The organism is Pantoea sp. CFSAN033090, from assembly GCF_001264395.1.
Classification (GTDB): domain Bacteria; phylum Pseudomonadota; class Gammaproteobacteria; order Enterobacterales; family Enterobacteriaceae; genus Pantoea; species Pantoea agglomerans.
Genome location: NZ_LGYX01000004.1, coordinates 114,800 through 230,142 on the forward strand (window position 1 = coordinate 114,800; position 115,343 = coordinate 230,142).

Annotated in this window: 104 protein-coding genes (1 of these 104 cut by a window edge); 65 read left to right on the plus strand and 39 right to left on the minus strand. The window is 56.3% G+C overall.

Annotated elements, in window-relative coordinates; all coding sequences use genetic code 11:
* Window positions 1-110 precede the first annotated feature (110 nt).
* The 4 genes from AFL22_RS03965 to AFL22_RS03980 are packed head-to-tail and all read left to right on the plus strand — an operon-like array spanning window position 111 to window position 3,860.
* A complete protein-coding gene (locus AFL22_RS03965) occupies window positions 111-1,022 on the plus strand; it encodes an ABC transporter substrate-binding protein (protein WP_022625994.1) in 912 nt (303 codons plus the stop codon).
* Between the two features lie 3 nt (window positions 1,023-1,025).
* On the plus strand, window positions 1,026-2,201 hold the full coding sequence (locus tag AFL22_RS03970) for an ABC transporter permease (protein ID WP_052270840.1): 1,176 nt from the start codon (window positions 1,026-1,028) through the stop codon (window positions 2,199-2,201).
* Entirely contained in the window at window positions 2,194-3,141 is a 948-nt protein-coding gene (locus AFL22_RS03975) for an ABC transporter ATP-binding protein (RefSeq protein WP_052270841.1), read from the plus strand. Before AFL22_RS03970 ends, AFL22_RS03975 begins: the two co-directional genes overlap by 8 nt.
* Window positions 3,129-3,860 carry an ABC transporter permease gene (locus AFL22_RS03980; RefSeq protein WP_052270842.1) on the plus strand — a complete coding sequence of 244 codons (732 nt, stop codon included), beginning with the start codon at window positions 3,129-3,131 and terminating at the stop codon, window positions 3,858-3,860. Before AFL22_RS03975 ends, AFL22_RS03980 begins: the two co-directional genes overlap by 13 nt.
* Before the next feature lie 175 nt (window positions 3,861-4,035).
* Here the strand turns inward: AFL22_RS03980 and AFL22_RS03985 are convergent, their stop codons facing one another.
* Window positions 4,036-4,770 carry a MerR family transcriptional regulator gene (locus AFL22_RS03985; RefSeq protein WP_010254274.1) on the minus strand — a complete coding sequence of 245 codons (735 nt, stop codon included), beginning with the start codon at window positions 4,768-4,770 and terminating at the stop codon, window positions 4,036-4,038.
* Between the two features lie 149 nt (window positions 4,771-4,919).
* Between AFL22_RS03985 and AFL22_RS03990 the strand changes: the two genes are divergently transcribed.
* From AFL22_RS03990 to ybiB, 4 genes are all read left to right on the plus strand, one after another.
* Window positions 4,920-5,483 (plus strand): XRE family transcriptional regulator, encoded by a 564-nt coding sequence (locus tag AFL22_RS03990; protein ID WP_052270843.1) that lies wholly within the window; start codon window positions 4,920-4,922, stop codon window positions 5,481-5,483.
* The gene (locus AFL22_RS03995) at window positions 5,480-5,998 is read left to right on the plus strand and encodes a GNAT family N-acetyltransferase (protein ID WP_052270844.1); all 519 of its coding nucleotides are present in this window, start codon (window positions 5,480-5,482) and stop codon (window positions 5,996-5,998) included. The genes AFL22_RS03990 and AFL22_RS03995 overlap by 4 nt, the downstream gene beginning before the upstream one ends.
* A gap of 191 nt (window positions 5,999-6,189) precedes the next feature.
* The gene (gene dinG / locus AFL22_RS04000; RefSeq protein ID WP_052270941.1) at window positions 6,190-8,358 is read left to right on the plus strand and encodes an ATP-dependent DNA helicase DinG; all 2,169 of its coding nucleotides are present in this window, start codon (window positions 6,190-6,192) and stop codon (window positions 8,356-8,358) included.
* A gap of 26 nt (window positions 8,359-8,384) precedes the next feature.
* On the plus strand, window positions 8,385-9,353 hold the full coding sequence (gene ybiB / locus AFL22_RS04005; protein ID WP_010669720.1) for a DNA-binding protein YbiB: 969 nt from the start codon (window positions 8,385-8,387) through the stop codon (window positions 9,351-9,353).
* Window position 9,354: 1 nt separating this feature from the next.
* Here ybiB and AFL22_RS04010 read toward each other — a convergent pair whose 3' ends face one another.
* From AFL22_RS04010 to hutH (AFL22_RS04020), 3 genes are all read right to left on the minus strand, one after another.
* A complete protein-coding gene (locus tag AFL22_RS04010) occupies window positions 9,355-10,512 on the minus strand; it encodes a M20 aminoacylase family protein (RefSeq protein ID WP_052270845.1) in 1,158 nt (385 codons plus the stop codon).
* 200 nt (window positions 10,513-10,712) lie between these two features.
* The gene (gene hutU, locus AFL22_RS04015; RefSeq protein ID WP_052270846.1) at window positions 10,713-12,398 is read right to left on the minus strand and encodes a urocanate hydratase; all 1,686 of its coding nucleotides are present in this window, start codon (window positions 12,396-12,398) and stop codon (window positions 10,713-10,715) included.
* A gap of 15 nt (window positions 12,399-12,413) precedes the next feature.
* On the minus strand, window positions 12,414-13,964 hold the full coding sequence (gene hutH, locus AFL22_RS04020) for a histidine ammonia-lyase (protein ID WP_052270847.1): 1,551 nt from the start codon (window positions 13,962-13,964) through the stop codon (window positions 12,414-12,416).
* A 326-nt stretch (window positions 13,965-14,290) separates the two neighbouring features.
* On the opposite strand from hutH (AFL22_RS04020), the gene hutC reads away from it, so the two are divergent.
* On the plus strand, window positions 14,291-15,046 hold the full coding sequence (hutC, locus tag AFL22_RS04025; protein ID WP_010254300.1) for a histidine utilization repressor: 756 nt from the start codon (window positions 14,291-14,293) through the stop codon (window positions 15,044-15,046).
* Here the strand turns inward: hutC and AFL22_RS04030 are convergent.
* Entirely contained in the window at window positions 15,030-15,572 is a 543-nt protein-coding gene (locus AFL22_RS04030; RefSeq protein ID WP_052270848.1) for a HutD family protein, read from the minus strand. The genes hutC and AFL22_RS04030 overlap by 17 nt on opposite strands.
* Window positions 15,569-16,924 carry a formimidoylglutamate deiminase gene (locus AFL22_RS04035; protein ID WP_052270849.1) on the minus strand — a complete coding sequence of 452 codons (1,356 nt, stop codon included), beginning with the start codon at window positions 16,922-16,924 and terminating at the stop codon, window positions 15,569-15,571. Before AFL22_RS04035 ends, AFL22_RS04030 begins: the two co-directional genes overlap by 4 nt.
* An 81-nt stretch (window positions 16,925-17,005) precedes the next feature.
* Here AFL22_RS04035 and hutI point away from each other — a divergent pair, with 81 nt between their 5' ends.
* Both hutI and hutG read left to right on the plus strand, forming a co-directional pair.
* Window positions 17,006-18,223, plus strand: a complete 1,218-nt coding sequence (gene hutI, locus AFL22_RS04040) for an imidazolonepropionase (RefSeq protein WP_052270850.1) — start codon at window positions 17,006-17,008, stop codon at window positions 18,221-18,223.
* Window positions 18,220-19,011 (plus strand): N-formylglutamate deformylase, encoded by a 792-nt coding sequence (gene hutG / locus AFL22_RS04045; protein ID WP_010254308.1) that lies wholly within the window; start codon window positions 18,220-18,222, stop codon window positions 19,009-19,011. Before hutI ends, hutG begins: the two co-directional genes overlap by 4 nt.
* On the opposite strand, the gene AFL22_RS24630 is transcribed toward hutG, so the two are convergent.
* Entirely contained in the window at window positions 18,998-19,132 is a 135-nt protein-coding gene (locus AFL22_RS24630; protein ID WP_264353201.1) for a hypothetical protein, read from the minus strand. The genes hutG and AFL22_RS24630 overlap by 14 nt on opposite strands.
* A 194-nt stretch (window positions 19,133-19,326) precedes the next feature.
* Between AFL22_RS24630 and AFL22_RS04050 the strand changes: the two genes are divergently transcribed.
* From AFL22_RS04050 to hutH (AFL22_RS04070), 5 genes are read left to right on the plus strand one after another with little or no spacing between them, the layout of a single operon-like run.
* Window positions 19,327-20,175, plus strand: coding sequence for a transporter substrate-binding domain-containing protein (locus AFL22_RS04050; RefSeq protein WP_052270851.1), 849 nt, complete (start codon window positions 19,327-19,329; stop codon window positions 20,173-20,175).
* A 12-nt stretch (window positions 20,176-20,187) separates the two neighbouring features.
* Window positions 20,188-20,907 carry an ABC transporter permease subunit gene (locus AFL22_RS04055; RefSeq protein WP_010254310.1) on the plus strand — a complete coding sequence of 240 codons (720 nt, stop codon included), beginning with the start codon at window positions 20,188-20,190 and terminating at the stop codon, window positions 20,905-20,907.
* 8 nt (window positions 20,908-20,915) lie between these two features.
* Complete coding sequence (locus AFL22_RS04060; protein WP_010254311.1) at window positions 20,916-21,647, plus strand: ABC transporter permease subunit; 732 nt, start codon at window positions 20,916-20,918, stop codon at window positions 21,645-21,647.
* A 2-nt stretch (window positions 21,648-21,649) separates the two neighbouring features.
* Window positions 21,650-22,444, plus strand: a complete 795-nt coding sequence (locus AFL22_RS04065; protein ID WP_022625980.1) for an ATP-binding cassette domain-containing protein — start codon at window positions 21,650-21,652, stop codon at window positions 22,442-22,444.
* Complete coding sequence (gene hutH, locus AFL22_RS04070) at window positions 22,441-23,958, plus strand: histidine ammonia-lyase (protein WP_052270852.1); 1,518 nt, start codon at window positions 22,441-22,443, stop codon at window positions 23,956-23,958. The genes AFL22_RS04065 and hutH (AFL22_RS04070) overlap by 4 nt, the downstream gene beginning before the upstream one ends.
* A 3-nt stretch (window positions 23,959-23,961) precedes the next feature.
* Here hutH (AFL22_RS04070) and AFL22_RS04075 read toward each other — a convergent pair whose 3' ends face one another.
* A complete protein-coding gene (locus tag AFL22_RS04075; protein WP_022625978.1) occupies window positions 23,962-24,594 on the minus strand; it encodes a flavin reductase family protein in 633 nt (210 codons plus the stop codon).
* Window positions 24,595-24,735: 141 nt separating this feature from the next.
* Between AFL22_RS04075 and rlmF the strand changes: the two genes are divergently transcribed.
* Window positions 24,736-25,668, plus strand: coding sequence for a 23S rRNA (adenine(1618)-N(6))-methyltransferase RlmF (gene rlmF / locus AFL22_RS04080; protein WP_010254323.1), 933 nt, complete (start codon window positions 24,736-24,738; stop codon window positions 25,666-25,668).
* Between the two features lie 319 nt (window positions 25,669-25,987).
* On the opposite strand, the gene glnQ is transcribed toward rlmF, so the two are convergent.
* From glnQ to rhtA, 5 genes are all read right to left on the minus strand, one after another.
* Window positions 25,988-26,710, minus strand: a complete 723-nt coding sequence (glnQ, locus tag AFL22_RS04085) for a glutamine ABC transporter ATP-binding protein GlnQ (RefSeq protein ID WP_010254327.1) — start codon at window positions 26,708-26,710, stop codon at window positions 25,988-25,990.
* Window positions 26,707-27,366 carry a glutamine ABC transporter permease GlnP gene (glnP, locus tag AFL22_RS04090; protein WP_022625976.1) on the minus strand — a complete coding sequence of 220 codons (660 nt, stop codon included), beginning with the start codon at window positions 27,364-27,366 and terminating at the stop codon, window positions 26,707-26,709. Before glnP ends, glnQ begins: the two co-directional genes overlap by 4 nt.
* A gap of 78 nt (window positions 27,367-27,444) precedes the next feature.
* Window positions 27,445-28,191, minus strand: a complete 747-nt coding sequence (gene glnH, locus AFL22_RS04095; RefSeq protein WP_010254333.1) for a glutamine ABC transporter substrate-binding protein GlnH — start codon at window positions 28,189-28,191, stop codon at window positions 27,445-27,447.
* Window positions 28,192-28,510: 319 nt separating this feature from the next.
* The gene (gene dps, locus AFL22_RS04100; protein ID WP_010254336.1) at window positions 28,511-29,014 is read right to left on the minus strand and encodes a DNA starvation/stationary phase protection protein Dps; all 504 of its coding nucleotides are present in this window, start codon (window positions 29,012-29,014) and stop codon (window positions 28,511-28,513) included.
* 326 nt (window positions 29,015-29,340) lie between these two features.
* Window positions 29,341-30,255, minus strand: a complete 915-nt coding sequence (gene rhtA, locus AFL22_RS04105) for a threonine/homoserine exporter RhtA (protein ID WP_010254339.1) — start codon at window positions 30,253-30,255, stop codon at window positions 29,341-29,343.
* 368 nt (window positions 30,256-30,623) lie between these two features.
* Between rhtA and ompX the strand changes: the two genes are divergently transcribed.
* The gene (ompX, locus tag AFL22_RS04110; protein WP_010254344.1) at window positions 30,624-31,136 is read left to right on the plus strand and encodes an outer membrane protein OmpX; all 513 of its coding nucleotides are present in this window, start codon (window positions 30,624-30,626) and stop codon (window positions 31,134-31,136) included.
* Window positions 31,137-31,376: 240 nt separating this feature from the next.
* Here ompX and AFL22_RS04115 read toward each other — a convergent pair whose 3' ends face one another.
* Window positions 31,377-31,568: a hypothetical protein gene (locus tag AFL22_RS04115; RefSeq protein WP_029518943.1), complete on the minus strand. Its 192-nt coding sequence runs from the start codon at window positions 31,566-31,568 to the stop codon at window positions 31,377-31,379.
* A gap of 253 nt (window positions 31,569-31,821) precedes the next feature.
* Here AFL22_RS04115 and mntR point away from each other — a divergent pair, with 253 nt between their 5' ends.
* The 7 genes from mntR (at window position 31,822) to AFL22_RS04150 (ending at window position 40,840) form a co-directional block, all read left to right on the plus strand.
* On the plus strand, window positions 31,822-32,280 hold the full coding sequence (mntR, locus tag AFL22_RS04120; protein WP_010254350.1) for a manganese-binding transcriptional regulator MntR: 459 nt from the start codon (window positions 31,822-31,824) through the stop codon (window positions 32,278-32,280).
* Window positions 32,281-32,300: 20 nt separating this feature from the next.
* The gene (locus tag AFL22_RS04125) at window positions 32,301-33,410 is read left to right on the plus strand and encodes an SLC13 family permease (RefSeq protein WP_022625975.1); all 1,110 of its coding nucleotides are present in this window, start codon (window positions 32,301-32,303) and stop codon (window positions 33,408-33,410) included.
* 150 nt (window positions 33,411-33,560) lie between these two features.
* Window positions 33,561-34,706: an HlyD family secretion protein gene (locus AFL22_RS04130; RefSeq protein ID WP_010254357.1), complete on the plus strand. Its 1,146-nt coding sequence runs from the start codon at window positions 33,561-33,563 to the stop codon at window positions 34,704-34,706.
* Entirely contained in the window at window positions 34,703-36,271 is a 1,569-nt protein-coding gene (locus tag AFL22_RS04135) for a DHA2 family efflux MFS transporter permease subunit (protein ID WP_010254360.1), read from the plus strand. Before AFL22_RS04130 ends, AFL22_RS04135 begins: the two co-directional genes overlap by 4 nt.
* 1 nt (window position 36,272) lies before the next feature.
* Window positions 36,273-37,802 (plus strand): efflux transporter outer membrane subunit, encoded by a 1,530-nt coding sequence (locus AFL22_RS04140; RefSeq protein ID WP_052270853.1) that lies wholly within the window; start codon window positions 36,273-36,275, stop codon window positions 37,800-37,802.
* An 865-nt stretch (window positions 37,803-38,667) separates the two neighbouring features.
* Window positions 38,668-39,069 (plus strand): H-NS family nucleoid-associated regulatory protein, encoded by a 402-nt coding sequence (locus AFL22_RS04145; protein WP_003850507.1) that lies wholly within the window; start codon window positions 38,668-38,670, stop codon window positions 39,067-39,069.
* Between the two features lie 178 nt (window positions 39,070-39,247).
* Window positions 39,248-40,840, plus strand: a complete 1,593-nt coding sequence (locus tag AFL22_RS04150) for an ABC-F family ATPase (protein WP_010254366.1) — start codon at window positions 39,248-39,250, stop codon at window positions 40,838-40,840.
* Between the two features lie 90 nt (window positions 40,841-40,930).
* On the opposite strand, the gene moeB is transcribed toward AFL22_RS04150, so the two are convergent.
* Both moeB and moeA read right to left on the minus strand, forming a co-directional pair.
* A complete protein-coding gene (gene moeB / locus AFL22_RS04155; RefSeq protein ID WP_052270854.1) occupies window positions 40,931-41,689 on the minus strand; it encodes a molybdopterin-synthase adenylyltransferase MoeB in 759 nt (252 codons plus the stop codon).
* The gene (moeA, locus tag AFL22_RS04160; RefSeq protein ID WP_010254369.1) at window positions 41,690-42,925 is read right to left on the minus strand and encodes a molybdopterin molybdotransferase MoeA; all 1,236 of its coding nucleotides are present in this window, start codon (window positions 42,923-42,925) and stop codon (window positions 41,690-41,692) included.
* Window positions 42,926-43,181: 256 nt separating this feature from the next.
* Here moeA and AFL22_RS04165 point away from each other — a divergent pair, with 256 nt between their 5' ends.
* The 9 genes from AFL22_RS04165 to AFL22_RS04205 all read left to right on the plus strand — a co-directional run bounded on the left by AFL22_RS04165 (window position 43,182) and on the right by AFL22_RS04205 (window position 53,126).
* Window positions 43,182-44,141, plus strand: coding sequence for an isoaspartyl peptidase/L-asparaginase (locus AFL22_RS04165; protein WP_010254371.1), 960 nt, complete (start codon window positions 43,182-43,184; stop codon window positions 44,139-44,141).
* A 9-nt stretch (window positions 44,142-44,150) separates the two neighbouring features.
* Entirely contained in the window at window positions 44,151-46,007 is a 1,857-nt protein-coding gene (locus AFL22_RS04170) for a dipeptide ABC transporter ATP-binding protein (RefSeq protein WP_050679482.1), read from the plus strand.
* Window positions 46,008-46,061: 54 nt separating this feature from the next.
* Window positions 46,062-47,597, plus strand: coding sequence for a glutathione ABC transporter substrate-binding protein GsiB (gsiB, locus tag AFL22_RS04175; protein ID WP_010669736.1), 1,536 nt, complete (start codon window positions 46,062-46,064; stop codon window positions 47,595-47,597).
* A gap of 46 nt (window positions 47,598-47,643) precedes the next feature.
* Window positions 47,644-48,573 carry a glutathione ABC transporter permease GsiC gene (gene gsiC / locus AFL22_RS04180; RefSeq protein WP_052270855.1) on the plus strand — a complete coding sequence of 310 codons (930 nt, stop codon included), beginning with the start codon at window positions 47,644-47,646 and terminating at the stop codon, window positions 48,571-48,573.
* Window positions 48,570-49,475: a glutathione ABC transporter permease GsiD gene (gene gsiD / locus AFL22_RS04185; protein ID WP_010254377.1), complete on the plus strand. Its 906-nt coding sequence runs from the start codon at window positions 48,570-48,572 to the stop codon at window positions 49,473-49,475. Before gsiC ends, gsiD begins: the two co-directional genes overlap by 4 nt.
* Window positions 49,472-49,921, plus strand: a complete 450-nt coding sequence (locus AFL22_RS04190) for a DUF4385 domain-containing protein (RefSeq protein WP_010254385.1) — start codon at window positions 49,472-49,474, stop codon at window positions 49,919-49,921. The genes gsiD and AFL22_RS04190 overlap by 4 nt, the downstream gene beginning before the upstream one ends.
* Before the next feature lie 516 nt (window positions 49,922-50,437).
* Complete coding sequence (locus tag AFL22_RS04195) at window positions 50,438-51,073, plus strand: carbonic anhydrase (RefSeq protein ID WP_010254395.1); 636 nt, start codon at window positions 50,438-50,440, stop codon at window positions 51,071-51,073.
* Between the two features lie 141 nt (window positions 51,074-51,214).
* Window positions 51,215-51,874, plus strand: a complete 660-nt coding sequence (locus AFL22_RS04200; protein WP_052270856.1) for a DUF3313 domain-containing protein — start codon at window positions 51,215-51,217, stop codon at window positions 51,872-51,874.
* Between the two features lie 115 nt (window positions 51,875-51,989).
* On the plus strand, window positions 51,990-53,126 hold the full coding sequence (locus tag AFL22_RS04205; protein ID WP_052270857.1) for a PQQ-dependent sugar dehydrogenase: 1,137 nt from the start codon (window positions 51,990-51,992) through the stop codon (window positions 53,124-53,126).
* A 209-nt stretch (window positions 53,127-53,335) separates the two neighbouring features.
* On the opposite strand, the gene AFL22_RS04210 is transcribed toward AFL22_RS04205, so the two are convergent.
* Window positions 53,336-53,992: an HAD family hydrolase gene (locus tag AFL22_RS04210; protein ID WP_033785519.1), complete on the minus strand. Its 657-nt coding sequence runs from the start codon at window positions 53,990-53,992 to the stop codon at window positions 53,336-53,338.
* Between the two features lie 272 nt (window positions 53,993-54,264).
* Between AFL22_RS04210 and AFL22_RS04215 the strand changes: the two genes are divergently transcribed.
* Window positions 54,265-55,467: a serine hydrolase gene (locus tag AFL22_RS04215; protein WP_010254406.1), complete on the plus strand. Its 1,203-nt coding sequence runs from the start codon at window positions 54,265-54,267 to the stop codon at window positions 55,465-55,467.
* Window positions 55,468-55,689: 222 nt separating this feature from the next.
* On the opposite strand, the gene ybjG is transcribed toward AFL22_RS04215, so the two are convergent.
* Both ybjG and AFL22_RS04225 read right to left on the minus strand, forming a co-directional pair.
* Window positions 55,690-56,295: an undecaprenyl-diphosphate phosphatase gene (gene ybjG / locus AFL22_RS04220; RefSeq protein WP_010254408.1), complete on the minus strand. Its 606-nt coding sequence runs from the start codon at window positions 56,293-56,295 to the stop codon at window positions 55,690-55,692.
* Window positions 56,296-56,698: 403 nt separating this feature from the next.
* The gene (locus AFL22_RS04225; RefSeq protein ID WP_010254410.1) at window positions 56,699-58,387 is read right to left on the minus strand and encodes an aspartate:alanine antiporter; all 1,689 of its coding nucleotides are present in this window, start codon (window positions 58,385-58,387) and stop codon (window positions 56,699-56,701) included.
* A 258-nt stretch (window positions 58,388-58,645) separates the two neighbouring features.
* On the opposite strand from AFL22_RS04225, the gene ybjM reads away from it, so the two are divergent.
* Complete coding sequence (gene ybjM / locus AFL22_RS04230) at window positions 58,646-59,011, plus strand: inner membrane protein YbjM (RefSeq protein WP_010254412.1); 366 nt, start codon at window positions 58,646-58,648, stop codon at window positions 59,009-59,011.
* Between the two features lie 89 nt (window positions 59,012-59,100).
* Here the strand turns inward: ybjM and AFL22_RS04235 are convergent, their stop codons facing one another.
* A complete protein-coding gene (locus AFL22_RS04235; protein ID WP_010254413.1) occupies window positions 59,101-59,364 on the minus strand; it encodes a GrxA family glutaredoxin in 264 nt (87 codons plus the stop codon).
* A 255-nt stretch (window positions 59,365-59,619) separates the two neighbouring features.
* Between AFL22_RS04235 and AFL22_RS04240 the strand changes: the two genes are divergently transcribed.
* The 10 genes from AFL22_RS04240 to rlmC all read left to right on the plus strand — a co-directional run bounded on the left by AFL22_RS04240 (window position 59,620) and on the right by rlmC (window position 68,442).
* Complete coding sequence (locus AFL22_RS04240) at window positions 59,620-59,871, plus strand: DUF1418 family protein (RefSeq protein ID WP_010254414.1); 252 nt, start codon at window positions 59,620-59,622, stop codon at window positions 59,869-59,871.
* Between the two features lie 16 nt (window positions 59,872-59,887).
* Window positions 59,888-60,610, plus strand: a complete 723-nt coding sequence (nfsA, locus tag AFL22_RS04245; protein WP_052270858.1) for an oxygen-insensitive NADPH nitroreductase — start codon at window positions 59,888-59,890, stop codon at window positions 60,608-60,610.
* A 20-nt stretch (window positions 60,611-60,630) separates the two neighbouring features.
* Window positions 60,631-61,533 carry a 30S ribosomal protein S6--L-glutamate ligase gene (rimK, locus tag AFL22_RS04250; protein ID WP_052270859.1) on the plus strand — a complete coding sequence of 301 codons (903 nt, stop codon included), beginning with the start codon at window positions 60,631-60,633 and terminating at the stop codon, window positions 61,531-61,533.
* Window positions 61,534-61,620: 87 nt separating this feature from the next.
* Window positions 61,621-62,100: a YbjN domain-containing protein gene (locus AFL22_RS04255; RefSeq protein ID WP_022625960.1), complete on the plus strand. Its 480-nt coding sequence runs from the start codon at window positions 61,621-61,623 to the stop codon at window positions 62,098-62,100.
* 387 nt (window positions 62,101-62,487) lie between these two features.
* Window positions 62,488-63,597, plus strand: a complete 1,110-nt coding sequence (gene potF / locus AFL22_RS04260) for a spermidine/putrescine ABC transporter substrate-binding protein PotF (protein WP_010254418.1) — start codon at window positions 62,488-62,490, stop codon at window positions 63,595-63,597.
* A gap of 122 nt (window positions 63,598-63,719) precedes the next feature.
* On the plus strand, window positions 63,720-64,853 hold the full coding sequence (gene potG / locus AFL22_RS04265; protein ID WP_010254420.1) for a putrescine ABC transporter ATP-binding subunit PotG: 1,134 nt from the start codon (window positions 63,720-63,722) through the stop codon (window positions 64,851-64,853).
* Between the two features lie 9 nt (window positions 64,854-64,862).
* The gene (gene potH, locus AFL22_RS04270) at window positions 64,863-65,825 is read left to right on the plus strand and encodes a putrescine ABC transporter permease PotH (protein WP_010254421.1); all 963 of its coding nucleotides are present in this window, start codon (window positions 64,863-64,865) and stop codon (window positions 65,823-65,825) included.
* Complete coding sequence (potI, locus tag AFL22_RS04275; protein WP_010254422.1) at window positions 65,822-66,667, plus strand: putrescine ABC transporter permease PotI; 846 nt, start codon at window positions 65,822-65,824, stop codon at window positions 66,665-66,667. Before potH ends, potI begins: the two co-directional genes overlap by 4 nt.
* Before the next feature lie 75 nt (window positions 66,668-66,742).
* Complete coding sequence (locus AFL22_RS04280; RefSeq protein ID WP_010254423.1) at window positions 66,743-67,210, plus strand: YbjO family protein; 468 nt, start codon at window positions 66,743-66,745, stop codon at window positions 67,208-67,210.
* 41 nt (window positions 67,211-67,251) lie between these two features.
* Window positions 67,252-68,442, plus strand: coding sequence for a 23S rRNA (uracil(747)-C(5))-methyltransferase RlmC (gene rlmC, locus AFL22_RS04285; RefSeq protein ID WP_052270860.1), 1,191 nt, complete (start codon window positions 67,252-67,254; stop codon window positions 68,440-68,442).
* Here rlmC and AFL22_RS04290 read toward each other — a convergent pair.
* The 6 genes from AFL22_RS04290 to AFL22_RS04315 form a co-directional block, all read right to left on the minus strand.
* Window positions 68,421-69,152: an arginine ABC transporter substrate-binding protein gene (locus AFL22_RS04290; protein ID WP_052270861.1), complete on the minus strand. Its 732-nt coding sequence runs from the start codon at window positions 69,150-69,152 to the stop codon at window positions 68,421-68,423. The two genes, rlmC and AFL22_RS04290, sit on opposite strands and share 22 nt — an antisense overlap.
* A gap of 115 nt (window positions 69,153-69,267) precedes the next feature.
* Window positions 69,268-69,936 (minus strand): arginine ABC transporter permease ArtM, encoded by a 669-nt coding sequence (gene artM / locus AFL22_RS04295; protein WP_031593159.1) that lies wholly within the window; start codon window positions 69,934-69,936, stop codon window positions 69,268-69,270.
* A complete protein-coding gene (artQ, locus tag AFL22_RS04300) occupies window positions 69,936-70,652 on the minus strand; it encodes an arginine ABC transporter permease ArtQ (protein ID WP_010254430.1) in 717 nt (238 codons plus the stop codon). Before artQ ends, artM begins: the two co-directional genes overlap by 1 nt.
* A 6-nt stretch (window positions 70,653-70,658) precedes the next feature.
* On the minus strand, window positions 70,659-71,390 hold the full coding sequence (artJ, locus tag AFL22_RS04305; RefSeq protein ID WP_022625956.1) for an arginine ABC transporter substrate-binding protein: 732 nt from the start codon (window positions 71,388-71,390) through the stop codon (window positions 70,659-70,661).
* A 15-nt stretch (window positions 71,391-71,405) separates the two neighbouring features.
* Window positions 71,406-72,134: an arginine ABC transporter ATP-binding protein ArtP gene (artP, locus tag AFL22_RS04310; RefSeq protein ID WP_010254433.1), complete on the minus strand. Its 729-nt coding sequence runs from the start codon at window positions 72,132-72,134 to the stop codon at window positions 71,406-71,408.
* A gap of 224 nt (window positions 72,135-72,358) precedes the next feature.
* The gene (locus AFL22_RS04315) at window positions 72,359-72,898 is read right to left on the minus strand and encodes a lipoprotein (protein ID WP_010254434.1); all 540 of its coding nucleotides are present in this window, start codon (window positions 72,896-72,898) and stop codon (window positions 72,359-72,361) included.
* Window positions 72,899-73,004: 106 nt separating this feature from the next.
* On the opposite strand from AFL22_RS04315, the gene AFL22_RS04320 reads away from it, so the two are divergent.
* Complete coding sequence (locus tag AFL22_RS04320; protein ID WP_003849304.1) at window positions 73,005-73,325, plus strand: heavy metal-binding domain-containing protein; 321 nt, start codon at window positions 73,005-73,007, stop codon at window positions 73,323-73,325.
* Window positions 73,322-74,146, plus strand: coding sequence for an N-acetylmuramoyl-L-alanine amidase (locus tag AFL22_RS04325; RefSeq protein WP_052270862.1), 825 nt, complete (start codon window positions 73,322-73,324; stop codon window positions 74,144-74,146). Before AFL22_RS04320 ends, AFL22_RS04325 begins: the two co-directional genes overlap by 4 nt.
* A gap of 4 nt (window positions 74,147-74,150) precedes the next feature.
* Here AFL22_RS04325 and ltaE read toward each other — a convergent pair whose 3' ends face one another.
* The 3 genes from ltaE to AFL22_RS04340 form a co-directional block, all read right to left on the minus strand.
* Window positions 74,151-75,152: a low-specificity L-threonine aldolase gene (gene ltaE, locus AFL22_RS04330; protein WP_010254443.1), complete on the minus strand. Its 1,002-nt coding sequence runs from the start codon at window positions 75,150-75,152 to the stop codon at window positions 74,151-74,153.
* 70 nt (window positions 75,153-75,222) lie between these two features.
* Entirely contained in the window at window positions 75,223-76,944 is a 1,722-nt protein-coding gene (gene poxB, locus AFL22_RS04335) for a ubiquinone-dependent pyruvate dehydrogenase (RefSeq protein ID WP_033757117.1), read from the minus strand.
* 130 nt (window positions 76,945-77,074) lie between these two features.
* A complete protein-coding gene (locus AFL22_RS04340; protein WP_010254448.1) occupies window positions 77,075-77,974 on the minus strand; it encodes a lysine exporter LysO family protein in 900 nt (299 codons plus the stop codon).
* A 132-nt stretch (window positions 77,975-78,106) separates the two neighbouring features.
* Here AFL22_RS04340 and AFL22_RS04345 point away from each other — a divergent pair, with 132 nt between their 5' ends.
* The gene (locus tag AFL22_RS04345; RefSeq protein WP_052270863.1) at window positions 78,107-79,744 is read left to right on the plus strand and encodes an ATP-dependent endonuclease; all 1,638 of its coding nucleotides are present in this window, start codon (window positions 78,107-78,109) and stop codon (window positions 79,742-79,744) included.
* Window positions 79,745-79,817: 73 nt separating this feature from the next.
* On the opposite strand, the gene cspD is transcribed toward AFL22_RS04345, so the two are convergent.
* Window positions 79,818-80,039 carry a cold shock-like protein CspD gene (cspD, locus tag AFL22_RS04350; protein ID WP_010254451.1) on the minus strand — a complete coding sequence of 74 codons (222 nt, stop codon included), beginning with the start codon at window positions 80,037-80,039 and terminating at the stop codon, window positions 79,818-79,820.
* A 316-nt stretch (window positions 80,040-80,355) separates the two neighbouring features.
* Here cspD and clpS point away from each other — a divergent pair, with 316 nt between their 5' ends.
* Window positions 80,356-80,676, plus strand: a complete 321-nt coding sequence (gene clpS, locus AFL22_RS04355) for an ATP-dependent Clp protease adapter ClpS (RefSeq protein ID WP_010254453.1) — start codon at window positions 80,356-80,358, stop codon at window positions 80,674-80,676.
* A 52-nt stretch (window positions 80,677-80,728) separates the two neighbouring features.
* A complete protein-coding gene (clpA, locus tag AFL22_RS04360) occupies window positions 80,729-83,005 on the plus strand; it encodes an ATP-dependent Clp protease ATP-binding subunit ClpA (RefSeq protein WP_010254457.1) in 2,277 nt (758 codons plus the stop codon).
* An 85-nt stretch (window positions 83,006-83,090) separates the two neighbouring features.
* Here the strand turns inward: clpA and infA are convergent, their stop codons facing one another.
* From infA to trxB, 5 genes are all read right to left on the minus strand, one after another.
* Window positions 83,091-83,309 (minus strand): translation initiation factor IF-1, encoded by a 219-nt coding sequence (gene infA, locus AFL22_RS04365; RefSeq protein WP_002211347.1) that lies wholly within the window; start codon window positions 83,307-83,309, stop codon window positions 83,091-83,093.
* A gap of 345 nt (window positions 83,310-83,654) precedes the next feature.
* A complete protein-coding gene (gene aat / locus AFL22_RS04370; protein WP_010254921.1) occupies window positions 83,655-84,347 on the minus strand; it encodes a leucyl/phenylalanyl-tRNA--protein transferase in 693 nt (230 codons plus the stop codon).
* 33 nt (window positions 84,348-84,380) lie between these two features.
* Window positions 84,381-86,111, minus strand: a complete 1,731-nt coding sequence (cydC, locus tag AFL22_RS04375) for a cysteine/glutathione ABC transporter ATP-binding protein/permease CydC (protein WP_052270864.1) — start codon at window positions 86,109-86,111, stop codon at window positions 84,381-84,383.
* On the minus strand, window positions 86,111-87,880 hold the full coding sequence (gene cydD / locus AFL22_RS04380) for a cysteine/glutathione ABC transporter permease/ATP-binding protein CydD (RefSeq protein WP_052270865.1): 1,770 nt from the start codon (window positions 87,878-87,880) through the stop codon (window positions 86,111-86,113). The genes cydC and cydD overlap by 1 nt, the downstream gene beginning before the upstream one ends.
* A 143-nt stretch (window positions 87,881-88,023) precedes the next feature.
* Window positions 88,024-88,992, minus strand: a complete 969-nt coding sequence (gene trxB, locus AFL22_RS04385) for a thioredoxin-disulfide reductase (RefSeq protein ID WP_003849329.1) — start codon at window positions 88,990-88,992, stop codon at window positions 88,024-88,026.
* 520 nt (window positions 88,993-89,512) lie between these two features.
* On the opposite strand from trxB, the gene lrp reads away from it, so the two are divergent.
* The 6 genes from lrp to AFL22_RS04415 all read left to right on the plus strand — a co-directional run bounded on the left by lrp (window position 89,513) and on the right by AFL22_RS04415 (window position 98,682).
* Window positions 89,513-90,007 (plus strand): leucine-responsive transcriptional regulator Lrp, encoded by a 495-nt coding sequence (gene lrp, locus AFL22_RS04390; RefSeq protein ID WP_006118610.1) that lies wholly within the window; start codon window positions 89,513-89,515, stop codon window positions 90,005-90,007.
* Between the two features lie 118 nt (window positions 90,008-90,125).
* Window positions 90,126-93,686 (plus strand): DNA translocase FtsK 4TM domain-containing protein, encoded by a 3,561-nt coding sequence (locus AFL22_RS04395; protein ID WP_052270866.1) that lies wholly within the window; start codon window positions 90,126-90,128, stop codon window positions 93,684-93,686.
* A 177-nt stretch (window positions 93,687-93,863) separates the two neighbouring features.
* On the plus strand, window positions 93,864-94,475 hold the full coding sequence (gene lolA, locus AFL22_RS04400) for an outer membrane lipoprotein chaperone LolA (protein ID WP_003849334.1): 612 nt from the start codon (window positions 93,864-93,866) through the stop codon (window positions 94,473-94,475).
* A 7-nt stretch (window positions 94,476-94,482) separates the two neighbouring features.
* Window positions 94,483-95,826, plus strand: a complete 1,344-nt coding sequence (locus tag AFL22_RS04405; RefSeq protein WP_010254929.1) for a replication-associated recombination protein A — start codon at window positions 94,483-94,485, stop codon at window positions 95,824-95,826.
* A gap of 92 nt (window positions 95,827-95,918) precedes the next feature.
* Window positions 95,919-97,211: a serine--tRNA ligase gene (gene serS, locus AFL22_RS04410; RefSeq protein WP_010254930.1), complete on the plus strand. Its 1,293-nt coding sequence runs from the start codon at window positions 95,919-95,921 to the stop codon at window positions 97,209-97,211.
* Between the two features lie 319 nt (window positions 97,212-97,530).
* Window positions 97,531-98,682: an MFS transporter gene (locus AFL22_RS04415; RefSeq protein WP_010254932.1), complete on the plus strand. Its 1,152-nt coding sequence runs from the start codon at window positions 97,531-97,533 to the stop codon at window positions 98,680-98,682.
* A gap of 53 nt (window positions 98,683-98,735) precedes the next feature.
* Here the strand turns inward: AFL22_RS04415 and pflA are convergent, their stop codons facing one another.
* From pflA to ycaO, 4 genes are all read right to left on the minus strand, one after another.
* Window positions 98,736-99,476: a pyruvate formate lyase 1-activating protein gene (gene pflA, locus AFL22_RS04420; RefSeq protein WP_010254935.1), complete on the minus strand. Its 741-nt coding sequence runs from the start codon at window positions 99,474-99,476 to the stop codon at window positions 98,736-98,738.
* Between the two features lie 164 nt (window positions 99,477-99,640).
* The gene (gene pflB, locus AFL22_RS04425) at window positions 99,641-101,923 is read right to left on the minus strand and encodes a formate C-acetyltransferase (RefSeq protein ID WP_010254936.1); all 2,283 of its coding nucleotides are present in this window, start codon (window positions 101,921-101,923) and stop codon (window positions 99,641-99,643) included.
* Window positions 101,924-101,994: 71 nt separating this feature from the next.
* A complete protein-coding gene (gene focA / locus AFL22_RS04430; RefSeq protein WP_010254939.1) occupies window positions 101,995-102,855 on the minus strand; it encodes a formate transporter FocA in 861 nt (286 codons plus the stop codon).
* Between the two features lie 373 nt (window positions 102,856-103,228).
* Window positions 103,229-104,992 (minus strand): 30S ribosomal protein S12 methylthiotransferase accessory factor YcaO, encoded by a 1,764-nt coding sequence (ycaO, locus tag AFL22_RS04435; protein ID WP_052270867.1) that lies wholly within the window; start codon window positions 104,990-104,992, stop codon window positions 103,229-103,231.
* Between the two features lie 326 nt (window positions 104,993-105,318).
* On the opposite strand from ycaO, the gene serC reads away from it, so the two are divergent.
* The 8 genes from serC to lpxK form a co-directional block, all read left to right on the plus strand.
* Window positions 105,319-106,404 carry a 3-phosphoserine/phosphohydroxythreonine transaminase gene (gene serC, locus AFL22_RS04440; RefSeq protein WP_033757140.1) on the plus strand — a complete coding sequence of 362 codons (1,086 nt, stop codon included), beginning with the start codon at window positions 105,319-105,321 and terminating at the stop codon, window positions 106,402-106,404.
* An 82-nt stretch (window positions 106,405-106,486) separates the two neighbouring features.
* The gene (aroA, locus tag AFL22_RS04445) at window positions 106,487-107,773 is read left to right on the plus strand and encodes a 3-phosphoshikimate 1-carboxyvinyltransferase (protein WP_010254943.1); all 1,287 of its coding nucleotides are present in this window, start codon (window positions 106,487-106,489) and stop codon (window positions 107,771-107,773) included.
* A gap of 198 nt (window positions 107,774-107,971) precedes the next feature.
* Window positions 107,972-108,658, plus strand: coding sequence for a (d)CMP kinase (gene cmk / locus AFL22_RS04450; RefSeq protein ID WP_010254946.1), 687 nt, complete (start codon window positions 107,972-107,974; stop codon window positions 108,656-108,658).
* Window positions 108,659-108,766: 108 nt separating this feature from the next.
* On the plus strand, window positions 108,767-110,440 hold the full coding sequence (rpsA, locus tag AFL22_RS04455) for a 30S ribosomal protein S1 (RefSeq protein ID WP_003849352.1): 1,674 nt from the start codon (window positions 108,767-108,769) through the stop codon (window positions 110,438-110,440).
* Window positions 110,441-110,522: 82 nt separating this feature from the next.
* Window positions 110,523-110,807 carry an integration host factor subunit beta gene (gene ihfB, locus AFL22_RS04460; RefSeq protein ID WP_003849360.1) on the plus strand — a complete coding sequence of 95 codons (285 nt, stop codon included), beginning with the start codon at window positions 110,523-110,525 and terminating at the stop codon, window positions 110,805-110,807.
* Window positions 110,808-111,011: 204 nt separating this feature from the next.
* Window positions 111,012-113,267: a DNA internalization-related competence protein ComEC/Rec2 gene (locus tag AFL22_RS04465; protein WP_052270868.1), complete on the plus strand. Its 2,256-nt coding sequence runs from the start codon at window positions 111,012-111,014 to the stop codon at window positions 113,265-113,267.
* 34 nt (window positions 113,268-113,301) lie between these two features.
* On the plus strand, window positions 113,302-115,050 hold the full coding sequence (gene msbA / locus AFL22_RS04470) for a lipid A ABC transporter ATP-binding protein/permease MsbA (protein WP_010669759.1): 1,749 nt from the start codon (window positions 113,302-113,304) through the stop codon (window positions 115,048-115,050).
* Window positions 115,047-115,343: the 5' portion of a tetraacyldisaccharide 4'-kinase gene (gene lpxK, locus AFL22_RS04475; RefSeq protein WP_010254951.1), read on the plus strand. 690 nt of this gene lie beyond the right edge of the window; 297 of the gene's 987 nt are visible here — the first part of the coding sequence; it begins with the start codon at window positions 115,047-115,049; its stop codon lies beyond the right edge, outside the window. Before msbA ends, lpxK begins: the two co-directional genes overlap by 4 nt.

Sequence of the window (115,343 nt, forward strand, 5' to 3'; positions counted from 1 at the left end):
CTCCCGCAGAGTGGCAGGAGGGCAGCCTGAACGCGCAGGCGCACAACGCCTTGTTAATCATCACGCACGAACAAAACGTAAAAACAACACACTGCGATAAGGAAAAAGCCATGGTCAGAATTCGGGGTTGGATGGGCGTCAGCGCTTTGCTGCTCAGCATGGGGATAGCACAGGCGGCGGACCCGGTGCGGGTCGGCTCGAAAATTGATACCGAAGGTTCACTGCTGGGCAATGTGATTCTTCAGGTGCTGGAAAAGCACGGGGTAAAAACCGTCAATAAAATTCAGCTCGGCACCACGCAGGTGGTGCGCGGTGCCATCACGGCGGGCGAACTTGATATCTATCCGGAATATACCGGCAACGGTGCATTTTTCTTCAATGATGAGAAAGACAGCGCCTGGAAAAATGCCACCGAAGGCTACGAGAAAGTGAAGAAGCTGGATGCGGAGAAAAACCATCTGGTCTGGCTGACGCCCGCTCCGGCCAATAACACCTGGACCATCGCTGTGCGAAAAGATCTGGCTGAAAAAAATCAGCTCAACTCTCTGGCGGACCTCAGCGCCTGGCTGAAAAAAGGCGGCACCTTCAAACTGGCGGCCTCAGCAGAATTTATTGAACGCAGCGATGCCTTACCCGCCTTTGAAAAAGCCTATGGCTTTGACCTCAAGCAGGACCAGCTGCTGTCGCTGGCTGGCGGCGATACCGCTGTTACCATCAGCGCAGCGGCACAGCAGACTTCCGGCGTAAACGCGGCGATGGCGTACGGCACCGACGGTCCGGTGGCGGCATTAGGTCTGCAGACGCTCAGCGATCCTAAAGGGGTTCAGCCGATTTATGCGCCGACGCCGGTGATCCGTGAATCGGTACTCAAAGCCTATCCACAGATTGCAGAGTGGCTCAAGCCGGTGTTCAGCGCGCTTGACGAGAAGACGCTGCAACAGCTCAACGCCAGAATCGCGGTCGACGGTCAGGATGCCAGCAGCGTAGCGACCGAATGGCTGCAGCAGAAAAAGCTGCTGTAACCGATGCAGATATCGCGGGAAGCGATACGCCGTCCGGTTGAGCAGCCGGTGGCACTGCTGCTGCTGACGCTGCTGAGTCTGGCGCTGGTGGCATTGCCGTTTCTGAACTTCGCCCCGAACCGTCTGGTAGCGGGTGAACCGCTGATGGGCTGGCAGATTAGCCGCTTCGGGCTGTTGCTGCTACCGCTGGTGACGCTGTGGCTGCTGCTGTGGCGGCAGCCGACCCGCATCACGCTGATGCTGGCGCTGCTGGCGGCAGAACTGATGCTGGCGGCGATTATCTGGCTCAGCGGTCATCAGGCCACTTTACTCAGCCAGCAGGGCAGCCGTCTGGCGCGCACCAGCTTTGCCAGCGGATTGTGGTGCAGCGGCGCGCTGATCCTGCTGCTGATCACCGATCAGGTGCGGCAACTGACCCGCCATCGGCTGGCACAGCTGCTGCTCAATCTGCAGGTCTGGCTGTTGCCGCTGCTGCTGCTGTTCAGTGGCCAGCTCAGCGATCTCTCCCTGCTGAAAGAGTATGCCAACCGCCACGCGGTGTTTGATGCCGCGCTGAGCCGTCATCTCACCCTGCTGACGGGCACGGTGGTGCCTGCGCTGATGATTGCGCTGCCGCTGGGCGTCACGCTGTTCCGGCGGCCTGGCTGGCAGGGCGGGGTGTTCGGTGTGCTGAATGTGATTCAGACTGTGCCCTCGGTGGCGCTGTTTGGTCTGCTGATTGCGCCGCTGGCCGGACTGGCTCAGCAGTTTCCGTGGCTCGGCGACTGGGGCATCAGCGGCATTGGGATGGCTCCGGCGCTGATCGCGCTGGTGCTTTACGCCCTGCTGCCGCTGGTGCGCAGCGTGGTGGTGGGGCTGCAACAGGTGCCGCACGAGGTGCGTGAGAGTGCACGTGGCGTCGGCATGAGTGGCTGGCAGCAGTTTATTGCGGTGGATGTGCCGCTGGCGCTGCCGGTCTGGCTGGCGGGCCTGCGGGTAGTGGTGGTGCAGACGCTGGGCATGGCGGTGGTTGCGGCGCTGATTGGCGCGGGCGGCTTTGGCGCGATTATTTTCCAGGGACTGCTAAGCAGTGCGCTTGATTTGGTGTTGCTGGGTGTGATCCCGGTGATTGCGCTGGCGGTGGTCATCGATGCGCTGTTCCGCCTGCTGATCTCACTGCTGGAGAGAAAAGATGATTGAGTTTGACGGCGTTTCCCGCGCGTTTAACGGTAAAGCGGCGGTGAAAGATCTGTCGTTACAGGTGGCGAAAGGGGAATTTTGCGTGCTGCTTGGCACCTCCGGTTCGGGCAAATCGACCACCCTGAAGATGATCAACCGGCTGGTGGAGTTTGACAGTGGTGAAATCCGCTTTGCCGGAGAGTCGATTCGCCAGCTCGATGCCCGCACGCTGCGGCGGCGCATGGGTTACGCCATCCAGTCGATTGGCCTGTTCCCGCACTGGACGGTGCGGAAGAATATCGCCACGGTGCCAGTGCTACTGGGCTGGCCCCGGGCACAAATCAATGAACGTATCACGGCGCTGCTGGCGCTGCTGAATCTCGATGCGCAGCTGCTGGACCGCTATCCGCATCAGCTCTCGGGTGGGCAGCAGCAGCGCATCGGCGTGGCGCGGGCGCTGGCGGCGGATCCGGAAGTGTTACTGATGGATGAGCCGTTTGGCGCACTCGATCCGGTGACGCGCGGGGTGCTGCAACAGGAGATGTTGCGCATTCATCAACTGTCGGGCCGCACCATCGTGCTGGTGACGCATGACATCGACGAAGCGCTGACGCTGGCAGACCGTATTGTGCTGATGGATAACGGCGAGATTGTTCAGCAGGGCAGGCCAGTCGAGCTGCTGACCCAGCCGAAAAATGATTTTGTGCGCGACTTCTTTGGTCGCAGCGAAATGGGGGTACGGCTGCTGTCGCTGGAGCAGGTCGGTAATGCCGTGCGGCGCGGCGAGTGGCTGCCGGGCGAACCGATCGCTGCGGCACTGACGCTGCGCGATGCCCTGTCGCAGTTTATCGCCCGGCGTACCGATAAACTGCCGGTCATCGACGATCAGCAGCGGCCGCTGGGCGTGCTCCACTTTGGCGATCTGCTGCAACTGCGCGAGGATTTAACATGCGCAGGCTAAGGGATCCGCTGCTGTGGCTGGTGCTATTCTACGGCGCGCTGCTGACCCTGATGCCTTACAGCGGGCCGCTGTTTCACCGCTGGTTTCCCGAACTGGCGCGACCATTCTATCAGCAGGAGAGCTTCTGGCAGCTGACGCTGGCGCATCTGTTTCTGGTGATCACCGCCAGCCTGCTGGCGATTGTGCTTGGCATTGGCAGTGGTGTGCTGGTGACGCGGCGGGCGGGGCGGGCCTTCCGGCCGCTGATGGAAACCATTGTGGCGGCAGGGCAGACGATTCCGCCGGTGGCGGTGCTGGCGATTGCGGTGCCGGTGATGGGATTTGGCGCCTGGCCCGCGGTCGTGGCGCTGCTGCTCTATGGATTGCTGCCGATTTTACAGGGGACGCTGGCGGGTATTGATAGCGTACCGGCCAGCAGTCGGGAGATCGCCATCGGGGTCGGCATGAGTAGCTGGCAGCGACTGTGGCAGATTGAGCTGGCGCTGGCTGCGCCGGTCATCATCGCCGGGATACGCACCTCGGTGATCATCAACATCGGCACCGCTGCCATCGCCTCGACGGTCGGCGCGAAAAGTCTGGGATCGCCGGTGATTATCGGCTTAAGCGGCTTTAATACAGCCTATGTCATTCAGGGAGCATTACTGGTGGCGCTGCTGGCGATAGTCAGCGATCGCCTGTTTGAACGCCTGCAGCGCTGGCTTAGCGTGAGTGAACGATGAGAGAGTATCCCACCAGCATCAGACCGCCGGTGCCGCCTGCCGCCATAATAAAAAACAGCGTAGCGAAGAAAGCTTTTTTACAGTTCATGGGTAAAACCTGAGCTCGTTAATAGTGAGGCGGGGATAATAGCGCGCGCAAGGCAGCAGGCAAAGTGCCCGGCGTGCGTTTTTGTTATCAGGCGGGATCGTGCAACCGCACGGCATAGCCCTGTTCCTGCCAGTGTGACAGCTGTTCCTGCTGGCGGCGGGTCAGTTTTTTACCGGTAAAGACAAACATATTCATGCCGGGAAAGAGTTCAGGACGCGGTAAATCCAGCGGTTCTGCCAGCACATCAATCCGCCAGCCATGCTGCGACAGACGCCAGCCTTCCAGCCAGATTCGGGTACGATCGTCGATACCCCAGCCAATAATCAGCGCATCTTTACCCGATTTTTTGCGGCTGCCGGTCAGGCAGAACGCGACATAATCGATCAGCAAACCATCCAGCAGACTGCACATGGTGCGGGCGGTGTTCTGATCCAGACTCAGCTTCTGGCGCACCGGCATAAAAACATGATCGATCAGCGCATCAATCGGATGTTCGCGACCAATCGCGGCAATTTTATTACGAAGTTTAGCGGGTCTGACGTGACGCAGGACGCTGATCAGCTCATCCTGGAGTGTGGTCCAGCCGTCATGGGCATCAACATCGCCACCTTCCAGCAGTGCCTTAACTTTACCGACCGGCACGCCGCTTTCAATCCAGCGCATGATCTCTTCGATGCGATGAACATCTTCTTCGTCAAACTGACGATGTCCGCCTTCGGTACGTTGCGGCTTCAGTAAGCCATAACGACGCTGCCAGGCGCGCAGTGTGACTGGGTTTATGCCACAGCGCTCGGCGACGTCACCGATACTGTATAAGGTCATAAATTCCTCTTTCGATTGGTCTGAGTGCAATTACCATAACGAAGCCGACTAAGTTGTACAATACATTTCTCGATGTACAACTTGACTGATACGTCGTTTCTCCGTTATATCTCATATAAGAGAATTATTCCCAAATATGAGAAATCATCATGTCAGAGCTGAATACGGAGCAACGACTGGCGGTGAGGCTGGCAGAATTACGCCTGCAACGCGGCTGGTCGCTGGATGAACTTGCTGTCGCAACGGGCATCAGTCGTGCGTCATTATCGCGCATTGAACGAAGCGAGACCAGCCCTACTGCTGCGCTGCTTAACCGTCTGTGTGTTGCCTACGGATTAACGATGTCGCGCCTGCTCAGTGAAGTGGAGGAGGAGTCCAGTTTGCTGATCAGAGATGACCAGCAGCCCGTGTGGCAGGATGAATCCAGCGGATTTATTCGCCGGAATGTTTCACCTCCTGCGCTTCATTTCCGATGCGAACTCGTTGAGGGCAAATTACGGCCTGGTGCACGTATAGATTACGATGCGCCACCCATTCAGAGTCTGGAGCAGCATATCTGGCTACGCGAGGGCGGCCTCACCGTCACGATGGGGGCGCAGCAGTGGGCGCTGAAGCCCGGTGATTGCTTACGTTTTCATCTGGTCGGGAAATCGGCTTTTGAGGCGCACCTGACTGACGGCGCGCGCTATTTACTGGTGGTGGCGAAACCATGATCGATTACACAATACTTCGCGCCGACGAAGCACAACCGCAATTGGATGAACTCACAGCGGTGCTGCAGGCCTGTGTGGCAGACGGCGCCAGCGTCGGCTTTATTGATGCTGAAGACGAAGAGGTGATAACGCGATTCTGGCAGCAGCGGATCGCCGCTCTGGCAGACGGCGACAGCGAACTATTCGTTGCGCGGCAGCACGGTCGCATCGTGGGCACTGTCATTCTCAGTGGCAGCGCCATGCCTAATGGCCGACACCGGGCGGAGATCAGCAAATTGCTGGTGCATCCGCAGGCGCGCCGTCAGGGCATCGCGCGTGAGCTGATGCAGCGCGCTGAGCAGCAGGCCCGTGCGCAGGGCAAAACGCTGCTGGTGCTGGATACGCGCAGCGGCGATGTCGCCAGCGATCTCTATCGCTCGCTGGGCTGGCAGGTGGCGGGGTCGATCCCGTTTTATGCCGAATCCACCGCGGGCGTGCTGGATGCCACCACCTATATGTACAAAGTGCTGGCGTAGCCAGCCGCTAGCTCATGCGGCTGGCCTTTCTTCGTGCCGGACCGGCCTGGGTTGACGGGCTGCCCGCACGACCCTGAAACGGGCAACTGCTGAAATTTACGACGTCGCACGAAAAATTCGGCGCGAAAGCTGACGCCAACAGGATACTGTGTAAAAATACAGGCCATATTTTCGGTGTGGTAACGCAAATCATGGCCCTGACAGCCGCAGTAAAAAGCCAGATAGCGCAATGGTATAAAGCGCTTCAGGAGCAGGTGCCTGACTTCATCCCACGTGCGCCGCAGCGCCAGATGATCGCCGAAGTGGCGAAGTGCCTGGCGGGCGACGATTCGCGCCATCTGGCGGTTGAAGCGCCAACCGGCGTGGGCAAAACCCTCTCTTATCTGATCCCGGGCATCGCGGCCAGCCGCGCCCAGGAGAAGCGGCTGGTGATCAGCACCGCCAACGTGGCGCTGCAGGATCAAATCTTCACCAAAGATCTGCCGCTGCTGAAAAAAATCATTCCCGATCTCACCTTTACTGCCGCCTTTGGCCGCGGGCGCTATGTCTGTCCGCGTAATCTGGCGGCGATGGCGGCCGATGACGATGAGCAGGGCGATCTGCTGCTTTATCTGGACGATGACGCCGTCAGCAGCACTAAAGAGGAGCAGACGCAGTGTGGCCGGTTGCAGAAATCGCTGGATCGCTATCAGTGGGACGGCCTGCGCGATCACAGCGACGAGAACGTCAGCGACAGCCTGTGGCAGCGGCTTTCCACCGACAAAGCGAGCTGCCTTGGCGCACACTGTCGCTGGTATCGTGAATGCCCGTTCTTTGTGGCGCGGCGCGAAATCGAGCAGGTCGATGTAGTGGTGGCGAACCATGCGCTGGTCATGGCAGCAATGGAGAATGAGTCGGTGCTGCCACCGGCAAAAAACCTGATGCTGGTGCTGGATGAAGGGCATCACTTGCCGGAAGTGGCCCGCGATGCGCTGGAGATGAGCGCCGACATCACGCCGGGCTGGAGCAGCCTGCAGCTCGACCTCTTTATCAAGCTGGTAGAGAGCATTATGACGCAGATGCGGCCAAAATCGCCGCCGCCGCTGGCTAACCCGGAGCGGCTGAAAGCGCACTGCGATGAGCTGCGAGAACTGCTGACGATTACCGCTCAGGCGCTGAATCCGCTGCTGCCACCGCATAATCAGCCGGGCGAATTCCGCTTTGTGCTGGGGGCGTTGCCCCAGGAGTTGCTGGATCTCTGCGCCCGGCTCTTTAAGCTCAGCGATGCGCTGCGCGGCCTGAGTGAAGGTTTGATTAATGCGCTGAGCGAGCAGACCGGCAAGGTGGATGTGGTGCGACTGCATCGCAATCTGCTGCAGCTCAATCGCCAGTTTGGCTGGTTTGAATCGGTCAGCAAACTGTGGCGGCTGGCGGCGATGGAAAAAGCCTCTGGCGCGCCGGTGTCGAAGTGGATCACCCGCGAGCTGCGCGAAGGTCAGGCGCACCTGCTGTTTCACTGCGCTGGCATCCGCGTCAGCGACCAGCTGGAGAAGATGCTGTGGCGTAAAATTCCGCACGTGGTCGTGACCTCCGCCACGCTGCGATCGCTTAACAGTTTCAACCGCCTGCAGGAGATGTCGGGACTCAGCGAGAAGGCGGGCGACCGCTTTGTGGCACTGGACTCCCCGTTTAACCACGTGGAGCAGGGCAAGCTGGTGATCCCGCAGATGCGCTATGAGCCGCTGATGACGCACGAAGCGGAGCATATCGCGGAGATGGCCAGTTTCTTCCGGCAGCAGATGGCGGAGAAAAAGCACAAAGGCGTGCTGGTGCTGTTTGCCAGCAACCGGGCGATGCAGCAGTTTGTCGCCTGTCTGCCCGACCTGCGCCTCTCAATGCTGGTTCAGGGCGATCAGCCGCGCAGCCGCCTGGTCGATCTGCATCGTCAGCGCGTCGCCAAAGGGGAAATCAGCATCCTGATTGGCCTGCAGTCGTTTGCCGAAGGGCTGGATCTTAAAGGCGATCTGCTGAGTCAGGTGCATATCCATAAAATCGCTTTTCCCCCGGTAGACAGTCCGGTAATTTTGACCGAAGGCGAGTGGCTGAAAAGCCTGAAACGCTATCCGTTTGAGGTGCAGAGCTTACCCAGCGCCTCTTTTACCCTGATTCAACAGGTCGGACGCCTGATTCGCAGCCATCAATGTTATGGCGAAATCGTTATTTACGACCGCCGCCTGCTGAGCAAATCTTACGGCAGCCGGCTGTTAGCGGCGCTGCCGATCTTCCCGATTGAGCAGCCGGAAACGCCAGAGCCGGCAGCGATACCGGCCACCGTGGTGCCAAAAAACACGGTGCGTAAACGACGTCCCACGCGGCGCTGAGCCGCGCACTTAACCGGAAGCGAGTGATGGAACTGAATAAAATCATTAAAGAGATTGGTCGCGGTAAAAATCATGCCCGCGATATCGACTTTGATACTGCCGTGGCGCTCTATGGCGCGATGCTGGCGGGCGAGGTGCCGGACCTGGAGCTGGGCGGCATTCTGATTGCGCTGCGTATCAAAGGCGAAGGCGAAGCGGAAATGCGCGGCTTTTATCAGGCGATGCAGGCGCAGATGATGCAACTGCAGGCGCCGGAAAACCGCCCGATGCCGGTTGTGATCCCCAGCTACAACGGAGCACGCCGGCAGGGCAATCTCACGCCGTTGCTGGCGCTGCTGCTGGTAAAACTTGGCTTCCCGGTGCTGGTGCATGGCGTCAGCGACGACGCGACGCGCATCACCAGTGAAGCGGTGTTTGCCGCGCTGGGTATTACCCCCGTCACCACCGCAGAGGCGGCGCAGGCAAAACTCGATCAGGGCGAACTCGCCTTTATCACCATCGATCATCTCTGCCCGCCAATGGCGAAACAGCTGTCGCTGCGCTGGCGAATGGGCGTGCGTAACAGCGCGCATACGCTGGCAAAACTGGCGACCCCGTTTGCCGAACGTGCGGCGCTGCGTCTGTCGAGCGTGTCGCATCCGGAGTATGTGCCGCGTGTGGCGAAATTTTTCAGTGACATCGATGCGCCTGCGATACTGCTCAATGGCACCGAAGGGGAAGTCTATGCCAATCCACAGCGCTGCCCGGCGATCAGCATGATTCAGGGCGCAGGCGCAGAAGCGGAAGTGTGGGTTGAGCGTCAGCCCGAAGTGGCCGTTGAACTGCCGGCCGATAAGACGGCAGAGGTAACCGCGCGCTGGATTGAGCAGGTGCTGAATCAGCAGCGGCCGGTGCCCGCATCAATGCGACTGCAGCTCGCCTGCTGCCTGCGCGCCAGCGGCCAGTGCGACTCGCTGGCGGCGGCAGAGCAGCAGATCCTCGCCGCCGGTTACTGACTCAGGCTGCTGGCAGCGTCTGTTCAACCAGGTTCTGCCAGAAAGTAATGCCAATTGGCAGCAGCGCGTCGTTGAAGTCATAACGGGCGTTGTGCAGTGGGGCGGAAGGCGTGTCGCCATCCGCGCCCAGCCAGAAGTAGGCACCCGGACAGGCCTCCATCATGCAGGCAAAATCTTCAGACGCCATCGACGGATTGACCTGCCACTGAACCTGTTCGGCCCCCAGCGTCGCCAGCGCCACCTCGCGCACCTGCTCAGCCGGGGCAGCATGGTTGGCGGTCACCGGATAGCCCGGTAACCACTCAATCTCACCGCTGACGCCAAACGGACGTGGCAGGGTAGCAACAAACTCATCAATCAGCCCGCGCACTTTTTCGCGCACGCTGGTCTGCAGGCAGCGCACCGTGCCGCGCAGTACAATCTGTTCCGGGATCACGTTGATTGCTTCGCCACCGTGGATCTGCGTCACGCTGACCACCGCCGAGGCGAGCGGCGAGAGCCGACGTGACGGAATCGTCTGCAGCGCCAGAATCAGCTCAGCCGCCACCACCATTGGGTCGGCACCGCTTTCCGGCATCGCCGCGTGGCAGCTTTTGCCGTGCAGGGTAATCTCAAACGAATCCAGCGACGCCATCATGGCGCCAGGGTTAACCGCCAGTGACCCCAGCGGCAGGCCCGGCCAGTTGTGCATCGCATAGATCGCATCCATCGGGAAGCGCTGGAACAGTCCCTCTTCCACCATTTTGCGCGCACCGCCCAGGTTCTCTTCGGCAGGCTGAAAAATGAAATGTACCGTGCCGCTGAACTGGCGTGTGGCGGCCAGCTGTCGGGCGGCGGCCAGCAGAATGGCGCTGTGACCGTCGTGCCCGCAGGCGTGCATCACGCCGGGAGTGGCGGAGCGCCATTCAGTGTCGCCTTTTTCCGTAATCGGCAGCGCATCCATATCCGCACGCAGCCCGATAACAGGGCCGGGACCGTTTTCCAGCGTGCCGATCACGCCGGTGCCCGCCAGACCACGAAACACCTGCAATCCCGCCCGCTCTAACTCATCAGCGATAAACTGGCTGGTTTGCTGTTCCTGGTAACCTAATTCGGGGTGGCGATGAAACTCACGGCGCCAGCGCAGGGCATCTTCAAGCAGGGCAGGGGAAAGGGTCATGCAGAGTCGCGCTCCATACAGAATGAGAAGATTTCACTTTAGAGGTCGGGTGGCGCTGCGTCTATCGCCGGCAGGACGAAATCTGGCTATAGGCTAAATCAAAATGGAATAAGTAATAAGGAAGTGATGTCCGGGCAGGGCTTCAGAAGGGAAAAACGCGAAGAAAACGGGGCAAACCGCTGCCCGCCCCGTTCAGCGTATTACTTCTGCATCGGCAGGTTCAGTTCATGCTCTGCCGCGCAGCTTTGTGCCAGCTCATAACCCGCGTCGGCATGACGCATCACGCCGGTGGCCGGGTCATTCCACAATACCCGACCCAGACGCGCATCCGCCTCTTTGCTGCCGTCACAGACAATCACCATACCGGCGTGCTGCGAGAAGCCCATGCCGACACCACCGCCATGATGCAGGCTGACCCAGGTCGCGCCGCCTGCGGTATTCAGCAGCGCGTTGAGCAGCGGCCAGTCTGAGATCGCATCCGAGCCATCCTTCATCGCTTCGGTTTCACGGTTAGGTGAGGCAACCGAGCCGCAGTCGAGATGGTCGCGGCCAATCACCACCGGCGCTTTCAGCTCGCCGTTGCGCACCATTTCATTGAACGCCAGACCGGCAAGATGCCGTTCGCCCAGTCCCAGCCAGCAGATACGTGCTGGTAGTCCCTGGAAGGCGATGCGCTCCTGCGCCATATCCAGCCAGCGATGCAGCGTTTTGTGGTGCGGGAACAGTTCTTTGAGTTTCGCGTCGGTCTTGTAGATATCTTCCGGATCGCCGGACAGCGCCACCCAGCGGAACGGGCCTTTTCCTTCGCAGAACAGCGGACGGATGTAGGCCGGTACAAAGCCAGGGAAGTCGAAGGCGTTGCTGACACCCTCATCCAGCGCTACCTGACGGATATTGTTGCCGTAGTCCACGGTCGGGATGCCCATATGACAGAAGTCGAGCATCGCCTGCACGTGGACCGCCATTGATGCACGCGCCGCTTTCTCCACTGCCTTCGGCTGTGAGACGCGTTCCTGCTGCCAGCGCGCCAGATCCCAGCCAGCCGGCAGATAGCCATTAATTGGATCGTGTGCCGAGGTCTGATCGGTCACGATGTCCGGTTTTGGCCCTCCCGCCCGGGCGCGTTTCACCAGCTCCGGCAGGATCTCGGCGGCATTGCCCAGCAGCCCGACCGAAATCGCTTTTTTCGCCGCGGTCGCTTCGCTGATTAACGCCAGCGCTTCATCCAGCGTGGTGGCTTTGTAATCTACATAGCGGGTACGCAGGCGGAAATCGATGCGCGACTCCTGACACTCAATCGCCAGCACACAGGCCCCGGCCAGAACGCCCGCCAGCGGTTGCGCGCCGCCCATGCCGCCCAGCCCGGCGGTGAGGATCCAGCGTCCGCTGAGGTCGTTGTTGTAGTGCTGACTTCCCGCTTCCACGAAGGTTTCGTAGGTGCCCTGCACGATGCCCTGCGCGCCGATATAGATCCAGGAACCGGCGGTCATCTGGCCGTACATCATCAGGCCCGCTTTATCCAGCTCATGGAAGTGATCCCAGGTCGCCCAGTGCGGCACCAGATTGGAGTTTGCCAGCAGTACGCGGGGTGCATCCGCATGGGTGCGGAAGATGCCGACCGGCTTGCCGCTCTGGATCAGCAGGGTTTCATCCGGCTGCAGTGCCCGCAGCGAACGCAGGATCTGCTCGAAGCACTCCCAGTTACGCGCCGCCTTACCGATGCCGCCATAAACCACCAGATCTTCCGGCCGCTCGGCAACATCGGGATCGAGGTTGTTCTGAATCATGCGGTAAGCGGCTTCAATCAGCCAGTTGGCGCAGTGCAGCGTGGTACCGTGAGGCGCGCGAATTTCACGTGCCACAGCCTGAGAAAGAGTTTCGCTCATGAAAGATTCCTTAATTCAAGAAGTTGGGCGCATGCTCGGCAGCAGCGCGGTCAATGCCTGAGGCCAGTCAGTGCGACTTGCCCACTGACGCATTGCCTCGATATCGGGAGCCAGCAGGCGATCCTCCTCAAGGAAGGCGACCTGCTCGCGAATGGTGTCGATGGCCTGCTCAATCAGCGCAGAGCTTTTCAGCGGCCGGTTGAATTCAATGCCCTGTGCGGCGGCCATCGCCTCAATGCCGACTACCGCGGCGCTGTTAAAGCACATACTGCCGAGACGGCGCGCGGCGTAGGTTGCCATCGAGACGTGATCTTCCTGATTTGCGGAGGTCGGCAGACTGTCGACGCTGCCCGGATGGGCCAGCGATTTATTCTCAGAGGCCAGCGCGGCGGCGGTCACCTGGGCGATCATAAAGCCGGAGTTTACGCCGCCGTCGCGCACCAGGAAGGGCGGCAGACCCGACAAGCCGCTGTCCAGCAGCAGCGCCAGCCGCCGCTCGGAGATGGCCCCGACTTCGGCAATCGCCAGCGCCAGGATGTCCGCAGCAAAGGCCACCGGTTCGGCGTGGAAGTTGCCGCCGGAGATCACATCGCCGCTGTCACTGAACACCAGCGGGTTGTCAGAGGCCGCGTTCGCTTCGATTTCCAGAATCCGCGCCGCGTGGCTGAAGTTGTCCAGGCAGGCACCCATCACCTGTGGCACGCAGCGGATGGAGTAGGGATCCTGAACGCGGCCGCAATGCGTATGCGACAGCACTATTTCACTGCCCTCAATCAGGGTGCTGACGGCAGCGGCGACCGCAATCTGACCATGCTGACCGCGCGCCTGATGGATACGGGCGTCGAACGGTTTTAGCGAGCCTTTAATCGCCTCCAGCGACAGCGCACCGGCCATCAGACCGGCGGCAAACAGGTTTTCACCCTCAAACAGGCCGCGCAGCGCCAGCGCAGTTGAGACCTGGGTGCCGTTAAGCAGCGCCAGTCCCTCTTTCGGGCCGAGTACAAACGGCGACAGGCCCACGCTTGCCAGTCCTTCGGTGGCCGGGATCAACTCACCCCTGAGCCGGACCTGACCTTCGCCCAGCAGCATCAGCGACATGTGCGCCAGCGGTGCCAGATCGCCGGAGGCACCGACCGAGCCTTTTTCCGGGATGCAGGGCATGACACCCGCATTGAACAGCGTCAGCAGCGCCTCAACCAGTTCGATTCGCACGCCAGAGTGACCGCGTGCCAGGCTGATGATTTTGGTGGCGACCACCAGACGGGTAACATTGTCGGGCAGCAGATCGCCCAGCCCGACGCTGTGTGACAGCACCAGATTACGCTGCAGATCCGCCAGCCGACTGGCCGGGATTTGCGTCTGCGCCAGCTTGCCGAAGCCGGTATTAATGCCATACACCACGTTGCCAGAGGCGACAATCGCATCCACGGTCTGCTGCGCCGCCGCAATTGCCTGACGCGCGGGCTCATCAAGCGTCAGCGTGACGTTGCCCTGATAGATAGCGCGTAATGTGGCGAGGTCCACCTCGCCTGGCACCAGGCGCAAAACCTGAAACGAACCTGACATAGTCTACTCCTGTCTATACAAGTGTGCTGGTGTGGCTAAACTGCTCTCCTTGCCCTTATCCAGCGGAATAATACGAGTGAAACATAAGCGTTAATTCTTGTCTATGCTTGTCTATACAATCAAAGAGAGCAAGCAAGTGCCGTGCCAGGCCGATCACAAAAATCGATTGCCCGTCCGCTGTGGGTTGACTATTTAGCGCTACTCAGAGGCTGCACCATCAGGATGCGCAGGCTGCACCATTGGGGCACCGCGCAGCGTACTGGATGTATATACATTCACACGGTGAGACAGTAAACTTAGGGGACTTTCAGCATAAGGAACAGCAAATGGTTGAGCATACGGCACTGGCACAACTGGCGGCGGCAATGAGCGATGAGCCTGCCCCGATTTATCAGCGGGTGAAGCAGGCCATCGTCAGCCAGATCCGTGAAGGGTTGTGGAAAGCGAATCAGCGTGTGCCATCAGAAAGTGAACTGGTTAATGAACTGGGCGTCAGCCGCATGACCATTAACCGGGCGCTGCGTGAACTCACCAGCGAAGGCTTTCTGGTGCGGATGCAGGGCGTCGGAACCTTCGTGGCGGAGATGAAAGGCTACACCGCCATGCTGGAGGTGCATAACATCGCCGATGAGATCGCTCAGCGCGGCCATCAGCACAGCTGCAAAATTCTCGCCATCGGCCAGGACAAAGCCGATCCTGAGCAGGCGGCGGTGCTGGGCCTGACCACCGGGCAGACGCTCTATCATTCGCTGATTGTGCATTACGAAAATGATCTGCCGGTGCAGCTGGAGGACCGTCTGGTCAATCCGCTGGTCGCGCCCGATTACCTGACGCAGGATTATCAGCAGATGACGCCTTACACCTATCTGATGCGCGTTGCGCCGCTGACGGCGGGCGAGCACATTGTTGAAGCGGTGTTGCCCGATGCGCGTCAGCGTAAACATCTGTCGGTGGATGAGCACGAACCCTGCCTGCTGATTCGCCGTCAGACCTGGAGCGACACTAAAATCGTGACCTATGCGCGGCTGCTCTATCCCGGCTCACGTTACAAATTACTGGGCCGCTTCAGGGGACACGGTTAAGACGGGTAAACAGCAGCCGGGCATCGGTATCGCACGGGCTGAGTGCTGTTTCTTCATCGACCCACCACGCGCCCTGTTGTGCGGTCAGCCGTTCCCCGTCAGCCGTCTGCCAGGCGCCAGCCAGCACCCAGGCAACGCCATGCAGAGTGCTGACCGGCGTGGTCACCACCTCTACCGCTGCCTGCCATTCCCCGCGCCGCGTCATAATATTAAAATCTTCGCTGACGCTGCCCTGCAGCTTTGCCGTTAAGGCGAGTTCGCCGGCAAACGCCCAGGGCTGCTGAGGCGTCAGTAAGTGCTGCACGCCCGGCGCGGTCAGCAACACCGGATCGCCATGCAGCAGGGTAATCACCCGATCAATGTCAGGAAAGGCTGAGAAGGGACCATCCTGCGCCAGCGTCGCAATGCTGGCGCGCCAGCCGAAGCGCTCCGCGCCGGGCGGAAAGCTGATGATTTCGCGGGTCTCGCCGCCGCCGTTGCGCCAGCGGCTGACCGCCAGCTCCGCGTACGTGAACCGGGCGATCATCGCAGCGCCTCCATCGCCTGAGCAAAGCGGGCGGCACACGCCGTCTGGTGCGGATGCACCCCATCTTCTACCACGGCTTTACCCGCCACATAAACGTCCCGAATCTGATCGCGCTGCCCGGCAAAGAGCCAGCGGTTGAGGACGGCGTGCGACCCGACGCTGCCGAGCCACGCCTCATCCCGCAGCACCAGCCAGTCGGCACGTTGTCCCACCGCCAGCGTGCCCTGCTGAATGCCACACGCCTGCGCACCGCCCGCTGCTGCCTGTTGCCACAGCAGATCGCCTACCGACGGCTGGCCGGGCAGGGTAATCCGGTTGCGACGCTGGTCGCGCAGTCGCTGAGCATACTCCAGCCAGCGCAGCTCCTCCTGGGCGCTCAGCGAAACGTGACTGTCAGAGCCGATGCCCCAGCGTCCGCCCTGCGCGATGTACTCCACTGCCGGAAAGATGCCGTCACCGAGGTTGGCTTCAGTGGTCGGGCAGAGACCCGCCACTGCGCCACTGCGGGCGAGACGCGCCAGCTCACTCTCATCCAGATGGGTGGCGTGGATCAGGCACCAGCGCGCATCCACCTCAAAGCGGTTCAGCAGCCAGGCCACCGGACGCTCGCCGCTCCACGCCAGCGAGTCATTCACCTCTTTCTGCTGTTCAGCCACATGGATATGTACCGGCAGTGTCAGATCACTGGCCGCCAGCACGTCCTGCATCTGGCTTTCACTCACCGCCCGCAGTGAATGGAAACAGAGGCCACGGTTCAGCAGTGGCCTTTGCTGCTGCCACGTATCAAGCCGCGCCTGCTGTTGCAGATAGCGGTCGGTCTGCTGGATAAAACGCTTCTGACCCGCCGACGCTGGCTGGCTGCCGAAGCCGCTGTAGCTGTAGAGCACCGGCAGCAGCGTCTGGCCGATACCGGCGATCTCCGCCGCTTCAATCAGCTGTTGCAGCATCGCATCATCACTGTAGGGCGCACCCTGTGTGTCGTGGTGCAGGTAGTGAAACTCTGCCACCTGGGTGTAGCCGCCTTTCAGCATCTCGATGTAGAGCAGGGCGGCAATATCGCCCACCTGTTGCGGCGTCAGGCGCTGCACCATGCGGTACATCAGATCCCGCCACGTCCAGAAACTGTCCTGAGGATCGCCCGCCACTTCAGCCAGACCCGCCATGGCACGCTGGAAGGCGTGCGAGTGCAGGTTGGCGATTCCCGGGATCACCTCGCCGTTGAGCCGGATAGCCTGATCAGCGTGGCTATCCGGAGTAATGGAGTCGATAAAACCGGCCTGATTGACCGTGATACGCACCTGCTGCTGCCAGCCCTCCGCCAGCAGGGCACGCGAGGCAAAAAAAGTCGCCATGGTTGATCCTCATCGGATGTGGTTGTATATACATATACATACTTTGAGGCACAGTGTAAACGGCGGAGGCATGAGGCAGCGATGGCAGAAGAGATGCGCGTAGAGACGGTGTGGACCGGGGCTGACCTGGTCACCATGCGTGACGGAAAGTACCATCTTATCCCGCAGGGGGCGCTGGTGGTGCGGGCGGGCAGGCTGGTGTGGGTCGGGCCGCAGGCGGAGATGCCCGCGTTCGTCGCCGATCAGCATCATCATCTGCCGGGCGGCATCGTGACCCCGGGGCTGGTGGATTGTCATACTCACCTGGTGTTTGGCGGCGACCGCAGCCAGGAGTTTGAACAGCGCCTGAATGGCGTCAGCTATGCAGAGATTGCCGCGCAGGGCGGTGGCATCCTCTCAACCGTGCGCGCTACCCGCGCCGCCACTGAAGAGGAACTGGTGGCATCGGCTCGCTGGCGGCTTAACCGCCTGCTGGCCGAGGGCGTCACCACCGTGGAGATCAAGTCCGGCTATGGCCTGGATGAAGAGAGCGAACTGCGGATGCTGCGGGCGATTCGCCGGCTGGGAGAGAGCGTAGCCGCTGACGTCTGTGCCACCTGTCTGGCGGCACATGCTTTTCCGCCGGAGTTTAAGCACGACCCGGATGGCTGGGTTGATATCATCTGCGAACGGCTGCTGCCGCAGGTGCAGGCACTGGGACTGGCGGATGCGGTGGATGCGTTCTGCGAGCATCTCGCCTTTTCACCGCAGCAGGTGGCGCGGGTGTTTGACCGTGCAGTGGCGCTTGGCATGCCGGTGAAACTGCATGCGGAGCAGCTCTCGGCGTCAGGTGGCGCAGCACTGGCGGCGCGCTATGGGGCGCTCTCTGCCGACCACCTTGAATATGCCACCGAGGAGGATGCCAGAGCGATGGCACAACATGGCACCGTGGCGGTGCTGCTGCCTGGTGCATTTTATCTGCTGCGGGAGACGCAGCGTCCGCCGGTGGATCTCTTCCGGCGCTATGGCGTGCCGATGGCGCTGGCCAGCGATGCCAATCCCGGCACCTCGCCTGCGCTGTCGCTGCGTCTGATGCTTAATATGGGCTGTACCCTGTTTGGCATGACGCCGGAAGAGGCGCTGGCGGGCGTCACGCTGTGGGGGGCAAAAGCGCTGGGGCTGGCTGACAGTCACGGCTCGCTGGAGGCGGGAAAAGTGGCGAACTTCGTTCACTGGCCGCTGGCCCGTCCGGCAGAACTGGTTTACTGGCTGGGTGGTGAACTGCCCTGTACCGTTATCTATCGTGGAGAACCGCAATGAACCCTTTCCATTTTACCCAGGGCAGTCTGCCGCTGCTGGTCAGCATTCCCCACGCCGGTACCGAGCTGACGCCCGACGTGGAAGCCGGACTGAGTGAGGCCGCGCGCGGCTTACCCGACACCGACTGGCATATTCCCCTGCTGTATGATTTTGTGCGTGATCTCGGGGCCAGCGTGTTAATCGGCCGCTACTCCCGCTTTGTGGTCGATCTCAATCGCCCGCCCGATAACCAGCCGCTCTACACCAGCGCCACCACCGGCCTGTTCCCGGAAACCCTGTTCGACGGTACACCGACCTTTGCACCAGGCAAAACACCCGACGACACGGCGCGTCAGGGCTACATCGATCAGATCTGGCAGCCCTATCATCAGCAGATTCAACAGGAGCTGGCGCGGCTCAAAGCGCAGCATGGCTATGCGCTGCTGTTTGACGCCCACTCTATCGCCAGTGAAATTCCCCGCCTGTTTGACGGACGTCTGCCCGATATCAACATCGGCACCAACGACGGCGCAAGCTGCACGCCTGCAATGAGTGCGGCGCTGGAGGCCGTGTGCGCGGCGCAGAACGACTACAGCTGGGTGATTAACGGGCGCTTTAAAGGCGGTTACATCACCCGTGCCTACGGTCAGCCGCAGCAGCAAATTGAGGCGGTCCAGCTGGAGCTGGCGCAGCTCAACTACATGGATGAAACCCCACCTTACGCCTGGCAGCAGGCGCGTGCCGCCCGGTTGCAGAACGTGCTGAAGGCACTGATCCACGCCATGCTGGCGCAGGCTAAATCGCAATAAAACTCACCAGAGCGATGCGCCACTCCGGTGCATCGCTGCCCTGATTAAGTGCAGCGGCGGGCAGGTCGCCTGCCAGCTCACAGACTCCCGCCGCTTTTTTCCACCTCTGCAGAGCTGGCATAACCTTTGCTTGGTTGTATGTACAAGTGCAGCAGCACCGCCATCTGCGTAATAAATTCTGTCTGGCTCACAAAACGATAAAGCCGGCAATGAACTGCGCTGCGTTAACTTGTATATACATGACATATCATCCTGTGAAATTTATGTTAAATCTCGTCAGGGCGATCACCAGGCCGCTACTTTCAGGAGAACCGTATGACGTACCCTCTGACTCTTCGTCGTTTATGTCTCACTACGCTGGTTTCCAGCCTGCTGCTCTGTGGCGTCAGCGCCCAGGCCAAAGAGTGGAAGTCGATCACCATTGCCACCGAAGGCAGTTATGAACCCTGGAACCTCACCCTGCCAGGCGGCAAGCTGGGCGGTTTTGAACCGGAGCTGATGGCCGATCTCTGCCAGCGTATGGCAATACAGTGCAAGCTGGTGGTGCAGAACTGGGATGGAATGATCGCCGGTCTGAATGCCGGAAAATATGACGTGATCATGGATGCAATTGTGATCACCCCCGAGCGCAAGAAAGTGATCAATTTCACCGTGCCCTACGCCTCAACGCCCGCCACCTTCATCACGGTGAAAGGGTCGTTGCTGCCTGCCGACAATAAGATCATCAAACTCACCGACGATGAGAAAACCGTGGAGCCTGCCATCGCACCCCTGAAAGCGGCGCTGAAGGGCAAAACCATCGGTATCGCCTCCGGCACCGTCTACACGCCGTTTATCGACAAGTACTTCAAAGAGGTGGCGGATGTGCGGGAATACACCAGCTCAGCCGATGCGATCCTTGATTTGCAGGCGGGGCGTATTGACGCGGTGTTTGACGATGTGACCTTTGCGCAGTCGATGCTGGCGCGACCGGATAACCGTAACCTCAGCTTTAGCGGTCCGCAGCTGGGCGGCCCAATCTGGGGTGAGGGCGAGGCGATGGGCGTGCGCATGGCAGACAACGATCTGAAAGCCCGGCTGGATCAGGCGATCAAAGCCGCGCTGGCCGATGGCACAGTGAAAAAGCTGAGCGAGAAGTGGTTCAAAACTGACGTCACACCCTGAGTGAGGTAACTGATGATAAGCCTGCTGAGTTTTGGCCCGGAGGGCTGGGGACGGTTGATTCTGAGTGCCACGCTGACGACGTTGCTGCTCTCATTTGCCGCGCTGCTGGTCGGTGCGGTAGTGGGATCGGGCGTTGCCGCTGCAAAGTTATCCCCGCACCGCGCGGTGCGCTGGGCAGGGGAAGGCTACTCGGTGATCTTTCGTGGCATCCCTGAGCTGCTGGTGATCTACCTGTTCTACTTCGGCGGATCGGGATTGATCACGCAGATCGGACAACTGTTTGGCGCGGACGGGTTTATCGAAGCGCCGCCGTTTCTGATCGGGGCGCTGGCCATCGGGCTTATCTCCGGCTCTTACCAGGCGGAAGTCTATCGTGCCGCACGGCTGGCCCTGGCGAAAGGGGAGATCGAAGCCGCTGTCGCTATTGGTATGCCGCGCTGGCGCATCCGGCAACGCATCCTGCTGCCGCAGGTGGCGCGCTATGCGCTGCCCGGCCTGTCAAACGTCTGGCAGATGAGTCTGAAAGACTCGGCGCTGGTGTCAGTGACCGGCATTGTCGAGCTGATGCGGGCCAGCCAGATTGCGGCCGGCTCCACCCGTGATTACTTCTCCTTTTACCTGGTGGGCGGTGCCTGTTATCTGCTGCTGACGCTGCTGTCGAACCGCGCCTTTCTGCGGGCTGAATCCCGTCTTGGTCGCGCCTGGCAAAGCCGCACCGCTGCACAGCATTAAGGAGACTTATGATCGATTTCGCGTTCCTCACTGACACCTTCCTGAAACTCAGCGCCGCGTTGCCGGTTACGCTGGGCCTGTTTATCAGCGCCTTTCTGTGCGGTGGCGTGCTGGCGGTGGGTATTCTGGCGCTTCGCATGAGCCGCTGGCGTCTGCTGAGTGCTTTTGCCCGTGGCTACATTCTGGTGTTTCGCGGCTCGCCGCTGATGATCCAGCTGTTCCTGATCTACTACGGTCTGGGGCAGTTTGGTGTGATCCGGCACAGTCTCTTCTGGCCGTTTCTGCGTGAGCCCTTTACCTGTGCGGTGCTGGCGCTGTCGCTCTGCACCGCCGCCTACACCGCGGAGATCCTGCGCGGTGCGCTGCTGGCTGTGCCGCCCGGTCAGGTGGAGGCGGGGATGGCGTGCGGCATGTCGCGCGGGCTGCTGCTGCGGCGCATTATCGCGCCGGTGATGCTGCGTTATGCGCTGCCCGCTTACTCCACCGAGGCGATTCTGCTGGTGAAGTCGACCGCGCTGGCCAGTCTGGTCACGGTCTGGGATGTCACCGGGGTGGCGCAGCAGATTATCCAGCGTACTTACCGCACCATGGAGGTGTTTCTCTGTGCGGCGGCAATCTACCTGATCCTCAACTTCATCATTGTGCAACTGTATGCCCTGCTGGAGCGGCGTCTGACGCCGGTTCATAAACCGGAAAAAAAGCCGTTACCGGCCGCTAAGCCGATTCCTGGAGGAAAATAAACATGTCTGAACTGCCACCCGTCACGCTGTCGGCCAGCGATATCCATAAATCCTTTGGCGCCATGGAGGTGCTGAAAGGCATCTCGCTGCAGGCGCACCAGGGCGATGTTATCTCAATACTCGGTGCCAGCGGCTCGGGCAAAAGTACGCTGCTGCGCTGCATTAATCTGCTTGAGACGCCTGACGCGGGCGTGGTCAGCGTGGGCGGTGAAACCATTGAGATGAAGCGCCATGCCCGGGGACACCAGCTGGCGGCTAACCCGCGTCAGATTGAGCGGCTGCGCTCCCGGCTCGGTATGGTGTTTCAGAGCTTTAACCTCTGGTCGCACCTGACGGTGCTGCAGAATGTCATTGAAGGGCCGCACTACGTCCTCAAGCGCGATAAAAAAGCCTGTATTGCCCAGGCGGAACAGCTGCTGGATCGGGTCGGTCTGCTGAATCGCAAAGATTTCTATCCCGCCCAGCTTTCAGGCGGTCAGCAGCAGCGGGTGGCGATCGCCCGGGCGCTGGCAATGGACCCGGAGGTGATGCTGTTTGATGAGCCAACTTCGGCACTCGATCCGGAACTGGTAGGCGAGGTGCTGAAGGTCATGCGCAGCCTGGCGGAAGAGGGCCGCACTATGCTGGTGGTGACCCATGAGATGGGTTTTGCCCGCAACGTCTCTAACCGGGTGGTGTTTATGCATCAGGGCACTATTGATTGTCAGGGCACGCCAGAGGCGATGTTCGGCGAGGCGGGATCGGCGCGCTTTAAGCAGTTTATCTCCAGTCATCATCAGGTGGAGCCGGTGGTATGAGCGACGTAATACGTCAGACGCTGGTCTGGGGCGATGGCCCGCTGAAATGGCAGGCGCTGGTGCAGGTCGCCCGGCACGGCGCCACCCTGATGCTGAGCGACAGTGCCTGGCAGCGCATTGCGCAGAGCCGTGAAATCGTCGGTAATATCGTGGCGGCGGGGCAGGTGGCTTACGGCATCAATACCGGGCTGGGGGCGTTGTGCAACCTCACCCTGTCTGAAGATGAGCTGAGCCAGCTGTCGCGCAATACCCTGCTGAGTCATGCCTGTGGCGTCGGGCCGGTGCTGGCAAAACCCGAGGTCCGCGCCATTCTGTGCGCTGCGATTGCGAACTACAGCCACGGAAAATCAGGTGTTTCAGTGGCGCTGGTGCAACATCTCCTGGCGCTGCTAAACCTGCAGATTACGCCACAGGTACCGTCGCAGGGATCGGTGGGATATCTGACCCACATGGCGCATATCGGCCTGGCGCTGATTGGCATCGGCGAAGTGGAGTGGCAGGGTGAAATCATGCCCGCGCAGCAGGCGCTGGCCCAGGCGGGATTAGCCCCTTACCGGCCTGGTGCCAAAGAGGGGCTGAGCCTGGTCAACGGCACGCCCTGTATGACCGGCTTAGCCTGTCTGGCGCTGGACGATGCCGAACGGCTGCTGGACTGGGCAGACGTTACCGGTGCGATGAGCTTTGAGGCGCTGCGCGGTCAGATGGTGGCGTTTGACCCTGAGGTGCTGGCGCTGAAGGCCAGCCCGGGGATTCAGCGCAGTGGCGAACGCCTGCGCCAGTTGCTGAGTGACAGCCCGCTGCTGAAAGCCAGCGTTGGCATCCGGACTCAGGATGCACTCAGTCTGCGCTCGATGCCGCAGGTGCACGGCGCCTGTCGCGATCAGTTTAGTCACGCTGTCCGTCAGGTGGAGACCGAACTCAACGCCTGTACCGACAATCCGCTGGTGCTGGGGACGCCGCAGGCCTGGCGCGTGGTGTCACAGTCCAATCCGCATGGCGAGTCGGTGGCAATGGCCTGCGACCTGCTGGCGATTGCGATGGCGGAGCTGGGCAGCATCGCCGAGCGACGGCTTGATCGGCTGGTGAATCCGCTGGTCAGCGGCCTGCCGCCGTTTCTGGTGGCCGAGCCGGGCGTCAATTCCGGCATGATGATTGCGCAGTACGTGGCGGCATCACTCTGCGCGGAGAACCGTCAGCTGGCGCAGCCTGCGGTGCTTGATAACTATGTCACTTCAGGATTACAGGAGGATCATCTGAGCCTCGGCACCGGCTCGGCGCTGAAGCTGCTGAAACTGGTCAGCAATGTTGATCACATTATCGCGATTGAGTATCTGCTGGCGGCGCAGGCGCTGGAGTTTCACGGTGAATCACAGCTGGCAGCAGGCACGCGGCGCGCCTGGCAGCATTTGCGGGAGGTTGTTGAGCGCTGGCAGCAGGATCGCTGGCTTGCACCCGACATCGCCCGCGCGGTGGCTCAGATTAAAGCGCACCGGGCCGATGCGCTTGTGGGGTAAGGATTATCTGCGGCGTGCGTCCGGACGGACTAAATCAAAACGTTGCGCTTCGCTGATGCCGTAATAGGCGCTGGGGCCGCCCGCGCGCAGAATCGGCTCGGCTTTAGCGGTCTGATAAATGCCCTCTTCCAGCAGCGATTCATCGATGTGAATCGCCACCGCTTCCCCCAGCACCAGCCAGCTGTCGATCAGATTGCCGCTGGCATCCTGCAGCTGAATCAGTTGCGTCAGGCGGCACTCGAAGTTGACCGGGCTCTCTGCCACCAGACTGGCGCTGACCTGTGAAGCCGCCAGCGGCGTTAAACCGGCAAAGGCGAACTCATCCTGATCGGCAGGCAGCGAGGCGGAACTTTCGTTCATCGCTTCCGCCAGCGGACGCGTCGCCAGGTTCCAGACAAACTCTTTGGTCTCAGCAATATTTCTCACGCTGTCTTTCCAGCCACTACTGGCGAAACCGATAATCGGTGGATGATAGTTGAAACAGTTAAAGAAGCTGTAAGGTGCCAGATTGTGCTGGCCGCTGCTGCTCACTGAGCTAATCCAGCCGATCGGGCGCGGCCCGATAATGGCGTTCAGCGGATCGTGCGGCAGACCGTGACCAGCACGGGGTTGATAGGAATAGCGTTTCCGGGTCATAACTTCTCCAGCAGGGAATTTTATTTATCTTAGCCCGACAGCATCGCCCGACGGAATCGGAAAGAGGTAAGCGGATGGTGCGGGTTTATTTTCCGCCGCCTACAGCGTATTGTACGCGCGCCTGAATAATTGAGAGAACGTATGAAAAAGTCAGCCAGCACGTCGCCCTTCCACGCCCGCAATCGCCATCAGGGCGAATACGATTTTGCCGCGTTAACCGCTGCCCATCCGCCGCTGAAAGCCAAAGTCCGGCCCAATGGGTATGGCGTGCAGTCCGTGGATTTCGCGGACCCGGAGGCGGTGATGCTGCTGAACCAGGCGCTGATCAAACTATTTTACGACATCGACTGGCAGCTGGCTCCCGGCTCACTCTGCCCGCCCGTGCCGGGACGCGCCGATTATCTGCACTACCTTGCCGATCTGCTGGCGCTGGATAACAACGGCGTGATCCCGACGGCGGACGTTCTGGATGTCGGCTGCGGTGCAAACTGCATCTATCCGCTGATTGGCGCGGCAGAATATGGCTGGCGCTTTACCGGCACCGAAGTCGATGAAGCCGCCATCAAAGCCGCTAACCGTATTGTTGCAGCCAATCCGCGCCTGACGCGCCAGATCCGTCTGCGTCGTCAGAAAAACAGCGATGCAGTGCTGGCTGGTGTAGTCAGTAAAACTGAATTTTTCAGTGCAGTAATGTGTAATCCGCCGTTCCACGCGTCGGCGGAAGAAGCGGTATCGGGATCGCAGCGTAAGGTCCGCAATCTCGGACTGGATAAGAGTGCGCCGCTCAACTTTGGCGGCCAGCACAATGAGCTGTGGTATCCCGGGGGCGAAAAGGGCTTTATCGGCAAGATGATCGCCGAGAGCGTGGCGTTTAGTCGTCAGATCGGCTGGTTTACCTCGCTGGTGTCGCGCAAAGAGAACTTACCGGCGCTGGAAAAACAGCTGCAGGCGCTCGACGTGGCGGAGATGCGGGTGGTTAATATGGCGCAGGGTCAGAAGCAGAGCCGTTTCCTGGCGTGGAGTTTTATGCCTGCCGCCCAGCGCACTAAACTGCTGAGTCGCCTGGGGAACTGAGGTGTTTTTCCCTGTCAGTAAACAGGGCTAATCTGACCGCAACGAATAAGCTCAACGCGCAGGGAGCGCGGTCAGAAGAGGAAAGCGTCCCGCGCCAGGGACAAAAACGCCGGTAGCGTTTTTGAACAACGCAACGCGTTGGCCCGGCTACGGGCGCACCTCAGGGATGAGGTGCGTAATCGCGCGGGCCGAGCATGTCAGGGATGACGGCTTTTGCGTCTTTCCGATCTGACCGTGTTCCCGGCGCAGGTACGGTCTTACAGCGGACCGGGCGAACGTTGTCAACAACCTTAAAGGGCCGCTTAGCGGCCCATTTTGATCAGGAGACGTGCTGCAGGAATTCGCGCAGACGCTCGCTCGGTGGGTTGCTGATCAGGCTGTCGGGATCGCCATCTTCCGCAATCCGGCCTTTATCGATAAAGATCAGCCGTGAGGCCACCTTCTGTGCGAAGCCTACTTCGTGCGTCACAATCACCATCGTCATGCCTTCTTCCGCCAGATCCTGCATCACCTTCAGCACTTCGTGACGCAGTTCCGGGTCGAGCGCTGAGGTTGGCTCATCAAACAGCATCATTTTCGGCTTAACTGCCAGTGCACGGGCAATCGCCACGCGCTGCTGCTGACCGCCGGAAAGCTCAGACGGGAAATGGTGCGCGCGTTCGGCGAGGCCCACTTTGCCCAGCAGCTCACGCGCCAGCTGGCGTGCCGCCTCTTTGCTGGCACCGCGCACCCGGATGGGACCAAAGGCGACGTTATCCAGCGCACTCATCTGTGGGAACAGATGAAACTGCTGAAACACCATGCCCGCTTCCTGACGAATCAGGCGGTCATCGACTTTCGGATCATTGACGCGCAGGCCATCGACAATCAGTTCGCCACTGGTGATCTCTTCCAGCTTGTTAATGCAGCGCAGCAGGGTTGATTTACCGGAACCGGATGGGCCGATAATCACCACCACTTCGCCCTGGTTAATCTTCAGGTCAATATTGTGCAGCACCTGGGTCTGGCCAAAATGCTTGGAGACATCTTTAAATTCAATCACAGGATTTTCACCCTTTTCTCAATGCGGCGCAGCACAAAGCTCAACACCAGCGTAATAACCAGATAGATAATCGCGACGGCGCTCCAGATTTCCAGCGCGCGGAAGTTACCGGCAATAATCTCCTGACCCTGACGGGTCAGTTCAGCCACACCAATAACGATAAACAGCGAAGTATCTTTGATGCTGACAATCCACTGGTTGCCCAGCGGTGGCAGCATGCGGCGCAGCGCCAGCGGCATAATCACGTAGCGCAGCGTCTCGCGGCTCGACAGGCCAAGCGCCAGTCCGGCTTCGCGGAAGCCCTTGTTGATCGACAGCACGGCACCACGGGTAATCTCGGCAATGTAAGCGCCGGAGTTAATCATGATGGTCACCACCGCCGCGCTGAAGGGATCAATGCGCAGGTCGGGGAACGCCATCGGCAAAGCAAAATAGATAAACATCACCTGCACCACGATAGGGGTGCCGCGAATAATTTCGATAAACACCAGTGCGATGTTATTGGTGATCCAGCCACCGTAAGCGCGGGCAAAGCCCGCTACCAGGCCGATGAAGAGGCCGCCAACCAGTCCAATAATTGAGATAATTAAGGTCAGTTTAGCGCCTTCAAGCAGCGCTGGCATGGCGGGCCAGATGACGCTCCAGTCAAACTCCATGGTGTCACTCCAGATATGTTGCGATGGAAAAAAGCAGGGAAAAAGTTTCCCTGCTGAAATCAGATAACGGGCAAATTATTATTTAGGTTCAGTGCCAAACCATTTTTTATAGAGCGTGTTGTAGGTGCCGTTCTCTTTCAGGGTTTTCAGTGCGCCGTTTACTTTTTCACGTAAATCGTCGCTGCCTTTCGGGAAGGCGATACCATACTGCTGCGCTTCAATTGAATCGCCTACCGCTTTAAAGCGGCCTTTACCGGCGGTATGGATGAAGTAAAGGATGTTTGGCGTGTCATGCAGCACGGCGTCCGCACGGTTAGTGCCCAGCTCCATATAGGCGCTATCGATATTCGGGAACTGACGCAGATCTTTGGATTTGATGTTGGCTTTCGCGTATTCCACGGAGCCGGTGCCGCTTTTCACTGCGACCACTTTACCGTTCAGATCGCTGATGCCTTTGATGTCGTTTTCATTGTTACGCACCATCACCTGCAGACCGCTTTTGTAATAGCCGTCAGAGAACTCAATCGCTTTTTTACGTTCCTCGGTAATGGTGATACCCGCCAGTGCCAGATCGACATTGCGCGTTTGCAGTGCAGGGATAATGCCGCTGAAGTCCATTGGCTTCAGGGTGTAATCGAGCTTCAGCTCTTTCGCAATGGCATCCCACAGATCCACATCGAAGCCGACATATTTATCACCCTGTTTAAATTCAAACGGAACAAAGGCGGTATCCGTGGCGACGACCAGCTTCTTGTCTGCTGCAGTGGAAGAGAGAGAGAAGGCCAGCGCCAGCGCGGCCACAGAAACTTTTAACAGTGACTTCATCATTTTTCCTTTTTTTACTACCAGGCGGCAGGGCCTGCGTTTGCGGCTTGTCATATGAAAGAATTATGCCAACTTTGCAAAATCCGCGAAATCAGAGAGTTAAATAACATAGCTGACACGATTTTGCAGTTAATTCTGCCGTTGCACCAGTTTGGTGCTTAGTTTTGGTGCAGGTGGCTGTTTTGGTGCAAGCGGTAGTGTGCCTCAGATGTTAAGGCTGTGAAGCGAAGGAGAGAAGAACTGTTAACAGGGTCATAAAAATGCGGTAACACAGACGTAAAAAAGGCGGGTTTCCCCGCCTGACAGACTGCATTGAGTCTTATTCGATGTTCGCTTCGATAAACCACAGGAATTTATCAAGGTCACGTGATGCCGCAGTGAAGATATCAGCGGTATCTTCGTCTTTTACTTCAGTGATCGCTTTACGGGTGTCATTCGCGACAACGCTGTAACGGTCTGCCAGCGCTTTCAGATGATCCTGAACGCTATGGATATTCAGCGGATAGCTCTTCAGCGGAGTCGTATCGTTAACGACCTGCGTGGTGCCCAGCGCCACGCCACCCAGCTGAACCACACGCTCGGCAATAGTATCCTGATGATCGGTAATCGCGGTGCGGAAGCCGTCCAGCATCTCATGCACACCGATAAAATTAGCACCGCGCATGTTCCAGTGCGCCTGCTTAGTGATCAATGACAGGTCAATAAACTCGACTACCAGACGGTTTAACACCGCGATGGTGGCTTTTTTATCGTCTTCGGCCACATCATTGCGGGTATAAATCAGGTCAGAAGATTTAGTTTTAACCAATTTAGCGGTACTCATCGTTTCAGTCCTCTCTTTGATGGTTGTCCTAATCAAGTACCGGATAAGTATAGCAGCGCTTTTCAGCTTTGCAGAAACGACTTTGTCGATGGATGAAATAGCGTGCGTCTTTACTCAAAGCAGAGCTGGGCTAAGAAGGTTAATGCCATGTTAAAATATAAAACAAAATAAATAGCTATTTAAATCATGTTGTTACTCTATTATGTAAATAACTGGTAAGTGTCTGTTTCAAAATAGACAGCGCAGGAAGGAGCGACGATTAGGAATAATTCTCATGATGAGCATGATTATTATTTAGCCCCGCCAGCAGGCGGGGCGGATAGCGTTTATTTTTGGATATCGTCTGATAATTCAACGCTGTTTAACTGACTCTTTTTCGGCCGCATGGTCAGCGTTGAACCTGCCGAGGCGATGATGATCGCCAGCAGCGCCAGCCACTGAAGCCCGGTCAGGGTTTCCCCCAGAAACAGCATGCCGGAAAAGGCAGCCATGGCGGGTTCCAGACTCATCAGCGTGCCGAAGATGCGCGCCGGTAAGCGGGTGAGGGCGATCATCTCCAGCGAATAGGGAATGGCGCTGGAGAGCAGGGCAACCAGCAACGCGATCGGCATAACGGCCCATGTCCAGATGCCACTTTCTGCGAACGTCAGCCCCAGCGGTACAAAAATCACTGAGGCAATCAGCGACCCGATAGCTACTGTCGCCGGGCCATGTTCTGCGCCTGCCCGCTGTCCCGCCAGGATATAGATCGCCCAGCAGGCGCCTGCGCTCACTGCCAGCGCAGCGCCCAGCGGATCAATCGCAGTCATGCCTGTGCCAAAAGGCAGCAGGAACCATAGACCAATCACGGCCAGCAGCACCCAGACAAAATCCAGTGGCCGTCGCGATCCGAATAGCGCCAGCGCCAGTGGGCCGGTAAATTCCAGTCCCACCGCCACACCCAGCGGCACGGTACGAATCGCCAGATAGAACGTGAAATTCATTGTGCCCAGCGCCAGTCCATACATCAGGAGTGGCAGACGTTGTTCCCGGCTAAAGCGTAAACGCCAGGGTTTGAAGATAATACAGAGTATCAGGGTGCCAAAGCCCAGACGCAGCGCGGTGATGCCGGTAGCGCCAACGGCAGGAAACAGGCTTTTCGCCAGCGAAGCACCGCCCTGAAGCGACAGCATCGCAATCAGCAGCACGGCAATCGGCATCACTATCGGGGCAAGGTTTTTAGAAGCGGGTGAGGCAGACATCCTGTGTACTTTTCCTGGTCATCAACGTAATGAGTCAGCCAGTGTAAAGGAAATAGCAGGCAAAAAATCACGGAATGGGGTTTTAAATTTCTCTCAACTGAGCGATTTTTGGCCAGAATCAGGGCCATTTAGGTAAAGAAATGTCAGGTTTTTTTAGGATTTAACTTAAAGAACGAAATGAGCACAAAATGATTATTGCAGAAAGATGACGGATTTTATAAGAAAAATGAATGACATAGGTTGTCGCATTAACTTCCTGTTACACCAAACATTCTGTTAGACAACAAAATCCGGGCAGAGTTTCTCGCTATTTTTTGTTATATTTTCAGCGTTGTCAGGAGAGAAGTATTTTCACATTTGAGGTGGTTATGAAAAAAATTGCATGTCTTTCAGCATTAGCCTGTGTACTGGCAGTATCTGCAGGTTCAGCAATGGCACAGAGCACCGTAACTGGTGGCTATGCTCAGAGCGACTATCAGGGCGTAGCTAACAAAGCTAACGGCTTCAACCTGAAATACCGCTACGAAGACGGTTCTAACCCACTGGGTTGGATCGGTTCATTCACCTACACAGAAAAAGATAACACCGATTCTGGCATTTATAACAAAGGCCAGTACTACGGTGTGACCGGTGGTCCTGCTTTCCGTCTGAACGACTGGGCAAGCATCTACGGTGTTGTGGGTATCGGCTACGGTAAATTCCAGCAGAACGATACTTCATCACGCGATAAAACTGATTCAAGCGACGTAGGTTTCTCTTACGGCGCAGGTCTGCAGTTTAACCCAGTTCAGGACTTCGCAGTTGACGTTGGTTACGAGCAGAGCCGTATCCGTAACGTTGACGTTGGCACCTGGATTGCTGGCGTAGGTTACAGCTTCTAAGTTTAGCTTAGCTGACCTGCAAAAAAGCGGCCCCTTGTGGGCCGTTTTTTATTGTGCTGATTTACTCACCCTTCTCTCGTATCTGCACGTTTCCCGACTTTTCCGGATCGCTGTAGCCGATCAGCAGCCATGCTGGTTGAAGCCGCAGGTCATATTGATTCGATGGGGAAACAGGAAAAAAAGAGAGCAGAAAGGGAGAGTGCGCCTCTCAGCCAGCGGCTGAAAGGCATAGAATCAGGATTAGCCGCGCCAGATCAGATTCTGACAGCGACGATCGTCAGACTTATGGCCCAGCAGTTTTTCCAGCAACATCAGACGCAGTGTGAACGGTGAACGCGTCAGCAGGCACAGCCAGGATTTCATCTCCGTGGTTGTTTTCTTCTCAGCCTGGAAGCATTTACTGCAATCTAAGCAACATTTCAGGGTGCTCATAGAATCACCTCCCAATCATTGTCGACGCGGTAGTCAGCAGCCTGCGGTGAGAGGCGTCATCATCACCGGAGCAACAGAGGATCACCAGGGATCGCTCTTTTGCTGCTTACATTATCGTCAAATATAGCACTGGCTATATCCTTTAGCCAAGGCTAATGACGAAAAATTTGAGCTTCTTTGCGGCTGGTTTACAATGAGCGCAGCTAAATCCGTACAGCAGTGACAGTACGGGAAAAAATAATGAGGAAGCTGAATGAGTCGTCGTGCTAAAAGCGTGGTTTCTGCGCCAAAAGGACCACTGAAAGATATTGAAGAGCATGTCGAAGGTTTTCGGCAGGTGCGTGAAGCGCATCGTCGGGAATTAATTGATGACTACGTTGAGTTAATCTCTGATTTGATTGGTGAATTTGGCGAAGCGCGTCAGGTTGATATGGCGGCCCGCCTGGGCGTTTCACAACCGACCGTAGCGAAAATGCTGAAGCGGCTTGGCAGTGCCGGGCTGGTTGAACAGGTGCCTTACCGCGGTGTCTTTCTGACTGGTGAAGGAGAGAAACTGGCAGAGGAGAGTCGCGCCCGTCATCACATTGTTGAAAGTTTTCTGCTGGCGTTAGGCATCAGTCCCGAAACTGCCCGACGTGATTCAGAAGGTATTGAGCATCACGTCAGTGATGAAACGCTGGCCGTATTTAAGAAATTCTCCGAAACCCGCTAACGCTAAGGCGTACCTTCATCATGCCTCAACTGCTTCGATCTTTTTTGCATGACTCTGTTTTGCATTTATTAATCGTGATTGGTGTAGTTCTGGCATTTCTGGCGGATTTTCGCTGGGCCGATCTGCCCGGTGCCGTAGACTGGCATACCATTATTACGCTCACCGGGTTGTTGATCCTGACCAAAGGGCTGGAAACCAGTGGCTACTTTGACGTGCTGGGGGGACGACTGATTGCGCGTTTCCGGCACGAACGTGCGCTGGCGCTGTTTATGGTGCTGGCTGCCGCGTTGCTCTCTACGTTTCTGACCAATGATGTAGCGCTGTTTATTCTGGTGCCGCTGACGCTGACGCTGCGAAAGTTCTCTCACTTACCCATCTCGCGACTGATCATCTTCGAAGCGCTGGCGGTCAACGCCGGATCCCTGCTGACGCCGGTCGGCAACCCGCAAAACATTCTGCTGTGGAGCCACGGCAAATTAAGCGTTGTCGCGTTTATTGTGCAGATGCTGCCGCTGGCCGCCTGGCTGCTGCTTAGCCTGATGGTATTAACCTGGTTCAGCTTCTCAAAGCGGTCGATTGATAAGCATGACAACCCGGAACAGCCGCAGTGGCAGAAGCCGCTGTTTATTGTCAGCGTGGTGCTATACCTGCTGTTTATCGCCGGCCTGGAGCTGGAAATCACCGGTTGGGTCCTGCTGCTGATTCTTGCCACGTTCCTGGTGATGGCGCGTCCGGTGCTGCTGCGCATCGACTGGAGCCTGCTGGCGGTGTTTATCGCCATGTTTATTGACGTCTTCCTGATGACGCGTCTGCCGGTGATGCAGGCTCACTTTGATGCGGTTTCTCATTTCGGTCAGGGGCAGCTCTACCTGCTGGCGATTGGTCTGTCACAGGTGATCAGCAACGTTCCGGCGACGATTCTGCTGCTGCAAAAAGTCCCGCCTGGCGATGTGCTGGCCTGGGCGGTCAATATTGGCGGATTCGGCCTGCTGCCGGGTTCGCTCGCTAACCTTATTGCCCTGCGTATGGCGAAAGATCGGGCCGTCTGGTGGCATTTCCATCTCTTTTCTCTCCCTCTGCTTGCCTGGTCGATGGCCAGCGGCTGGCTGCTGTTGCGGCTGCTCAATTAGGCCCGACGCATCCTGCTACCCGCCACAGGTGGCAGGATGTGCGCCATTTCTCAAGTTTCGTAAAGTTGCGCTGGATTTTGTCAGTTTCCGATATAAGGTTAACAGGACCTTTATGCCCGGGAATTAGGGCCTTAGCCAGTGATGGGAACTATGAGCGAGAATAACCAACGCGATCCACACCAGCAGGACGCAGAAAATGCGACGGATAAAAACCGTCAGTCAGAGGAAAATCAGGACAACGACCAGCAGCCTGAGCGTAAACGCCCCGGTAAAAAGCCGCTGATTATTCTGGCGGTAGTGGTGGTGATTATGCTGATTGTCGGCTTCTGGTTCTGGTTCACTACCCGCAATATTGAAACCACCGACGACGCCTTTACCGAAGGCGATGCCGTTACCATTGCGCCTAAAGCCTCCGGCTATGTCGTGAAGCTGCTGGTGAAAGATAACCAGCGGGTGAAGAAGGGCGATCTGCTGGTGGAGATCGATCCCAGCGACAATCGTGCCCAGCGTGAGCAGGCTAATGCGCAGCTCGGTTTAGCTGTCGCACAGCTGCATCAGGCGCAGGCTCAACTGGCGCTGTCAAAGGTACAGTATCCGGCACAGCGCGATCAGGCGCTGGCGGATCAGGCGAAAGCCGAAGCGAATCTGCTTAATGCGCAGGCGGATTATCGTCGCCAGCGCGGCGTCGATCCGCGTGCGACCAGTCAGCGTAATATCGACAGCGCGTCCGCGCAGTTACGTTCAGCGCAGGCGCAGTTACAAAGCGCGAAAGCACAGGTTGAAGTGGCGTCACAGGTTGCTCTGCAGATTCGCCAGCAGGAGACCAATGTTGAAGCGCGTCAGCAACAGGTTGAGCAGGCGAAGGCGCAGTTAAGCACGGCCGATCTTAATCTCTCCTATACCCAGGTTCGCGCGCCCTATGACGGGTTTGTCACCAAGCGTAACGTTCAGCTGGGCACACTGGTGCAGGCGGGATCGTCGCTGTTTTCGCTGGTCTCGCCTGAGATCTGGGTCACCGCTAACTTCAAAGAGTCTCAGCTGCAACACATGAATCCTGGCGACAAAGTTGAAATCAGCGTCGATGCCTGGCCGGATATGAAGCTGGAAGGGCATGTCGACAGTATCCAGATGGGCTCTGGTTCACGCTTCTCGACTTTCCCGTCAGAAAACGCCACCGGTAACTATGTGAAAATCGTTCAGCGCGTGCCGGTGAAAATCGTCATCGACAAAGGCCTTGATCCGAACCATCCTCTGCCGCTGGGTCTCTCTGTTGAACCGAAGGTAACGGTGGAATGAGTACGGCGCAGAGCTGGAAACCCGCCAGTAATCCGTGGTTAGTGGCGATCACGGTCACGCTGGCGGTGTTTATGGAGATCCTCGACACCACCATTGTTAACGTGGCGCTGCCGCATATCGCCGGTTCGCTCTCCTCCAGTTACGATGAGTCAACCTGGGTGCTGACCTCTTATCTGGTGGCGAACGGCATTGTGCTGCCTATCTCTGCGTTCTTCAGCCGACTGTTTGGCCGTAAACAGTTTTTCCTGATCTGCATCGTGATGTTTACCATCTGCTCCTTCCTGTGCGGCATCGCTACCGAACTGTGGCAAATCATTCTGTTCCGCGTGCTGCAGGGCTTTTTTGGTGGCGGATTGCAGCCGGTTCAGCAGTCTGTGCTGCTGGACTACTTCAAGGCGGAAGATCGCGGCAAGGCGTTTGGGCTCTCCTCCATTGCCATTATTGTCGCGCCGGTGATTGGCCCGACATTAGGTGGCTGGATTACCGACAACTACAGCTGGCGCTGGGTGTTCTTTATCAACATTCCGGTCGGCGTGCTTACCGTGCTGGCGATCTATCAGCTGCTGGAAGATCCACCGTGGGAGCGTAAATGGGCCAAAGGTAAGCTGAAGATCGACTATATCGGCATCAGCCTGATTACCTTAGGACTGGGTTGTCTGCAGGTGATGCTGGATCGCGGAGAGGATGAGGACTGGTTTGCCTCGCACTTTATCGTGCTGTTCGCCATTCTGGCCTTGATTGGCATCGTCGGTGCCATCTACTGGCTGATGTATGCCCGTAAGCCAGTGGTCGATATTCTGGTGATGAAAGACCGCAACTTCTGGGTCGCCGGGCTGTTGATGGCGGGGATGGCGATGATTCTGTATGGCAGCTCCGTAGTGCTGCCACAGCTGGCGCAGCAGGATCTGGGGTACACCGCCACCTGGTCAGGTCTGGTGCTGTCGCCTGGCGCGGTGCTGATTGTGCTGACCATACCGCTGGTGCTGAAACTGATGCCAATCGTTCAGACGCGCTACATCATTGCCTTTGGCTTTAGCTGTCTGGCCGTGGCGTTTCTCTACTCCGCTACCTTAACGCCCAACGTTGATTTCACCACTTTGGTGTTGATGCGTAGCGCACAGTCAATCGGGCTGGGTTTCCTGTTTGTCCCGCTGACGACTATCGCCTTTGTCACCATTCCGCAGCGGCTTAATGCTGACGCCTCGGCGCTGTTTACCATGTTCCGTAACGTTGCCGGATCGATTGGGATTTCACTCTCGACCGCTGCCATTACCGAGCGCGAACAGGTGCGGTCAGCGCACATGGTGCATAACATGACGCCGCTGAATGAGCCGTTCAACATTACGCTTCAGCACTGGGCGCAGGCGATACGCGACTTTACCTCGGCGGTGGGCGATCCCGTCACGCTGGCAACCGGTCAGCTCTATCAGGAGATGATTGCGCAGTCGCGTATCCTCGCTTACATCGATGTCTTCTCAGGCCTGAGTATTGTCGCCCTGATTTTGATTCCATTTTGTTGGCTGTTGTCGCCGATTAAGAGCGAAGGCAGTGCAGGAGCACACTAACATGAAGGTTTTTTACACTCATCGCCTGAAACCCCTGAGTTTACTGCTGGCCCTCGGGCTGGCGGGCTGCGCCGTCGGACCTGACTATCAGGCGCCGAAACCTGCCGTGCCGGGTGGCTACAACACCCTGGATTCGCAGGAGGCGTCAAAGCCACAAAATGCCGCGATTAATTCGCGCTGGTGGCGCAGCTTCAATGATCCGCAGCTCGACAGCCTGATTGAGCGGGCGATTGCGGGTAACCTGAGCCTGCAGCAGACGGTGCTGCGCATTGCCGGGGCACGTGAACAGCTGACGCAGGCGCAGGGCAGTCTGTTCCCCACCCTGGGCGGTTCAGCCAAAGTGACGCGTCAGCAGCTCGGGCTGGAAGGCTTGCTTAAATCCAATGGCGCAACCGATCAGCTCGACAGCAACGTGGCCAGCCAGCTCAATGGATTGACCCAGCCGGTTACCCTCTATCAGGGCAGCTTCGATGCCAGCTGGGAGCTGGACCTGTGGGGCAAAGTGCGCCGTCAGGTTGAGGCAGCCAATGCCCAGCAGCAGGCAGCGATAGAACAGCGCAACGATGCGCTGGTCTCACTGGAGGCCGAAGTGGCGCGTGCCTGGCTGCAGCTGCGTGGCGCGCAGAGCACGATTCAGACGCTGCAACAGCAGATTGAGGTGGCGCAGCAGACAACCGAGCTGACCCAAAGCCAGCAGCGTAATGGCCTGGCCCCGCTGACCGATGTGGAAAATGCGCGTGCCCAGCTCAGCACGCTGCAGGCGCAGCTGCCGCAGTATCAGTCGCAGGCACGGCAGGCGATGAATGGGTTAGCGGTGCTGCTCGGCAAGACACCGGGGGCGCTGGATGCTGAACTCAGTACGCCAAAAGCGTTACCCCCGCTGCCACAGTTTGTCCCGGTAGGCATTCCTTCTACGCTGGCACGTCGTCGTCCTGATATTCGTCAGGCTGAAGCGACGCTGCATGCACAAACCGCTGAGATTGGTGTTTCTGTCGCGCAGCTTTTCCCGAGCCTGTCACTGACCGGCCAGCTGGGCGTGCGCAACACCGATGTCAGCTATCTGGATAACTGGAGCAGCCATTTCTACAGTTATGGCCCGTCGTTATCGATTCCGATTTTCCAGGGCGGACAGCTGGTGTCGAGCGTGAAGTTAGCGCGGGCACAGCAGGCCAGTGCCGCGCTGGATTATCGCCAGACGGTGCTGACGGCGTTGCAGGATGTGGAGAATGCGCTGGTCAGCTATCGCGCCGATCAGCAGCGGGTCACCGCGCTGGATGAGACAACCGGTGCGCTTCAGCGCGCGTTTGATCTCGCCAGCGACAGTTATCGCCAGGGGCTCTCGACCTTCCTGGAGGTGCTGGATGCGCAGCGTCAGCTGGCTCAGGCAGAGGAGCAGGCGACACAGGCGCGGATGCAGAGTGCACTCGATTTAGTGGCGCTCTATAAAGCACTGGGCGGCGGCTGGGAGACTTACCAGAACGTGGATATGCCGCAATATCCGGTATTTGGCCCGGCCACGCAGGCGAATTAGTCATCCGGCGGTAGCTGCCTCTGCGCAGTTACCGCTTTATCTCTCCTCCGGCAGCGTTAAACCGATGCTGCCTGTCTCTCCATGCTGTTCATCATGATCTAACCCGTTGATAAAGAGAGCTTCTCAGCATCACTGGAACGGGCGCAGCCAGCAGAAAATAAAACAGTGATAATCGCAGGGTTATTATCAGCGCCTCCGGCGAGCGATTATTTTCATGTTGCTGGCACTTTCCGCATTCAGGTTTTTGAGCTCTGTCACCTTTCTCAGTTTATTTCTTTGACGTTTTTTTGAGGCAACTTACGACTGAACGAGTGGGGGCGCGTGAGGCTATTCAGTCAGCCTGAGCCGGGCGGAACTGTTATTGCGCAGCTAAGCGATCTGCGAATAATCCGACTCTGCTATAAATCGCAGCGGCAAAAATGGTTAACAGGTGGCAAAGTGCATAATTAAAAAAGCCACCAGAGCGTTAATTCTTTTGCGCTATTTAACGGTGCCGGGGGTGGCTTTTTAAGCATAATCTGTAAGCTGGTGTGACTGGGGTCACGGGCAGGCACATTTTTAATCTGTTATCTCCGGCCCGTAAGCGTAAATAATGAGGCTGCATGGCCCGCATTTAGTTGATAGCGTTAACTGCCTTCTGCCGGGATAATCTGCCTGAAATCGTTTTCAACTCCTGAGTAAAAGTGCCATTTGTTGTTAATTCAGCGTTAATAAAAGGTCAGGCACGCCCGATTTTAATAGCTCTGTTTCGGCCGAATTAATACTTAGGAATTATCTGTAGCGTAAAAATAATTTATTTTTTTATTTGAATTAGGTAGTCTTGGCGCTACAGTTTTATTAACCCCCCTTAATCAAGGACATTGTGATGAGTGACGCATTTAAGGTACTGAACAATATTCGCACATTACGTGCCCAGGCTCGTGAACTGCCACTGACCGATCTTGAAGAGATCCTGGAAAAATTAACGGTTGTTGTTACTGAGCGCCGTGAAGAAGCAGAAGCGGAAGAGACGCAGAATCGCGAAAAAGAAGAAAAGCTTTCTAAATATCGCGAAATGCTGCTGGCTGACGGTATCGATCCTAATGAATTATTAGGTGCACTGGAAAGCGGGAAAAAACGTACCAAGCGTGCGCCGCGTCCGGCTAAATATTCTTACACCGACGAAAATGGTGAGCAGAAATCCTGGACTGGCCAGGGCCGTACCCCGGCAGCGATTAAAAAAGCGCTGGATTCCGGTAAAAGCCTGGACAGTTTCCTGATCGATTGATCAACACAATCCTTGTAAGTGGGAGCCGGGGGGCCATCATGGCCTTCCGGCTTTTTTATTTCTGCCGGGATATCAATCACCCCGCAAGGAATCCACGGCTGACGCTGGCGTGCGCTGCGTCACATCTGGCATAATAGCCGCCGTTTTTTCATCCATTCTCTTCACAAAGGTCAATGCCGTGTTAGTTAGCAGCAATATCACCATGCAGTTTGGCAGCAAGCCACTGTTCGAAAATATCTCCGTTAAATTTGGCGGCGGTAATCGTTACGGTTTAATCGGTGCGAACGGCAGCGGAAAATCCACCTTCATGAAGATTTTGGGTGGCGATCTGGTGCCTTCAGGCGGCAATGTTTCTTACGATCCCAACGAGCGCATCGGTAAGTTGCGTCAGGATCAGTTCGCCTTTGAACAATTTAGCGTGCTGGACACCGTTATCATGGGTCACCATGAGTTATGGGAAGTGAAGCAGGAGCGCGACCGTATTTATTCTTTGCCAGAAATGAGCGAAGAAGAGGGGTATAAAGTCGGCGATCTTGAGGCACTTTACGGTGAGATGGACGGCTATAGCGCGGAGTCTCGTGCCGGTGAGTTATTACTCGGCGTCGGCATTCCGGTTGAGCAGCATTATGGCCCGATGAGCGAAATTGCGCCGGGCTTTAAATTACGTGTGCTGCTGGCGCAGGCGCTGTTTTCTAATCCCGATATTCTGTTACTCGATGAACCGACGAACAACCTGGACATCGATACTATTCGCTGGCTGGAGCAGGTGCTGAACGAGCGTGACAGCACCATGATTATCATTTCGCATGACCGTCACTTCCTTAATATGGTCTGTACGCACATGGCTGATTTGGATTATGGCGAGCTGCGGGTTTATTCCGGTAATTATGACGAATATATGACCGCGGCGACCCAGGCGCGTGAACGTCTGTTATCCGATAACGCCAAGAAAAAAGCGCAGATTGCTGACTTACAATCGTTCGTCAGTCGTTTTAGCGCCAACGCCTCTAAATCGCGTCAGGCGACATCACGCGCTAAGCAGATGGATAAAATTAAACTGGATGAAGTGAAAGCCTCCAGCCGCCAGAACCCGTTTATCCGCTTTGAGCAGGACAAGAAGTTGTTCCGTAATGCGCTGGAAGTGGAAGGTTTGACCAAAGGATTTGATAACGGTCCGCTGTTTAAGAATTTAAATCTGCTGCTGGAAGTGGGTGAGAAGCTGGCGGTGATCGGTGCCAACGGTATCGGTAAATCAACACTGTTAAAATCGCTGGTGGGTCAGCTGACGCCAGATAACGGCAGCGTTAAATGGTCAGAGAATGCACGTATTGGTTATTACGCTCAGGATCACGCCGATGATTTTGCCAATGACCTGACGGTATTTGACTGGATGAGTCAGTGGAAACAGCCTGGCGATGATGAGCAGACCATTCGCGGTATTCTGGGTCGCCTGCTGTTTTCGCAGGATGATATTAAGAAGCCGGCCAAAGTGCTTTCCGGTGGAGAGAAGGGTCGTATGCTGTTCGGTAAGCTGATGATGGAAAAACCGAACATTCTGATTATGGATGAGCCGACCAACCACCTTGATATGGAGTCGATTGAATCGCTCAATATGGCGCTGGAGATGTATGAAGGCACGCTGGTGTTTGTTTCACACGACCGTGAATTTGTCAGCTCGCTGGCAACCCGCGTGATAGAGCTGAAAGCAGATCGCGTGGTGGACTTCACCGGTAATTACGAAGATTACCTGCGGAGTCAGGGTATCGTCTGATTGAAACGGGGTGGCGCAGGCCACCCCGTTTTTTTTGGCGGTTTGTTGGTTCAGCACGGGCTTCAGGGAGCACACGCGTTCCTGCCGATGCTACTCGCTACCACCACACACTTCACAGTGCGCATCCTGCGCCACCTTCATGCTGCGGAACTCCGCGCTCATCGCATCGTACATCAGCAACCGGCTGGTGGCGGGCGTGCCAAATGCCGTCAGCACTTTAATCGCTTCCATCGCCTGCATCGCACCAATCACGCCAACCAGCGGAGCCATGACGCCCGCTTCCACGCAACTCAGGGTTTGTTCCCCAAACAGGCGGCTGATGCAACGATAGCAGGGTGTGCCGGGCTGCCAGTTGAATACGCTGATCTGACCTTCCATCCGAATCGCGGCGCCGGAGACCAGTGGCACCTGCTGCTGACGACAGAGCCGGTTAAGCTGCTCACGCACTGCAACGTTGTCAGTGCAGTCCAGCACCACCTGCTGCCGGGCGATCAGCGCCAGCAGCGCTGCATCGTCCAGCTGTCCATTAACCGGATGCAGCTGACAGTGCGGATTGATGGCGGCCAGGCTTTGTGCGGCGGAGTCCACTTTGGCGCGGCCAATGTCAGCATCGTGATGCAGGATCTGCCGTTGCAGGTTGGAGTGCGATACGGTATCGAAGTCGAGCAGCGTCAGGCTGCCGACACCGGCAGCCGCCAGGTAGGGCGCAGCGGCGCAGCCGAGTCCGCCCAGCCCGACGATCAGCGCATGACTTGCTTTCAGCCGCTCCTGACCGTCGAAATCAAAGCCGCGCAATACAATCTGCCGGTTGTAGCGCAGCATCTCCTCATCGCTTAATTCAGGCAGCATTTACGCCTCCAGCAGGGCGTTGAACGGTTCCACCTCGACCCATTCGCCCGGTTCAACATTGCCGCGATCCCGTTCCAGCACAATAAAACAGTTTGCCTGGGCGAAGGAGCTGAAGACGTGTGAACCCTGCATCCCCGTGGTTTCCACCTCCAGTTCGCCCTGTGCGTTCTGTCGCAGGATGCCGCGCTGGAAATCGAGCCGGCCTGGTGACTTTTTCAGCCGCGAGGCGCAGCGCACTTTCTGACGTGGCGGCAATGCTGATTTTTGCTGGCCGGTGAGGGTGGCAAGCAGCGGCTGAACGAGCTGATAAAAGGTCACGGCGGCGGAGACCGGATTACCTGGCAGGCCGCAGAACCAGCTGCTGTTGAGGCGGCCAAAGGCAAATGGCTTGCCAGGCTTGATCGCCAGCTTCCAGAAGCTGATGGCACCAAGCTCTTCCAGCATCGTTTTGGTGAAGTCCGCTTCGCCCACCGAGACGCCGCCGGTAGTAATCACGACATCCGCCTGCCGATCGGCCTCGGTGAAAGCAGCACGCAGTGCGGCCGGGTCATCTTTGATAATGCCAAGGTCGATGACTTCGCAACCCAGCTTATGCAGCATCAGTGATACCGCAAAGCGGTTGGTGTCGTAGATCTGGCCTTCGGCCAGCGGCTCGCCTACCGGCTGGAGTTCATCACCGGTGGAGAAGATAGCGACCCGCAGTTTTCGCAGCACGCTGACCTGCGCGATACCCAGTGAGGCGAGCAGTGGCAGCTCCGCGGCACCCAGACGCGTTCCCGCTTCCAGCACCACGGTGCCTGGCTGAATATCATCACCGATGAGACGAATGTTCTGTCCGGGACGGACCGGCGCGGTGATCATAATCGCATCACCCTGTGTTTCGGTCTGCTCCTGCATTACTACTGCTTCACAGCCTGCGGGCACCGGCGCACCGGTCATGATGCGAATCACGCTGCCCTGCGGCCACTCACCGCTAAACGGTGCGCCGGCAAAGGCTTTACCCGCCACCGGCAGCGGCTGACCGCTGCTGGCGTCTGCCAGTCTGACGGCGTAGCCATCCATCGCAGAGTTATCAAATGGCGGCACGGCAATCGGTGAGGTCACCGCTTTGGCGGTGATACGCCCGACCGCTTCGGCCAGCGGCACGCTAAGAGAGTCGGTGACGGGCGTCAGCTGTGACAGCATTTTTTGTTGTGCCTCCTCAAGGGAGATCAAGCCTGCAGTAAAACTTTCCATGGATATTCCAGCCTGGTTATCTCAGATGCTGCCTATTATGGTGGGAATTAGCCGCTGAGTCACATCGGTGTCGGCCTGACTTGCCTGTTGTTGTGGCCAAAGTGAAATATGGCGGTAAGAAAAGGTTATAACCACAGGAACAGTTTCCGCTTTACAACACTTAGCAGGCTTTCTATAGTCAAAAATCACCAAAAATGGGTGAAAACCATTTTAAATCAGTGTTTTTCGTCCTGATGCAACCACAGGGTAGATCGTTATGGTCAATGCAGTGATCGCCATTCATGGAGGCGCCGGTGCCATTACGCGCTCAGCAATGAGCGCCGAAAAAGAGCAACTCTATCGTCAGGCGCTACACGATATTGTCACTCAGGGCCAGCAGATACTGGCTCAGGGCGGCAGCGCACTCGATGCGGTGACCGAAGCGGTGCGGCTACTGGAAGAGTGCCCGCTGTTCAACGCCGGTAAAGGCGCGGTCTTCACCCATCAGGGCACCCATGAACTCGATGCCTGCATCATGGATGGCCGCACCCTGGGTGCAGGGGCGGTCGCGGGCGTAACGCGGGTACGGAATCCGGTGCTGGCGGCACGTGCCGTGCTGGAACATAGCGAGCATGTCCTGTTTATCGGCGAGGGCGCAGAGCAGTTTGCTGAAGCGCACGGGCTGGAAACGGTCACGCCTGATTACTTCTCGACTCCGGAACGCTGGGAGCAGTTGCAGCGCGCGCTGAACAGCGATACGGCAGTGCTGGACCATGATGGTGCCGCGCACAGCGATGACCCGCTCGACCCGGACCGTAAGTTTGGTACGGTGGGGGCCGTCGCGCTGGATCTTGAGGGCAACCTCGCGGCCGCCACGTCAACGGGCGGTATGACCAACAAGCAGGCCGGACGGGTCGGCGACTCGCCGCTGCCGGGCGCAGGCTGCTACGCCAGTAACGACAGCGTGGCGGTCTCCTGTACCGGCACCGGGGAAGTCTTTATGCGGACGCTGGCGGCCTACGATGTGGCAGCGCAGATGCGCTACGCCGGGCGCTCACTGCAGCAGGCCACGGTTAATGTTATTCATGACAGTGTGCTGGAGCTGGGCGGCAGCGGGGGGCTGATTGCCGTCGACCGCGCAGGCAACGTAGCGCTGCCTTTCAACAGCGAAGGGATGTATCGCGGTGTGGCGCGGGTTGGCGAAGTGGCAGACGTCGCTATCTATCGCGAAAGTTAAGGAGCAGAGATGAGCGACAGGCAAACGTTACCGCCGCTGGCCCCTGAGCAGGTCCTGGCGGTGCGCGATCTCAATGTGCGTTTTCAGCACGAAACCACCGTCACTGACGCGGTGCGTCATTTGTCACTCGATCTGTTTCGCGGCGAAACGCTGGCGCTGGTGGGGGAGTCAGGCTCGGGGAAATCAGTGACCTCGCTGGCGCTGATGCGGCTGATTGAGCAGGCTGGCGGGAGGGTCAGCGGCGAGGTGCTGTTGCGGCGTCGCAACGGCGACGTGCTGGATCTGATGCGCGCTTCAAAAGGTCAGATGCGGCGGGTGCGCGGTGCAGATATGGCGATGATCTTTCAGGAGCCGATGACCTCGCTGAATCCGGTCTTCTCCGTGGGCGAGCAGATTGCGGAATCCATCCGTCTGCATCAGGGCCTGAGCCACGCCGGCGCGCTGGCCGAGGCGCGCCGGATGCTGGATCTGGTACGAATCCCGGATGCGCAAAATGTGTTATCCCGCTTCCCGCATCAGCTGTCGGGCGGGATGCGTCAGCGCGTGATGATCGCCATGGCGCTCTGCTGCAAACCGGCCCTGCTGATTGCCGATGAGCCGACCACCGCGCTCGACGTCACCATTCAGGCGCAGATTTTGCAGCTTATCCGCGTGCTGCAAAAAGAGATGCAGATGGGGGTGATTTTTATCACTCACGATATGGGCGTGGTCGCCGAAATGGCCGATCGGGTTCAGGTGATGTATCGCGGCGAAGTGGTAGAAAATGCTCCGGTCGCTGAGCTGTTCAGCGCACCGCAGCAGCCCTATACCCAGGCGCTGCTGGCGGCGGTGCCAAAGCTCGGTTCGATGCAGGGCCAGCCCCTGCCGGCCAAATTTCCGTTGCTGCACAGCGATGCCGTTGATGACGTTCCGCAGGATACGGTTCGCCGCCTGCAGCCACCCATTTTGCAGGTGCGCGATCTGGTCACCCGCTTTGATATTCGCGGCGGCCTGCTGAACCGCGTCAAAAGCCGGGTGCATGCCGTCGAAAAAGTCAGTTTTGATCTCTATGCCGGTGAGACACTGGCGCTGGTGGGAGAATCTGGGTGTGGTAAATCGACCACCGGGCGATCGCTGCTGAAGCTGGTTGCCAGTCAGGGTGGCACCCTGACCTTTGACGGACAGCGAATAGACCATTTGTCAGGTGCCGCGCTGGCCCATCTGCGACGCGACATTCAGTTTATCTTCCAGGATCCCTACGCCTCGCTGGATCCCCGGCTGACGGTTGGCTTCTCCATTATGGAGCCGCTGCTGGTTCACAAGGCGATGCCGCGTCGCGAGGCGGAGCAGCGCGTTGCCTGGCTGCTGGATAAGGTGGGTCTGCTGCCGGAACATGCTCAGCGCTATCCCCATGAGTTTTCCGGCGGCCAGCGTCAGCGCATCTGTATAGCCCGCGCGCTGGCGCTGAATCCCAAAGTGGTGATCGCCGATGAGTCCGTCTCGGCGCTGGATGTGTCAATTCAGGCGCAGATTATTAATCTGATGCTCGACCTGCAGCGCGAGTTTGGCATCGCCTTCCTGTTTATTTCTCACGATATGGCGGTGGTGGAGCGTATCAGCCACCGCGTGGCGGTGATGTATCTCGGTCAGATTGTCGAGATGGGGCCGCGTCAGGCGGTGTTTGAGCAGCCTCAGCACCCTTATACCCGAAAACTCATGGCGGCGGTGCCGGTAGCCGATCCGGCTCACCGGCGTCGCGAACGAGCCTTACTGGTCGATGAGATCCCCAGCCCGATTCATGCGTTAGGGGATGAACCTGAAGTGGCGCCGCTGATGGAGGTGGCTCCGGGCCATTTCGTCGCCCGCCACGTTATCAGTGCGACCTGAACAGTGACGATGTCGCCCCGGCGACCAACCCGACAGGGATTACAGGAGAACAAGATGCAGATTACGATGCGTAAAGGGTTACTGGCGGCTGGCGTGTTAAGCAGCGCAATGGCATTGCCCGCCTGGGCAGCACAGGATGCGGTGATTGCCGTCGCGTCCAACTTCACCACTCTCGATCCCTATGACGCCAACGACACGCTGTCGCAGGCGGTCGCGAAATCCTTCTATCAGGGCCTGTTTGGCTTTGATAAAGAGATGAAGCTCACCAACGTGCTGGCTGAGAGCTATCAGGCCAGCGCCGACGGCCTGACCTACACCATCAAACTGCGTTCCGGAGTTAAATTCCAGGATGGCACTGACTTCAATGCGGAAGCGGTAAAGGTCAACCTCGATCGTGCCAGCAATCCGGATAACCATCTCAAGCGCTACAACCTGTTTAAACATATCGCCAGCACCGAAGTGGTGGATCCAACTACGGTGAAAGTGACGCTGAAAGAGCCGTTCTCCGCCTTTATCAACATTCTGGCCCATCCGGCGGCGGCGATGATTTCACCCACCGCGCTGAAAAAATATGGCAAGGAGATCGGTTTCCATCCGGTAGGAACCGGCCCGTTTGTGTTTGAAACCTGGAACCAGACCGATTTTGTGAAGGTGAAAAAGTGGGACGGCTACTGGAAGCCGGGCTATCCGAAGCTGGACAGCATTACCTGGCGACCGGTGGTGGATAACAACACCCGCGCGGCGATGCTGCAGACCGGCGAAGCGAACTTTGCTTTCCCGGTGCCCTATGAGCAGGCAAAACTGCTGGAGAAGAACAGCAAGCTTGCTGTGGTAACGACGCCATCGATTATGCAGCGTTACATCAGCCTTAATGTCACTCAGAAGCCGTTCGACAATCCAAAGGTGCGTGAAGCGCTGGAGTATGCCATCAACCGTCAGGCGCTGGCGAAAGTGGCGTTCTCCGGTTACGCCACGCCCGCTACCGGCATCGTGCCGCCCACCATCGACTTCGCTCAGACCTATCCGGCCATCAGCTACGATCCGGCCAAAGCGAAAGCCCTGCTGAAAGAGGCGGGTTACCCGAACGGGTTTGAAACCACGCTCTGGTCGTCACACAACCACAGCACCGCGCAGAAAGTGTTGCAGTTCACCCAGCAGCAGCTGGCGCAGGTTGGCGTGAAAGTTAAAGTTACGGCGATGGATGCGGGTCAGCGTGCCGCTGAAGTAGAAGGCAAGGGCCAGAAAGAGAGCGGCGTGCGCATGTTCTACACCGGCTGGTCCGCCTCAACCGGCGAAGCGGACTGGGCGCTGACGCCACTGTTTGCTACTACGGCCTGGCCACCGGCGATCTTCAATACCGCGTTTTACAGCAATCCTAAGGTCGATAAAGATCTGGCAGATGCGCTGAAAACCACTGACCGTGCCGAGAAAGCGCGTCTCTACAAAGATGCGCAGGATACCATCTGGCAGGATCATCCGTGGATCCCACTGGTGGTTGAGCAGCTGGTTTCTGCCAACAGCAAAAACCTCAGCGGTTTTTATGTGATGCCCGATACCTCATTCAATTTCGATGAGGCAACTCTGAAGTAACGGAGCAGGCCAGCCCGCGAGGCTGGCCGCAGCTGCAGGATGTTGCATGTTTAACTATTTTCTCAAACGACTCTTTGGGCTGATCCCCACGCTGCTGATTGTGGCGGTGCTGGTGTTCCTGTTTGTTCACCTGCTGCCGGGCGACCCGGCGCGTCTGATCGCCGGGCCGGAAGCCGATGCCTCGGTGGTGGCGCTGGTGCGTCAGGAGCTGGGACTCGACCTGCCGCTGCCGCAGCAGTTCTGGCACTTTATGCTGAATGCGCTGCAGGGCGATTTCGGCCAGTCGATGGTCTCGAAGCGGCCGGTCGCGGAGGAGATCGCCTCACGCTTTATGCCAACTTTGTGGCTGACACTGGTCAGCATGATCTGGGCAGTGATTTTTGGCATGTCAATCGGCATCGTTTCCGCTGTCTGGCGCAATCGCTGGCCCGATCGACTGGGGATGACGCTGGCGGTGTCGGGCATTTCGTTTCCCGCCTTTGCACTGGGCATGCTGCTGATGCAGGTCTTCTCGGTGGAGCTGGGATGGCTGCCAACCGTCGGGGCAGAGAGCTGGAAACATTACATTCTGCCCTCCATCACCCTGGGTGCGGCGGTGGCGGCGGTGATGGCGCGCTTTACCCGTGCCTCGTTCGTGGAGGTGATGCAGGAAGATTATATGCGGACCGCCCGGGCCAAAGGGGTGCGCGAGTCGCTGGTGGTGGTCAAGCATGGCCTGCGCAACGCCATGATCCCGGTGGTAACGATGATGGGGCTGCAGTTTGGTTTCCTGCTGGGCGGATCGATCGTGGTCGAGGTGGTGTTTAACTGGCCGGGCCTGGGGCGACTGCTGGTCGATTCCGTGGCGATGCGCGACTACCCGGTTATTCAGGCGGAAGTTTTGCTGTTTTCACTGGAGTTTATTCTGATCAACCTGTTTGTCGACATGCTCTATGCGGTGATTAATCCCGCTATTCGCTTTAAGGAGTCGCGATGAAAAACTGGCGACGCGAAGCGGCACTGAAAACGATGCCGCTGATTGCGGAGAATCGGGTGCGAACGCCGTGGCGTGAATTCTGGCGGCGTTTCAGAGGACAGCCGGTGGCGCTGCTGGCCGGGCTGTTTGTGCTGGTACTGATTGTGCTGGCGGTTATCGCCCCATGGATTGCGCCGTTCGACGCAGAGAACTACTTCGATTATGACCGGCTCAATGACGGCCCCTCGCTGATGCATCTGTTTGGCGTCGATTCGCTGGGGCGCGACATTTTCAGTCGGGTGCTGGTCGGCACGCGGATTTCCCTGATTGCGGGCTTCTTTTCGGTAGTGATCGGCGCGCTGATCGGCACATTCTTTGGTCTGTTAGCCGGCTATTACGAAGGCTGGTGGGACCGCATCACCATGCGTATCTGCGATGTGCTGTTTGCCTTTCCCGGCATTCTGCTGGCGATTGCGGTGGTGGCGATTATGGGCAGCGGCATGAGTAATGTGATTGTGGCAGTCGCTATCTTCAGTATCCCGGCTTTTGCCCGGCTGGTTCGCGGCAATACGCTGGTGCTGAAGCATCAGACCTATATTGAGTCGGCACGCAGCATCGGCGCTTCTGACTGGACTATCCTGATGCGGCATATCCTGCCCGGCACGGTATCGCCGATTGTGGTCTATTTCACCATGCGGGTCGGTACCTCAATCATTACCGCGGCCAGCCTGTCATTTCTGGGGCTGGGCGCACAACCGCCTACGCCGGAGTGGGGTGCAATGCTGAATGAGGCGCGGGCCGACATGGTTATCGCGCCTCACGTGGCAATTTTCCCCAGCCTGGCCATCTTCCTCACCGTTCTGGCATTTAATTTACTCGGAGACGGGCTGCGCGACGCACTTGATCCTAAACTAAAGAGATGAAACCTTTCGATTATGATCAGGACTTCAGCACTATCGACTTCCGCCAGCACCCCGAGCTTTATCAGGTCGGGCGTGGTGAGCAGGGCGTGCTGATGGTCGAGCCTTATAAAGGCGAAATACTGCCACACTGGCGTTTTCGTACCGTTCCCATTGCTGAAGAGTCGGCTGAGAAAATCATGGCGCTGTTTGAGGAGTATCGGCGCAAAGATGATTTTGTCGGCATGGATATGGCGCGCAAATTTATTCAGATGGGGTATACCCGTGCGCGCCGTTACAGCAACCACAAGGGCGGACGTAAATATGACGCAGATGGCAAGGAGCTGCCGCGCGGCGTCAACGAGGAAAAAGCCGCGGCGGCGGCTGTTTTCAAAGGCTACTGGGACAAACTTCGTGCAGATGAAGACTATCTGCGACGTAAAAAAGCGCATCAGCAGCAGTATGGCTAAGCGTTAATCCTGCTCTCCCGGCAGCTGTTACCTCCTGCTGCCGGGGTTGTTTTAATGACCCCGTCCTGCTCAATCCTATCCCTCATTTCTTGCCTGCAACGGTTCTGCTGCAGCGCCCGTGCTGCCAGATGCGCAGCCGTTTCGCCACGCCCTAAAACGCCGTAGCCCGCCACGCTTGCCAGATAAGGTCAGACGGCAGCAGAAGAGAAACCTTTTCTGCTGGCGAGCCGGGGGCGTAAAGTAGTGAAAAAACGCGTAAAAGCCGATCCACAGCACAGGCAAAAAAACGGGCGGTTCAAACCGTGCTTTTTCCAATAACTTCCCGTGCTATAAAAAGAAATTGGCTGCGGAGCCTCTGACTGATGAACAAGCGAAACGCTGACAGTGGCCGCTGTTTAGAGCATCCGGTAAAAGGCGGGTTGATATTCACTTGTTTTCATTAATAATAAACGGGCAAACCCCACTGAGGGGGCTATGCCCCTCAGGTAATGAAATGGATAATGTGAGAGCTAAATAATGAAAGAGATCATCAACGGATTTCTGAATTTCCAGCAGAATGTGTTTCCTGAAAGGAAGGATCTTTTCAAAAGCCTGGCATCAAATCAAAATCCGAAAGCGCTGTTCATCTCCTGTTCAGACAGTCGTCTGGTGCCTGAACTGGTGACGCAGCAGGAGCCAGGAGAGCTGTTCGTTATCCGCAATGCGGGCAACATCGTTCCCTCATTCGGCCCGGAGCCAGGCGGTGTCTCCGCCACTATCGAATATGCGGTGGTCGCGCTGGGCGTCTCCGACATCATCATCTGTGGTCACTCTAACTGTGGTGCCATGAACGCCATCGCCTCCTGCGCCTGCATGGATACCATGCCTGCGGTTGAGCACTGGCTGCGCTATGCCGATGCGGCAAAAGCGGTGGTTGAGCAGCGTGAGTATGACTCGCCAGAGAAGAAGCTGAACGAGATGGTCAAAGAGAACGTCATCGCCCAGCTGAACAACATGAAAACCCATCCTTCCGTCTCCGTCGCGCTGCGTAACGGTAAGCTGCGTCTGCACGGCTGGGTTTACGATATCGAAAGCGGCACCATTATGGCGCTGACCCAGGGGGGCAAACAGTTCATCACCCTGTCTGAGAATCCTGATACCTGCTTTGAGTAATCTTTTTCGCCCGCTGTGCTCTGCAGCGGGTTTTCCTGCTATTTATTCTGCATAACAGCGTTAAATCGCCTCTGTTATTCTGCATTTCCCCTCTGGCTTATCTATGCTTGCTTAAACCTTCCTGATACAAGCGAGTTGATGATGCGTAAAACTTCCGTTGCTGCTCTTCTGGCGGTCTCTGCCGTGCTGCTCAGTGGTTGTACTTCTCATGTTGCTGATAAGCAGCAATATTCAGGTTTTTTAAGCGATTACAGCCAGTTGCAACCGACGTCGTCAGCCAGTGGTGAACCGACTCTGCGCTGGATATCACCTGACTATCAAAGCAGCCATTATAAAGATGTGCTTTATACATCGCTGATCTACTACCCGGCGGCGCACCCCACGCCACGCGTCACTCAGCAAACGCTGGATCAGGTGCTCAGTTACACCGAGATCCAGCTAAAAGGCGCGATAGCCACCCGCCTGCCGCTGGTGAATCAGGCTACGCCGCATACTCTGAAGGTAAGGGCCGCCATTACCGCCGTGTCAGCAGAAAATCAGGGCGTGCAGTTTTATGAAGTGGTACCGGTTGCCGCGGTCGTTGCCAGCACCATGGCGGCGTCAGGGCATCGTACTCAGAACAGCGAACTGTTTCTGGAGATAGAAACCAGCGATGCGGTGACGGGCAAACCGATGATCCGGGTGGTTCGCAAAGCCTTTGGCAAAACGGTCAGTAACAGCAATACGCCGATCACCTTTGACGAGCTGAAGCCTGGGATCGATACGATGGTGCGTGACACGGTAAGTTTTAACGCGCCCTGACTCTGACGGGCGACAGCAGAGCGCTGTCGCCCTGATTAATCTTTTGTAAATCCTCAACATCATTGCAGAGGGGCTGACTACGCTTAAGGGCATTCTATCCCGTCAGGAGATCGTTATGGCCCGTTTCTCAACTGCCTTGTTGCTAAGTGGCTCCCTGTTCTGTACCGCCCCCCTGTTTGCCGCCGACGTAAAGGTCGAGGTATTACAGGATAAGTTACAACATCCATGGTCCGTCGCCTTCCTGCCCGACAACAAAACGCTGCTGATTACCGAACGTAGCGGACAACTGCGCAGCTGGAGCCCGGAGAGCGGCCTGTCGCAGCCGATCCAGGGCGTGCCAAAGGTCTGGACAGAACGGCAGAGTGGCCTGCTGGACGTGGTGCTGGCACCCGATTTTGCCACCAGTCGTCGCGTCTGGCTTAGCTATACCGAAGCGAACAGCAATGGCAAAGCGGGCGCGGTGGTAGGCGTTGGCACGCTGAGCAAGGATAACCGGCAACTCAGCGATTTCCGCGAGGTGATTCGGCAGACGCCGATGCTCTCCAGCGGCAACAACATCGGTACCCGGCTGGCGTTTGATACCCAGGGCTATCTCTGGATCGCCTTCGGCGATAACTTTGCCAGCAGCGCTGCGCAGGATCTCGATAAGCTGCAGGGCAAACTGCTGCGGCTCAACGCCGATGGCAGCGTGCCGGACGATAACCCGTTTGCGAAACAGCGCGGCGCACGGCCAGAGATCTGGGCTTATGGTTTGCGTAATCCGCAGGGGCTGGCGCTTAACCCCTGGACCGGCAAGATATGGGAAAATGAACATGGCCCGCGCGGCGGCGATGAAGTGAATATCATGGAGCGGGGCAAGAATTACGGCTGGCCGCTGGCAACCTACGGCATTGACTATAGCGGTGACAAAGTGCCGGAGTCACAGGGCACACAGGTTGCGGGTACCGAACCGCCGCTTTATCACTGGAAGGATTCTCCGGCCATCAGCGGCATGGCGTTCTACAATAGCGCCCGTTTTCCGCAGTGGAAAAACTCGCTGTTTATCGGCGCTCTGAAAGAGAAAAACCTGATTCGTCTGAGTATCAACGGCGAGAAAGTGGTGGAAGAGCAGCGTCTGCTGGACGATCAGAAGGCGCGCATTCGCGATGTGCGTCAGGGGCCGGATGGCTGGCTCTATGTGCTGACCGATGAGGCCAATGGCAAGCTGCTGAAAGTGGGATTAGCGCAGGACGCTGGCGCGTCCCGCGGCTAAGAGCCTGTCCCCAGGCTATTTTATGTGTCAGTCTGGGCCCGGACAGTGCTCACACAGGCTGCTTTAGCAACCTGAACGCCCGTCAGGGCGGCCCTGAAGGGGCGAGCGCAGCGAGTAATCCTCACGGACCACGTGTCCGTTTCGGTTGTGCCGCGCTGTCCGTGTCCAGGCTGCCAGCAACAGTTACGCCTGATGGACCAGGCTCTGAGTCAGCGCGCCCAGTGATAAACCTGCCAGCCGCGGTTTAACGCTTCCTGGTGTAACTGTTCGTCAGGGTTGATGACATGGGCATGATCGGCCTGTTCCAGTAGCGGCAGGTCGTTCATCGAATCGCTGTAGGCCCAGGTGCGGTCAAAGGCCTCGTCCTGCTGCAGCGCTTTCCAGTCACCCAGTCGCGTGACTTTGCCCTCTTTATAGGTCATGGTGCCGTAAGTGTTGCCGCTGTAGCGCTCGTCCACGATTTCAACGCCAATCGCCAGCGCGCCGCAGGCACCCAGCTTTTCTGCAATCGGCACCACCAGATGCTCGCCGCTGGCGGAGATGATCATGACCTTGTCGCCACGCGCCCGGTGCCACTCAATCCGCTCGCGGGCTGCAGGATAAACGCGTGGCATGATGTCGCGGTGAATGAAGCGGCGCACCCAGCCTTCAACGGTAAGCGTGGCCATGCCCGCCAGAGGGGAGAGTGTTTTATTCATATACTCTTCAATCGACAGCGTACCGGCATAGTACTGGCTCATTAATGCCTGTTCCTGATCAATCAGTTCACTGGGGGCGAATCCCTGTGATACCAGCCAGCGCAGCCACAGGCTGGTGCTGTCTTCACAAATGAGTGTTTCATCCAGATCAAAAAGGGCTAAGTCCATGGTCGGTCTCCTCGGCTGACTGGCGTTCAGGTTAACTGATATTTGTGACGGGCTTAACTCTTCTGCGAAAAATCGGAATTTCACGCAGTTTTGATAGCGACAGAATCGGGGAAAAGCGGCACGCGCGCGGCACTTATGCCAGGGTTACTCTACTAAACTCTAAAAAACTTTACGATTCGACGGTTTTTTTCGCTGCCGTCAAGGGTTAGCGTTTGAGTGAGAATTTTCTGCCCCTGGAATTTCGATTTAACAAGGACAATCCGGCCAAGCCCATGACAAACACTCGCTTCACATCTCGCCTGCGGCACCTTGCTGCCACTTCATTACTGATTCTTGCCCCCGTCAGCGTTTTTGCTGAGCAGGCTCCCGCCGCGCCAGGCATTGATGCTAAAGCGTGGATTCTGATCGACTACGCCAGCGGTAAGGTGTTAACCGAATCCAGTGCCGATCAGCGCCTCGACCCCGCCAGTCTGACTAAAATGATGACCAGCTATGTTGTGGGTCAGGCGATTAAAGCGGGCAAAATCAAGCCGGATGACCTGGTTACCGTCGGACAGGATGCCTGGGCCACCGGCAACCCTAAGCTGCGCGGCTCGTCGCTGATGTTCCTCAAGCCGGGCGATCGTATTCCGGTGCATGAGCTGAATAAGGGAATCGTGATCCAGTCCGGCAATGACGCCTGTATTGCGCTGGCGGATTATGTGGCGGGCAGTCAGGATTCGTTTATCGGCCTGATGAACAACTACGTGAAGGCGCTGGGACTGCAGAATACCCACTTTATGACGGTGCATGGTCTGGATGCAGAAGGGCAGTACAGTACCGCGCGTGACATGGCGCTGATTGCTCAGGCGCTGATCCGCGATGTGCCCGAAGAGTACGCGCTGAATAAAGAGAAAGAGTTCACCTTCAATAATATTCGCCAGATCAACCGCAACCGCCTGTTGTGGAGCACCAATCTCAAGGTTGATGGCGTCAAAACCGGCCACACCTCAGGCGCGGGGAATAATCTGGTCGCTTCAGCAACCGAAGGGGATATGCGTCTGATCTCGGTGGTGCTGGGCACCGCCAGCGATGCGATTCGTTTCCGCGAAAGTGAAAAGCTGCTGACATGGGGCTTCCGTTTCTTTGAAACGGTCACGCCGATTAAAGCGGATGCGCCGTTTGCGCAGCAGCGGGTCTGGTTCGGTGATCGCAGCCAGGTCAATCTGGGCGTAGCGAAAGATGCTGCGCTGACCATCCCTAAAGGGCAGATGAAGAATCTGAAGGCGAGTTTCAGACTCACTACGCCGCAGCTCGAAGCCCCGCTGAAGAAGAATCAGGTGGTCGGCACCATCGATTTCCAGCTGGACGGAAAAACGATTGAGCAGCGGCCGCTGGTGGTGATGCAGGATGTGCCGGAAGGCGGGTTCTTCAGCCGGATGATTGATTTCGTGATGATGAAATTCAATGGCTGGTTCGGGAAGTGGTTTTCATAAGTAAGCAGGGACGCAGGCTCGTACTGCGTTGAGCCCGAGCCTGCACAGGGAACAGGGTCAGATCGGAAAGACGCAAAATCCGTCATCCATGACACGCTCGGCCCGCGCCGTCCCTGGCGCGGGACGCTTTCCTCCTCTGACCCTGTTCCCTGCGCTTTAAGCTTATTCGCTGCGGTAAATCCGGGTTTGCCACAGTGCTGGGGACGCTAAGGCGTCCCTTTCTTAATCCTGCGTCCAGCCTTTGCGAATCGGCACGGCAAACAGCGACCGATAGAGTGGATTGATCACCGCCAGCATCCGCTCGCCATAGAACTGCCACGCCAGATGCGAAGCCAGACAGCTCAGCAGCCCCACCAGGAACCCGCCCAGCATATCCATTGGCCAGTGAACGCCAAGGTAGACCCGCGACCAGGCAATAGCGCAACCGGCCACCATCAGAACCACACCTGACCAGAGGCGATGCCAGAAGATAAAGGCCAGTGCAAAGGTGAATATCGTGGTGCCGTGATCGCTGGGATAGGAGTCATCGGCGGCGTGATGCAGGAACTGATAACCAAAACCGATAGCGAAAGGGCGGGGATGCGGCAACAGCTGGCCCACAGACCAGGAGATCGCCAGCGCATAGATCAGCGCCATACCGGTTTTCAGTACCAGCACCCGCTGCGAAGAAACCTGATCGCGCGGTCCCCAGAGCCACATCGCCACGATTAACAGCGGCACAATGGCGATCAGATCTTTGGCAAAAAACGTCGCCAGCTGCAGTAACCAGGCGGGTGAAGCCGGTGTGGCATTAATGGCAGTAAACAGTGAATGGTTCAACTCTTCCATTTCGGGATAAATTCCTCAGCAGACAGTCCGGTTAACGGCAGCTGGCAGCATCCCGCCAGCCCGGTCCGATAACAGCGGCAAAAAAAACGGTCAGCGACAGCACGCTCACCCAATCAGTCAGCACAAATTGCTAACTAAACAGCGGTCTATCCTGCTTTTTACCGTTTTGTTCGTCTATAGAAAGGCTCTTAATCTGCCGTTGAGTTGTGTAACGGTTTAAGTTTTATGACACCTGCAGTTGCGAATCAGGCGGGGAATGACGGGGAGGGACGAAAAAAGGCATAAAAAAACCCGCCGGGAAAAAGACCAGCGGGCTCCACAATTTGGGGATTTCAAAGAAAAGCAGTGGCACTTATTATGACTATCCCTTAACAATAAAGTTCTGGACGCAGGCAAAAAAATTTTATAAGGGCAATATCGGCCAGATAATCACAATCAGCGTTCCCGCCAGCGTCAGCAACACGTTGGCGATGGCATAGGTCCCGGCATAGCCCAGCGCCGGGATATTGCTGCGTGCCGTATCACTGATGATCTCCATGGCCGGTGCGCAGGTACGTGCGCCCATGATGGCGCCAAACAGCAGGGCGCGGTTCATCCGCAACACATAAGCACCAAACAGATAGCAGATGATCACCGGAATCAGGCTGACCAGCAGGCCGCACAGCAGCATCAGCGCACCATCGCTGCTCAGGCCATGATTAATGCCGCTACCGGCACTCAATCCCACTCCCGCCATAAACACCATCAGACCGAACTCTTTCACCATAGTGAGCGCGCCCTGCGGAATATAACCAAAGGTTGGATGGTTGGCGCGCAGGAAGCCGAGCATGATACCGGCGAACAGGAGGCCCGCGGCGTTACCAATACCAAAACTGAAATTGCTGAACTGGAAGGTGATCAGACCAATCATCAGACCCACGATAAAGAAGGCGCAGAAGGCTAAAAGATCGGTCATCTGACTGTGAATCGCGATAAAGCCAATGCGATCCGCCACGCTTTTCACTCGTCGTGCCTCGCCGCTGACCTGCAGCACATCACCTTTGTTCAGCATGATACTGTCGTCGATCGGCATCTCAATCTGACTGCGTATCACCCGGTTCAGGAAGCAGCCGTGATCGGTGAGGTTTAACTTGCTGAGGCGTTTGTTTACCGCATTGTGGTTTTTCACCACGATCTCTTCAGTGACGATACGCATATCCAGCAGGTCGCGGTCAAAAACCTCTTTGCCGTTGCGGAAGCTGGGGTCGAGCCGGGCGTGAGCATCGGGATAGCCCACCAGCGAGATATCATCACCGAGCTGCAACACCGCATCGCCATCGGGACTGGCGAGAATACCGTTGCGGCGGATGCGCTCAATGTAGCAACCGGTCTGACGATAGATACCCAGTTCGCGCAGGTTTTTGCCGCCGCTCCATGCCACCAGTTCCGGACCGACGCGATAGGCGCGGATCACCGGCAGGAAAACTTTGCGCTGGCTGTCCGCATCCAGACCGCGTTCCCGGGCGATCTGCTGGGCACAGGTGGGCAGATCCTGATGTTGCAGACGGGGCAGATAACGTGCGCCGAAAATCAGACTGACCAGGCCTATCAGATAGGTTACGGCATAGCCGAGGCTCAGCTGATCCTGCATCAGTCCAAGCTGTTTCGGATCGCTGATGCTTTGCCGCAGGGTATCGCCCGCTCCGACCAGCACCGGCGTTGAGGTCATCGACCCGGCCAGCATGCCGGCGGTGAGACCGATATCCCAGCCAAAGAGTTTGCCCAGTCCCAGCGCCAGCAGCAGCGCGCTGACCACCATGACGATGGCGAGCATGAAATAGTTTTTGCCGTCGCGAAAGAAAATGGAAAAAAAGTTGGGACCGGCTTCGACGCCGACACAAAAAATAAACAGCATAAAGCCCAGACTCAATGCATCGGTATTGATCGTAAAGTGCTGCTGGCCTAATAAGAGCGAAACCACTAATACGCCAATCGAATTTCCCAGCTGAACCGAGCCCAGACGCAACTTACCCAGACAGAGGCCGAGCGCTAAAACGACAAACAATAACAAAATGTCATTTCCGCTTAACAATCCTGCGACGTTAATATTCACTGTTTAACTTCTTGTTTACATGTAACCTATTGAAGAGTAGCCTGTTTTTCGCTATCGTGAGCAGGCCGTTGAGGTGCTGTTGCATCAGTACTGCAAATGGAACCTTTACCGCGGCGCTATTCTAATCACAAAAATCTTTCACAGCCATTGGCTGTTTTCATTCGTTGCCACAGCGAACTGTTTCTTTTTATTTCCATCTGAACGCATCAGGGTTATCAGCAGGTTATTGTCGGGGTTACTTTTAATCAGTGGGGTGGTATGCCGCAGCGTTCTTATCTCTGGACTACCCGCCTGTGCGGCGTGGTGTTGTACAGTCTGGTGTTTGTCTTTACCTGTCATTTCTGGCAGGTCGGTCCCGGCCCGCTTCGCGGTCAGCCCGAATTACTGCTCTTTATGTTGCCCGGTATCGTGATGGCATTGGTGCAGGTGGAAAGCCCGTTAAAAAGCACCCTGCTGATGGGGCTATGGGGAACGTTACTGGCAGCACTGCTGTTAAACAGCAGCCTGTTTATCCACAGCAACGCACTCTTTGTGGTCGCATGGAGCCTTAGCGCGCTGTTCTGGGCAGGCTGCGGGGCTTTGCTGGTGCGGTTGATGCAGATAGTGATGGCCTCACTCAATTAAACAGTGTTGGGCGATGGATGACCGGCAGAGCGCAAAAAAGGCGAGACAGGAAAATCCTGGCTCGCCTTTTTCATTCCGGCTATCAGCGCTTACGCGGCAAATCCCAGATTCTCTTTGGTCCAGGCCGCAAACTCGGTGTAGCCACCGATATGTTTTTCGTCGACGAAAATCTGTGGCACGGTGCTGACCGGTTTACCGGCGCTCGCTTCCAGGTCGGCTTTAGTAATGCCTTCTGCGTTAATATCGACATACTGGTAGCTAAAATCATCACGTTCAGCGGTTAGTTTGTCGGCCAGTTCATGGGCACGCACACAGTAGGGACAGCCCGGACGACCAAAAATAACAGCAATCATTGAGAACTCCTTGCAGCGACTATTATGTGATGTGTATCACACAATGAAACAGAGAATGGCAACCATGATGCCCGCTCGTATCGCTTAAGGAAAGCAGGATTTGCCTGTTAGTCTGATGCCCGCACGCTATCGCTGCCCGGTCAGGAAGCCTCTGAATCAGAGGATTTTTCGCGCCGTCAGCCCGTGTATCTCGCGCAATTTTTGGGTTGTTGACCATAATTGACGCTCAGTCAGCCGCTAAGGCAGGAGGATATCATGCAGAGTGTAGCCAGATTACCCCGGTTTGTGGTGGTGCTGGAGGCGGCTGGCGGCCTGTTAATCGTGGCCGCGCTGCTGCTGATCAACCACTGGCTTCCGCTGCCAGACAAGGCGGATGTAAAAACGCTGGCCACTGTGCTGTTTATTGCTGGCGTGGTTCTGATGCTGCCTGCTGCCTGGCTGTTAATGTGGCGCACCGCGAAAGCGATAGCACCACAGCTGTTTAATCAAACTGACAAAAAAAGATAATATTGCTGGAGACTTTATGACACCGACCATTGATTTACTGTGCAGCCATCGTTCAATCCGCGCCTTTACTGACCAGCCGGTCAGCGAAACACAGCGTGAAGCGATTATTACTGCGGCGCAATCGGCGTCCACATCCAGTTTTTTACAGTGTTCTTCCATTATCCGTATCACCGACAAAGCCCTGCGCGACAAGCTGGTGACGCTGACGGGCGGACAGACCTGGGTCGCTGATGCACCTGAGTTCTGGATCTTCTGCGCTGACTTTAATCGCCACCTGCAGATTTGCCCTGATGCGCAGCTGGGTCGTGCCGAGCAGTTGCTGCTGGGCTGCGTCGATACCGCGCTGATGGGGCAGAATGCCATGGTCGCGGCGGAATCGCTGGATCTGGGCGGCGTCTTTATCGGCGGAATCCGTAACAACATCGCGGAAGTGACAGAACTGCTGGGCCTGCCGAAATTTGTCCTGCCGCTGTTTGGTTTTTGCCTGGGTCACCCGGAGTCAAAGCCGGACGTCAAACCGCGTATGCCGCATGCGATGCTGGTGCATGAGAACCGCTATCAGCCGCTGGATCCGGCGGTGCTGGCCGAATACGATAGCCGCACAGAACTCTATTATCAGCAGCGCGGCAGCAACCAGCGTAGCGAAACCTGGAGTGAGCTGATCCAGCGCCTGATCATTAAAGAGACGCGTCCGTTTATGCTCGATTATCTGCATCAGCAGGGCTGGGCCACGCGTTAAGCCAGTAAGGGAGAGCAGCGATGAAGATAGCTATCCTGTCACGTGATGAGACGCTCTACTCCAGTCGGCGACTGCGTGAGGAGGCCGCCGCACGCGGCCACCAGGTCCGGATCCTCGATCCGCTCTCCTGCTATATGAATATTAATCCCGCCTCACCGGCGGTTCACTACTGTGGTGAACCGCTGGGCCATTTTGATGCGGTTATCCCGCGCATCGGCAACCCTATTACCTTTTATGGCACGGCCGTGCTGCGACAGTTTGAGATGTGCGGCAGCTATCCACTGAATGAGTCCTCCGCCATTACCCGCACCCGTGACAAATTGCGCTCGCTGCAGCTGCTGGCACGGGAAGGCATCGACATGCCGGTCACCGGCTTTGCCTCCTCACCCGATGACACCGCTGATCTGATCGCCCTGGTCGGCGGTGCGCCGCTGGTGGTCAAGCTGGTGGAAGGCACCCAGGGCATTGGCGTGGTGCTGGCGGAAACGCGGCAGGCGGCAGAAAGCGTTATCGATGCCTTTCGCGGCCTGAATGCTCATATTCTGGTGCAGGAGTTTATTAAAGAAGCGCAGGGTCGTGATGTTCGCTGTCTGGTGATTGGCAATCAGGTGGTGGCAGCGATTGAGCGGGTGGCGAAAGAGGGCGACTTCCGCTCTAATCTGCATCGCGGCGGCAAAGCTTATCCCGTCGTCATTACGCAACAGGAGCGCCAGATCGCCGTGAAAGCGGCGGCTACGCTCGGGCTGGAAGTGGCGGGCGTCGATATTCTGCGCGCCCATCGCGGCCCGCTGGTGATGGAAGTTAACGCCTCGCCCGGTCTTGAAGGCATTGAAACCAGCAGTGACCTTAACATCGCCGCCCTGATGATCGCGCGGATTGAGCAGCAGGCCATCCCCGGGCTCCGTCCTAAAACCGCTGGCTGACACGCGCTTTTCAGCGGTTTTCATGGCATCGTCGCGCATTTTTCCGTAAGCTAAGTCGCCTGTTTATCACCCCACTGGGATTTTACGATGGATTCTCTTGTCGTTCCGGATATCGACCTGCTGCGTCGCTGGCTGGATCAGCAAAATATCACCTGGTTCGAATGCGATGCCTGTCAGGCACTTCATCTGCCGCACATGCAAAACTTCGATGGGGTGTTTGACGCCAAAATCGATCTGGTCGACAACGTCATTCTGTTTTCGGCGCTGGCTGAAGTGAAGCCGACGGCGCTGATTCCACTGGTTGGCGATTTGTCGCAGATCAATGCCAGTTCGCTGACGGTGAAAGCATTTATCGACATTCAGGATGATAATCTGCCGAAACTCATTGTCTGTCAGTCAATGATTACCACCGCCGGGTTAACCTTTGGTCAGTTCTCGCACTTTATGAAACAGAGTGAAGAGCAGATCTCGATGGTGATCCTGGAAGCCTTTGCCAACAATCTGTTGATTGTGGGCGAAGAAGAAGAGCACGTTCCGGTGACCAGCGTTCATTCTGTGCTGCACTAAGCCCGACATGGTCACACATTAAGCCGTCCCTGAGACGGCTTTTTTATGCCCGCCATCCGCTGCCGCGATAATTTTTTATTCTGCATTTTGCCCTTTAACGCCAGATATTAGTCGTGGTTTATGCCATCAAAGCCGAACCTCATAGCTCAAACATGCATAAAATATCGCTTTCAGGCGTTTTTTACGCTGGGGTCTGGTGAAGCCTGACCGGGGGGGCTATGCTTGCGGGGCTGTAACAGGCGCGTAACTGCGCCTCAGCTATAGGTTTTTGCTATTAAACTCCCGCTGAATAATGATTCATTGTGTCACTGACGTCTTGTACAGAACGCAATGCAGGGATCTCTGGTTTGCAGCGTTGTAATGACCCGCTCAGGAGGATGGAAAAATATGTTCAACTCACGTCAGAAATGGCTGTCAGCTGTGGTAGCTGCTGCGCTGATGGCCGCATCGGCCAGCAGCATGGCGGAAGATAAAACGCTGCACGTCTACAACTGGTCCGATTATATTTCGCCAGATACCGTGCCGAACTTTGAAAAGCAGTCCGGCATCAAAGTGGTCTACGATGTGTTTGACTCCAACGAAGTCCTGGAAGGCAAACTGATGGCGGGCAGCACCGGCTATGATGTGGTGGTGCCATCCTCCAGCTTCCTGGCGCGTCAGCTGCAGTCCGGGGTATTCCAGCCGCTGGATAAGAGCAAACTGCCTAACTACAAAAACCTCGATCCGGCGCTGATGGAGAAAGTGGCGCAGCACGATCCGGGTAATAAATATGCCATTCCCTATCTGTGGGGCACCACCGGTATCGGCTACAACGTCGACAAGGTCAAGGCCGCACTGGGCGCCGATGCGCCGGTCAACAGCTGGGATCTGGTGCTGAAGCCGGAAAACCTGGAGAAGCTGAAAAGCTGCGGCGTCTCCTTCCTGGATGCCCCAGAAGAGATTTTCGCCACGGTGCTCAACTACCTGGGCAAAGATCCCAATACCTCTGATGCCAAAGAGTATTCCGGCGCGGCCACTGACCTGCTGCTGAAACTGCGTCCGAATATCCGCTACTTCCATTCGTCGCAGTACATCAACGATCTGGCCAACGGTAATATCTGCGTCGCCATTGGCTGGTCGGGTGATATTCTGCAGGCGAAAAACCGTGCTGATGCGGCGAAAAATGGCGTGCATCTGGGCTACAGCGTACCGAAAGAGGGCGCACTGGCCTTCTTCGATATGATGGCGATCCCGAAAGATGCGAAAAACCTCGATGGTGCTTACGCCTGGCTGAACTACATCATGGATCCGAAAGTGATCGCCGATGTCTCCAACAAAATGAACTACGCCAACGGCAACAAAGCGTCGCTGCCGCTGATCAATGCCGACGTCCGCAACAACCCGGGTATCTTCCCGACGCCAGAAGCGATGTCGAAATTGTTTGTGCTGAAAGTCCAGGATCCTAAACTGGATCGTGTGCGTACGCGCGCATGGACTAAAGTAAAAAGTGGTAAGTAATTCGTCCTTAACGGATTGACCTGTCATGTATCAGCAACAGAGGCGCGGTGTCGGCCTCTGTTGTGCCATTTTTAGCGGCAAATTTTGTCGCCATGTTCCGCCTGGCTCCGGAGAGAACCTTTGTGAACGATGCCATTCCCCGTCCTCAAAATAAAACCGCAAAGGCGTTAACGCCACTGCTGGAAATTCGCAATCTGACCAAATCCTTTGACGGGCAACACGCCGTGGATGATGTCAGCCTGACAATTTATAAAGGTGAGATCTTTGCCCTGCTGGGCGCATCGGGCTGTGGTAAATCAACGCTGCTGCGCATGCTGGCCGGTTTTGAGCCGCCAACCAGCGGGCAGATTGTGCTGGATGGCCAGGATCTGTCCCACGTTGCTCCCTATCAGCGCCCGATCAACATGATGTTCCAGTCCTACGCGCTGTTTCCCCACATGACGGTGGAGCAGAATATCGCCTTTGGTCTGAAACAGGATCGGCTGCCGAAAGGGGAGATCACCAGCCGGGTAGCAGAGATGCTGGCGCTGGTGCATATGCAGGAGTTTGCTAAACGCAAACCGCACCAGCTCTCCGGTGGTCAGCGTCAGCGTGTGGCGCTGGCCCGCAGCCTGGCGAAACGGCCGAAACTGCTGCTGCTGGATGAGCCGATGGGGGCACTGGACAAGAAGCTGCGCGACAGGATGCAGCTGGAAGTGGTCGATATTCTGGAGCGTGTTGGCGCCACCTGTGTGATGGTGACGCACGATCAGGAAGAGGCGATGACCATGGCGGGCCGTATCGCGATTATGAATCGCGGCAAGTTCGTACAGATTGGTGAACCGGAGGAGATCTACGAGCATCCTACCAGCCGCTACAGCGCGGAATTTATCGGTTCGGTTAACGTTTTCGAAGGCTTACTGCGTGAACGTCAGGCGGATGGCCTGGTGATTGACAGTCCCGGCCTGATGCATCCGCTGAAAGTCGACTCCGATGTCTCAGTGGTGGATAACGTTCCGGTCCATGTCGCACTGCGTCCGGAAAAAGTGATGTTGTGCGATGAGGTGCCTGCCGATGGCTGTAACTTTGCGGTGGGTGAAGTGGTCCACATCGCTTATCTCGGCGACCTTTCTATCTTCCATGTCCGTCTGCACAGCGGACAGATGATCAGCGCACAGTTGCAAAACGCACATCGCTACCGCAAAGGGTTGCCGACCTGGGGTGATGAAGTCCGCCTCTGCTGGGAATGCGACAGCTGCGTGGTGTTGACGGTTTAAGGAGCGGCTATGAGCCAGATTTTCCAACGCGCTAAAGCGCCTGCCCGACTGGTCGGCACGCCGCTGCAACGCTGGGCCACGCGGATAAAAATGCAGCATGGCCGCAAGCTGGTGATCGCCTTGCCTTATGTCTGGCTGGTGCTGTTGTTTCTGCTGCCGTTTCTGACGGTGCTGAAGATCAGCTTCGCGGACATTGCGCGTGCGATTCCCCCCTACACCGAGCTGGTGAGCTGGGCTGATGACCAGTTCAGCATTGTGCTCAATTTCGGCAACTACCTGACGCTGACCGACGATCCGCTCTACGTCGATGCCTATCTGCAATCGCTGAAAGTGGCGGCGATCTCCACGGTGATCTGTCTGCTGATTGGCTACCCGCTCGCGTGGGCCGTGGCGCACAGCAAGCCATCCATGCGCACCATTCTGCTGCTGCTGGTGATCCTGCCGTCGTGGACCTCATTTCTGGTCCGCGTCTACGCCTGGATGGGGCTGCTTAACAACAACGGTATTCTGAACCGGTTCCTGCTGTGGCTGGGGGTGATCGATCATCCGCTGGTGATCCTCTACACCAATACAGCGGTCTATATCGGTATCGTCTACTGCTATCTGCCGTTTATGGTGCTGCCAATCTACACCGCGCTGACCCGCATTGATTACTCGCTGGTGGAAGCCTCACTGGATCTGGGTGCGCGTCCGCTGAAGACCTTTTTCAGCGTGATTGTCCCGCTGACAAAAGGGGGCATTATCGCCGGATCGATGCTGGTGTTTATCCCGGCGGTGGGGGAGTACGTGATCCCTGAACTGCTGGGTGGCCCGGACAGCATCATGATTGGCCGTATCCTGTGGCAGGAGTTCTTTAACAACCGTGACTGGCCGGTGGCCTCCGCGCTGGCGGTTATCATTCTGTTGATCCTGATTCTGCCGATCATCTGGTTCCACAAGCATCAAAACCGTGAAATGGGAGAGAAGGCATGAATAATTTGCCAACCATTCGCTCACCCTGGCGTACCGGTATTCTGGTCTGCTGCTTCCTGTTCCTCTATGCGCCGATGCTGCTGCTGGTGGTTTACTCCTTCAACAGCTCACCGCTGGTGACGGTGTGGGAGAGCTTCTCGTTCCACTGGTACAGGGTGCTCTTCCAGGACAGCGCGATGATTGACGCCGTGCTGCTGAGTCTGAGCATTGCCGGTCTCTCCGCCACCATGGCGGTGGTGCTGGGCACGCTGGCGGCGGTGATTATCGTGCGCTTTGGTCGCTTCCGCGGCCACAACGGTTTTGCCTTTATGCTGACCGCGCCGCTGGTGATGCCCGACGTCATCACCGGACTGTCGCTGCTGCTGCTGTTTGTGGCAATGGGCAACGCCTTTGGCTGGCCGAGCGAACGCGGCATGCTGACCATCTGGCTGGCCCACGTCACCTTCTGTACCGCCTATGTGGCCGTGGTGATTAACTCGCGTCTGCGTGAGCTGGACCGCTCCATCGAAGAGGCGGCGATGGATTTAGGCGCAACGCCGCTGAAGGTCTTTTTTGTGATTACCGTGCCCATGATTGCACCGGCTATTGTGACCGGCTGGCTGCTGGCGTTTACCCTGTCACTCGACGATCTGGTGATTGCCAGCTTTGTGACCGGGCCGGGTGCCACCACATTGCCGATGGCGATCTTCGCCACCGTGCGACGCGGCGTTAACCCGGAAATCAATGCGCTGGCTTCATTGATCCTGTTTGTGGTCGGTTTAGTGGGTTTTATCGCCTGGCGGGTGATGGCACACGAAGAAAAACAACGTTTAAGCGATATTCAGAAAGCTAAACGTGGCTGAAATCCGTAACCTTTGCCACTATATGAACGGGCCGGTCTGACCGGCCCGTTTTTCGATCAGGTGGAGTCACGGACTATGTCAGAAATCTTCAAAAGCAGTGCCACGCTTTCAATCGCGCCGGTTCCGGTGACGGTTGCGGGCATTGCTATTATTGCGACCCGCTGCCTGAGCGTCCTGATGCTGGCAAACGAGCTGGGTTACAGTGAACTCGCCAATTTTGTTCACCGCAGCGCCCAGTCCTGGGACGCGACACTCATCTTTGTCGCCAGCCAGTTGATCTTCCTGTTCGAACTGCGCTGCGCCTTTACCCTGATGCGCGGCAGTAACCGTGGACGCTGGGGCTATGTGGCGACGCAGGTGATTGTGCTCAGCTATATGCTGGTCGCCTCGCTGGGCTGGATCTACCCCGAGATTTTCAGCATTGATGGCGACAACAACGTCCAGATTATCCACCATACCCTGTCGCAGAAAATCCCCGATCTGCTGGTGCTCCTGCTGCTGTTTCTGCCTGCCAGCAGCCGCGCTTTTTTCAGGAAGCGATGATACAATCGCGCTCCGCCCGACCCGATCGTTAAGGCTTTACCATGCACTGCGCGCTTTATGACGCTAACCGTTGCCGCTCCTGTCAGTGGCTGGAAAAACCCTATCCCACTCAGCTGAACGACAAACAGTCGCTGCTGGAACAGTTACTGGCTGAGCAGCCGGTCGCTGCCTGGTTGCCGCCGGTCACCTCACCGCAGCAGGCATTTCGTAATAAAGCCAAAATGGTGGTGAGTGGCAGCGTAGAGCGTCCGGTGCTGGGATTAATCCATCGTGATGGTGAAGCTGTGGATCTGTGCGATTGTCCGCTCTATCCCGCCAGCTTCCAGCCGGTTTTTGCTGCACTTAAGCCCTTTATCGCCCGTGCCGGACTGACGCCCTATAACGTGGCGCGCAAACGCGGCGAACTCAAATTCCTGCTGATAACCGAAAGCCAGCAGGGCGGCGTGATGCTGCGCTTTGTCCTGCGTTCAACCGCGAAACTGGAACAGCTGCGCGCCGCATTGCCGTGGCTGCAACAGCAACTGCCGCAGCTGGCGGTGATCTCTGCCAATATTCAGCCGGTGCATATGGCGATTCTGGAAGGGGAAGAGGAGATTGCGCTGACGCCCGCGCAGTCGCTGGCAGAGAACTTCAACGGCGTGCCGCTGTGGATCCGCCCGCAAAGCTTCTTCCAGACCAACCCGCAGGTTGCCAGCGCACTCTATGCCACCGCGCGCGACTGGGTCAGGGCGCTGCCGGTCAACAGCATGTGGGATCTCTTCTGCGGCGTAGGCGGTTTTGGTCTGCACTGCGCGACAGCGGAGATGGAACTGACGGGCATTGAGATCAGCGCCGAGGCGATAAAATGCGCCCAACGTTCCGCTGAGATGCTGGGGCTGGAAAAAGTGCAGTTTGCGGCGCTGGATTCTACGGCGTTTGCGACCGGACGCGATGCGGTGCCGCAGCTGGTGCTGGTTAATCCGCCGCGTCGTGGGATTGGTGAGGCGCTGTGCGACTATCTCAGCCAGATGGCCCCGGATTATCTGCTATATTCAAGCTGTAATCCGCAGACCATGGCGCAGGATATTGCCCGACTGAGTACCTATGAGGTGACGAAGGTGCAACTGTTCGATATGTTTCCCCACACCGCCCATTTTGAAGTGCTGACGCTGTTAACCCGCCGTCAGCACGAGTCCGGGAAAGCATCGTCAGAGGTAGCCTCAGCCGGTAATCACTCCGGGAACCACTTCTGATTAAGCTGCTGCCAGCTGCCGTTGGCTTTCAGTTCGTTCAGTGCCTGATTGAACTGATCGCGAAGCGCCGTATTGCCTTTACGCACGGCAATGCCGAGACCGGTGCCAAAGTAGTCCGCATCCGTAACATGTTCACCGACAGTGGCGAGATCCGCATTGGTCTTCAGCCACTGATTCACCACCGCGCTGTCGCCAAATACGCCATCCAGCCGGCCACTCTTCATATCCAGAATCGCATTCTGATAGCTGTCATAGGCCACCACTTTCACTTCCGGATGCTTATCCTGCAGGTACTTCTGGTGAGTGGTGCCGTTTTCCACGCCAATGCGCTTGCCCTTAAGCTCAGCTAAGCTGCTGAACTGGCCTTTACGGGCAATTACGATGGCGGAATTAGCGTAATAAGGCTGGGTAAAATCGACCTGCTTGCTGCGCTCAGTGGTGATATCCATGCCGGAAATCACTGCGTCATAGCGGCGGAACTTCAGTGACGGGATCAGGCTGTCGAAGGCATTGTTGGTAAAGGTACACTCCGCTTTCATCTGCTGGCACAGCGCTTTAGCCAGATCGATATCGAATCCCACCAGGTTATTTTCCCGATCCAGGGATTCAAACGGCGGATAAGTCGCTGAAGCGGCGAAGCGAATCTTTTCCGCTGCCTGGGCGGTAAGTGCCAGTGAAGCCAGCGCAGCGGCAACAATCCATTTTTTCATTTTATGATTCCTGTGATGTGGTCAGCCAGAGAAGGCGATACCCTGCCATAAAATGCATTTTTATGCAATTAGTGTGATTTTTCAGGCGAAAAGGGCGAGGAGCCTCGCCCGGATATCAGTTACGTCGTTCGAAGGCCAGAGCGCGCTTTTCGATCAGCCGCATCATCAGCGTCAGCAAACCGTTAACGCAGAGATAAACCAGACCCGCCGCGGCATAGACCGTGATGTCGTAGGTGCGGCCATAGAGCAACTGGCCGTGGCCCATGACTTCCATCAGGGTGATGGTGTAGGCCAGCGAGGTGCCTTTGAACACCAGCACCACCTCATTGGAGTAGGAGGAGAGGGCGCGTTTAAATGCATACGGAAGCAGAATGCGCAGGGTATCTTTGCGGCTCATGCCGAGCGCGGCACACGATTGCCACTGTCCCGAAGGAATCGCACGCACCGCACCGTAAAACAGCTGCGTGGTGTAAGCCGCGCTGTTCAGCGACAGCGCCAGCATCGCGCACAGCCAGGGCTGCGACAGTAAATGCCACAGCCAGGGGATCTGCTGGATCGAGGGAAACTGTCCCGGACCGTAATAGATCAGGAAGATCTGCACCAGCAGCGGTGTGCCGGTAAACAGTGTAATAAAGCCTTTGACCAGCGGGTTGAACACCGGCGTTTTCAGCGACAGCACCACGGTGAAGAGCAGCGCCAGCAGCAGGGCCACGACCAGCGAGGCTGCCGTCAGCGTCAGGCTGGTATGCAACCCTTTCAGGAGTTCAGGCAGATAGGCCAGCATTAGCTGTTCCCCCGTTCAAAGCGGGTGGTGCGCAGTTCGATGCGGCGTAACACCGCCTGGCTGAACAGCGTGATCACTAAGTAGATAGCGGCCGCCACCAGGAACCAGGTAAACGGCTCCTGCGTGCGGGTGGCAATACTTTTGGTTTGCAGCATCAGATCGTTGACGCTAATCAGCGAGACCAGCGCGGTATCTTTCAGCAGCACCAGCCACTGATTGCCCAGACCGGGCAGGGCGTGACGCCACATCTGCGGCATAATCAGCCGGAGAAAGATGGCCGATTTTTTCATGCCCAGCGCCTGACCCGACTCCCACTGACCCATTGGCACCGCTTTCAGCGCGCCGCGCAGCGTCTGCGAGGCGTAGGCGGCATAGAGCATCGCCAGCGCAATCACACCGCACAGGAACGGACTGACGTCGAAGTTTTCAATTTCAACCTGAATCGGTAACTGAAACAGGCCGAAATTCAGGGTGAAGCCGTCAGAGAGGGTGAGCAGCAGCTGGGAGGCGCCAAAATAGATAAACAGCACCACCAGAATTTCCGGCAGGCCACGGATCAGCGTCACCAGGCCGGTGCCAATCCACGCCAGCGGTTTCAGGCGCAGTGACTCCCAGCCAGCGAAAATCATCGCCAGCACCAGGCCAGCGATGAGAGCACAAACAGCAAGGCCGACGGTCATGCCGGCGGCGCTTGCGAGGGTCATCATTTCATTCATCAGAGATTACTGCTGGAACCATTTGCTGTAGATGGTTTTGTACGTGCCGTCTGCTTTGATCTTATCCAGCGCGCCATTGAACTTGGTTTGCAGATCGGTGTTACCGGTACGTACCGCAATGCCCAGGCCGGTACCAAAGTAGGCTTTGTCCGTGACTTTCTCACCAACGGCAGCCAGCGCGGCATTCTGCTTCAGCCACTCATTGACGACTGCGGTGTCACCGAACACAGCATCAATACGGCCATTTTTCAGATCCAGCACCGCATTCTGATAGCTGTCGTAAGGAACGGTGGTGATCTCGCTGTGTTTCTCAGTCAGGTATTTCTGATGCGTGGTGCCGTTCTGGACGCCAACCCGCTTGCCTTTCAGCGCTTCCACGCTGGCGACTTTGCCTTTCTGGGCAACAAACAGCGCGGAGTTGTCGTAGTAAGGCTTGGTGAACAGGACCTGTTTTTCACGATCTGGTGTGATATCCATGCCCGCCATCACCGCATCAAAACGACGGAATTTCAGGCTCGGGATCAGGCTGTCGAACGCCTGATTGGTGAAGGTGCAGGTCGCATCAATCTCTTTACACAGCGCATTGGCCAGATCGACATCAAAGCCCTGAATCTTGTTGTCCGCATCCACAAACTCAAAAGGAGGATAAGAGGCTTCGGTCGCAAAACGAATCGTCTGAGCCGCCGTAGCGCTCAGGCTAAAACCAGCAAGCAGTGCAGCAAGTACCATTTTTTTCATTTTTAGCATCCTGACTTAGTGCGAAAGATAGTGAGCAAACGCCTCGGTTTGCGGCTGTGTAAAGCGGCTGGCATCGCCCTGTTCCACAATGTGACCGTTCTCCATATAGACGACGCGGCTGGCCGTTTTACGTGCCACCTCCACTTCATGGGTCACAATCACCTGGGTAATGCGGGTCTGGGCCAGTTCGCGAATGATACTGACAATCTGTGCGGTAATTTCAGGGTCCAGCGCGGCAGTCGGCTCATCGAACAGCAGCACCTGCGGCTCCATCATCAGCGCGCGGGCAATCGCCACACGCTGCTGCTGACCACCGGAGAGATGCAGCGGAAAGCGATCGCTGTAGGGCGTCAGGCGCAGCCGGTCAAGCAGCTTGTCGGCGCGGGCGCGGGCGTCACTTTTGCTGAGGCCCAGTACCCGGCAGGGCGCTTCAATCAGATTCTGCAGCACGGTAAGGTGCGGCCAGAGGTTGTACTGCTGAAACACCATACCGACGTTCTGACGCAGTTCGCGAATCGCAGCATCGGAGGGTTTCTGGCTGAAGTCGAACTGATTACCGGCAATCTGTAACTGACCTGAACGGGGTTGCTCCAGCAGGTTAAGCACCCGCAGCAGCGAACTCTTACCCGCACCGCTGGGACCCAGCAGTACCAGGGTCTCGCCTTGCGGACACTCAAGGTTAATGTCAAACAGCGCCTGATGAGCACCGTAGAAGCAGTTTATTGCGTTTAGTTGAATACTCATGCGCCAGATTTGAATAGCTATTAGTGTCGCGGATTTTAACGTCACCAGAATAGTTATGCAAATAAGGTGGGTTAAAATTTGTAAAACAGCAGGCTAACCGCAAAAGCTTAGCACAATATCATGCACTGCCTGGGGGCAGCGCGCTGCAGCGGGACGAGCGGCGGAAATAAAAAAAGCGCAGCGCCCGGGGGCGACTGCGCTTCTCTGAACGGTTAAGCCTGAGGTTATTTTTTCGATTTCTCAAGCATCTGGCTCAGGCTGCCACCCTCTGCATGCGCAGGGTTGGCCATGTAGCGCACATCATCCACCACCCAGCAACTGCCCTGATGGATCATCAGCACTTCATCCTGCCACTGCTTGCCGTCGCGGCTCAGGTCGACCCGCAGCGGGATGTTGCGTGCATCGCGGTTCGGAATGGTGGAAGCATCAGCAACGCTGGCGGCGGTCGGACCCTGTGACAGGCTGGAGAAGAGATCGCCATTGCGCCACTGTGCGCCTGCATTGCTGCCGCTGGCCGCCTGCAATGAGTGGTACAGCGCATCACTCAGGTAAGGGCGATATTTTGCCAGGGTGTTGCTGTCGGGCAGACCCTGCGTAGGCTGTTCGATACGCAGGTCGTAAAACTGCTGGGCCACCTGGTCAGGACCGCCTTCAATGCACGGTGCGGTACGTGGGCCATTATCCTTAATCACTGGCTCAACGGTGGTACAGGCGCTGAGCAGCAGGGCCGCCGGGATCATTAGCGCAAACGCGTTGTTTCTCATCTCGATTTCCTTATGGTTCTCTGGCAAGGTGCCCTTTTTAGCATAGAGTATAGCCGTGCTTTTTAGTCGAAAGAGCCTTAGCCCGGTTTTCAACAAGGAGAATGCGATGAAATTTTCAACAACCCCCACGCTGGAAGGTCACAGCATCAGCGAATATTGTGGCGTCGTCACCGGTGAAGCGATTCTGGGTGCCAACATCTTCCGTGACTTTTTCGCTGGCATCCGTGATGTGGTCGGTGGCCGCTCCGGTGCTTACGAGAAAGAGCTGCGTAAAGCGCGAGAGATCGCGTTTGAAGAGCTGGAGGAGCAGGCAAAAGCGCTGGGCGCCAACGCCGTGGTCGGTATCGATATTGACTACGAAACGGTCGGCAAAGATGGCAGCATGCTGATGGTAAGCGTCAGCGGCACGGCGGTGATCATTCGTTGAAACGGTGGCTGTGGCTGATACTGACGCTGCTGCTGGCGGGCTGCCAGTCCGGGATAGAATCCCGTGACGGCTACTGGGCCGATCTGCGGCATCCGGCGCAGGGCGCGCGACCGCGGGTGAAGGTGATAGTGATCCACTACACCGCCGAAGATTTTTCTTCGTCGCTGGCGACCCTGACCGATAGGGAAGTCAGCGCCCACTATCTGATCCCCCGCCAGCCGCCACAGCGCGCCGGGAAAGGCGTTATCTGGCAACTGGTGCCGGAGCAGCAGCTCGCCTGGCATGCCGGTCCAAGCTTCTGGCGCGGAGCCAGCCGCATCAATGACACATCGATTGGTATCGAACTGGTGAACCAGGGTTATCGCCGGACCCTGACAGGTCTTGAATGGCAGCCATTTACCGCTGCGCAGATCACCACGCTGGAGGCGCTGCTGCGCGATATTGCACAGCGCTACGGCATCGCACCGGAAAATATTGTCGGTCACAGTGATATCGCGCCGCAGCGTAAGCAGGATCCCGGCCCACTCTTTCCGTGGCATCAGCTGGCCCAGCGCGGAATGGGTGCCTGGCCCGATGCCGGACGAGTGCAGTTTCATTTAGCGGGTCAGGATCCGCACACGGTGGTACCCGTGGAGCCACTACTGGAACGTTTACAGCGCTATGGCTATCCGGTGACGGCAGAGATGAGCGCGCGTGAACAGCAGAGGGTAATCGCCGCGTTTCAGATGCATTTCCGGCCTGCGGATTATCGCGGGCAGCCCGATGCAGAAACCGCCGCGATAGCCGCCGCGCTACTGGATAAATATGGCGCGGCGCAATAGCGGATTATTGGTGTAAAAACGCCTTCCAGTGGGCGACGACCTGCGCCAGTGCCGCGCGATCAGCATCCAGATGGGTGACCAGACGGGTGCGGGTTCCTGCGCTGATTAACACCCCGCGCGCCTTCATCCACTCACCTAATGGTTTGACCTGGGCTTCCGGCACCGCCACAAACAGCATGTTGGTCTGCTGATCGATGACCTGAACGCCCAGCTCATGCAACTGCTGTCCCAGCCAGGCGGCATTGTCATGATCCTCCTGCAGCCGCGCCACGTTGTGTTCTAACGCATAGAGACCCGCCGCCGCCAGAATACCGGCCTGGCGCATGCCGCCGCCGGTCATTTTACGCCAGCGACGTGCGCGCTCAATCAGCGCCGTGTCGCCACACAGCAGAGAACCGACAGGCGTGCCCAGGCCTTTAGAGAGACAGATGGTCAGGGTGTCGCAGTAGCGGGCAATCGCCGCCAGCGTGGTCTGCTGCGCGACTACCGCATTGAAAATGCGTGCGCCATCAATGTGCAGCGCCAGCTGGTGCTCGCGGGTAAAAGTCCACGCCTGTTCCAGATACGCCAGCGGCAGGACTTTACCGTGATGCGTGTTCTCCAGACTCAGCAGACGGGTGCGGGCAAAGTGAATATCGTCCGGCTTGATGGCGGCCGCTACTACGTCGAGCGGCAGCGTACCATCGTCGGCGGCCAGAATCGGCTGTGGCTGAATACTGCCCAGTACTGCCGCGCCGCCCGCCTCATATTTGTAGTTGTGCGCCTGCTGACCCACGATATATTCATCGCCGCGTTCGCAATGGCTGAGTAGCGCCACCAGATTCGCCTGGGTGCCGGTCGGGAAAAACAGCGCCGCTGCTTTGCCGCTCAGCCGTGCGGCTTCCGCCTCCAGCGCATTTACGGTGGGGTCGTCACGGTAGACGTCATCACCGGTTTCGGCAGACATCATCGCGCTTAACATGGCGGCGCTGGGCCGGGTTACGGTATCACTGCGTAAATCGATCACCCTATGCTCCTGAACGTGGCGGAAGAAAAAAAAAGGCGGGCATCGCGCCCGCCTGGATGGAGTCTCTGTTTTACCGCAGCCAGTTGGTTTTCGCCAGTTCTACCACCTCATCACCGCGACCATTCATAATGGCGCGCAGCATGTAGAGACTGAAGCCTTTAGCCTGCTCCATTTTGATCTCGGGCGGCATCGCCAGTTCCTCTTTGGCGGTAATGACATCCACCAGCACCGGGCCATCGTGGGCAAACGCCTGCTCCAGCGCGCCATTGAGATCAGATGCCTTTTCCACTCGGATGCCCCGGATACCGCAGGCCTCGGCGATAGCGGCAAAGTCAGGATTCTCCAGCTCGGTGCCATCGGTGAGATAGCCACCCGCTTTCATTTCCATCGCCACAAAGCCCAGCACGCTGTTGTTGAAAATCACCAGTTTGACCGGCATTTTCAGTTGCGCCAGCGAGATAAAATCCCCCATCAGCATGCTGAAGCCGCCGTCGCCACACAGTGCCACCACCTGACGATTGCGATCAATCGACTGCGCGCCCAGCGCCTGTGGCATCGCGTTCGCCATTGAGCCGTGGTTAAACGAACCCAGCAGGCGACGTCTGCCGTTCATCTTCAGATAGCGCGCCGCCCAGACGGTCGGTGTCCCGACATCGCAGGTAAAGATGGCGTCATCACTGGCGTAGTGGCTGATCTGCTGTGCCAGATATTGCGGATGGATCGGCTGCTTGTCGTTGGGCTGCGCCAGTTCGTCCAGACTTTTGCGCGCCTCGACATAGTGCTTAACCGCGCTGTCGAGGTGGCTGCGATCGCTTTTGTGCGTCAGTTGCGGCAGCAGCGCCTGCAGTGTGCTTTTCACATCGCCGACATAGGCCTGATCGACGTGACAATGTGACCCAAGGCTGCCCGGATTGATGTCGATCTGGATGATTTTAGCCTTTTCCGGATAGAAGGCGCGATAGGGGAACTGCGTGCCCAGCAACACCAGCGTCCCGGCATTCATCATGGCGTGGAAACCGGATGAGAAACCGATCAGTCCGGTCATGCCGACATCATAAGGGTTGTCATATTCGATGTGTTCTTTGCCGCGCAGCGCATGGACGATAGGGGCTTTCAGCGCTTCTGCCAGCGCCACCACCTCCTGATGCGCTCCGGCGCAGCCACTGCCGCACAGCAGCGTAATATCGCTGGCTTCGTTCAGCGTCTGCGCCAGCTGCGCCAGTTCGGCGGGCTGTGGCAGGACCTGCGGCAACTGTGGCGGATACCATTCCGCGCTGGCGCTCTCTGGTGCCAGTTTAAGCGCGACATCCCCAGGCAGCACCACCACCGAGACACCACGATTCAGAATCGCTTTACGCATCGCGATGCCCAGCACCTGCGGGAGCTGCTCAGGGTTCGAAACCAGTTCGCAGTAGTGGCTGCATTCGCGGAACAGCTCCTGCGGATGGGTTTCCTGAAAATAGCCGCTGCCGATTTCGCTGGAGGGAATATGTGCCGCAATCGCCAGAACAGGAACGCGGTTACGATGGCAATCGAATAGACCGTTGATCAGATGTAAGTTGCCTGGCCCACAGGAGCCGGCGCAGACCGCCAGTTCACCGCTGATGTGCGCTTCCGCGCCCGCTGCGAATGCGGCGACTTCTTCATGGCGCGTCGGCATCCATTCAATGGTGCCCATGCGATTAAGACTGTCGCTCAGGCCGTTAAGGGAATCCCCGGTGACGCCCCAGATGCGTTTTACGCCCGCGCTTTCCAGCGTTTTGGCGACCAGCGCCGCGACGGTTTGTTTCATGCTCTTCTCCTTTGTCGGCCCGCCCTGAAGAGTGACGTGACCAGAACCGAAAAAAGAAGCGTAGACGACACGGCAGAAAAGCAGGCGTGAAAAAATGCGCTGGCAGAGCTCAGCGCATATCAGACAGGATTCAGGCGGAGAAGAGGGCGATAAGAATCGGGGCCAGCAGGCTCATCACAAAGCCGTGCACAATGGCGGCCGGGACGATCTCATTGCCGCCCGCCCGCTGCAGCACCGGCAGGGTAAAGTCCATTGAAGTGGCGCCACACAGGCCCAGTGCGCTGGAGCGATGACGGCCAATCAACGCCGGAATGAGCATGATTGCCACCAGTTCACGTATCAGGTCGTTGAAGAAGGCGGCGCTGCCGATGACCGGACCAAAAGCTTCGGTCATCAGAATGCCGGAGAGAGAGTACCAGCCAAAACCGCTGGCTAACGCCAGACCGGTTTTCAGCGGCACACCCAGCAGCAACGCCGCAATCATGCCGCCGATAAGCGCGCTGACCAGCACTACGCTGGCAACCAGCAGGCCACGACGGTTCAGGATAATCTGACGCAGCGTCATGCCGCTGCCGCGCAGCTGAATGCCCACCAGAAACAGCAGGAAGATCAGCGCATATTCGCTGGCCGTCGAGGCGTGTTGCAGCAGTGGCCACTGGGTCAGACCAAGCAGAAAACCGATGACAACCACGCCGCACAGCTTCAGAGAATCCAGCGCCATATGCAGCCGCGAGGGCAGTTTCTCCTGCCGGTGCGCATGCTGCCAGGGGGCATATTTTTCCAGCCCGCGCAGCGCCAGCAGGTTGCACAGCAGAATGCAGAAGGCCGCTACCAGCGCGGTGTGAAATACCGCCAGCAGATTGCTGCTCAGGTTGTCGAGAAAGGCCAGGCTGATGCCCATAAAGAACAGAATGACGTAAACCATCCAGCCCAGCAGCTGATTGACCCGGCGCAGGGTTGAAGTTTGACGGAACGGTAGCAGCCAGCCGGCGATCAGCGGCAGAAGAATAATCAGGAGTCCGGAGTACATAGCGATAAGGGCCATCCATGGTGGAAGAGGCCACACGCTAGCGAAAAAGCGTAACGGAGTAAACCCTGAGAAAGCGGCTTGACCGGCTCGCTGGCGGCAACCATGCTGTTTATAAACTGAGGATGGACGCCTATGATTCTGGAACATATCGACATTCGCGGTTTCCGCGGCATCAATAAGCTCTCACTGCCTTTAACCCAGACCAATCTGCTGATTGGTGAGAACGCCTGGGGCAAATCCAGTCTGCTGGATGCCCTGAGCCTGTTACTTTCGCCCCATGAACCGGCCTATGTTTTTACCGAGGCTGATTTCCATTTCACCCCAGGCGATGTGACCGATGCGATGCGCCGTCTGTCGGTGGTGTTCCACTTTCGCGATGACGGCAACGACCCGGATGCGGTGCTCTCAACCTTCTGGCAGCGTGATGCTCAGGGCCAGCGTCAGCTCTGTTACAGCGTCAGCGCCACCTGGCGTGACAGCGGTATCGAAACCCGCCGCCGTTTTGTTGACCTGAACTATCAGCTGTTGCCTGAGCAGAACTGCGCGGCGGCCATCGATCTTTTGCTGAAACGGTATCCGGTTCTGCGATTGCGCGATGCGCGTTTCAGTAAGCGGACGCGGAGTAGTGCGCCGCTCCCCACCGCACATCCTGAGCTACTGGCGGGTATGGAGACGCTGGCGCGCGATCTGGAGCACCATCCGCAACAGCTCAGTGATGAGGTGCTGCGGCAGGGGCTGAAGACGATGCAGCAACTGATGCAGCACTACTTCCTGGTGCAGCCGCCCGATGCGGGCAACGAGGTCAGGCTACGGGACCCGCAGACGCGCGAGGGGGGACAGGGATGGCGGGCGCTGGATCACCTGAATCAGCTGATTGCCGGAACCGACTCCCGCAGCCGTCAGCTGATACTGCTGCAGATGTTTACCCTACTGATTGAGGCACGAGGAGACGTCCCGCTGGCCGCTGGTGCACGCCCGCTGCTGCTGATTGAAGATCCGGAAACCCGGCTGCATCCGATTATGCTGTCGGTAGCATGGAATCTGCTGAGGCTGCTGCCGCTGCAAAAAATCGCCACCACTAATTCGCCGGAGCTGCTGTCGCAGGTGCCGGTGGAAAACGTCTGTCGTCTGGTGCGTGGACCCTCGCGCGTAGCGGCCTGGCGCATCGGTCCAGAGGGACTGAGTGCCGAAGAGAGCCGGCGCATCGGCTTCCATATTCGGGTCAACCGGCCTGCTGCGCTGTTCGCCCGTTGCTGGCTGCTGGTGGAGGGAGAAACCGAAGTCTGGATCATGAATGAGCTGGCGCAGCAGTGCGGTTACAACTTCGCCGCTGAAGGCGTGAAGGTGATTGAGTTTGCGCAGTCGGGGTTAAAACCGCTACTGAAGTTTGCCCGGCGCATGGGTATCGCCTGGCATGTCCTGACTGACGGTGATCAGGCGGGGAATAAATATGCCAGTACGGCACGCACTCAGTTACAGCCGGGTGAACCGGAGCCGCGTTTTCTGACGCAGTTACCGGCGCTGGATATGGAAAATTTTCTCTATCAGCACGGCTTTCAGGATGTCTATCATCAGATGGCGCACCTGCCGTTAAACGTTCCGATGAGTTCCAGGCGTATTATTACTAAAGCGATTCACCAGAGCTCCAAGCCGGAACTGGCGATCGCAGTGGCTACGTCGGCGGCGGAACGCGGGTCAGAGGCCATCCCGCCATTGATGCGGCAGATGTTTGCCCGGGTGATTGGACTGGCGCAGGGCCAGGCAGATTAGGTGACATCGAACAGGAAAATGCCAGCGGCACTGGCTGGCATTTTTGGGTCTTTGTTCAGAAAGGCGATATGTGTCAGGCCACAGCCTGCACCTCGACCGGCACGATCAGGCTGGCGTGATTGCCTTTCGGGCCTTCGTGGACATCGAACTGAACCTGCTGGCCTGCCTTAAGCGTGCGGTAGCCTTCCATCTGAATGGTGGAGTAGTGCGCAAAAATATCTTCGCCACCGCCAATCGGACAGATAAAGCCAAAGCCTTTGGAATTGTTGAACCATTTAACTGTGCCCGTCTCCATGCTTTTACTTCCCTCGCAAGACATTTTATAAGTAGGTGAGGTCATCGAAGCTGTGAGTCGGATTTGATTAAAACTCAATCAGCCTGTGCAGCTAGAATGTAGAGAAAGCGCGGCTGACGTCAAGCAAACCACCGGGCCAGGTGGGGAAAAAATCATCAAAATTTGAGGCAGTTAACGCTATTGCAAATTTTGTGATGCAGGTCGCGCAGGGGAATTTCTGAATAAATTTTCAGCAGCGGCATGCGGCTTGACAGGCATGTTAAACTCTCAATATGTAGCTACTTAAAGGCTAAAAGCAAAATCTCAACGGAACACTATGGCAAACGCAAACGACTGGCTTAACTTTGAACATCTGGCCGACGATAAAGTACGTGAAGGGTTAAAGCCGCCTTCTATGTATAAAGTCATTCTGAATAATGACGATTATACACCTATGGAATTTGTTATTGACGTTGTACAAAAGTTCTTTTCTTATGATGTTGAACGTGCAACGCAGCTGATGTTGAAAGTTCACTATCACGGCAAGGCGATCTGTGGTGTATTTACTGCAGAAGTCGCCGAAACAAAAGCGGCCCAGGTGAACAACTATGCACGGGAAAATCATCATCCGTTGCTGTGTACGCTGGAAAAGGCCTGAACCCGTCTCCATATAGGAAACAGGTAAGGGCGATAATTGGGGGAGGTGCCTAATGCTCAATCAAGAACTGGAACTCAGTTTAAATATGGCTTTCGCCAGAGCGCGTGAGCACCGTCATGAGTTTATGACCGTCGAGCATCTGTTACTGGCGTTGCTCAGTAACCCGTCGGCCAGAGAGGCACTGGAAGCCTGTACGGTGGACATTGTGGCTCTGCGGCAGGAACTCGAAGCCTTCATCGAACAAACTACGCCCGTGCTGCCTGCCAGCGAAGAGGAGCGTGATACACAACCCACGCTTAGCTTCCAGCGCGTCCTGCAGCGTGCGGTTTTCCATGTCCAGTCATCCGGTCGCAGCGAAGTCTCCGGTGCGAATGTGCTGGTCGCCATTTTCAGCGAGCAGGAGTCGCAAGCGGCTTATCTGCTACGCAAACATGAAGTGAGCCGCCTTGATGTGGTGAACTTCATCTCTCACGGTACGCGTAAAGATGAGTCCGGCCAGGCGCCAGGCGCAGAAAATCCGGTTAACGAAGAGCAAGCAGGCGGGGAGGAGCGTATGGAAAACTTCACCACCAATCTTAATCAGCTTGCTCGCGTCGGTGGTATTGATCCACTGATTGGTCGCGATAAAGAGCTGGAACGTACCGTTCAGGTGCTATGCCGTCGCCGTAAAAATAACCCGCTGCTGGTGGGTGAGTCGGGTGTGGGTAAAACCGCCATTGCTGAAGGTCTCGCCTGGCGCATAGAGCAGGGCGATGTACCGGAAGTGATGAAAGACTGCACGATCTACTCGCTGGATATCGGTTCGTTATTAGCCGGCACCAAGTACCGTGGTGACTTTGAAAAACGTTTCAAAGCGCTGCTGAAGCAGCTGGAGCAGGACGAACACAGCATTCTGTTTATCGATGAGATCCATACCATCATCGGTGCGGGTGCTGCATCCGGCGGCCAGGTCGATGCTGCGAACCTGATCAAACCTCTTCTTTCCTCTGGCAAGATTCGGGTGATGGGTTCCACCACCTATCAGGAATTCAGCAACATCTTTGAAAAAGATCGTGCCCTGGCACGTCGCTTCCAGAAGATCGATATCACGGAGCCTTCACCAGAAGAGACCGTGCAGATCCTGAATGGCCTGAAGACCAAGTACGAAGCGCATCACGATGTGCGCTATACCGCGAAAGCGGTGCGCGCAGCCGTGGAACTGGCGGTGAAATATATCAACGACCGTCATCTGCCTGATAAGGCGATTGATGTGATTGATGAAGCGGGTGCGCGTGCGCGCCTGATGCCAGCCAGTAAGCGCAAGAAAACCATCAACGTCTCTGACATTGAAACGGTGGTGGCCCGTATTGCCCGTATTCCTGAGCAAAGCGTGTCAGCAAGCGACCGCGATACGCTGAAAAATCTGGGCGATCGTCTGAAGATGCTGGTGTTTGGCCAGGACAACGCCATTGAGGCGCTGACGGAAGCGATCAAAATGAGCCGTGCAGGTCTGGGTCAGGATCGTAAGCCGGTCGGTTCCTTCCTGTTTGCCGGGCCTACCGGTGTTGGTAAAACGGAAGTCACCGTGCAGCTGGCGAAAGCGCTGGGCATTGAGCTGCTGCGCTTTGATATGTCCGAGTATATGGAGCGTCACACCGTCAGCCGTTTGATTGGTGCGCCTCCGGGTTACGTCGGTTTTGATCAGGGCGGCCTGCTGACGGATGCAGTGATTAAGCATCCTCATGCGGTGGTGTTGCTGGATGAGATAGAGAAAGCACACCCGGATGTCTTCAACCTGCTGCTGCAGGTGATGGATAACGGTATGCTGACCGACAACAACGGTCGCAAAGCGGACTTCCGCAACGTGGTGCTGGTCATGACCACTAACGCCGGTGTCCGCGAGACTGAACGTAAGTCGATTGGCCTGATTCATCAGGACAACAGCACCGATGCCATGGAAGAGATCAAAAAGATGTTTTCTCCAGAGTTTCGTAACCGTCTCGACAACATTATCTGGTTCAGTCACCTGTCACCAGAGGTGATCCATCAGGTGGTCGACAAGTTCATTGTCGAGTTGCAGGCGCAGCTGGATGCCAAAGGCGTGTCGCTGGAAGTCAGCGATGAAGCACGCGACTGGCTTGCTGAGAAAGGCTACGACAAAGCGATGGGCGCTCGTCCGATGGCGCGCACCGTGCAGGACAGCCTGAAGAAACCGTTAGCCAATGAATTGCTGTTTGGTTCGCTGGTGGATGGCGGCTCGGTGTCAGTGGCGCTGGATCGTGAGAAAGGTGAACTGACCTATCACTTCCTGAGTGCTGAAAAACGCAAAACCGAAGGCACTGTTCATTAATCACCTGCTGCAGATATGAAAAAGGCCGGATTAAAATCCGGCCTTTTTTTCGCTGCAAATTGCAGAGCGATGAGATTACTGCAAATTAGCGACTACGGAAGACAATGCGGCCTTTGCTCAGGTCGTACGGGGTCAGCTCAACGGTCACTTTGTCACCCGTCAGGATGCGGATGTAGTTTTTGCGCATTTTACCGGAGATATGAGCAGTAACCACGTGTCCGTTCTCAAGTTCTACGCGGAACATGGTGTTAGGTAACGTATCCAGTACGGTACCTTGCATTTCAATATTGTCTTCTTTGGCCATCGAATCCTCTGGGTGTACTACCTTTCAGTTGAACCGGCAAGATAATGCCCAATTCAACGATTTATGTAAAGAACCGTCGGCGATTTTGCCAACGCTTTGCCGGGGTGCACGTCAGTCGCGCGCATCCGGTAAAATTAGGGTGTTTATGTGACGTCTGCGGGGGATTAGCGGGCTAAGAATCTGTATCAACCGGTTACACGCGCACGATTGAAAACAGTTCCGAGAGTGCGTTGAGATTCCCAGCCTGGCAATTCCGGCTCGTTATTGCGAAGCGCGGACGACATACCAAACTCGACCATTATACCACTTAATACGCCTTTATGTGTGCAAAACATCTCTGTGCGACTAAAAAAGGGTTTGTGTCTGCCAGCAGCCATCGCTGACAGGCTGGCACGCAAGGCTTTGTACATATTGCAGATAGTCAGCGCGCGGTATCTCCTGCGCCCCCAACGAGGCCGTATGAGGGTTAAGTACCTGACAATCCACCAGACGGCCCTGATGTCTGAGAAAATGCTGACAAAATACCCAAAGTGCGGTTTTTGACGCATTCTGCTGACGGCTGAACATTGATTCGCCGCAGAAGATTTGCCCCATCGCCAGCCCATACATGCCACCTGCCAGCTGATGTTCGTCCCATACTTCAATGGAGTGGGCGTGGCCCAGTTCATACAATCGCAACCAGGCGCGCTTCATTTCAAAGGTGATCCAGGTGCCTTCCTCACGACCGGTGGCACAGCCCTCGATCACCTCGGCAAATGACTCATTCATCGTCACCCGATAGGGCGAACGGCTGTGGAAACGCTTCATGCTCCGGCTGAGATGAAACTGCTCAGGCAACAGCACTGCACGGGGATCGGGCGACCACCAGAGAATCGGGTCGCCAGAAGAAAACCACGGAAAGATGCCGCGCTGATAAGCGTTAAGTAACCGGGCAGGGGAGAGATCACCCCCCATGGCCAGCAGGCCGTTTGGCTCGCGCAGCGCCATCTCCGGTGGGGGAAATTGCAAAGATTCCCGTGACAGTTGTACCAGTCTCATCGCGTTTTGTTACCTATCAGCATTTCGCTAAGACTATAGCGCAATCCGCTGCCGGAAACGCCAGTACCGACCCGCTTTTGAGATTAATTCGGCATGACTTCCCTGTTCCACAATCACGCCATTATCCATCACGCAGATGCGATCCATCTGCTCCAGGCCGCTGAGCCGGTGGGTGACCATTATTACGGTCTTGCCAGCGGTCAGCCGCTGCAGCAGGGTGAGGATATGCTGCTCGGTTGTGGCATCCAGTCCTTCGGTGGGTTCATCCAGCAGCCAGAGATCGCCGTTATGCAGTAACGCACGCGCCAGCGCCAGCCGACGCAGTTCGCCGCCTGACAGCGGGCGACCGCCTTCTCCCATCCAGGCGTTTAATCCTTCCGGGCTCTCAAGCAGGCGCTGCAGGCCGACGTCATTCAGCACGCGGCGTAACTGCTCATCAGTAGCATCGGGACAGGCCAGCAGTAGGTTATCACGCAGGCTCTGACTGAAGAGATGAACCCGCTGAGTCACCACGCTGATGCGCTGACGCAGCGCTGGCTCTGACCATGCGGTGATCGGCAGGTCATTCAGGCTGATAACACCGTGCTGGCTATCCCAGCCACGGGTTAACAGCGCCAGCAGAGTGGATTTGCCGCAGCCGGTCGGCCCCAGCAGTGCAATGTGTTCACCGGCTGCCACCTTAAGGGTAAAGCGGTTCAGCACCTTATCCGGGCGGTCGGGATAGCTGAAGTCGAGCTGATCGATAGCAACCGCGAGTCGTCCTGGCCGGGCGTCTGAATCTGCCGGAAAGGTGATAGCGGGTGACTGATCGATAATGTCATTGACTCGCTGAGCGGCATTTATCACCTGCGACATGGGCAGAAAGGCCCCTGCAACCGGTGCCAGCGCCTCGAAAGCAGCCAGCGCGCAAAACACCACCAGGGCAATCAGCGAGCCGGGCAACTGCTGCTGGCTGATTGTCGCCGCACTGAGCCAGAGCAACAGTGTGACGGTTACGCCGCTGATCAGCAGCAGCAGGCTCTGTGCCGCAGCCTGCAAGCGCTGTTGCTGGCTCTGAGCCTGCTGCCAGCGCTGTTCATCTTCATCAAGTTGCTGACGCCAGCCCTGCGAGGCACCGTACAGGGTGAGTTCAGCCTGAGCCGCCAGCCACTGCATCAGCTGTAAGCGCCAGCGGGCGCGTCCACGGGCAATCGCGCCGCCTGCGGGCGATCCCAGACGGTAAAACAGCGCTGGCATCACCACCAGCGTACTCAGCATGATGCCGCCCAGCGTCAGTGCCAGCTGAACATCGATGAAGCTCATTCCGAGGGTAACCACGACAATCACCACCAGTGCGCCGATCAGCGGCGAGATGACGCGCAGATAGAGGTGATCCAGCGTATCGACATCGGCCACGAAGCGGTTGAGCAGGTCCGCCTGCCGGAACCGCGAAAGCTGGCCTGGCGAAAGGGCCATCAGGCGGCTGAAGGTGTGGACACGCAGATGCTGAAGAACCCTGAATGTTGCATCGTGGCTGACCAGCCGTTCAGCATAGCGTGCGGCAGTGCGAATGATGGCGGCGCCACGTACGCCTGCCGCAGGCAGCATATAGTTGAAGGTATAGAGACCGGCTACGCCTGCCACTGACGAGGCGGCCAGAAACCAGCCTGAAAGCGTCAGCAGGCCGATGCTGGCCAGCAGGGTAACAATCGCCAGCACGATGCCCAGCACCAGGCGATAAGGGTGGCGCAGCCAGAGACGAAGAAAAGGACGCAAGGCGGACATCAGCGAATCTCCTGTTGACGATGCTTCAGCATCTCACTGAACGCACCCGGCTGTTGCGACAGCTGCTGCCAGTTACCCTGTTGCACCAGCTTACCGGCTTCCATTACCCAGAGGGTCTGCCAGTGACTTAGCGTATCAATCTGATGGGTTATCATCAGCGTGGTCTGGCGGGCTGCCGCCTGGTTCAGCGCCAGCATCACATGACGTTCACTGAGCGCATCCAGGCTGGCTGCGGGTTCATCGAGCAGCAAAAAATGCGAGGATTTATAGAGTGCGCGCGCGACCGCGACCCGCTGCGCCTGACCCACCGACAGCTGATTACCGCCATCGCCGGGCTGGGTGTCAATGCCCTGGGGCAGCCGAGGCAGGAACTCATTAATGCCGCACGACTCCAGCAGCGCCGCAAAACGCTCGTCATCCCAGGCCGCATTCATCACGATATTGTCGCGCAAGGTGGCGGCCGGTAACTGAGGATTCTGTCCTACCCAACTGAGCTGCTGATACCAGTCACTCCGTCGTATATCGCGAAGTTCAACGCCATTCGCTTTCAGCGAACCCTGATAAGGCAGAAAACCGAGCAGGGCGTTCATCAGAGCCGTTTTACCGGCCCCGCTTTGACCGACCAGCGCAATCTGTTCGCCAGGGACGACAGTAAAAGAGAGCGGGCCGCACAACACCTGACCATCAGGCGCACAGACACGCAGATCTTCGGCGGTAAGTGCGATTGAGCGATCGGCAGTGAAGGGCAACTGGCCTTCCTGCGGCGCGGTGGCAGGCATCGCCTGCATAAAGGCTTCAAGGGCATCGGCACCGCCTACAGCCTGGGCTTTGGCGTGATAGAAAGCGCCGAGATCGCGCAGCGGCTGGAAAAACTCCGGGGCGAGGATCAGCACCAGAAAGCCGGCAAACAGCGTCACGCCCTGGCCGTAATCACCAAAATGCAATTCGCCCAGATAGGAGAAACCAAAGTAGACGGCCACCACGGCAATCGCCAGCGAGGCAAAAAACTCCAGCACGGCAGAGGAGAGAAAGGCTAAGCGCAATACTTCCATGGTGCGCTGGCGAAAATCGGTGGTGGCGGCGGCAACCGCCTGCTGCTCCGCTGCGCCACGATGAAACAGCCGCAGCGTCTCTCTGCCGCGCAGGCGGTCGAGAAAGTTACCGCTCAGGCGGGCCAGCACCAGGAAGTTCCGGCGGTTGGCCTCGGCCGCACCCATCCCGACCAGTGCCATAAACAGCGGAATCAGTGGCGCGGTGGCAAACAGGATCAGACCCGCCGTCCAGTTGAGCGGAAAAATAGTCAGCAGAATGCAGCAGGGGATCAGCACCGCCAGGGTCATCTGCGGCAGATAGCGCGCGTAATACTCCTGCATCTCTTCGATCTGCTCCAGCAGCAGCGTCGCCCAGCTGCCGGCTGGCTTTCCCTGAATCCACGCCGGCCCCAGATCAGATAACCGATCTAATACCTGCTGACGTAAAGCCTGACGGATAGCCTGTCCGGCACGATAACCGGTCAGTTCACGGGCATAGTTAATCAGGGCGCGAAGCACAAAGCAGAGCAGTAATAGCAGGATGCTGACTGTCAGGGCTTCGCGCGGCTGCTGGTCAACAATCAGAGCCTGCAGCAGCGAGGCCAGTAAACCCGCCTGAGCAATGATCAGAAGTGCACTTGCCATGCCCAGCAGGGTGTTGAGTCGCAACCAGCGACCGGCGAAATGACGTTGCTGACGAAGCCAGCGGGTAAGATGCTGCTGCCGCGATTTGTCCATGCGAGACCATGATGAATGTCGATGACGGGTGAAAATGGAAAGACATTTCCATCTCTTCAGGCGCAAGAATCTAGCATGAGAGCAATAAAAAAGGCGACGGAAAAACCGTCGCCTGGAACATTTGAGATCAGAGGGTTAACAACTTACTGATCGTTTTTAACCAGTCCGTCAAGAAAGCGCTCAGCGTCTAACGCGGCCATACAGCCGGTGCCCGCAGAGGTGATCGCCTGACGATAGATATGGTCCATCACATCGCCTGCCGCAAAGACGCCAGGGATGCTGGTCTGAGTGGCGTTGCCGTGCAGACCTGACTGAACTTTGATGTAACCGTTCTCCAGCGCCAGCTGACCTTCAAAAATGGCCGTATTCGGGCTGTGTCCGATAGCAACAAAAAGACCCGCCACCTCCAGCGCTTCTGTCTCATCACTGTTCTGGGTAGAACGAAGCGTCAGACCGGTGACACCCATCTGATCGCCCACCACTTCTTCCAGCGTGCGATGGGTGTGCAGCACGATATTGCCATTGCGCACTTTTTCCATCAGGCGGTCGATCAGGATCTTCTCTGCGCGGAAGCTGTCACGACGGTGAATAAGGTGCACTTCAGCCGCAATATTCGCCAGGTAGAGCGCCTCTTCCACAGCCGTGTTGCCACCGCCAATCACCGCGACTTTCTGGTTGCGATAGAAGAAGCCGTCACAGGTTGCACAGGCAGAGACGCCTTTGCCTTTGAAGGCCTCTTCGGAAGGCAGACCGAGGTAGCGCGCTGACGCACCGGTGGCGATGATCAGGGCATCTGCCGTGTATTCGCCGCTGTCACCCGTAAGGCGGAACGGACGGTTCTGCAAATCGACGGTGTGAATGTGATCGAAAATGATCTCAGTATTAAATTTTTCGGCATGCTCATGCATCCGCTCCATCAGAGATGGACCTGTCAGATCGTGCGGGTCGCCCGGCCAGTTCTCCACCTCGGTGGTAGTGGTCAGCTGTCCGCCTTTTTCCAGACCCGTAATCAGTACCGGGTTCAGGTTGGCGCGTGCAGCATAAACGGCTGCGGTATAACCCGCTGGGCCGGAGCCCAGAATGAGTAACTTACTGTGTTTGGCCGTACTCATGCGTTCCTCAGTTTCATTCGGCTGACATAGCCTGCGATTGTAGGGAATATCCGGCGACAATGACAAGGCTTAGGCAATTTTGTTAACGATAGCTGCAAACGGCGTAGACGATGAGCGACGGTTTTGCCTGGCCAATGCGCCAAAAGGGGGCAAAACTCGGGTTAGAGGGGTGCAATAGTGGAAAAATAGTCATTTAAAAACAGATACCCAGCGGACTGTCTGGCATCTTGTCCTGAATTTGGTGATTTTACTTTGACAATCGCCTGCGCTTTTGCGAAAACATTATCAGAAGCGAATAACATTTATCGGAACAAAACAGGTTTTCATCGCCCGTTTTGCACGTAACGCCGAATAAAAGCAGCCTGATATGGATAATGACGCATGATGTGGACAGACAACATGCGTCATATCGATAGGTGTCAGAACACAGGCTCTGTTAGCTCACTTCAGAAATGCCCCGAACAATGAGCGTTTTCAGGGCGTGGCAGGTAAAGGGAAGGAATTAAGAGAGACAATAATAATGGTAGACAATAAGAAACGCCCCGGGAAAGACCTCGACAGAATTGACAGGAACATTCTGAATGAACTTCAGAAAGATGGTCGCATTTCAAACGTAGAGCTTTCCAAACGCGTAGGCTTATCGCCTACGCCATGTCTTGAACGCGTGCGTCGTCTCGAACGTCAGGGATTTATTCTTGGCTACACCGCGCAGTTGAACCCGCACTATCTGGATGCGTCGCTGCTGGTGTTCGTTGAGATTACTCTGAATCGTGGTGCACCGGATGTGTTTGAGCAATTTAACGCCGCTGTGCAAAAACTTGAGGAAACTCAAGAGTGTCACCTCGTTTCCGGCGATTTCGACTACCTGCTGAAAACGCGCGTACCTGATATGTCAGCCTACCGTAAGCTGCTGGGTGAAACCCTGTTGCGCCTGCCGGGCGTAAACGACACGCGTACGTATGTGGTGATGGAAGAGGTTAAACAGAGCAATCGGCTGGTGATCAAAACTCGCTGATGCGGGGCAGGTGCAAAACCTGTGAGATTTCGGTACACTCCTGTGCATTCATACAGGATCAGCGTCGGGCTCGCCCGGCGCTGTTGCTTCTTACTTTACAGGCACCTGGAGAGTCCTCTTGAGCCAGGAATATACAGAAGATAAAGACGTTTCGTTACAATCGATGAGCAGTGGACGTCGTCTGCTGGAAGCGATGCTCATTCTGGTGGCGCTGTTTGCCATCTACCTGATGGTTTCTCTGGTCAGTTTTAACCCTTCCGACCCGAGCTGGTCGCAAACGGCCTGGCATGAACCTATCCATAATATCGGCGGCAGCGTCGGTGCCTGGCTGGCTGACACCTTACTCTTCATCTTTGGTGTGATGGCGTATGCCATTCCGCCCGTCATCCTGGGTCTGTGCTGGATTGCTTTCCGTCAGCGCGACAGCCAGGACTACTTTGACTACTTTGCCGTCGGGCTGCGCTTAATTGGCGTCCTCGCGCTGGTGGTGACGACCTGTGGTATGGCGGCGCTGAACGCCGATGATATCTGGTACTTTGCTTCGGGCGGCGTGATCGGCAGCCTGGTCAGTAATGCTATTGCTCCCTGGTTCAGTCCGGCTGGCGGCACGCTGATGCTGCTCTGCGTCTGGGCGGCGGGTATTACCCTTTACACTGGCTGGTCATGGCTCACCATTGCAGAAAGAATTGGTGGCGTAGTCATGGGCGTACTGACGTTTGCCAGCAACCGCTCACGTCACGATGAACCCTGGCAGGAAGAGGATGACGAGCGGGACGCGCGTGAATACGCGGATGTGCCTGAGCTTCATGCCGCCGATCAGGATGATGATGTGCTGCTTTCTGCCCCACGTGCAGCTGCTGAGCCTGCGACGTCACAACAGGATCCGCTGCTGGCTAAAGCTGCAGCAGCCACCAGTGCGGCAGTCGCGGCCACCGCTGAAGCCGCCGAGGTGACCCTCGCCCCTGCAGCCACGGTGACGCCTGCACCTGAAACCGCACCTGCTGCTGCTGCTGCTGCTGCGGTTACAGCTTCGGCGCCTGCCGCGTCAGCGACATCCATCCCTGCATCGCCGTCTGCACAACCTGCGCCTGCGTACGCACAGAGCGCGCCAGCTCCGCAGAGTGTGGCGAATTCCCCGACGCCGCCGCAGAGTGCTTCTGCACCCGCAGACTCACCACCGCTTTATCACTTTGAAATGCCAGACGACGCTCCGGCTACGCCGTCGTTCAGTGCTTACGACGATGATGAACCTAAAATGGGTAACTGGCGGGATACGTCAGCCATCCCTGCGGCATCGGCAGCCGCTGCATCCGCTGCAACGGCAGCCCAGGCAACAACGCGTACTGCGCCTGTTTTTGATTTAGCCCCTGAAACCAATCTCAATCCGCAGGTTAAACAAGGTATCGGCCCGGCACTGCCGCGTCCTAACCCGGTAAAACTGCCAACCCGTCGTGAGCTGGCCTCTTATGGCATTAAGCTGCCTTCCCAGCGCATGGCAGAAGAGAAAGCGAAAACTGAAGAGACCGAACCGGTTAGTGCTGGCTCCGTTTCCTCTGCTCCGGATGCTGAAGAGGCGCTGCAGCAGGCTGAACTGCGACAGGCTTTCCAGTCTGAACAGCAGCAGCGTTACGGCACCAGCTGGCAGCAGGACGAGGAAGATGAACAGGATGCACAGCAGCAGGATGCACTGGCGCGTCAGTTCGCCGAGCAGCAACAGCAGCGCTATGAGCCAGAAGTGAAAAAAGAGCCGGTATTCAATATTGATACCGCCTCAGCGTTTGATTTTTCACCGATGAAAGATCTGGTGGATGACGGTCCTTCTGAACCGCTGTTTACCATTGCGGCGACGCCAGAACCTGAAGCCCCAGCGGTTTCACACGAACCCTGGCAGCAGGTGAGTGAGGTTTCAAGACCTCAGGCTCCGGCTCATGTTCCTGCACCAGCCAGCTTTGCTCCGGCAGAGCCTGCCTATAGCGCCCCGGCAGCACCGTCTGAACCTGACTATGCTGCGCCTGCGGCAACCTCTGCGCCCGCTTATGGTGCCCCTGCGGCTCCTCAGGCTCCGGCTTACGCTGCGCCTGCCTATGGCACGCCAGCGGCAGCGCCGGTTCAGCCGGTGGAAGAGGCGAAACCTTCACTGCATGACAGTCTGATTCATCCTTTCCTGATGCGTCACGAGCAGCCGCTGGAGAAACCCTCCACGCCACTGCCTTCGCTGGATCTGCTGACCGCACCGCCTGAAGAGGAAGAGCCGGTTGATATGTTCTCGCTGGAGCAGACTGCCCGTCTGGTGGAGTCGCGCTTAGGCGATTATCGCGTCAAAGCGGAGGTGGTCGGTATCTCGCCTGGCCCGGTTATTACCCGTTTCGAACTTGACCTGGCACCGGGCGTGAAAGCGGCGCGTATCTCCAACCTGTCCCGCGATCTGGCGCGTTCGCTGTCGACGGTAGCGGTTCGTGTGGTGGAAGTGATCCCAGGCAAACCTTACGTAGGTCTGGAACTGCCAAACAAGCATCGTCAGACCGTCTATCTGCGTGAAGTGCTGGATTGCCCTAAATTCCGCGACAACCCTTCACCGCTGGCCGTCGTGCTGGGCAAAGACATTGCCGGTCAGCCGGTGGTGGCCGATCTGGCGAAAATGCCACACTTACTGGTCGCCGGTACCACCGGTTCCGGTAAATCTGTGGGCGTGAACGCCATGATTATCAGCATGCTGTATAAGGCGACGCCGGAAGAAGTTCGCTTCATCATGATCGACCCGAAAATGCTTGAGCTGTCGGTCTATGAAGGTATTCCGCATCTGCTGACCGAAGTGGTCACAGACATGAAGGATGCTGCCAATGCGCTGCGCTGGAGCGTCGGTGAAATGGAGCGTCGCTACAAGCTGATGTCGGCGCTGGGCGTGCGTAATCTGGCGGGCTACAACGAAAAAGTGGAACAGGCCGAAGCGATGGGTCGTCCGATTCCCGATCCGTTCTGGAAGCCGGGCGACAGCATGGATATGACGCCGCCGGTTCTGGAGAAGCTGCCTTATATTGTTGTGATGGTCGATGAGTTTGCTGACCTGATCATGGCAGTCGGTAAAAAGGTGGAAGAGCTGATTGCCCGCCTGGCACAGAAAGCCCGTGCTGCCGGCATCCATCTGGTACTGGCGACACAGCGTCCATCCGTGGATGTCATTACCGGTCTGATCAAAGCGAACATTCCGACGCGTATCGCCTTTACCGTTTCCAGCAAAATTGACTCACGTACCATTCTCGATCAGGGCGGCGCGGAGTCACTGCTGGGTATGGGTGACATGCTCTACATGCCGCCGAACTCCTCGCTGCCGATTCGTGTTCACGGTGCGTTTGTTCGTGACCAGGAAGTGCATGCAGTGGTTCAGGACTGGAAAGCGCGTGGTCGTCCGCAATATATCGACAGCATTACGGCGGGCGAAGAGAGCGAAAATGCCGGTGGCATCGACAGTGATGAAGAGCTCGATCCGCTGTTCGATCAGGCGGTCGGTTTTGTGGTCGATAAGCGCCGTGCGTCGATTTCAGGCGTTCAGCGTCAGTTCCGCATCGGCTATAACCGCGCGGCACGTATCATTGAACAGATGGAAGCGCAGGGCATCGTTTCTGCACCAGGACACAATGGTAACCGTGAAGTGCTGTCGCCACCGCCACACGATATGTAGCGGCTAAATGTTTTGAAACACAACGCAATGAGCCAGTTCCGACTGGCTCATTGTTTTTATGCGGTTAAACCCCATATCTGAATCAGCTTTCGGTTTTTTCCTCTGTTCTGATGGCGGAACGGCGGCCAGGCTTAATGCAGTTATCGATGGGAACGTTTAAATAAGGAATTGAAGCAGATGAAATTACGCGTAATCGCTCTGGGCCTGTTGGCCACCTTTTCTTCAGCCAGCGTTCTGGCTGATGCTTCCAGTGATCTGCAACAGCGCCTGAACAAGGTCAGCAGCTTCCACGCCAGCTTCACCCAAAAAGTGACCGACAGCAGCGGCGCGAATGTGCAGGACGGCGAAGGCGAATTGTGGGTAAAACGTCCCAGCCTGTTTAACTGGCACATGACCGCGCCGGACGAAAGCATCATCATCTCCGACGGTAAATCGCTGTGGTTCTACAACCCGTTTGTTGAGCAGGCGACAGTCAGCCTGTTGCAGAATGCGACCAGCAACACGCCCTTTATGCTGATTGCCCGCAACCAGTCAAATGACTGGAAGCAGTACAATATCAAACAGCAGGGTGACAATTTTGAACTGACACCTAAGAACAGCGACGGCAATCTGAAACAGTTCACCATCCAGGTGACGTCCAGCGGGACCATCAACCGCTTCAGTGCTATCGAACAGGATGGCCAGCGCAGCGATTACCAGCTGAAAAGCCAGCAGAATGGCGCTATCAGCCCGGATAAATTCACGTTCACACCGCCAAAAGGCGTGACGGTGGACGACCAACGTCAGTGAGGTCACGGTGAGTAACCTGTCCCTGGATTTTTCCACCGAAAATTTCAAACCTCTGGCCGCGCGTATGCGGCCAGAAACATTGAAACAGTACATTGGTCAGCAACATCTGCTGGGCGCAGGCAAACCTCTGCCGCGCGCGATTGAAGCAGGGCACCTGCATTCAATGATCCTGTGGGGACCTCCCGGGACCGGCAAGACCACGCTGGCTGAGATCATTGCCCATTACGGTAACGCCGATGTGGAACGTATTTCGGCCGTCACCTCCGGTGTAAAAGAGATCCGTGAGGCGATTGAGCGGGCCCGTCAGAATAAACATGCCGGGCGGCGCACGATCCTGTTTGTGGACGAGGTCCATCGGTTCAACAAGAGCCAGCAGGATGCCTTTCTGCCCCATATCGAAGATGGCACCATTACCTTTATTGGTGCGACCACCGAAAACCCCTCTTTTGAACTTAACTCTGCGTTGTTGTCACGCGCCCGCGTTTATCTGCTGAAATCACTGACTCTGGAAGATATTGAGCAGGTGCTGGATCAGGCGATGCAGGATAAAGCGCGAGGCTATGGGGACAGTGACATCGTGCTGCCGGACAACACACGCAGGATGATCGCTGAACTGGTTAGTGGTGATGCACGTCGGGCGCTGAATACGCTGGAGATGATGGCTGATATGGCCGAAATCACCGCATCAGGTCAGCGAGAATTGACGCCGCAGCTGCTTAACGAAGTCTCTGGTGAGCGATCCGCGCGGTTTGATAATAAAGGCGATCGTTTTTACGATCTGATTTCTGCACTGCACAAATCGGTACGCGGCTCCGCACCGGATGCGGCGCTCTACTGGTATGCGCGCATTATCACTGCGGGCGGCGATCCGCTCTATGTGGCTCGTCGGTTGCTGGCTATTGCCTCCGAAGATGTCGGCAATGCCGATCCGCGCGGTATGCAGGTGGCAATTGCGGCCTGGGATTGCTTCACGCGCGTCGGTCCGGCAGAAGGGGAGCGCGCGATTGCCCAGGCCATTGTTTATCTGGCTTGCGCGCCTAAAAGTAATGCGGTCTACAACGCGTTTAAAGCCGCAATGCGTGATGCACGCGACCATCCCGATTACGATGTGCCGGAACATCTGCGCAATGCCCCGACTAAGCTGATGAAAGAGATGGGCCTGGGTAAAGAGTACCGTTATGCCCATGATGAAACCAACGCCTATGCCGCGGGTGAAGTCTATTTTCCGCAGGAACTGGCCAGCGCGCGCTATTACACCCCAACCCAGCGCGGGCTTGAGGGCAAGATTGGTGAAAAGCTAAGCTGGCTGGCTGAGCAGGATCAAAATAGCCCGACAAAACGCTACCGCTGAAACAGACGTTACGGTAATGTGGGCAATGTTTTCAACGCATTCCGCTGGAATGCGTCCCTTCTTTCAACCAACTTTTTATACACAGGATAAGCATGCTCGATCCCAATCTGCTGCGTAACGAGCCAGACGCAGTCGCAGAAAAACTGGCACGCCGGGGATACAAACTGGATGTGGAAACGCTGCGTTCGCTTGAAGAGCGTCGCAAAGTGCTGCAGGTGGAAACAGAAAATCTGCAGGCAGAGCGTAACTCCCGATCCAAATCCATCGGTCAGGCCAAAGCACGTGGGGAAGACATCGAGCCGCTGCGTCAGGAAGTGAACGCGCTGGGCGAACGCCTGGATGCCGCAAAAGCAGAACTGGATGAACTGCAGAATCAAATCCGTGACTTCTCACTGGCACTGCCGAACATTCCGGCCGATGAAGTGCCGCTGGGCAAAGATGACAGTGAAAATCAGGAAGTGAGCCGCTGGGGTACCCCGCGCGAGTTCAGCTTCCCGGTTAAAGATCACGTTGAGCTGGGTGAAGCGGCTAAAGGCCTGGATTTTGCGTCTGCCGTGAAACTGACCGGTTCACGCTTTGTGGTCATGCAGGGGCAGATTGCCCGCCTGCACCGTGCACTGAGTCAGTTTATGATTGACCTGCACACCGAGCAGCATGGCTACCTTGAAACCTACGTGCCTTATCTGGTTAACCACGAGACGCTTTACGGTACCGGACAGCTGCCTAAGTTTGGCGAAGACCTGTTCCACACCCGTCCGCTGGAAGAGGAGTCAGACAGCAGCAACTATGCGTTGATTCCTACTGCGGAAGTGCCGCTGACTAACCTGGTGCGTGATGAGATCCTCGAAGAGGATAGCCTGCCGGTTAAACTGACTGCGCATACGCCGTGCTTCCGTTCTGAAGCGGGTTCTTACGGTCGTGACACGCGTGGCCTGATCCGTATGCACCAGTTCGACAAAGTTGAGATGGTGCAGATCGTCACGCCGGAGCAGTCAATGGATGCCCTGGAAGAGCTGACCGGTCACGCTGAGAAAGTGCTGCAGCTGCTGAACCTGCCATATCGTAAGGTTTTGCTCTGCACCGGCGATATGGGCTTTGGATCGACTAAAACTTACGATCTGGAAGTCTGGCTACCGGCGCAGAATACCTATCGTGAAATTTCATCCTGTTCCAACATGGGTGATTTCCAGGCGCGTCGTATGCAGGCGCGTTGCCGCAACAAACAGGATAAGAAGCCGCGTCTGGTTCATACCCTGAATGGCTCAGGGCTGGCCGTAGGCCGTACCCTGGTGGCGGTGCTGGAAAATTATCAGCAGGAAGATGGCCGCATCACTGTGCCTGAGGTTTTACGCCCCTATATGAATGGCGTCGAAATTATCGGCTAAGCAATAGTGACTCTCTGAACCCGGCCATGGCCGGGTTTTTTTTATGTTATTGCTCAGGAAAAACTGTTTAGTCAGGCCTCAATTTAATCACAAATAAACGTTATCGATACCAGCCAGGCCGGAATGGCTAAAAACCTAGTTTTTCATAGAGATAGCATTTAGCGACCTGCCGCTTCTTACGATTGTAACCCACTGAAGATTAGTAAATTAAATTGTCGCACAGCAAAATGTGCTGCCGTTAAAATTCGCCCATTGACTTTAAAAAGGCCAGTGGCAAACTGCGCGCAATTTCCTTCATTTGCTCTGGTTTCTATCCCCTATGTCAACCTGGTCACGCCCCGTGATATTGCTGCTTTGCGGCCTGATGTTAATGACTGTCGCAATTGCCGTGCTGAATACGCTCGTTCCACTGTGGCTGACGCATGACTTACTGACAACCTGGCAGGTGGGCATCGTAAGCTCCTCCTATTACACCGGTAACCTCGCAGGAACTCTGCTGGCTGGCTGGTTAATCAGGCATTACGGCTTCAACCGCAGCTACTACCTGGCTACCTTGATGTTTGCCGTCGCAACCCTGTGCCTGGCGATGATGTCGGGTTTCTGGGCATGGAGTTCAATGCGTTTCATCGCCGGTGTCGGCTGTGCGCTGATGTGGGTGGTGGTTGAGAGCGCACTTCTGTGCAGCGGAACGGTACGTAATCGGGGACAACTGCTGGCGGCCTATATGGTTGTCTATTACATCGGCACCGTGACAGGCCAGTTGCTGGTCAGCAAACTGTCTACGGAATTACTCAGCGTGATTCCGTGGGTGACGTCGCTGGTCTTCTGCGCCGTGCTGCCGCTGGTCTTTACTCGCGTCTCCGCCAGCGGTGAAGCGACAGAAGCCGCTCCGGCCCGCATCTGGCCGATGCTGCGTCGCCGTAGCTCACGCCTGGGCATCAATGGCTGCATTATTTCTGGCATCCTTCTGGGCTCGCTTTATGGCCTGATGCCGCTTTACCTGTCACATCAGGGAATGAGTGATGCCAATGTGGGTTACTGGATGGCGTTGCTGGTCAGCGCAGGCATTGTGGGCCAGTGGCCCATTGGCCGTCTGGCCGATCGTTTTGGTCGCATGCTGGTGCTGCGAGTTCAGGTCTTTGTGGTTATCCTGGGGGCGATGGCCATGTTAACCAATGCCGCGATGGCGCCAGCGCTATTTGTTCTGGGACTGGCGGGCTTTACACTCTATCCGGTGGCGATGTCCTGGGCTTGCGAGACGGTTGCACATCATGAACTGGTTGCGATGAATCAGGCACTGCTGATGAGTTATACCGTGGGCAGTCTGGCTGGACCGGCAATGACCTCTGTTCTGATGCAGAATTATTCTGACCAGCTACTGTTCGTGATGATCGCTGCTGTGGCGCTGATTTATCTGGTGATGCTGCTGCGCAAAGCGAATCATCAGGCTACGCCAGTGGCACATGCCTGATCGCTGAACAGCAAAAAGGGAGCGTTAAGCTCCCTTTTTTTGTGGCAGATTCTTCAGTACATCACTTCGTGGCCATAGCTGGCGAGAATGTTTTTCACGCGCTCCATTGTCTCTTTGCTCGGTGGCTTCACCCCGTCCAGCTTGTACTCTTCACCCATCGCAATCCATTTATGCTTACCCAGTTCGTGATAGGGCAGCAATTCAATCTTCTCAACGTTCTCCATGTCACGCGTGAATTCACCCAGCCGATGCGCGGTGTCATCATCGTCGGAATAGCCGGGCACCACGACAAAACGGATCCATGTCCGTTTGCCTTTTTTCTGCAGGTAACGGGCAAAGTCCAGCGTACGGTGATTAGAGACACCCACCAGAATCTGATGGACGTCATCATTCATCTGTTTCAGGTCGAGCATCACTAAGTCGGTAACGTCGAGCAGTTCATCGATCACCGGATCATAGCGGCGTACGAAGCCGTTGGTGTCGAGACAGGTATGAATACCTTCGGCCTTACAGGCACGGAACCAGTCGCGCACAAATTCAGCCTGAAGAATGGCTTCACCGCCTGAGGCCGTGACGCCGCCACCAGAGGCGTTCATAAAATGGCGATAGGAGAGTACATCCGCCATCAGCGCTTCGACGCTGATCTCTTTGCCCCCGTGCGTATCCCAGGTGTCGCGGTTGTGACAGTAGAGGCAGCGCATCAGGCAGCCCTGGAAGAAGGTGATAAAACGGATACCGGGACCATCGACGGTGCCGCAGGATTCAAATGAGTGGATACGACCGTTAACTGACATTGCGATGTTTTCTCCAGTAAGTCTGCCGGGACAGACGGCGCAATCTCTGTTGCGCTCAGGGCAGGAAATCGATTCTGGTGGGAACCTTGATGGAGATGACCACCAGAACAGACTTTTAATTAAAAGGCTCCGCGAGGAGCCTTTTTTATCAGGTAGAGCAGTAATTACAGTGACTTAGTGAAGGTTCGGGTAATCACATCCTGCTGCTGTTCTTTAGTCAGTGAGTTAAAGCGTACAGCGTAACCGGAAACGCGAATGGTCAGCTGCGGATATTTCTCTGGATGTTCCATCGCGTCCAGCAGCATTTCACGGTTCATAACGTTAACGTTGAGGTGCTGACCGCCTTCGATGCTGGCTTCGTGATGGAAGTAACCATCCATCAGACCGGCAAGGTTGGTTTTTCGCACGTTATCATCTTTACCCAGCGCGTTTGGTACGATTGAGAAGGTATAGGAGATACCATCTTTCGCATAGGCAAACGGCAGTTTCGCGACGGAAGTCAGTGAGGCAACTGCACCTTTCTGGTCACGACCATGCATCGGGTTAGCACCTGGTCCAAACGGTGCGCCAGCGCGACGTCCATCTGGTGTGTTACCGGTTTTCTTACCATATACCACGTTCGAAGTAATGGTCAGAACAGACTGCGTCGGCACGGCATTACGATAGGTGTTCAGCTGCTGAATTTTCTTCATGAAGCGTTCAACCAGATCGCAGGCCAGGTCATCTACCCGTGAGTCGTTGTTACCGAACTGCGGATATTCGCCTTCAATATCGAAGTCGATGGCCAGACCATCTTCGTCACGAATTGGTTTCACTTTGGCATATTTAATGGCAGAAAGTGAATCCGCAGCGACGGAGAGACCCGCGATACCACAGGCCATGGTGCGGTAGACATCCCGATCATGTAAGGCCATCAGTGCCGCTTCGTAGCTGTATTTATCATGCATGTAGTGAATGATGTTCAGCGAAGTCACATACTGTTTTGCCAGCCAGTCCATGAAGTGATCCATACGCTCCATGACGGTGTCGAAATCCAGTACGTCGTCGCTGATTTTGTCGCCTTTCGGTCCAACCTGCATTTTCAGCTTTTCATCCACGCCGCCGTTGATTGCGTAGAGCAGCGTTTTCGCCAGGTTGGCACGTGCGCCAAAGAACTGCATTTGTTTGCCGACAATCATCGGGCTCACGCAGCAGGCGATTGCGTAGTCATCATTGTCGAAATCAGCACGCATCAGGTCATCGTTCTCATACTGCAAAGATGAGGTATCGATAGAGACCTTAGCGGCATATTTTTTGAAATTAATCGGCAGTTTTTCTGACCACAGGATGGTCATGTTCGGCTCAGGTGAAGGACCCATGGTGTAGAGGGTATTCAGGAAGCGGAACGTACTTTTTGAGACCAGGGTACGGCCATCAACGCCCATACCTGCCAGGGATTCCGTTGCCCAGATTGGGTCACCTGAGAACAGCTCATCATATTCAGGTGTGCGCAGGAAGCGAACCATGCGCAGTTTCATCACCAGATGGTCAATCAGTTCCTGTGCCTGCTCTTCAGTCAGTTTACCGGCTTTAAGGTCACGTTCGATGTAAACATCAAGGAAGGTTGAGACGCGGCCAAATGACATGGCAGCACCGTTTTGTGATTTAACTGCAGCCAGGTAGCCATAGTAAGTCCACTGTACTGCTTCAACCGCATTGGTAGCCGGACCGGAGATGTCATGGCCATATTTTGCTGCCATCTCTTTAATCTGGGCCAGCGCATGATGCTGGTCAGAAATCTCTTCACGCAGACGAATAGTCGCTTCCAGATTAACGCCATTCTCTAAATCTTCCTGCAGTGAGGCGAACTGAGCGAATTTATCCGCCATCAGGAAATCGATGCCGTACAGCGCCACACGACGATAGTCACCGATAATACGGCCACGGCCATAAGCATCAGGAAGGCCGGTCAGGATTCCTGATTTACGGCAGCGCAGAATGTCCGGGGTATAAACATCGAACACGCCCTGGTTGTGCGTTTTGCGATATTCGGTGAAGATTTTTTTCAGTGAAGGGTCGAGTTCACGGCCATACACTTTGCATGACCCTTCGACCATTTTGATGCCGCCATAAGGAATGATGGCGCGTTTTAATGGCGCTTCGGTCTGCAGACCAACAATTTTTTCCAGTGGCTTAATGATGTAACCCGCGTCGTGCGAGGTAATGGTTGAGGCGAGATCGGTGTCGAAGTCGACTGGCGCGTGGGTGCGGTTCTCAATTTTGATGCCTTCCAGCACGCTTTCCCACAGTTTGGTGGTCGCTTCGGTGGCACCCGCCAGGAATGACTCGTCACCTTCATATGGGGTGTAGTTTTTCTGAATGAAGTCGCGCACATTGACGCTATTCTGCCATTCGCCTTCAGCAAATCCTTCCCATGCTGAAGCCAGTTTTGCATTAAGTTCGGTCATAATATACCTGCCTTATATGAGGAGACTTTACGGTCGGGCACAGCCAACTTCCTGTGCCGTCAAAAATGCGTTTAATGAACCTGGTCACCTTTACGGAGATAGATAACCCAGTAGGTCAACCCAACCAGAACGCCGCCGCCGATAATGTTTCCGATGGTCACGGGAATCAGGTTGTCGATAATAAAGTTACTGAGGGTCAGCGAGTGAAACTGTGCCGCCGTGGTGCCAGCTGCCTGCCAGAATTCAGGTGTCGCGAAGTCACGAATAGCAATGGCATAGGGTATAAGAAACATGTTGGCGATACTGTGTTCGAAACCGCTTGCGACAAACATCGCAACAGGCAGAATCATCACGACCAGCTTATCGGTCAGGGTGCGGCCTGAGTAACTCATCCAGACGGCGAGACAGACCAGCAGATTGGCCAATGTACCCAGACAAACCGCCTCTATGAAGGTGTGATGCATCTTGTGGTCGGCGGTTTGCAGGACATTCAATCCCCAGGCACCATTCGCGACCATGTGCTGTCCGGCAAACCACATCAGGGCGACAAAGAAGAGTGCACCTGCAAGGTTACCGGCGTAGACGTTAATCCAGTTGCGGGCCAGCTGGCCCCAGCTGATACGGCCACTGGCTTTGGCGACAACGATTAATACAGTAGAGGTAAAAAGGTCAGCACCACATACCACGACCAGCATTAAGCCAAGTGAAAAGCAGATACCTCCAATCAGTTTGGCTATGCCATATGGCATCGCGCCGCTACCGGTGGTTGCTGTAATATAAAAAACGAATGCGATTGAGATAAATACGCCGGCGTTTATTGCCAGAAAGAAGGTCGTAAAAGGATGTTTGGTTGCTTTATAGATACCCGCGTCTTCGGCCACTTTCGCCATCGCGGCGGGTAATAAAAGATTAAAAGGGTTGTCAGTTTTCACACTAACTTACTCCTGAAGTTGTCTGAAAAAATACTAACAAAGGAGTATAGGTCAGTAATTGATATGGATCATGTTTGCCAGGGTGGTAACCCACTGGTCGCAAATTAATAAGAAAATAATGAGTTAACTAACTGAATATAATCAAATAAATTTATTTTAAAAATACAAAAATATTTTAATATAAAGTGATGCGCCACTTTTTTTGTTCAGGCTGTGTTATTAATTAATGGCTTATATGTTAATTAAAATGATGTGATGTAATAGGAAGGAGTTTTAAAGTAGCTAATGTTTCATAGAGAAAGTGGGGAATGATGGCACCAGATAAATCCAGTGCCATGTTTAACCGTCTGCTTTCAGTCTGACGCGTTATGGCTTACGCGTTTTTCCAGTAGTGACGTTTGGCGTTTTGCAGTTTTTCGTAGGCGGCAAGCAGCGACTGATGGGCAGGGAAGGCCTGCAGCTCATCATCAACAGCCTGAAGGCCATTAAACGGATTCTCACCACTGATCGCGGCTGAGGCTGCTTCCATTGCGCTCTCACCATACATCCGCAGGAAAGCGTGATGATACTGCAATGGATCACGCTCATCTTCCATAGCCAGTAACAGCAGGGTCTGCAGGCAACGATAGTAGTTAGCGCGCTCTGGCGTAAAGATTGAGCTGTTAAACTCCATCGTCCATTCTGTCCAGATCAATGCCTGATCCAGATCGCCGCCCGCCAGCGCCAGCATCGCTTTTAATTCGCCAACACGCAGCGTGTACCAGCCATTGTCTTTACCGGTCGCCAGACCCAGCAGCTCACGAACGCGGGTGAAGTCGTCAAAGCCTTCATCATCAAGCTGTCCAATCAGATCCAGATACTCTTCCGGATTCCAGTTGCTGTCAGGCAGGGCCAGCAGGGTTTCACGCATGCCCGCTCCCATGCTGTTGTTCGCCAGGAACAGATCTTCTGCCGGATAGATATCAGACATGCCTGGCACGATGATGCGGCAGGCATAGACACCCAGATGCTCGTAGTCTGCAATATAGATTTCCTGATCTTCCGAGGCGAAGATTGCCATCAGCGTGGCGAATTCCTGTTCGGTGCTGCCCGCGAATGACCAGTCGACAAAAGGATAATCCGCAGTTTCTTTAAACAGATCCCAGGAGATCAGGCCGCTTGAATCGATGAAGTGTGTTTCAAGGTTGGCATGCTCAGCCACTTCTTCGTCATCAAAGGTCGGTGGAGTAAACACATCCAGATCTTTGAGGCTTCGGCCCTGCAGCAACTCGGTAACGGTACGCTCCAGCGCCACACCGAAATCAGGGTGAGCACCAAATGAGGCAAAACAGGTTCCGTTGGTTGGGTTAAACAGCACCACGCAGATAACCGGATATTTACCGCCGAGAGAGGCGTCATAAGCGAAAATCGGGAAGCCTTCCGCTTCAAGACGTGCAATGGCCTCGATCACCTCAGGATAACGCTGCATCACGTCATCAGGAATCGCAGGCAGGCTGATCGCTTCAGCAATAATGCGGTTTTTAATATAGCGCTCAAACACTTCAGACAGCCCCTGAACACGCGCTTCGTTCGCGGTATTACCTGCCGACATGCCGTTTGAGACATAGAGGTTGCCGATAATATTCATCGGGATATAGACAGTCTGCTGGTCGGACTGACGGGTAAAGGGCAGGGCGCAGATACCACGTTCAGTATTCCCGGACTGCAGATCGATCAGGCCGGAAGCCGTCAGGGCATTATCGGGATCGTAGAATGCGCGCAGGCGTGGATCCAGAATACCTTCAGGTAAGGACTCATCATCAGGTAACGCAAACCATTTTTCATTGGGATAGTGAACAAAATCACCGTTAGCGATCTTTTTTCCCAGCCAGAAGTCAGCAAAAAAATAGTTAGTTGAGAGACGCTCGAAATACTCGCCAAGCGCGGAGGCCAGCGCCGCTTTTTTACTGGCGCCCTTGCCGTTGGTAAAACAGAGCGGGCAATCGCGGTCGCGGATATGCACTGACCAGACATGGGGGACAGGATTCAGCCAGGATGCTTCTTCAATGTTAAAGCCAAGATCCTGCAGCTTGTTCTGGAAACGCGCAATGGAGTCTTCCAGTGCGGCATCTTTGCCCGGGATAAATGTTTGCGTCATAGTGCCGCTCTCTCAGTTGTCATAGGGTGCGTAAAGCGCGCAATGATACGGATTTTGCTAACAGACCGCTATCAGGGCGGGACATTTTTACCGGCTTACTTTACCGGCTTAGTTTTCATCACTTCTGCTCTCAGGCCAAACGCGAATTAATGGCGCTGGATAAAGCCTCACAAAATTCCGCGCAGATTTGCATTGGTAACATAACCTCCGGCGAGCCGGATTCAGAAAATGTGACCGCTCCCTGATTTATGATTGCAGCTATCAGAATGCAGTGATAAAACCGGATGGTTATTCATAACCGTTCGATATGACAGTGGTGAGGGGAAATGACGCAAGTTTATAATTTTAGCTCTGGCCCGGCGATGCTACCGGTTGAAGTGCTTCGTCGTGCAGAACAGGAACTGACGAACTGGCGCGGTCTGGGTACCTCTGTAATGGAGATCAGTCACCGCAGTAAAGAGTTTATTCAGGTGGCTGAAGAAGCGGAGCAGGACTTCCGTGATCTGCTAAAAATACCGTCGAATTACAAAGTTTTATTCTGTCATGGTGGGGCGCGTGCGCAGTTCGCTGCCGTACCGGGAAATCTGCTGGGTAAAGCGACCAGTGCCGACTATGTTGATGGCGGTTACTGGGCGCATAGCGCAATAAAAGAAGCGGAAAAGTTTTGTTCCCCACGCACGCTTGATGTCAAAACAACGCGCGACGGTAAACGAGCCATCCTGCCGATGAGCGAATGGGAGGTGAGTGAGACGTCCGCTTACCTGCATTTCTGCCCGAATGAAACCATTGATGGCATCGCGATTGACGAACAGCCCGACTTTGGCAGTAAAACCGTTGTTGCTGATTTCTCATCCACCATTCTGTCACGCCCTATCGATGTGAGTCGTTACGGTGTGATTTATGCGGGTGCGCAGAAAAATGTGGGCCCGGCCGGATTAACGCTGGTTGTCGTTCGCGAAGATCTGCTGGGTCAGGCGCACGCCTCTGTGCCCTCAATCCTCGATTACAAAGTGCTGGCCGATAACGATTCGATGTTTAACACCCCGCCGACTTTTGCGTGGTATCTCTCAGGGCTGGTGTTTAAATGGCTGAAAGAGAAGGGCGGTGTGGCTGAAATTGATCGTATCAATCAGGCAAAATCTGACCTGCTTTATGGCGTAATCGATCACAGTGGCTTCTATCGTAATGATGTGGCAACAGAAAACCGCTCACGCATGAACATCCCTTTCCAGCTGGCCGATGCTTCACTCGATGCGCTGTTCCTGGAAGAGTCGTTTAAGGCGGGATTACACGCGCTTAAAGGCCATCGTGTAGTAGGCGGTATGCGCGCCTCTATTTATAATGCGATGCCGCTGGAAGGTGTGAAGGCCCTGACCGATTTCATGGTCGATTTTGAACGCCGTCACGGCTGATTATTAAGATATCAGCATTGATGCTGATGCCAGACCTCGTCACACGGCGAGGTCTCTGTATTTTTTGAGGATTTCGTTTCACATGCAGGACTCCCTGACTCTCCAACCGATTGCGCGCGTCAACGGCACGGTAAATCTGCCCGGCTCAAAGAGCGTTTCCAATCGTGCATTGCTGCTGGCTGCTCTGGCTAAAGGTACAACCCGTCTTACCAACCTGCTCGACAGCGACGACGTTAAGCACATGCTGAACGCGCTGACCGCGCTTGGTGTAAGCTATACGCTTTCCAGCGATCGCACCCTGTGTGAAGTGACGGGAAATGCCGGGCCACTGCACGCATCTCAACCGCTGTCACTGTTTCTGGGCAATGCCGGAACCGCAATGCGTCCGCTGGCCGCGGCGCTTTGTCTGGGCCAGCACGATATCGAACTGACCGGCGAACCCCGCATGAAAGAGCGTCCAATCGGGCATCTGGTTGACGCACTTCGTCAGGGCGGAGCAACCATTGAGTACCTGGAAAACGAAAACTATCCGCCGCTGCGTTTACGCGGTGGTTTTACCGGGGGTGAAGTCAGTGTGGATGGCAGCGTTTCCAGCCAGTTCCTGACCGCGCTGCTGATGACCGCGCCGCTGGCACAGCAGGATACCTGCATCACCATCAAAGGTGATTTGGTGTCGAAACCTTACATCGATATTACCCTTAATCTGATGCAGTGCTTTGGCGTCGAGGTTGAGAATCAGAACTATCAACGCTTCCTGATCAAGGGACAGCAACAGTATCAGTCGCCGGGTGATTACCTGGTTGAAGGCGATGCCTCTTCCGCTTCCTATTTCCTGGCCGCTGCCGCCATTAAAGGCGGCACGGTTCGCGTCACCGGGATTGGACGCCAGAGTGTGCAGGGTGACATCCGGTTTGCTGACGTGCTGGAAAAGATGGGCGCGACGATTGAGTGGGGCGATGATTACATTGCCTGTACGGCCGGCAAACTGCAGGCCATTGATATGGACATGAACCATATTCCGGATGCTGCAATGACCATCGCGACTACGGCGCTATTTGCAGAGGGCACCACCCGGTTACGCAATATTTATAACTGGCGGGTAAAAGAGACCGATCGACTGAGCGCAATGGCCACAGAGCTGCGTAAAGTCGGGGCAGAAGTCGAAGAGGGTCATGACTACATCCGCATTACGCCGCCAGCGACGCTGATTCATGCGGATATTGGCACCTACAATGACCACCGCATGGCGATGTGTTTCTCTCTGGTTGCACTTTCTGATACCCCGGTGACCATTCTCGATCCTGGCTGTACTGCAAAAACCTTCCCGGACTATTTCGTTCAACTGGCTAAAATCAGCCAGAGCGCCTGATATCCCCCTTTCCGGTGCGGTTCGCACCGGAACTCCCCTGATTTTATCTGGCTGTAACAGGCCAGAGATCCTCTGAATTGACTAAGATTACGAACCTGATCAGTGCGAAAGGGTAACCAAGCCGTGCTATGCAGCGTATAATGCTAGTCATTAATGGTGACCGAAAGGTCAGGAAGCACGCAGCAACAGGAGGGAATAATGACAGTAACTGCCCCGGTCATAACTATTGATGGGCCAAGTGGAGCGGGAAAGGGAACCCTGTGCAAAGCGATGGCTGAATCGCTGCAGTGGCATCTGCTGGACTCCGGTGCTATTTATCGCGTGCTGGCGTTAGCCGCATTGCATCATCAGGTGGAGATTGAATCTGAAGAAGCGCTGGTGCCGATTGCTGCTCACCTGGATGTGCGCTTTGTGTCACAAAATGGTGAAATGCAGGTCATACTTGAAGGTGAAGATGTCACCGGTGAAATCCGTACTCAGGAGGTCAGCAACACCGCTTCTCGTGTTGCCGCTTTTCCCCGGGTACGCGAAGCATTATTGCGCCGCCAGCGCGGTTTCCGCGAGATGCCGGGCCTGATTGCTGATGGCCGTGATATGGGCACCGTGGTTTTTCCGGATGCGCCAGTGAAAATTTTCCTTGATGCCAGCCCGGAAGAGCGTGCTCAGCGCCGTATGCTACAGTTGCAGGATAATGGCTTTAATGTTAACTTTGACCGCCTTTTAGCCGAGATAAAAGAACGCGACGACCGCGATCGTAATCGCGCAATTGCGCCTTTAGTAGCCGCTGGCGATGCACTGGTTCTGGACTCTACCGAGATGTCTATCGATCAAGTCATTGAAAAAGCGCTACAATATGCCCGCGAGAAGCTGGGTATTACGGCTTAACTGAATCTACCACCCTGTACCATGGATCCGGTGCCGGGCATGTGAAACAACCCCATCCGACATGAAGTCAGATGGACGTTAAATTGAAGAATCCTGAAGATTATCAATATGACTGAATCTTTTGCTCAACTATTTGAAGAATCCTTAAAAACAATCGAAACCCGCCCGGGTTCTATCGTTCGTGGCATCGTCGTTTCTATCGACAAAGATGTCGTTCTGGTTGATGCGGGTCTGAAATCTGAATCTGCAATTCCTGCAGAGCAGTTCAAGAACGCAGCCGGCGAACTGGAAATCCAGGTAGGCGACGAAGTTGATGTTGCTCTGGATGCAGTGGAAGACGGCTTCGGTGAAACCCTGCTGTCCCGTGAGAAAGCTAAGCGCCATGAAGCATGGATCACGCTGGAGAAAGCTTACGAAGACGCTGAAACTGTTACCGGTGTTATCAACGGCAAAGTTAAAGGCGGCTTCACAGTTGAGCTCAACGGTATCCGTGCGTTCCTGCCAGGTTCACTGGTAGATGTGCGTCCGGTGCGCGATACGCTGCACCTGGAAGGCAAAGAGCTTGAATTCAAAGTGATCAAGCTGGATCAGAAACGCAACAACGTCGTGGTTTCACGTCGTGCGGTTATCGAATCCGAAAACAGCGCAGAGCGCGATCAACTGCTGGAAAACCTGCAGGAAGGCATGGAAGTCAAAGGTATCGTTAAGAACCTGACTGACTACGGTGCATTCGTTGATCTGGGCGGCGTTGATGGCCTGCTGCACATCACTGACATGGCATGGAAACGCGTTAAGCATCCAAGCGAAATCGTCAACGTGGGCGACGAAATCACCGTTAAGGTGCTGAAGTTCGACCGCGAGCGTACCCGTGTTTCTCTGGGTCTGAAGCAGCTGGGCGAAGATCCATGGGTTGCTATCGCTAAACGCTATCCGGAAGGCACTCGCCTGACCGGTCGTGTTACCAACCTGACTGATTACGGCTGCTTCGTGGAAATCGAAGAAGGCGTTGAAGGTCTGGTACACGTGTCTGAAATGGACTGGACCAACAAAAACATCCATCCGTCTAAAGTTGTTAACGTAGGCGACGTGGTTGAAGTTATGGTTCTGGACATTGACGAAGAGCGTCGTCGTATCTCCCTGGGTCTGAAGCAGTGTAAATCTAACCCATGGCAGCTGTTCGCTGAGACGCACAACAAAGGCGATCGTGTTGAAGGTAAAATCAAGTCAATCACTGACTTCGGTATCTTCATCGGCCTGGATGGCGGCATCGACGGTCTGGTTCACCTGTCTGACATCTCCTGGAACGCGACTGGCGAAGAAGCCGTTCGTGAGTACAAAAAAGGCGACGAAATCGCTGCCGTTGTACTGCAGGTTGATGCAGAGCGCGAGCGTATCTCTCTGGGCGTTAAACAGCTGGCAGAAGATCCGTTCAACAACTACATCACTTTGAACAAGAAAGGTGCCATCGTCACCGGTAAAGTGACTGCAGTTGATGCTAAAGGTGCTACAGTTGAATTAGCAGACGGCGTTGAGGGTTACCTGCGCGCTTCTGAAGCTTCACTGGACCGCATTGAAGATGCAACTCTGGTTCTGAACGTTGGCGACGACGTTGAAGCTAAGTTCACCGGCGTTGATCGTAAAAACCGTGTCGTAAGCCTGTCTGTCCGTGCGAAAGACCAGGCTGATGAGAAAGAAGCTATCAATACTGTTAACACCAAACAGGAAGAAGGCAATTTCTCTAGCGCTATGGCTGAAGCGTTCAAAGCGGCTAAAGGCGAGTAATCGGCCTGAAGCACCGGGTGGGCAACCACCCGGTTTCGGTAAAAGCTGTCATACATTCCCATAGGGATAAACCGGAGGTTACATGACCAAGTCAGAACTGATCGAAAGACTGGCGGGACAGCATACTCATATACCGGCGAAAGTCGTTGAGGATGCAGTAAAAGAGATGCTTGAGCACATGGCCACTACGCTGGCACAGGGCGAACGCATCGAAATCCGGGGATTCGGCAGCTTTTCTTTGCACTATCGCGCTCCGCGTACTGGACGTAACCCGAAAACGGGTGACAAAGTGGATCTGGAAGGTAAATACGTTCCCCACTTTAAGCCAGGCAAAGAGCTGCGCGATCGCGCAAATATCTACGGCTAAGCCGATACCGAACCAGATAAACGACATCTCCGGATGTCGTTTTTTTTTGCCTGCGATTCAGGCTCAGATCTGACATCCGGATTGCTGTCATCAACACTGCAACGCCGCACTCTCTTTGTGAGAGCGCTCCAGCCTGCCTGATCATCCGCTGTTACTTTTACCTCCTTTGCCCAGAATAATCGAACTGAATCAATGGATACGATTATGCTGACATGGACCGTTCTGGCGCGACTGGCGATCGTTGCAACGTTACCGCTAATGCTGATGGCCCGGCTGCCTTCCGGTGAGGTGATGGGGGGCTTCCTCCTCACAGGACTGGCTCTGCTGCATTGCCCTTATCAACCCGTCCGTCTGGCCGGTATTACTCTGCTGTTGCTGGCATGGGCCTGTAACGACGCCCGTCTGATGGTGCGGGATATCGAAAAGTTCTCGGCGCGTCCTGCCACCTACACCCTTCAGATCAGTGAACTGCGGAAAGAGCGGAAGCAAATCCGGGTTCGTCTGCTGAAAGAGGAGGGCAGGATGATTTTTCCGCCTCGCTTTGCCTGGCTCTGGTTTGATACTGATCCGGAGGTCTACTGTCCAGGACAACGCTGGACGATGCAACTGCGTCTGCGACCGGTACATGCCCGCCTTAATGAGGGTGATTTCGATGCGCAGCGTTTTGCACTGGCTAATAATACGCCGCTTCAGGGACGAATCCTTAAGCAGACTGCGGTAAGCGATCGCTGTGATAGCCGCTGGCGATTTATTTTATGGCATCGTGACAGGACCCGTGCAATGCCTGCACGTGCAACGCTGGAGGCACTGGCTTTTGGCATTCGGGATGAGATGAGCCAGCAGACGCGTCAGCTACTGCGGGATACCGGTACCGCGCATCTGATGGCGATATCGGGCATGCATATCGCCCTGGCCGCCAGCACCGGCTGGATGATTGCGCGTGGGGTGCAATTTATCTTGCCAGCCCGTTATATCAGCTATCTTTTCCCCCTCATCGTGAGCTGGCTGTTTGCTGCAATCTATACCTGGCTCTCCGGTGCACAGCCTCCCGCAGAGCGTTCGCTGCTTGCCCTGACGCTCTGGGCGATAACACGGTTTGCGGGTGTTCAGCTGAATAGCTGGCAGGTCTGGACGTTCTGTATTGCATTACTGCTGGTAACCGACCCGCTGACCGTGCTCTCTGACAGCTTCTGGCTCTCGGTACTGGCTGTCGGCATGCTGCTGGTCTGGTATCACTGGTTCCCGCTGCCCGCGTCGTTCCGTCAGCAACGGCGCTGGATTCCGGTACAATTGCTGCATTTACAGGCGGGCATGATGATTTTAATGGTGCCGTTGCAGGTGGCGATTTTCAACGGCATCAGCCTGACTGCGCTGGTGGCAAATGTTGTCGCGATTCCGATCGTCTCGTTTATTACCATGCCTCTGGTGACGCTCGCCCTGCTGCTGCCGGTGGCGCATTTATCTGGCTTCTTCTGGGGAGCGGCCGATCTCTCATTACGTGCACTGTTTCATTGCCTGACGTTGCTGCCACCAGGCTGGTGGCCGCTGAGTGGCACAACCTGGTTTACGGTCATGGTATGGGGCGGTCTGATTCTCTGGCGTGCGCAGCTCTTCTTCTCTCTGCCACTAAGCAGCGGCGCGTTAGCGCTGGCAATGATACTGAGTCGCCAGCCAGAACAGGAGCAGGGCTGGCGAATCGATATGCTGGATATCGGGCACGGTCTGAGTCTGGTGATCAGCCAGGGCGACGAGGCAGTGATGTATGATACCGGCCCGCGCTGGCAGAACGATAATGCGGGGAGTCGGGTGATCATTCCGTGGCTGGAGCGCAGGCAGCTACGGTTAAAACAGGTCATCCTGAGTCATAAACATCTGGATCATACTGGCGGGCTGGCGGCAATTACTCAACGCTGGCCAGCGGTTGAAGTCAGAAGTGCGCTGGCTGATGAGGCACACTTACCCTGCGTACGGGGCACGCAGTGGCGCTGGCGGCAGCTCCACTTTCGGGTGATCTGGCCGCTGACGGCACCCCTGCCGGGCGGAAATAATGACTCCTGTGTGGTGATCGTCGATGATGGTCAGGTCCGGCTGATGTTAACCGGTGATATTGAAGCGAAAGCGGAACGCCAGCTGGTGGCGCTGGAGAAGCAGGGGCTGAAGGTCGATATTCTGCAGGTCCCGCACCACGGCAGCCGGACGTCGTCGACCTCATTGCTGCTGCGTAAAGCCGCAGGCCACACCGCTATCGCCTCGCTGGCACGCTACAATGCATGGCGCATGCCCGCGAAAAATGTGCTGGAAAACTACCGAACGGCCGGTTTTTACTGGCTGGATACGGGCCAGTCAGGACAAATCAGTATCAGGATAGAACAGGGCAGAGCGCAGGTTTCTACCCTGCGGGAACAATTAATGCCCCGTTGGTATCATCAGTGGTTTGGCGTCAAACGCGAATCCAGGTAGAATGGCCGGCTATTTCCAACAGCGTGAATAAATAATGCATCAAGATAAAGATCTCTCTACGTGGCAGACGTTTCGCCGACTCTGGCCGATGATCGCGCCTAATAAAGCGGGATTAATTGCGGCCTCAGTCGCCCTGATTATTAATGCTGCGGGCGACGCCTTAATGCTCTCACTGTTGAAACCGTTACTGGATGATGGTTTTGGTAAAGCTGACAGATCGGTGATGCTGTGGCTGCCGTTAGTGGTTATTGGCCTGATGCTGGTACGCGGAGTTACCAGTTATATTTCCAGCTACTGCATCTCCTGGGTCTCTGGCAACGTCGTGATGAACATCCGCCGTCGTCTGTTCAGCCATATGATGGGCATGCCGGTTTCGTTTTTCGACCAGCAGTCAACCGGCACCCTGTTGTCACGCATTACTTACGATTCTGAGCAGGTCGCCTCCTCTTCTTCGGGCGCGCTGGTCACCGTAGTGCGTGAAGGGGCTTCCATTATTGGCCTGTTTATCATGATGTTCTACTACAGCTGGCAGCTGTCGCTGATCCTGATTGTACTGGCACCTATCGTCTCCTTTGCTATCCGCACCGTCTCTAAGCGCTTCCGCACCATCAGCAAAAGTATGCAGAATACTATGGGTCAGGTGACAACCAGCGCCGAGCAGATGCTGAAAGGGCACAAAGAAGTGCTGATTTTTGGCGGACAGGACATTGAATCGGAGCGCTTTTCCCGCGTCAGTAACCGGATGCGTCAGCAGGGAATGAAACTCGTTTCAGCCTCCTCCATTTCCGATCCGATTATTCAGCTGATCGCGTCGCTGGCACTGGCTTTTGTGCTCTATGCCGCCAGCTTCCCCAGCGTCATGGATACCCTGACAGCCGGTACCATCACCGTGGTCTTCTCCTCGATGATTGCCCTGATGCGCCCGCTTAAGTCTCTGACCAACGTCAACGCCCAGTTCCAGCGTGGGATGGCGGCCTGTCAGACACTGTTCTCTATTCTGGATAGTGAGCAGGAAGTGGATAACGGTACGCGCGAAATCACCCGTGCTAAAGGGGATATTGAATTCCGTGATGTCACCTTTACCTACCCAGGCCGTGAAATTCCGGCACTGCGTAATATCAATCTGTCGCTGCCAGCAGGAAAAACGGTGGCGCTGGTGGGCCGTTCGGGTTCCGGTAAGTCTACGATGGCGAGCCTGCTGACCCGCTTTTATGACATCCAGCAGGGCGAAATCCTGCTGGACGGTCATGATCTGCGTGAGTACAGCCTGCGCTCATTGCGTAATCAGGTGGCGCTGGTGTCACAGAATGTGCACCTCTTCAACGACACGATTGCCAATAACATCGCGTATGCCCGCAGTGAGCAATACAGTCGTGAAGAGATCGAGCAGGCGGCCACCATGGCGCATGCCATGGACTTTATCAATAAAATGGATAAGGGCCTGGATACGATGATTGGCGAGAATGGCGTGCTGTTATCTGGCGGTCAGCGTCAGCGTATTGCCATTGCCCGTGCGTTGTTACGTGATTGCCCGATCCTGATCCTCGATGAAGCCACCTCGGCGCTGGATACCGAGTCTGAACGCGCGATTCAGTCTGCACTGGATGAGTTGCAGAAGAACCGTACCTCGCTGGTGATTGCACACCGACTCTCTACCATCGAGAAAGCGGATGAAATCGTGGTAATTGAAGATGGCCAGATTGTTGAACGCGGTACGCATCAGGTGCTGTTAGCAGAACGCGGTGCCTATGCACAGCTGCACAAGATGCAGTTCGGCCAATGATTGAACGTATCTGGAGTGGTCGCTCACCGCTATGGCTGCTGCTATGGCCATTCAGCCTGCTGTATGGTGCGATCACGGCCCTGATACGCTTCAGTTACAGGCGCGGCTGGCGTAAAAGCTGGCGTGCGCCTCTGCCGGTCGTGGTGGTAGGTAACCTGACTGCTGGCGGGAATGGAAAGACGCCGGTGGTCATCTGGCTGGTCGAGGCGTTACAGCAGCGCGGCCTGCGCGCTGGCGTGGTCTCCCGAGGATATGGCGGCAAGGCGGACCACTATCCCTTGCTGGTCACGGCG

Bases quoted from the DNA above. Each gene is read 5' to 3' on its own strand.
- AFL22_RS03965 (WP_022625994.1), top strand. From the start codon at position 111: ATGGTCAGAATTCGGGGTTGGATGGGCGTCAGCGCTTTGCTGCTCAGC.
- AFL22_RS03970 (WP_052270840.1), top strand. From the start codon at position 1,026: ATGCAGATATCGCGGGAAGCGATACGCCGTCCGGTTGAGCAGCCGGTG.
- AFL22_RS03975 (WP_052270841.1), top strand. From the start codon at position 2,194: ATGATTGAGTTTGACGGCGTTTCCCGCGCGTTTAACGGTAAAGCGGCG.
- AFL22_RS03980 (WP_052270842.1), top strand. From the start codon at position 3,129: ATGCGCAGGCTAAGGGATCCGCTGCTGTGGCTGGTGCTATTCTACGGC.
- AFL22_RS03985 (WP_010254274.1), bottom strand. From the start codon at position 4,770: ATGACCTTATACAGTATCGGTGACGTCGCCGAGCGCTGTGGCATAAAC.
- AFL22_RS03990 (WP_052270843.1), top strand. From the start codon at position 4,920: ATGTCAGAGCTGAATACGGAGCAACGACTGGCGGTGAGGCTGGCAGAA.
- AFL22_RS03995 (WP_052270844.1), top strand. From the start codon at position 5,480: ATGATCGATTACACAATACTTCGCGCCGACGAAGCACAACCGCAATTG.
- dinG (WP_052270941.1), top strand. From the start codon at position 6,190: ATGGCCCTGACAGCCGCAGTAAAAAGCCAGATAGCGCAATGGTATAAA.
- ybiB (WP_010669720.1), top strand. From the start codon at position 8,385: ATGGAACTGAATAAAATCATTAAAGAGATTGGTCGCGGTAAAAATCAT.
- AFL22_RS04010 (WP_052270845.1), bottom strand. From the start codon at position 10,512: ATGACCCTTTCCCCTGCCCTGCTTGAAGATGCCCTGCGCTGGCGCCGT.
- hutU (WP_052270846.1), bottom strand. From the start codon at position 12,398: ATGAGCGAAACTCTTTCTCAGGCTGTGGCACGTGAAATTCGCGCGCCT.
- hutH (WP_052270847.1), bottom strand. From the start codon at position 13,964: ATGTCAGGTTCGTTTCAGGTTTTGCGCCTGGTGCCAGGCGAGGTGGAC.
- hutC (WP_010254300.1), top strand. From the start codon at position 14,291: ATGGTTGAGCATACGGCACTGGCACAACTGGCGGCGGCAATGAGCGAT.
- AFL22_RS04030 (WP_052270848.1), bottom strand. From the start codon at position 15,572: ATGATCGCCCGGTTCACGTACGCGGAGCTGGCGGTCAGCCGCTGGCGC.
- AFL22_RS04035 (WP_052270849.1), bottom strand. From the start codon at position 16,924: ATGGCGACTTTTTTTGCCTCGCGTGCCCTGCTGGCGGAGGGCTGGCAG.
- hutI (WP_052270850.1), top strand. From the start codon at position 17,006: ATGGCAGAAGAGATGCGCGTAGAGACGGTGTGGACCGGGGCTGACCTG.
- hutG (WP_010254308.1), top strand. From the start codon at position 18,220: ATGAACCCTTTCCATTTTACCCAGGGCAGTCTGCCGCTGCTGGTCAGC.
- AFL22_RS24630 (WP_264353201.1), bottom strand. From the start codon at position 19,132: ATGCCAGCTCTGCAGAGGTGGAAAAAAGCGGCGGGAGTCTGTGAGCTG.
- AFL22_RS04050 (WP_052270851.1), top strand. From the start codon at position 19,327: ATGACGTACCCTCTGACTCTTCGTCGTTTATGTCTCACTACGCTGGTT.
- AFL22_RS04055 (WP_010254310.1), top strand. From the start codon at position 20,188: ATGATAAGCCTGCTGAGTTTTGGCCCGGAGGGCTGGGGACGGTTGATT.
- AFL22_RS04060 (WP_010254311.1), top strand. From the start codon at position 20,916: ATGATCGATTTCGCGTTCCTCACTGACACCTTCCTGAAACTCAGCGCC.
- AFL22_RS04065 (WP_022625980.1), top strand. From the start codon at position 21,650: ATGTCTGAACTGCCACCCGTCACGCTGTCGGCCAGCGATATCCATAAA.
- hutH (WP_052270852.1), top strand. From the start codon at position 22,441: ATGAGCGACGTAATACGTCAGACGCTGGTCTGGGGCGATGGCCCGCTG.
- AFL22_RS04075 (WP_022625978.1), bottom strand. From the start codon at position 24,594: ATGACCCGGAAACGCTATTCCTATCAACCCCGTGCTGGTCACGGTCTG.
- rlmF (WP_010254323.1), top strand. From the start codon at position 24,736: ATGAAAAAGTCAGCCAGCACGTCGCCCTTCCACGCCCGCAATCGCCAT.
- glnP (WP_022625976.1), bottom strand. From the start codon at position 27,366: ATGGAGTTTGACTGGAGCGTCATCTGGCCCGCCATGCCAGCGCTGCTT.
- glnH (WP_010254333.1), bottom strand. From the start codon at position 28,191: ATGAAGTCACTGTTAAAAGTTTCTGTGGCCGCGCTGGCGCTGGCCTTC.
- dps (WP_010254336.1), bottom strand. From the start codon at position 29,014: ATGAGTACCGCTAAATTGGTTAAAACTAAATCTTCTGACCTGATTTAT.
- rhtA (WP_010254339.1), bottom strand. From the start codon at position 30,255: ATGTCTGCCTCACCCGCTTCTAAAAACCTTGCCCCGATAGTGATGCCG.
- ompX (WP_010254344.1), top strand. From the start codon at position 30,624: ATGAAAAAAATTGCATGTCTTTCAGCATTAGCCTGTGTACTGGCAGTA.
- AFL22_RS04115 (WP_029518943.1), bottom strand. From the start codon at position 31,568: ATGAGCACCCTGAAATGTTGCTTAGATTGCAGTAAATGCTTCCAGGCT.
- mntR (WP_010254350.1), top strand. From the start codon at position 31,822: ATGAGTCGTCGTGCTAAAAGCGTGGTTTCTGCGCCAAAAGGACCACTG.
- AFL22_RS04125 (WP_022625975.1), top strand. From the start codon at position 32,301: ATGCCTCAACTGCTTCGATCTTTTTTGCATGACTCTGTTTTGCATTTA.
- AFL22_RS04130 (WP_010254357.1), top strand. From the start codon at position 33,561: ATGAGCGAGAATAACCAACGCGATCCACACCAGCAGGACGCAGAAAAT.
- AFL22_RS04135 (WP_010254360.1), top strand. From the start codon at position 34,703: ATGAGTACGGCGCAGAGCTGGAAACCCGCCAGTAATCCGTGGTTAGTG.
- AFL22_RS04140 (WP_052270853.1), top strand. From the start codon at position 36,273: ATGAAGGTTTTTTACACTCATCGCCTGAAACCCCTGAGTTTACTGCTG.
- AFL22_RS04145 (WP_003850507.1), top strand. From the start codon at position 38,668: ATGAGTGACGCATTTAAGGTACTGAACAATATTCGCACATTACGTGCC.
- moeB (WP_052270854.1), bottom strand. From the start codon at position 41,689: ATGCTGCCTGAATTAAGCGATGAGGAGATGCTGCGCTACAACCGGCAG.
- moeA (WP_010254369.1), bottom strand. From the start codon at position 42,925: ATGGAAAGTTTTACTGCAGGCTTGATCTCCCTTGAGGAGGCACAACAA.
- AFL22_RS04165 (WP_010254371.1), top strand. From the start codon at position 43,182: ATGGTCAATGCAGTGATCGCCATTCATGGAGGCGCCGGTGCCATTACG.
- AFL22_RS04170 (WP_050679482.1), top strand. From the start codon at position 44,151: ATGAGCGACAGGCAAACGTTACCGCCGCTGGCCCCTGAGCAGGTCCTG.
- gsiB (WP_010669736.1), top strand. From the start codon at position 46,062: ATGCAGATTACGATGCGTAAAGGGTTACTGGCGGCTGGCGTGTTAAGC.
- gsiC (WP_052270855.1), top strand. From the start codon at position 47,644: ATGTTTAACTATTTTCTCAAACGACTCTTTGGGCTGATCCCCACGCTG.
- gsiD (WP_010254377.1), top strand. From the start codon at position 48,570: ATGAAAAACTGGCGACGCGAAGCGGCACTGAAAACGATGCCGCTGATT.
- AFL22_RS04190 (WP_010254385.1), top strand. From the start codon at position 49,472: ATGAAACCTTTCGATTATGATCAGGACTTCAGCACTATCGACTTCCGC.
- AFL22_RS04195 (WP_010254395.1), top strand. From the start codon at position 50,438: ATGAAAGAGATCATCAACGGATTTCTGAATTTCCAGCAGAATGTGTTT.
- AFL22_RS04200 (WP_052270856.1), top strand. From the start codon at position 51,215: ATGCGTAAAACTTCCGTTGCTGCTCTTCTGGCGGTCTCTGCCGTGCTG.
- AFL22_RS04205 (WP_052270857.1), top strand. From the start codon at position 51,990: ATGGCCCGTTTCTCAACTGCCTTGTTGCTAAGTGGCTCCCTGTTCTGT.
- AFL22_RS04210 (WP_033785519.1), bottom strand. From the start codon at position 53,992: ATGGACTTAGCCCTTTTTGATCTGGATGAAACACTCATTTGTGAAGAC.
- AFL22_RS04215 (WP_010254406.1), top strand. From the start codon at position 54,265: ATGACAAACACTCGCTTCACATCTCGCCTGCGGCACCTTGCTGCCACT.
- ybjG (WP_010254408.1), bottom strand. From the start codon at position 56,295: ATGGAAGAGTTGAACCATTCACTGTTTACTGCCATTAATGCCACACCG.
- ybjM (WP_010254412.1), top strand. From the start codon at position 58,646: ATGCCGCAGCGTTCTTATCTCTGGACTACCCGCCTGTGCGGCGTGGTG.
- AFL22_RS04235 (WP_010254413.1), bottom strand. From the start codon at position 59,364: ATGATTGCTGTTATTTTTGGTCGTCCGGGCTGTCCCTACTGTGTGCGT.
- AFL22_RS04240 (WP_010254414.1), top strand. From the start codon at position 59,620: ATGCAGAGTGTAGCCAGATTACCCCGGTTTGTGGTGGTGCTGGAGGCG.
- nfsA (WP_052270858.1), top strand. From the start codon at position 59,888: ATGACACCGACCATTGATTTACTGTGCAGCCATCGTTCAATCCGCGCC.
- rimK (WP_052270859.1), top strand. From the start codon at position 60,631: ATGAAGATAGCTATCCTGTCACGTGATGAGACGCTCTACTCCAGTCGG.
- AFL22_RS04255 (WP_022625960.1), top strand. From the start codon at position 61,621: ATGGATTCTCTTGTCGTTCCGGATATCGACCTGCTGCGTCGCTGGCTG.
- potF (WP_010254418.1), top strand. From the start codon at position 62,488: ATGTTCAACTCACGTCAGAAATGGCTGTCAGCTGTGGTAGCTGCTGCG.
- potH (WP_010254421.1), top strand. From the start codon at position 64,863: ATGAGCCAGATTTTCCAACGCGCTAAAGCGCCTGCCCGACTGGTCGGC.
- potI (WP_010254422.1), top strand. From the start codon at position 65,822: ATGAATAATTTGCCAACCATTCGCTCACCCTGGCGTACCGGTATTCTG.
- AFL22_RS04280 (WP_010254423.1), top strand. From the start codon at position 66,743: ATGTCAGAAATCTTCAAAAGCAGTGCCACGCTTTCAATCGCGCCGGTT.
- rlmC (WP_052270860.1), top strand. From the start codon at position 67,252: ATGCACTGCGCGCTTTATGACGCTAACCGTTGCCGCTCCTGTCAGTGG.
- AFL22_RS04290 (WP_052270861.1), bottom strand. From the start codon at position 69,152: ATGAAAAAATGGATTGTTGCCGCTGCGCTGGCTTCACTGGCACTTACC.
- artM (WP_031593159.1), bottom strand. From the start codon at position 69,936: ATGCTGGCCTATCTGCCTGAACTCCTGAAAGGGTTGCATACCAGCCTG.
- artQ (WP_010254430.1), bottom strand. From the start codon at position 70,652: ATGAATGAAATGATGACCCTCGCAAGCGCCGCCGGCATGACCGTCGGC.
- artJ (WP_022625956.1), bottom strand. From the start codon at position 71,390: ATGAAAAAAATGGTACTTGCTGCACTGCTTGCTGGTTTTAGCCTGAGC.
- artP (WP_010254433.1), bottom strand. From the start codon at position 72,134: ATGAGTATTCAACTAAACGCAATAAACTGCTTCTACGGTGCTCATCAG.
- AFL22_RS04315 (WP_010254434.1), bottom strand. From the start codon at position 72,898: ATGAGAAACAACGCGTTTGCGCTAATGATCCCGGCGGCCCTGCTGCTC.
- AFL22_RS04320 (WP_003849304.1), top strand. From the start codon at position 73,005: ATGAAATTTTCAACAACCCCCACGCTGGAAGGTCACAGCATCAGCGAA.
- poxB (WP_033757117.1), bottom strand. From the start codon at position 76,944: ATGAAACAAACCGTCGCGGCGCTGGTCGCCAAAACGCTGGAAAGCGCG.
- AFL22_RS04340 (WP_010254448.1), bottom strand. From the start codon at position 77,974: ATGTACTCCGGACTCCTGATTATTCTTCTGCCGCTGATCGCCGGCTGG.
- AFL22_RS04345 (WP_052270863.1), top strand. From the start codon at position 78,107: ATGATTCTGGAACATATCGACATTCGCGGTTTCCGCGGCATCAATAAG.
- cspD (WP_010254451.1), bottom strand. From the start codon at position 80,039: ATGGAGACGGGCACAGTTAAATGGTTCAACAATTCCAAAGGCTTTGGC.
- clpS (WP_010254453.1), top strand. From the start codon at position 80,356: ATGGCAAACGCAAACGACTGGCTTAACTTTGAACATCTGGCCGACGAT.
- clpA (WP_010254457.1), top strand. From the start codon at position 80,729: ATGCTCAATCAAGAACTGGAACTCAGTTTAAATATGGCTTTCGCCAGA.
- infA (WP_002211347.1), bottom strand. From the start codon at position 83,309: ATGGCCAAAGAAGACAATATTGAAATGCAAGGTACCGTACTGGATACG.
- aat (WP_010254921.1), bottom strand. From the start codon at position 84,347: ATGAGACTGGTACAACTGTCACGGGAATCTTTGCAATTTCCCCCACCG.
- cydC (WP_052270864.1), bottom strand. From the start codon at position 86,111: ATGTCCGCCTTGCGTCCTTTTCTTCGTCTCTGGCTGCGCCACCCTTAT.
- cydD (WP_052270865.1), bottom strand. From the start codon at position 87,880: ATGGACAAATCGCGGCAGCAGCATCTTACCCGCTGGCTTCGTCAGCAA.
- trxB (WP_003849329.1), bottom strand. From the start codon at position 88,992: ATGAGTACGGCCAAACACAGTAAGTTACTCATTCTGGGCTCCGGCCCA.
- lrp (WP_006118610.1), top strand. From the start codon at position 89,513: ATGGTAGACAATAAGAAACGCCCCGGGAAAGACCTCGACAGAATTGAC.
- lolA (WP_003849334.1), top strand. From the start codon at position 93,864: ATGAAATTACGCGTAATCGCTCTGGGCCTGTTGGCCACCTTTTCTTCA.
- serS (WP_010254930.1), top strand. From the start codon at position 95,919: ATGCTCGATCCCAATCTGCTGCGTAACGAGCCAGACGCAGTCGCAGAA.
- AFL22_RS04415 (WP_010254932.1), top strand. From the start codon at position 97,531: ATGTCAACCTGGTCACGCCCCGTGATATTGCTGCTTTGCGGCCTGATG.
- pflA (WP_010254935.1), bottom strand. From the start codon at position 99,476: ATGTCAGTTAACGGTCGTATCCACTCATTTGAATCCTGCGGCACCGTC.
- pflB (WP_010254936.1), bottom strand. From the start codon at position 101,923: ATGACCGAACTTAATGCAAAACTGGCTTCAGCATGGGAAGGATTTGCT.
- ycaO (WP_052270867.1), bottom strand. From the start codon at position 104,992: ATGACGCAAACATTTATCCCGGGCAAAGATGCCGCACTGGAAGACTCC.
- serC (WP_033757140.1), top strand. From the start codon at position 105,319: ATGACGCAAGTTTATAATTTTAGCTCTGGCCCGGCGATGCTACCGGTT.
- aroA (WP_010254943.1), top strand. From the start codon at position 106,487: ATGCAGGACTCCCTGACTCTCCAACCGATTGCGCGCGTCAACGGCACG.
- cmk (WP_010254946.1), top strand. From the start codon at position 107,972: ATGACAGTAACTGCCCCGGTCATAACTATTGATGGGCCAAGTGGAGCG.
- rpsA (WP_003849352.1), top strand. From the start codon at position 108,767: ATGACTGAATCTTTTGCTCAACTATTTGAAGAATCCTTAAAAACAATC.
- ihfB (WP_003849360.1), top strand. From the start codon at position 110,523: ATGACCAAGTCAGAACTGATCGAAAGACTGGCGGGACAGCATACTCAT.
- AFL22_RS04465 (WP_052270868.1), top strand. From the start codon at position 111,012: ATGCTGACATGGACCGTTCTGGCGCGACTGGCGATCGTTGCAACGTTA.
- msbA (WP_010669759.1), top strand. From the start codon at position 113,302: ATGCATCAAGATAAAGATCTCTCTACGTGGCAGACGTTTCGCCGACTC.